Here is a 112,402-nt window from a genome sequence, read left to right on the forward strand (position 1 = left end):
CACATGATCCCGATCACTGCGCCTGAGGCGTGTGCGCGGTTCGTGCGGGCTGCGTTTGCGGCTGGGTGAGGCTCGGAACGCGGAGATCACTCACGAGGTAGCTCTACCCCTGCGAAGGCCGGGGCCCAATTGGAAAGGTGGGCGTAATCGAGGGGGTCGCTCCGTCAGCTACCGCCCCCATTTGGGCCCCGGCCTTCGCCGGGGAGGTGGCTTTGTGGGAGGTGACGGACGCACCTGACGGTTGGATTGCGGTGAATTGCAACTGCGCAACCTGAGGCGACGCAGTTAGTCAATCGAGCGCCATCTCCCATCGCCTTGTTCTCCCGCGAAGGCGGGAGCCCAGACTGGGCTCCCGCCTTCGCGGGAGAACACGTTATGCGTGGGGCTCAGCCCGCGACGGGAAGCTTCACCTTGCCATCGTCATCACGCTCCAAAGCGCCGTACGACAACACGACCTCCAGCAGCAGCGGACCACCGTAGATATGCGGGAACAGCTGCCCGCCCCGCGACTCTTCCCACGTCACGTCGTCGCCGAGCGCTTCGAGATCGATCGCCGCGACGTGCAAATCCGACTGACCGGCGAAATGCTTGTCGACCGTCTCCGTCAGCTGCTCGGCCGTCGACAAATGGATATAGCCATCGGCCAGATCGACCGGCGCGCCGGCAAAGCTGCCGCTTTCGAGCGTCGCCAGCTGCTCGCCGGTCAAGACCTTATAGGCGATCGGATCGCGGCTCATTCGCCGTCCTCCAGGCCCTCAGTAGGATCGCCCGCCGCCGTATCCTCGCCGATTGTCGCGCCGGTGTCGGGCGCCAGCTCTGGCGTTGCGTCGGCCAGGTTGATCTCGGCGTCTTCCTCGGTTTCCTCGATCCGTGCGGCCGAGACGACGACCTCGCCCTTGGCCACGTCGAACAGCTTCACGCCCGCCGAATTGCGGCTGATGACTCGAAGCGACGCCAGCGTCGTGCGGATCAGCTTGGCCTGGTTAGTGACCAGCATCAGCTGATGCCCCTTGGCCGCGGCGAAGCTCGCGACGACCGGGCCGTTACGCGCGATGTTGTCGATGTTGGTGATGCCCTGACCGCCGCGGCCGGTGCGGCGGTAGTCATAGGCGCTCGACAGCTTGCCGTACCCGTTCTCGCAGACCGTCAGGATGAACTGTTCGCGGTCCTTCAGATCGTTGTAGCGCTCGTCGCCCATGCCGTGATCGCCCTCGCGCTCGCCCTTCCAGGGGGCGAACTTCAGGTAGGTCTCGCGCTCCTCGGGCGTCGCGCCGACACGGTGGAGGACGGACAGCGAGATGACCTCGTCGTCACCCTTCAGCGTCACGCCGCGCACGCCGGTCGAGGTGCGGCTCTGGAACTCACGGACGTCGTCGCCGGCAAAGCGGATCGCCTTGCCGAGGCGGGTCGCGAGCAGCACGTCGTCATGCTCGCTGAGCAGCGCGACGCCGATCAGCTTGTCCTCGGAGCCTTCGCCGTTTTCACCGGGCTCGAAGCGCATCGCGATCTTGCCGTTCGACGGCACGTTGGTGAACGCATCCATCGAATTGCGGCGGACGGTGCCGCGCTGCGTCGCGAACATCACGTGGAGACGGCTCCACTCGCTCAGATCCTCCGGCAGCGGGAGCACGGTCGAGATCGTCTCGCCCGGCGCCAGCGGCAACAGGTTGATCATCGGCCGGCCACGCGTGGCGGGGCCACCCTCTGGCAGGCGCCAGACCTTGTAGCGATAGACCTTGCCGAGGTTCGAGAAGAACAGCACCGGGGTGTGCGTCGAGGTGACGAACAGCTCGGTGACGACGTCCTCGTCCTTGGTCGACATGCCCGCGCGACCCTTGCCGCCACGCGCCTGCGCGCGGAACGTGTCGAGGCTGGTGCGCTTGATATAGCCCTGCATCGTCACGGTGACGACCATGTCCTCGCGCTCGATCAGATCCTCGTCGTCGATGCCGTTGGCGGCAGCCGCAATCTCGGACCGGCGCGGCGTGGCGAATTCGTCGCGGATCGCGATCAGCTCGCCGCGCATCACTTCGTACAGCTTCGCACGGTCGCCGAGGATGTGGAGCAACTCGCCGATCGTCGCGGCGAGTGCTTTCAATTCGTCGCCGATCTCGTCGCGGCCGAGCAGCGTCAGGCGGTGCAGGCGGAGATCGAGGATCGCGCGGACCTGCGGCTCGGACAGCTTGTAGATGCCCTCCTGCTGCTTGTCCTCGACCGCCTCGACCAGCGCGATGTACGGCGCGATCTCTTCGACCGGCCATTCGCGCGCGAGCAGCTTGCCGCGGGCTTCGGCGGGGCTCGACGACCCGCGGATGATCTTGACGACTTCGTCGAGGTTGGTGACCGCGATGACGAGGCCGAGCAACAGATGCGCGCGGTCGCGTGCCTTGGCGAGCTCGAACTTCGAGCGGCGCGTGATAACCTGTTCGCGGAACGTGATGAACGCGCCGATGATGTCGCGCAGATTGAGCAGCTCGGGGCGGCCGCCGCGGATCGCGAGCATGTTGGCGGGGAAGCTCGACTGCGCGGGCGTGTGGCGCCAGAGCTGGTTGAGCACCACGTCGGGGGTCGCGTCGCGCTTCAGGTCGATGACGATGCGGACGCCCATGCGGCTCGATTCGTCGCGAATGTCGCTGACGCCTTCGATCCGCTTGTCCTTGGCGGCTTCGGCGATCTTCTCGACCAGGCCGTTCTTGCCGGTCTGGAACGGGATCTCGGTGAGCACGATCGAGCGGCGATCGCCCTTGCCCTCCTCGACGATATGCCGCGAGCGGACGATGATCGAGCCGCGGCCGGTTTCGTACGCCGACTTGGCGCCCGCGCGGCCGAGGATGATCGCGCCGGTCGGGAAGTCGGGACCGGGGATGATCTCGAACAGCTGCTCGGTCGTGATCGCGCCGTTTTCCATGTACGCGAGGCACGCGTCGATCACTTCGCCGAGATTGTGCGGCGGGATGTTGGTCGCCATGCCGACGGCGATGCCGCCTGCGCCGTTGACCAGCAAATTGGGATAGCGTGCCGGCAGGACCGAGGGCTCGCGCTCCGAGCCGTCATAGTTGGGCGTGAAGTCGACGGTGTCCTTGTCGAGATCGCCGAGCAGCGCATTCGCCACCTTGCCGAGACGGGCCTCGGTGTAGCGCATCGCCGCGGGTGGATCGGGATCCATCGAACCGAAGTTGCCCTGACCGTCGATCAGCGGCACGCGCATCGACCAGTCCTGAGTCATACGCGCCAATGCGTCGTAGATCGAGCTGTCGCCGTGCGGATGGTATTTACCCATCACGTCACCGACGATGCGTGCGGACTTGCGGTAGGGCTTGCCGGCGACGAAGCCGCTTTCATGCGCGCCGTAGAGAATGCGGCGATGGACGGGCTTGAGGCCGTCGCGGACGTCGGGCAGCGCGCGCGCGACGATAACGCTCATCGCATAGTCGAGATAGCTCGACTTCATCTCGTCGACGATCGAGATGGTGGCAATGCCGGCCGTCTCGCCGCCGGTGGGTTCGGCGAGTATGGTCTCGTCGGTCAAATCTGAACGCTTTCCGGTTGTGTCGGTATGATGACACACCTTAGCCGAGGGGCGTACGCCTTACTACCCCCGCGCACGCGTACGCACGCGCTTACGTACGAGGGGGGGAGAAGGGTTTCATCGCTAATTCAGGGGTTATTTGCAGGCGGCCTTGGTCTTGTTGCCGGCGAGCGAGCAATTGTACGTGACGGTCTTCCCGTTCACGAGCTTGGCGGTGACCATGCGACCCTTGGCGACGGTCGTCGTGCGCTTGGCGACCTTGGTGTTGCCCATCGGCGTGGTGGTTTTGGTCGTCGTCGTGTGCGTTGCGACAGTCTTGGGCTGCACGGTCTTGGCTTGCGTCGCGGCGATCGCGGCGGTGCCGGACAGGAGCGCGCCGCCGGCGAGAATTGCGAGGGGGAGGGACTTCTTCATGCGGGTATCCTCTCGTTTCGGCCTTGGTGGACGATGCGCAGAGAATGGGCGCGGGGACCTGACCGGAGAGTGGCAGCGCGGTGAAATCCGCGTCATCCGCGGGGAGGGGGGGCTGTCATCACCTCGTCATTCCCGCGGAGGCGGGAACCCATAATGGAGAAACTCGCGGTGCGATCGCTGCCGTCCGAGCGTATGGATCCCCGCCTGCGCGGGGATGACGATGGGGTGACGTGACCATTTCAGTTCTCCTGCGCACGCAGGAGTCCAGGGTTACGGGCGGTATCGCTTGGGGTCCTGGGCTCCTGCGTGCGCAGGAGAACGGCGCCAGGAGAACGGCGCCAGGAGAACGGCAGGGCGCAATGACTAAGGCGTGACTTCGACCCCGTCCCACGCGAACAGCTTGCCGCTGTCGGGCGCGCGCAGGCCGTCGATGACGTCGAGCAACTGCACCGCCGCCCGGTCTGCCTTGAACAGGTTGCCCGGGGTCACATTGCCCTGGAACGGCGCCGACAGCCCGGTGTCCACAGTCCCCGGATGCAAGCCCACGACGATGCCGCTCGAATTGCGGCGCTTGTCCTCGATCGAGATCGTCTTCACCAACTGGTTCAACGCGGCCTTCGATGCGCGGTAGCCGTACCAGCCGCCCAACCTGTTATCGCCGATGCTCCCCACGCGCGCCGACAGCACCGCGAAGACGATCCGTCCCGCCTTGGGCATGGTCGGCAGGAAGTGCTTCGCCACCAGCGCCGGCCCGATCGCGTTGATCGCGAAGTTGCGCGCCATCCACACCGGGTCGAGCTCGCGCATCGCCTTTTCGGGCCCCTTGTCGCCGTCGTGGAGCAACCCCGTCGCGACCACCACCAGCGTTGGCGAGCCGACCCGCAAAGCCGCCGCCGCGATGCTCGCCTCGTCCTCCAGGTCGAGATGCCGGTCGCCGCTCTCGGAGCGGGCGAACCCGAACACCGTATCGAACGCACCTTCCTCGATCAGCGCCTCTTCCAGCGCCTTGCCGATCCCGCCCGAGGCACCGATGACGACCGCGCTGCTCACTTGCGCACGAACCGGAACTGCGCGTCGCTGCTGCCCGCCGCGTCATAGGCATAGCCGTCGCTGTCGAACCCCTTGATCCCCTCGACGTCGTCGACGCGGTGCTCGACCAGCCACCGCGCGACCATGCCGCGCGCCTTCTTGGCGTGGAAGCTGACGAACTTCTGCGCCTCGCCTTCGCGGAAATCGATCGCGACCACCCGTATGGAAGACGGTAGCTTACCGTCCGCCGCCGCCCAATATTCCTGACTGGCAAGGTTCAGGATCGTCCCCGAGCCCTCCGCCTCGACGTCGTCGGCAAGCAGCTTGGCGATGCGGTCGCCCCACCAGTCGGTCAGCTTCGTCTTCCGCGGCGCCCAGCGCGTGCCCATCTCGAGCCGGTACGGGCGCATCTGGTCGAGTGGCCGCAGCAGGCCGTACAGCCCCGACAGCATCCGCACATGATCCTGCGCATAGTCGACCGCCGCTTCGTCGAGCGTCTTCGCCTCCAGCCCGGTATAGACGTCGCCTGCGAACGCGAACATCGCCGGCCGCTCGGGCAACGTGTCGAAATCGCGGAACCGATCCGCGTTCAGCTTCGCCAGCGCCGGCGAGATATGCATCAGCTCCGCCAGCTTCTTCTGCGTCAGGTGCGCGGCGGCATGCGCCAGCGTCTTCGCCTCGTCGGCGAACCGCGGGGTGGTCGGGTCGAGCTTGGGCAACGCGCTCTCGTAATCGAGCGTCTTGGCGGGCGAGAGGACAGCGATCATCGCCGCGATCTAGCGACGGCCGGGGGCGCGTTCAATCGACGTTCACGCGCAATCGCACATCCGCGGGATCCAAGCCGCTCGCTTGAACGTATGCATGGCGGATCATATAGCGTCGTCGCGCGCCACTTACGTAAGCGGGCCGACGCAGAGGGAGAGTTTCCGCATGAAGACCATTTCCAAGCTTGCACTGATTGCGGCGTTCGCCACCGGCACGAGCGGCCTTGCGCTGTCGGCGCCTGCATTCGCCAAGGACAAGAAGACCGATGCGGCGCCGGCAATGAAGCTGAGCCCCGAAGTCCAGAAGCCCGGCATCGCTGCGCAGACCGCACTGACGGCCAAGGATTACGCCGGCGCGCAGACCGCGATCGACCAGATCGATGTCGCCGCCAAGACCGATTATGAGAAGTATATCGGCGCCGCGCTTCGCTATCAGCTCGAGAGCGAGAAGCTGGTCGCCGCGCAGACCGCCAACCCGAACGCGCCGATGAACGAGACGACGCTGGCAAAGCCGCTCGACGCGCTGATCGCAAACCCGGCGACGCCGGTCGCGGATCGGGGCCGGTACGCCTATCGCCGCGGTGTGCTCGCGTTCAACGGCAAGCAGTATCCGATCGCGCTCCAGTATTTCGCCAAGGCGAAGGAGCTCGGCTACACCGATCCGAACCTGCCGCTGCAGGTCATCAAGGCGAAGATGGACAGCGGCGACGTCGCGGGTGCGACCGCCGACCTGGATGCCAGCATCGCGCAGATGACGGCGTCGGGCCAGAAGGCGCCGGAGGAATATTACCGGTACGCGATCGCCAAGTCCTACGCTGCCAAGCGCAACGCCGATACGATGGCGTGGCTGAAGAAGTGGATCACGGCCTATCCGACCGCGAAGAACTGGCGTGACGTGCTGATCCTGTCGGGGATCCAGGCGAACGCGCTGATCCCGCTCGACGAGGGGCAGAAGGTCGACGTGTTCCGCCTGATGCGTGCGACCAACGCGCTCGCCGACCAGACCGACTATCTGCAATATGCCGACAGCGTGAACCGTCGCGGCCTGCCGAGCGAAGCGCAGGCTGTGATCAAGGAAGGTCTGGCTCAGGGCAAGATCCCGGCATCGAATACGATGGCCAAGGGCCTGCTGGCCGACGCCAGCAAGAACATCGCCAATGATGGTCCGTTGTCGGGTCTCGAGAAGCGCGCCGCGGCCGCACCGAACGGCAAGCTCGCCGCGGGTACGGCCGACGCGTATCTCGGCCAGAACAACTATGCCAAGTCGATCGAACTGTATCGCCTGGCCCTGACCAAGGGTGGCGTCGATGCCGACGACGTGAACCTGCATCTTGGCATCGCGCTTGCGCGGTCGGGTGACAAGGCCGGCGCTGCGACGGCCTTCTCGGCAGTCAAGGCGTCGCCGCGGGCGGACGTCGCCGGTCTGTGGACGACCTGGCTCGGCGCACCGGCTGCCTAAGGCCACAGCGTCTTGAATCGGGAAGCGGGGCGGCAGAGATGCCGCCCCGTTTTCGTTTGTGGTTCTGGCCGGCCGGGCGCCGCATCCAAACTCCGCGCCCTTCCGGAGAGGGGCGGCGGTTAGTCGACGTCTCAATCCTCTCCCTTGCGGGGAGGATCGAGGAGCGAAGATTACTCCACGACCACCGGGATCCCCGACAGCGCCTTCGCCGTCCGGATCGTCAGCGACGTCTTCACGCTCGCGACGTTGGGCGCCGGAGTCAGATGCGTCGTCAGGATTTCCTGGAAACTCTTCAAATCTGCCGCAACGATCTTCAGGATGAAGTCGATTTCACCGTTGAGCATGTGGCATTCGCGGATTTCGGGGATGTCGGCGATGTGATGCTCGAACGCGGCGAGGTCGTGCTCGGCCTGGCTGCGTAGCGACACCATCGCGAACACGGTGATCGGGAAGCCCAGGCGGCTGGCATCGAGATCGGCGTGATAGCCGCGAATGGCACCGGCCTCCTCAAGGGCGCGGACACGCCGTAGGCAAGGCGGCGCAGTGAGCCCCACCTGGTCGGCCAGATCGACATTGGTCATCCGACCGTCGGCCTGCAACAGCGACAGGATCTGGCGATCGATCCGGTCAAAACTCATTTCACGCAACTCCCGATAGGCATCGCAAACCAAGCGATTCATTCTTCATAGCGATAAGATTGTTGCGACGAAACGCAATTGTCCCACAATGCGACGAAGGCCAATGCCTACCGAAATGGGTTGTTCCTTCGCCAGGCCGCGCGCGTTAAGGAATCGGTACGGAGAGCGTGCTAAGCCCGCTGAAGCCGGGGAACGATGTGCGGTTCGACGATAGCCTGAAGACGATCCTTGCCGCCGACATGGCCACCGATTTCGGTGCGCAATCGGCATGGCGGCAGTTGGTCGACCTGATGGGACGCGGCCGCATGGCGGTCGACGCGCCGGCCATTGCCCGGTTGCGCCTGTTGCGTCAGGCGGTGCCGGTCGAGGTTCGTGCAGCCAGCGCGCGCGCGCTCGCCTTTGCAAGGCCCGATGCGAACCTTGTCGGGTTCTTCGCAGAAGACGTCCTGGCGATCGCCGCACCGGTGTTGCGGACAGCGGACCTCGAGCCCCACGAATGGCTGGAACTCCTGCCCCGACTGACGCCGCAGAGCCGCTCCGTCCTGCGTCATCGTCGTGACCTTGCGGCGGAGGTCCAGCGCGGGCTGCTGAGCTTTGGTCCGACCGATTTCGTTTTGCCGCACCCCGACGCGCCAATTGAACTGGTGGTCGCCGAGGATGAGCCGGTCGTCGCCGAACCGGTCGTCGCCGAACCGGTCGTCGCCGAACCGATCGTCGCCGAACCGATCGCACCCGAGCCGGCGCCTGTCGAACAGGCGGCAGTCGAAGAGGCGCCGATCCGCGCGGCACCGGTCATGGAGGTTGCCGAACCTGCTCCCGATGACGGTCCCGAACTGTCGCTCTATTCCGCGCCACTGAGCGAGACCCCGTTCATGGCGCTCGGCGCGGTCGCGCGCGGCCTGCCGTTCGTTGCCGAGGCGTTTCGCCACGCCAAGCTGGCCGAGACCGAGCCGCCCGTGGTCGAGCCTGTCGGACCGCCGCCGGCCGACCGGTTCGAGATTTCCGACCTTGTCGCGCGGATCGAGGCGTTCAACCGCGATCGCACCGTCGACGCTGCGGCGCCGACGCCAGCGGCCGCCGAGATCGAGGGCTTCCGCTTCGAAACCGACGCGCAAGGCATCATCCGCATGGTCGACGGCGTCGCGCGATCGGCGCTAGTCGGCGTGTCGCTCGCCTATGCGGCACAACAGGGTGAGGCGCATCTCGACGGCGTCGCGGCGGGGGCGTTCCGTCGCCGCTCGCGGTTCAGCGATGCGCGACTCGAAGTGGGCGGATTGTCCGACGCGTTCGGATCGTGGCGGCTGTCGGGCGTGCCCGCGTTCGAGCACGCCTCCGGACGGTTCATCGGTTTTCGCGGGACCGGGCGTCGCCCGCGGTCCGACGAGACGGCGGCACCGGCCAAGCCCGTATCCTCGCCCGTGTCCGATTCGCTGCGCCAGCTCGTCCACGAGTTGCGCACGCCGACCAACGCGATCGCCGGGTTTGCCGAACTGATCGAGACTCAGTTGCTCGGCCCCGTGTCGCCGACCTACCGCGACCGCGCCACGGCAATCCGGACGCAGGCCGGCGACCTGCTTTCCGCGATCGACGATCTCGACACCGCGGCGCGGATCGAAGGCCGTGCGCTCGACCTCCGCCCGACGACGGTGCCGGTCGGCCCGCTGCTCGACCGCGTGACGCGCGATCTGGCGCCGCTGGCGTCGTTGCGCGGCGCTCGCCTCAGCACCGCGATGCCGGCGGGCGACTGTGAGATCCTGGGCGACGACCGCGCCGTCGAACGACTGGTCGGTCGCCTGCTCGCCGCCTTGGTCTCGGCCGGCCGGAACGGCGAACATCTCGGCATCGTCGTGCGTCCGGCCGCCGATGCCGTGACGATCGAGTTCGATCGCCCCGCCGCGCTTGCTGCCTATGCGACCGATGTTCTGCTGAGCATCGACGCCGAACAGGAGGGCGACGGCGCGCCTCTGCTGGGCACGGGGTTCGCGCTTCGTCTCGCGCAGAATCTCGCGGTCGAACTGGGCGGGGTGCTGACGATCGGGCTGGACCGCCTGACTCTCCGGCTTCCGGCCGCGAACATGGTCGATGTGGAGCGGATCGCCGACGAACAGCGGTGACGTATCGCCCACCGCGCCCGACGGACGCGCAACGCGTGGTGTGGCCCGACGATTTCGGCACCCGCTTCACCGTGTTTGTGGACGTCGAAGAGGAATTCGACTGGACCGCCCCCCTCGATCGCCGAAATCGCGCAACGACGGCGATGGCTGCGTTTCCTGCCGCCCACCGGCGGTTCGTCGAGCGCGGCGTAGCCTTGAATTGCATGATCGACTACCCGATCGCCACCGACCCGGCGTCGGTCTCGATCCTGTCGAGCGTCGTCGAGGACACGCGGTCGGAGATCGGAACGCAACTGCACGCCTGGGTCAATCCGCCGTTCGCGGACAGCGCGCCGCCGGGATCGAGCTATGCGGGCAACCTTCCATATGCATCGGAAGCGGCCAAGCTCGAAACCCTGACAAGGGCAATCACGGCCGCGTTTGGTCGTGCCCCGCGCGCCTATCGCGCCGGTCGCTACGGCATCGGCTCCAACAGTTTCGCGCTGCTCGCTGGACTTGGCTACCGGATCGATAGCTCGGTCCGCCCTGGTTACGACTATCGGAGCGACGGCGGCCCCGACTTCATGATGGCAGATGCCGAGGCCTATCGTTCGGAGGGCATCGTCGAACTGCCATTGACCACGGTTTTTACCGGCCGCGCGCGCGCTGGTGGTGGTCGGTTGTACCGTGCGCTCAGCCATGTGCCGAAGGGCAGGGGTTTGTTCGCGCGCACCGGTCTGCTGTCGCGGATCGCGCTAACCCCCGAGGACATGCCGATCGCGGCCGCGTTGGAGGCTGTCGCGGTCGCGGCGGGCGAGGGGTTGCGGTTGTTCAACCTGTCGTTTCATTCGCCATCTCTGGCACCGGGTCACACACCGTATGTCCGCGACGCCGCCGACCTGAAGCGGTTCCATGCATGGTGGACGACGATGCTCGACGAGTTCGATCGCCGCGGGATCCGCAACGCCTCGCTCGATGAGATCATCGTGGCGCTGGGATAACGTTCGTCGTTTGCCCGCCGCCGTTCTCCTGCGCACGCAGGAGCCCAGGGTCACGATCGGCGCATTCTGCAATCCTGGACTCCTGCGTTCGCAGGAGAACATGATACGAAAAAGGGCGGCCCGTTGCCGGACCGCCCTTCTGATACGCAGATACTGAAAGCGGGATTAGCGCTTCGAGAACTGGAAGCTACGACGGGCCTTCGCCTTGCCGTACTTCTTGCGCTCGACGACGCGGCTGTCGCGGGTCAGGAAGCCTGCGGCCTTGACCGTGGCGCGCAGCACCGGCTCGAAGCGGGTCAGTGCCTGGCTGATGCCATGCTTGACCGCGCCGGCCTGGCCCGAAAGGCCACCACCCTTGACGGTGCAGACGACGTCATACTGACCTTCGCGCTCGGTGATGCCGAACACCTGGTTGATGACGAGACGCAGCGTCGGACGTGCGAAATACACTTCCTGGTCACGACCGTTGATCGTGATCTTGCCGGTGCCGGGCTTGACCCACACGCGGGCGACGGCGTCCTTACGACGGCCGGTCGCATAGGCGCGGCCCTGCTTGTCGAGGATCTGCTCGCGCAGCGGCATAGGCTCGCGGACGGGCTCGTTCGAGACCGGTGCGGCGAGATCGCCTTCGCTGGTCGGCAGCGTCTGCTCGGCAGCGGCAGCCGGCGCGGGCTGGTTGGTCAGGCTCGCGAGATCGGCGAGCGACTGGCGGTTGTCGGACATTATGCGCCCACCTTGTTCTTGCGGTTCATGCTGCCGATGTCGAGTACGGCAGGGCTCTGTGCCTCGTGCGGATGCTCGGTGCCCTTGAAGATACGCAGGTTGCGCATCTGCTCACGACCCAGCGGGCCGCGCGGGATCATGCGCTCGACAGCCTTCTCGAGAACGCGCTCCGGGAAGCGGCCGTCGAGGACCTTGGCGGCGGTGATGCCCTTGATGCCGCCGGCGTAACCGGTGTGCTTGTAATAGATCTTCTTCGCGGCCTTGTTGCCGGTGAAGCGGATCTTGTCGGCGTTGATCACGACGACGTTGTCACCGCAATCGACATGCGGGGTGAACGACACCTTGTGCTTGCCGCGCAGGACGTTGGCGATGATCGATGCGGCACGACCGACGACGAGACCTTCCGCGTCGACGATATGCCACTGCTTCTCCACCTCAGCCGGCTTTGCCGACTTGGTGGTCTTCATGAGCGCCTTCATGGGCGTTAGACCTTCCAGATTGAAATCCACGCAGCTGCCGAATCCGGACGCCGCGAATGGAGGGCTAATGCTGAAGGGGGGCGTCTAAGTCAAGCTTTCCGCCGGTTTGCTGACGGGTATCATTATACCCGTCGCGCCAGCCGGGGCGTGCTGCCGACCGCATGCGCGGCAAACATCGCGGCGATCAGCAACAACGCGGCGTTGCCCTGATGCGCGACCGCGACGTCGATCTGCACGCCGGTCATCAGCGTGGCGATGCCGAGCATGATCTGGAGTGTGACGAGGCCGACGACGAAGAACCCCGCGCTGCTGCCGGTCTTTGTCGCCTTGATCGCGAGCCAGATCAAACCCGCGGCGGCTGCGAACGCGAACCAGCGGTGGATGAACTGGATGACGATCGGGTTGTCAACCGCGTTGCTCCAGGCGGGGTTCACCATCGGCACATCGGCGGGGAACAGCCCGTCGCCCATCAGCGGCCAGCTCGCGAACGCATAGCCCGCATCGAGGCCGGCGGTGAACGCGCCATAGACGAGCTGCACGAACAGCAGCGCGAGCGCGACGATCGCGACCGGCCGCATGCGGGCAGGGGCGGAGAGCGGGTTGCGAGACAGCGCCATCAGGTCGAGCGCGGTCCACACGATCCCGGCAAGGATCGTCAGCGCGGTCAGCAGGTGGACGGCGAGTCGGATGTGGCTGACATCGGTCCGCACCGACAGCCCGGAGGCGACCATCCACCAGCCGATCGCCCCCTGGAACGCGCCGAGCGCCAACAGCGCCGACAGTCGCCAGCCATAGCCGACCGGGATACGCTTGCGCACCGCGAACCAGATCAGCGGCACGGCGAAAACGATGCCGATCACGCGCCCCCACAACCGGTGGAGATATTCCCAGAAGAAGATCGCCTTGAACCCGGACACGGTCATGTCGGCGTTGAACGCGGCATATTCGGGGATGCGTTTATAGGCGGCGAATTCGGCCTGCCACTGCGCGTCGTTGAGCGGTGGAATGATCCCGCTGATCGGCTTCCATTGCGTGATCGACAGCCCCGACTCGGTGAGCCGCGTGATACCGCCGATCACCACCATCGCGACGATCAGGCCGGCGACGGTGAGCAGCCACAAGGCTACCGAACGGGGACGGGCTTTGGTGAGGAAGGCGGCGCTGGGTTGAAGCATGGACTGGAGATAGTGCTTTGCGCGTCGCGGCGCCATTGCTTCATGGTTTGCCGTTGCTCCATGTTGCCGGACTTGGCGGAGGTGGGGCGTCGAGCCATATCGATCGTCCCGTCATCCTGACGAAAGTCAGGAACCAGAGCCTCAAGCGACGGCATGTGTTACTCTGGATCCTGACTTTCGTCAGGATGACGGAGGGGGGTGACGGTGTCCTTGTCGGGCTGATGGAGGGGCGTGGCTCGCGCGCGTCGTAAGATCGCTATCGGACGTGAAAACCCAAAAATTCCCTGCAATAAAAATGCGATGTAATGTTGTATCCTTTCGTCGACGCGCCTATATTCGGCGGACGATGACGCCCTCGGCCACGCATACCCACCGCTTCGCCGGCCTCGATCGCTATGCGATCGGGCTGTCGGGCCTGTGCATGGTACATTGCCTGGCGACCTCGGTGCTGGTCGCGCTCATGTCGACCGCGGGCGGTTTCCTGCTCGATCCGATCTTCCACGAAATCGGCCTGACGATCGCGATCGGCCTCGGCGCGTTGGCGCTCGGACGCGGCGTGCTCCACCATGGGTATATGATGCCTGCCGCTATGGGTGCGCTCGGGCTTGGCATCATGGCCGGCGCGATGACGCTGCCGCACGATAGTGGTGGAGGCGAGACGCTGTGGACGATCGTCGGCGTCGGGCTGCTGGCGTTCGGTCACGATCTCAACCGTCGCGCGGACAGTTAAGTCGGGTTGCTGGAACCCCTTCGGCACCTTACTTCACTACCATGGCGCACGCTCACCAACACACCGAACCGCAAGGCGCCGACCTGACCGTCGCGGCACAATCGACGCTCGAAAAGGCGGGAGAGCAGTGGACGACGATGCGCGCCAGCGTGTTCGCCGCGCTGGCCAGCTTCGAGAAACCAGCGTCCGCCTACGACATCGCCGAAGCCGTCTCCAAGGCGGAAGGTCGCCGCGTCGCCGCGAACAGCGTGTACCGCATCCTCGATCTGTTCGTCGGCGCCAATCTCGCGCGGCGAGTCGAGAGCGCCAACGCGTACGTCGCCAACGCGCATCCCGACTGTCTGCACGACTGCATCTTCCTGGTCTGCGACTCGTGTGGCCAGACGACGCATCTCGACAACGACACCATCACCAAGGGTGTCCGCAATGCGGCGGAGGCAGCGGGTTTCTCGCCTGTCCGCCCTGTGATCGAAGTCCGCGGTCGCTGTGCGGAGTGCGAAGCGAAGTAGCCTTTGCCTCTTAGACTGGGCGCAGCCGATCGATCCTCCCCCTGCGGGGGAGGACCAGGTTTAGGCCAAGTTCTTCCCCATCCGGATCATCGGTACCGGCACGTTTCCCGGCGTCTCGATCCGCTCGATCGGCATATATCCGCAAGCCCGGTACAGCGGCTCTCCCGCCAGCGTCGCCATCATCTCCGCCCGCGCGAATCCCGCTTCGCGAGCGGCCGTCTCGCAAACCGACAGCACCAGCCGCCCGACACCGCGCCGAACGAAATCCGGATCGGTATACATCGCCCGGATCCGCGCCGCGTCGTGCGCCGGATCGAGCAGCGCCGCATCCCGCAACGCCGTGCTGTGATCGCCGCCGTAGAGTGTCGCCCGTCGACTCCATCCACCACATCCGGCCAGTCGTCCGCTCGCCTCGACGAGCAGGTACGTCCCGTCCGCGATCAGCTGCGTATCGAGTCCCATCACCGCTTGGCTCGCAACGACCTGTGCCGGCGTCAGGAAATCCACCTGCAACGCGCCGATTGCCCGCGCCATCAAGGCTGCGATCGCGGGAATGTCCGCCGTGACGGCAGCACGGTGCGTAAAGTTCATCATTGTGCACTTCCCGAGCGATTTCAGCGCGAATGCTACGTCAACACACGGTAACAATCGACACGATACCCGCGCTGCATTAAGCCGGTCCAATGGCCGACCTTCCTGCGACACCGCTGCTCGACATCGTTTCGACTCCCGCCGACCTTCGCAAGCTGCGTCCGGACCAACTCCGTCAACTCGCCGACGAACTGCGTACCGAGACGATCTCCGCAGTCGGCACCACCGGCGGCCATCTCGGCTCGGGCCTGGGCGTAGTCGAGCTGACCACCGCGATCCACTATGTCTTCGACACCCCGCGCGACCGCCTGGTGTGGGACGTCGGCCATCAATGCTATCCGCACAAGATCCTCACCGGGCGCCGCGATCGCATCCGCACGCTCCGACAGGGCGGGGGGCTCAGCGGCTTCACGAAGCGTAGCGAGAGCGAATATGACCCGTTCGGCGCGGCGCATTCGTCCACTTCGATCTCCGCGGCCTTGGGCTTTGCGGTTGCCAACAAGATCGCGGGTACGCCGGGCAAGGGCATCGCGGTGATCGGCGACGGCGCGATGTCCGCGGGCATGGCGTACGAGGCTATGAACAATGCCGAGCAGGCCGGTAACCGCCTGGTCGTGATCCTCAACGACAACGACATGTCGATCGCGCCCCCGGTGGGCGGCCTGTCTGCCTATCTGAGCCGAATCGTGTCGAGCCGCGAGTTTTTGGGCATTCGCGAGCTTGCCAAGAAGCTTGCCCGCCGCCTGCCGCGTCCGTTCCACAACGCCGCACGGAAGACCGACGAGTTCGCGCGCGGCATGACGATGGGGGGCACGCTGTTCGAAGAACTCGGCTTTTATTATGTCGGCCCGATCGACGGGCATAACCTGGAGCACCTGATCCCGGTGCTCGAGAATGTCCGCGATGCGGAGGAGGGCCCGATCCTCGTCCACGTCGTCACCAAGAAGGGCAAGGGCTACGCCCCCGCCGAGGCCGCCGCGGACAAATATCACGGCGTCCAGAAGTTCGACGTGATCTCCGGCGTCCAGACCAAGGCCCCCCCGGGGCCGCCGCAATACCAGAACGTCTTCGGCGCGCAGCTCGTCGCCGAGGCTGCCAAGGACGACCGGATCTGCGCGATTACCGCGGCGATGCCGTCGGGTACCGGACTCGACGCGTTCGCCAAGGCCTATCCCGACCGGTTCTTCGACGTCGGCATCGCCGAGCAGCACGGCGTCACCTTTGCCGCTGGCCTCGCTGCACAAGGCATGCGGCCGTTCTGCGCGATCTATTCGACGTTCCTCCAGCGCGCCTATGATCAGGTCGTGCACGACGTCGCGATCCAGAACCTGCCGGTCCGGTTCGCGATCGATCGCGCGGGCCTCGTGGGGGCGGACGGCGCGACTCACGCCGGATCGTTCGACGTCACCTACCTTGCGACGCTCCCGAACTTCGTCGTGATGGCGGCGGCGGACGAGGCCGAACTCGTCCACATGACTCATACCGCGGCGCAGTATGACACCGGCCCGATCGCGCTGCGCTATCCGCGTGGCAACGGCACTGGTGTCGCGCTGCCCGAGACGCCGCAGCTTCTGGAAATCGGCAAGGGGCGTGTCGTTCGCGAGGGCAAGGCCGTCGCGATCCTGTCGCTCGGTACGCGTCTGGAGGAGGCCCTTAAAGCCGCCGAAATACTCGAGGCGAAGGGCCTGTCGACCACCGTGGCCGATCTTCGGTTCGCCAAGCCGCTCGACGTCGACCTGATCCGCAAGCTGCTCACCACGCATGAAGTCGCGGTGACGATCGAGGAGAACTCGGTTGGTGGCTTCGGCGCGCACGTCCTGACGATGGCGTCGGACGAGGGCCTGATCGACGGCGGGCTCAAGCTGCGCACGTTGCGCCTGCCTGACATGTATCAGGATCAGGACAAGCCCGAAGTCCAGTACGCCGAAGCCGGTCTCGACGCGACCGCGCTGGTGGATACCGTGCTCAAGGCGCTTCGTCACAATTCGGGCGGGGTCGCCGAAGCGCGCGCATGACGGGACCGACCAAGGGAATCGTGATCATCGTTCTGGCGGTGATCGTGGTCGTGTCGCTCAACATTGCGATGTGGCGTCGGATGCGGGGTGGGCTCGCCGCGGCGAAAGCCGAGCAGGTGGCTAACCCCGAACTGTTCGATGAGGACGGTTCTCGGATTTCGTGACGGAGCTCCACCCTCTGAGGACTACCCCGGCGAAGGCCGGGGCCCAGTTGGTGAGGTCGCAGTAACGGCGGACTGTGGTCCGTTAGCGGCGTCCCCCAACTGGGCCCCGGCCTTCGCCGGGGTAGTGTTTATAGTTTGGTCGGCAGGGTTAGCCGCCCAGATAATGCGTGTGCGCGGCATCGGTCGCACTCACCGCCAGGATCGAGCGTGCGACGCTCGGCGGCAAGGCCTGGCCCCGACCATCGCCACTTGCCGCGATGACCCGGTCCAGCAGATCCTGCCCCTCGCGCCACCAGCCTATCCCGCTCGCGGCGTTCAGATGTCCCTGCGGGCCGGCGTCGACGAAGTGACTGCCCCAATCGGCAGCCATGCTGTGCGCGCGTTCCGGCGTGACCCAGGGGTCGTCGCTGCTGGCCACCACGATCGACGGGAACGGCAAAGAGGTCCTCGGCGTCGGCGAAAAGCCCTTCAGCTCCGCCTGCGCGCCACCGCCATCGACGTCCGCCGGCGCCACCAGCAAGGCACCCGCCACCGGCCAGCCATAAGGTTGCGGGCTGAGTTCGGCCCACCATGCCACCGCGAGACACCCCAGGCTGTGTGCGGCGAGGATCACCGGCGCGTCCGCGCGACGGATCGCCTCGTCGAACCGCGTCACCCAGGCGTTGCGGTGCGGCGTGTGCCACATGCCGAGCTCGACGCGGACCGTATCGGGCCGGGCGTCTTCCCATAACGTCTGCCAATGCGAAGGGCCCGAACCACCAAGACCCGGCAGGGTCAGGATCGTCGGCTGGACGGCATCATACGGTGCGAAAGAACCCACAGCGCTTCTCCTTCTCCAAAACCTCGTTCTGCGAGGTCGGGAGCGTGGCCGAAGGTACGCCATCCGGTCACGATCCCATGCCCTGGATCTAATCCTACTCATTCGGTAGGCAATGACATTGCGGCGAAAGGAAGGCAGCTTGCGGCAATTGGATCGGGCGGCAATAGCGGCCCGATGGCAAAGATACGCGCGGACCAGATGCTGGTCGACAGAGGCCTCGTCGAGTCGCGGACGCGCGCGCAGGCATTGATCATGGCGGGCCTCGTGTTCGCGGGCACGAAGAAGGTCGACAAGCCGGGCCAGACCCTGCCCGACGACGTCCTGCTCGACGTGCGCGGACGGGATCATCCCTGGGTTTCGCGCGGCGGGATCAAGCTCGCACACGGGCTCGCGCATTTCGGGTGGGACGTGCGCGGCGCAGTCGCGATCGACGTCGGCTCCTCGACGGGTGGCTTTACCGACGTCATGCTGAAGAATGGCGCCGCCAGGGTCTATGCCGTCGACAGCGGGACCAACCAGCTTGCCTGGGCGCTCCGGCAGGATGACCGCGTCATCGTCCACGAACAGACCAGCGCGCGGATCCTGACGGCCGCGCATATCCCCGAGCCGATCGATCTGATCGTCTGCGATGCGAGCTTCATCGGTTTGGCCAAGGTGCTCGAACGGCCGATGTCCTTTGCCAAACCCGATGCGCGGCTGATGGCGCTGGTAAAGCCGCAGTTCGAGGCGGGACGCGGCGAGGTAGGGAAAGGCGGCGTGGTTCGCGATACCGCGATCCACCAGCGCGTCTGCGAGGAGGTGGCAGCGTGGCTGGCGGGGCAGGGGTGGCGCGTGGTCGGCGTGGTCGAGAGCCCGATCACGGGACCCGAGGGTAATGTGGAGTTCCTGATTGCCGCTTTGCATGGTGAGCGTTCGACGGTGGAACAGTTGGAGTCCGACGCGCTAAGCGATCCCTAGTCACCACCGTCGTCCTGACGACAGTCAGGACCCAAGGTGCCGAGCGCGGCCTTGCTTGGCTCTGGATCCTGACTTTCGTCAGGATGACGAGTAACGTGTGACATACCCGAGACCGCGGCAGATGCTCTCCACCGTGCCGGAATGAACCACTAGCGGAACGATTCTTCACCAAACTCGGTTTACCGATCGCCAAATGCGCGCCAGGACGAGCCCGCGTAGAGACGGAAGGACGTGTGTGGGCGGTATCGCTTCGAAGGGCCAGTTGAGGATGTCGTTCCTCCGCTGGGCGGTCGTGACCGTGCCCCTGATCCTGTTGCTGGGGTTCGTTTCCGGTCGATCGGTCAGCGTCGGCAGCGAGAATGGCTGGTACGCGGCGCTTGCCAAGCCCGCGCTGAACCCGCCGGGCTGGGTGTTCCCCATTGCGTGGACCACGCTCTACATCCTGATCGGGCTTGCGCTCGCGATGATCCTCAATGCCCGTGGCGCTCGGTTGCGCGGACTTGCGGTCGCCTTGTTCGTCGGACAGTTCGTGCTCAACCTTGCCTGGACGCCGATCTTCTTCGGTGCGCACGAGATCGGTTTGTCGGTACTGGTGATCGTTGCGATGCTGGCACTCTCCATCGCCGCGACTTTCGTGTTTGCGCGGATTCGCCCCGCCGCAGCGTGGCTGATGGTGCCGTACATGGTGTGGATCAGCTTTGCCGGCGTGCTCGCCTTCAGCATCGGGCAGTTGAACCCCGATGCCGAAACCCTTGCACCCGCGCCGCATACGTCCCAAATGCTGTGACGCAGCACTCACTGCGACAGACTTTGGGATTTTGAAGCAATGCAGTCCGAAAACCGCGTGTTCGACGATATCGTCAAGGTCTTGAACGGTGCTGCCGGTACGCTTGCGGGCGTTGGTCGCGAAGCCGGTTCCGGTGCGCGGGAACGCGCGCGCGAATGGCTCGGCGGGCTCGACTTCGTGAGCCGCGAAGAGTTCGACGCGGTCAAGGCTATGGCCGCTGCAGCGCGCGATGAAAACGACGTGTTGAAGGCTCGGCTCGATGCGCTCGATGCCAAATTCGCGGCACAATCGACAGTAAATGCGCCGTTCGGGGCGTCGGTCGACTGACTTTTCCACAGTTTTCCGCAAGATTGGGGCCAATGGGGTTGCCGCGGCGTTTTTGCCTCGGCACCCTTTGTCGTGCGATAAGGACCGCCAGGACCCTATGATGCTTGAACACGCCGACCACGACCATGAAGACGCTGCCCCGATCGACATGCTCGAGAGCTATTACGCTGCGCATGGCTGGGAACATGAACGTCATGACGACGAGATTGTTGCCACGGTAAAGGGAAGCTGGACGACCTACGAGCTGCGCGCGCTGTGGCGCGAGGATGACAGCGTCCTGCAATTCCTGGCTTTTCCGGACATTAAAGTGCCCGATGAACGTCGCCAGGCGGTCTACGAGACGATCGGACTGGTCAACGAACAACTCTGGATCGGCCATTTCGAACTCTGGTCGTCGAGCGGCATATTGCTGTTCCGGCATGCGGCGATGGTCGATGGTGGCGAGGAAGGCACGATGTCGCTCGATGCGGCCGAACTGCTGGTCGAGTCGGCGATCGAGGAATGCGAGCGTTTCTATCCCGTGTTCCAGTTCGTGCTGTGGGGCGGGAAGAGCCCCAAGGAGGCCATCGCCGCAGCCCTGATCGAAACGCACGGCGAGGCATGAGGCTGGGCGCAAGCTTTCCGGCGGGGCCGCTGTGGTTGATCGGTTGCGGCAACATGGGCGGGGCGATGCTGCGCCGTTGGATCGCCGCAGGGCTTGATCCGGCTAGCGTCACCGTCATCACGCGGAGCGGGCAGGGGGCGCCTCAGGGTGTCCGTTCGCTGACCGCGCTTCCTGACGAAGATGCCCCTCCCACGTTGATGCTCGCACTCAAGCCGCAACAGATCGATGCGGCGCAGGCGTTGCTGACGACAATGCGCGGTGCGCCGGGCCTGTTGCTGTCGATCCTCGCCGGCGTCGATCACGCGGCGCTTACCGAGCGGTTCGCAGCGGAGACGATCGTCCGCGCGATGCCGAACCTCCCGGTGGCCATCGGCAAGGGCGTGACGTCGCTCTACACCGTATGCGCATCGGATGCCGCGGTGGCAGCGGCGGAAGCGTTCGCGGCCCCCCTCGGCCATTACGAATGGATCGCGGACGAGGCCCATTTCGACGCCGTGACGGCGCTGGCGGGATGCGGCCCCGGGTTCGTGTTCCGGTTCGCCGACGCGCTTGCTAGGGCTGGCGTGTCGCTGGGCTTGCCGGCCGAGCAGGCAGCGCGTCTGGCGATCGCGACCTTGGAAGGGTCGGCGATCATGGCCGCCGAGGCTGACGTCTCGCCGGCCGTACTTGCCGACCGCGTGGCGAGCCCGGGCGGATCGACGCGCGAAGGGCTGAACGTGCTCGACCGGGACGACGCGCTGGTCGCGCTGTTGACGAGGACCTTGGCTGCCTCGGAACGTCGCAATGCCGAAATGGCTCTGGCGGGACGCTAGCGCTGACGGCCGGGTGGTGAGACACTAGCCGCGGGATGGTCTCTGTTCGATAGCATGGCCGTCCGATCCGGTAGGTCGCGAGACCGGCCGACGCTCGATCAAGCGAAATCGAAGACGCCGCCGGCCGGGGCCGCGATGAACCGGTCGGGCGCGATGGCGGCTGCGGATAGCGCCTCGGCCAGCGCCGTTTGCGGCGCATCGCGTGCTTCGTCGGTCAGCTGGAAGGTACCCCAGTGGATGCCGAGCGCCCGTCTGGCGTCGACCTCGGTGAAGATCCGCACCGCTTCGTCGGGATCGACATGCTGTCCGGCCATGAACCAGCGCGGGGCGTAGGCGCCGATCGGGATCAGCGCGACGTCGGGCGCGCCGAGCCGCTCGCGGATCTGGCCGAAGATCGCGCCATTGCCGTAAGCGGTATCGCCCGTGAACCAGATCGCGCCGGCGGGCGTGTCGAGCCAGTGGCCGGCCCAGAGCGCCATTCTGACGTCGCTCGGCCAGCGGTTCGCCCAGTGATAGGCGGGCGTGATCGTCGTGGTGATATCGTCGTGGATCGTCAGGCGGTCCCACCAGTCGCCGACGACGCATCTGGCGTCGGGCACCGCGGCGCGCAGGATCGTATCGTTGCCAAGCGGCAGAGCGAACAGGGGCGCGTGTGCTGCCTGCAGCCTGCGCAGGGTGGCGACGTCGAAATGATCGTAATGGCAGTGGCTGATGAGCACCACGTCGATCGGCGGCAGGTCGTCGAAGGCGATCCCGGGCGCTGCCACGCGCCTGGGTCCGGCGAACGCGACGGGGCTCGCGCGCTCGGACCAGACCGGATCGGTCAGAATGTTGCGCCCGGCCACCTGGATCAGCAGCGACGCGTGCCCGATCATCGTGATGCGGATGCCGTCGACGCGCGCGTCGGGCTTGGCAGCTGTGACCTGCACCGAGCGCGGCCATGTCGACGCGCCGCGCGCCAGCTTCCACCGCAGTACGTCGCCAAGCCCGTGATCGGTCGGCGCCTGCCCCGGATTGAAGAACCGGAGGCCATCGAAATGGTCGGACGGGGGACCCTGATAGTAGCGGTTCTGCGGCATGCGCCTGCCTATCCCGAAGTCCCCCGGCCGCCCAGATGCTACTTGGCGTTCTTCACGTATTTGTCGAACCACGCGATCGATCGCTGGCGGACGTCCGCGGACTGGTCGGGGCCCGTCACGCAATGGCCCGCGTCGGGATAGATCACCAGGCTGACGGGGACGTTGCGATCCTTCAGCGCGTGCCACCATTCGATCGACTGGGTCGGCGGCACCTCGATATCGCGCTCGCCGACATAGATGAACGTGGGCGTTTGGGCGGTTTTCGCGTGATAGATGGCGGAGACGTCCTCATACGCCTTCATGTCGTCGTACATCGACTTGCCGAAGAACGGCAGCAGCCACTGGTCGATGCCGTTGGTGCCGTAATAGCTGACCCAGTTCGACAGGCCGGCCCCTGCGACGATCCCCTTGAAGCGGTTGGTCTGCGTGTTGGCCCACATTGCCATGAACCCGCCATAGCTGCACCCGCCAAGGCCGAGGCGCTTGTCGTCGACCGGTGCCACCGCCTCGACCGCATCGACGCCGGCCAGCACGTCGCGCAGATCGCCACCGCCGAAGTCGTGCTTGTTCGCCGCGGTGAACGCCTCGCCCTGTCCGTAGCTGCCGCGCGGATTGGGCAGGAAGACGTAATAGCCAGCCTTGACCAAAGCGGCGTTGAGCGAGGTTGGATAGAGATACGCAGGCGTCGAGGCCGCCGATGGGCCGCCATGGACGATCGTGATCATCGGCGCCTTCCCGGTCGGCGCGACGCGGGGGGCGAGGAGCCAGCCCTGAACGTCGTATCCCTCGTTCTTCCAGCTGATGCTGCGCGCGGCGGCGAGCGCGGGCATCGCGTCGTTATCATGCGTGATCTGTTTGACGCCCTGGTCCCGAGATCCGAGCGGACCTGCGTAGATGGCCGGTGCGTGCTCGTAATCCTGCACTACCGCAGCGGCGATCCTGCCGTCGGCGGAGAACACCGCGCGGCCATCGCCTGCGGTCGAGCTTGCCGGCTTCGCAAAGCCCGGCACGACCGGCTGGCCGGGGGTGAGCGTGCCGAACTGCATCTGGTCGCCCGCCAGCGTCACCGTGCGAAGGCCGCCGCGGGTCCAGGCGATCGTCGTCACGGTCGACTTGGCGCCAGCCGTGACGTTGCGCGGGGTGCCGCCCGCCAATCCGACCGTGAAGACGTCGCCGCCGATCGAGCCGAAATCGCTCATCAGGCCACCCACATACGCGACGGTGCGGCCATCGGGCGACACCCGCGGCTGGTTGATCTGCGTCGTCGGCCTGGCGATCGAGCGGACCGCGCCGGTCTGAGCATCGATTGCGTCGAGCGTCGCGACCCACCAATTGTTGTCGCCATTGCCGAGCGCGGTGGTCGCGACGAAGCCGCGGCCGTCCGGCGTCCAGTCATATTCGTAGACGTAGCGACCCGCGGGCGAGAGCGGTCTGACGGCGGTCGTCGCCTTGGCGATGTCGAATACGGCGAGGCGCTGCTCATCGCTCTTCTCGCCGATCTCGCCGATCATCCGGACACCGGCCTGCGTCGCACCCGATTCCTTGGCGGCGCCCAGCGTCACCAATAGCGCGATACGCGTGCCGTCGGGCGACACGCGCGGGGTCTGCGCGATGCCGGCGATGGTCGCGACGGTGCGTGTCGACTTGGCATCGGCATAGGTCAGCCGGACGGTGCCTGCGGCGCTGTCGCGGACCAGGAACACCAGGTCGCCATTGGGCGCGAACGTCAGCCCCGTATAGCTGCATGTCGCGCATGGATCGATCGTCCGCATTACGCGCCCGTCGGTGACGCTGCGCAGCGTCACTACCCCGTGTGCGCCGCTGCTCTCGACGGTCGCGGTGCGATCGCCCGCGGGAGACAGCGCGAGCCCGCCATATTGGTGAAGCGTCTGCGCCGACACAGGCGCGGCGGTGGCAAGGATAAGGGCAGCGGTGACGGTAAGGCGCATCGAGGGCTCCGGCAGAACAGCGGTTACCCCTGCTTAGCGCGTCGCGGACCTGCGGCAAGCGGGTGTCGTGTCCGGGCCATGGAGATGACGGCCTCCAAAACCTGATCCGCCCTTGCGTCGAATCCTGCAACGTCCCACTTCGCAAACGAGGAACAACCGGAGCGGAGAAACCGAATGACCGAGACCGCCGAATACACGCCGCCCAAGGTCTGGACCTGGAACAAGGACAGCGGGGGCCGGTTCGCCAGCATCAACCGTCCGATCGCCGGCGCCACGCACGACCAGGACCTGCCGGTCGGCAAGCACCCGCTCCAGCTCTATTCGCTGGCGACGCCCAATGGGGTGAAGGTGACGGTGATGCTCGAGGAGTTGCTCGCAGCCGGGCACACGGGCGCCGAATACGACGCCTGGCTGATCAAGATCATGGACGGCGACCAGTTCGGCAGCGGCTTCGTCGAGGCCAACCCCAATTCGAAAATCCCCGCGCTGGTCGATCGCAGCGGCGCAAGTCCGATCCGGGTCTTCGAATCCGGCTCGATCCTCGTCTATCTCGCCGAGAAGTTCGGCGCGTTCCTGCCCACCGATGCCGCCAAGCGCGCCGAGGTGCTGTCGTGGCTGTTCTGGCAGATGGGGGCGGGGCCGATGCTGGGCGGCGGCTTCGGGCATTTCTACGCCTATGCGCCGGTGAAGATCGAATATGCGATCGACCGCTTCGCGATGGAGGTTAAGCGGCAGCTCGACGTTCTCGACCGACGTCTGGGCGAGAGCGAGTATCTCGGCGGTGACGACTATTCGATTGCCGACATGGCGGTGTGGCCTTGGTACGGCGCCTTGGTGAAGGGGCTGGTATATGATGCCGCGCAGTTCCTTCAGGTTGACGACTATAAGAACGTCCTGCGCTGGACCGATCTGATCGCCGCAAGGCCCGCGGTGATGCGGGGGCGGATGGTCAACCGCGTGATGGGCGAGCCTTCGAGCCAACTCCCCGAACGCCACGACGCCGGCGACTTCGACACGCGGACGCAGGACAAGCTCGACGCTGCAGCGGCCGAGTAGCGCTTGTTCCCGACGCGGCAGGGTATCCTAAGACGCGGTCGAGTGACGGTCGCCTATGAGTGCCGAACGTCTCGCCGGTCGCGGGCTTTCGGACCGCGACCGGCACCTCGATTACTTCTTCGCGGTCGTTGTCGCTACCGTCGATCCGCTCTGTTTCGGCTTGACGTAGCGGTCCAGCCAGTCGGTCATCTGCCACAACGTTTCCTCGGTCGACTCCAGCGCGCGATAGCCATGCGGCTCGTTGGGCAGGACGACGTAGCGGACGGTCGCGCCATTGCCCTTCAGCGCCGCGTACATGCGCTCGGACTGGATCGGGAAGGTGCCGCTATTGTCGTCTGCGCCGCCATGGATCAGCAGGATCGGCGCCTTGATCCGGTCGGCATAGGTGAACGGGCTCATCTCGGTATAGGTCGGCGTCGCCTGCCAATAAGTACGCTGCTCGGCCTGGAAGCCGAACGGCGTCAGCGTGCGGTTATAGGCGCCCGATCGCGCGATCCCGGCGCGGAACAGATCGGTATGCGCGAGCAGATTGGCGGTCATGAACGCGCCGTAGCTGTGCCCGCCGACCGCCATGCGGCTGCGGTCGCCGACGCCCAGTTTGACCACCGCGTCGACCGCCGCCTGCGCATCCTGCTGCAATTGTTTCACATAGGTATCGTTGGCTTCCGCACCGCCTTCGCCGATGATCGGCATCGACGGGTTGTCGAGGATCGCATAGCCCTGAGTCAGCAGGAACAGGTGGCTGATGCCGCGCGGGCGGACGAACCGGTTGCCCTGATCGACCGTCTGGCCGGCGACCTTCGCGTCGGTGAACTCCGCCGGATACGCCCAAAGCAGCGTCGGCAACGGCCCGTCGCGTTTCGCGTCGTAGCCGGCGGGTAGATACAGCGAGCCCGACAGCGGCAGTCCGTCGGCGCGGGGATAGGTGATGGTGCGCTGCGTGACGCCGGCGAAGACCGGGGCGGGATCGGCGAAGGCGGTGACGGGCTTGGCACTGCTCCCCTTCACGTCGCGGATCATGTAGTTGGGTGCAAGCTTCGCGCTCTCACGCCGCGTCAGTATCCGCTGCCCGCGCGCGTCGATCAACGCGACGACCGTCTCGTAATACGGCGCCTTGGCGGTCCACAGCCGCGTCTGTTCGCCCCCGGCCAGCGGCATCGTCGCCAGGAAGGGGAACGCCCCCGCTTTCGTCGCGCCGTCGCCGGTGACGTACACGCCGTCATGCGCGGGCGTGAAGCGCATCACCGGCTTGCCGGCAGCATTCTCCTCCACCATCGGGACGCCGGGATCGCCATATTGATCCTGGTAGTTACGCGTCAGCACCGCTCGGGTCGGTCCCGGTCGCGACGGCGCGACGGCGATGCGATGTTCGGTGCGCGTGCGCCATTCACGATCGATCACCAGCGCGAAACCATCGTCGCCCCATATCGTCGTCGCGTAGCGGGCCGGGGTCTGCGCCAGTTCCACCGGCGCGGCGTCGAACGGCGCGGCCTGCATCATCACCTTGTCGTGGAACGCGATCTTCGCGCGCGGATTGCCGCCGTCCAGCGCCTCGGCCCAGACGAGCGTCGCCGGTGCATCCGACCGCCAGACCGCCTCGCGCGGCCCCTTGAAGGTGGCGTCGAAATCGACCGGCAGATCGTCGGCGAGCGGGCGATCGGCCAGTGTCTTCACCGGTTGGCCCGCGATCGTGGATACGGCGATCTCGGTCGGGAAGAAACGGGCGGGCAGCAGGTAGGAATAGGGTCGCTTGAGCCGCTCGGTCAGGAGGTAGCGACCGTCCGGGGAGACGCTGAAATCGGTAAACAGGCCCGGCGTGCCAATCGGCTGTGCAGCGCCGGCGAGATCGATCCGGACCAGCTGGCCCGTAAAGTAATGGTCGAACAAGGCCTCGTCATGTGCATCGCCGAGGAGATCCTCATAGGTCCGCGCCGCCGAGGTGCGGCCGGCGCTTTCCTGGATCACCGGGCCGGTCGGCGTAGTGTTCGCGACGGGTGCCGCGCCGCGACCGGCGGGCACGGTATAGGCGACCAGCGCCTTGCCGTCCGGCATCCAGACGAAGGGTGTCCCGAACGTGCCGTTCAGCCCCCGGGCAACCGCGCGGGCGCTGCCGTCGCGCTCGGCGATCCAAAGCGACAGGCCGTCGGCGTCTTGCGCGTAGAAGGCGAGGCGGCTGCCGTCGGGCGACCAATCGGGCGCGGCGAAGCGCAAGCCGGCAGGCAGCTTGACCGCCACGGTCCGCCCCGAGCCCACGTCCTTGAAGCTGAGCGCGTTCAGCCACTGGACGCGCACCTCGGCCTGACCGTTGGTGGCGGGATCGATGCGGTAGCCGCCCAGGCGCAGGATCGGTTTCGACAGATTGGCGATCGAGGGCAAATTCTCGCGCCCCAGGATGGCAAGCGTGCGGTGATCGGGGCTGACGGCGACGCCCGGCGTGGGCGGCGCTTCCAGCGCCTTGGCGATCGCATCGGGCGCGCGGTGATAGGCGCTGCCGCCGGGCGTCTGAGCGAAGGCGGTGGTGGTGAGGAGCAGGGCAATCAGACAGACACCGGCGCGCATTCGAATTCCTTTGTCTCTGGCGTCAGATCGTCTGGCGCCAGGGATCGGCAGCCAAACGCTTGATCGAGAGCCTGGAACTTACGGGAGTTTCGGCATCGGGCAAGGTGTTGGACCGAGCCTGGAAATCTCGTCCGCCTCAATGCGGTCCAGCGTCAGCCGTCATGCCGCGTCGTCCGAAACTTTCGTCGGACGGCCGAATAGTTTCCACCCTAGCAGCCCGGCGACCAGCAGGCCGACGATCACCCAGGTCAGATTGCCGAGCAGGCTGGCGATCGTCTGAACCTGGTCGCTGAAGGCGCGGCCCAGCGAGACGTAGATCAGCAGCCAAAGGACTTCGCCCGCGACGTCGAGGACGATGAATCGCATCCACTGGTATTCGGTCAGTCCGCTGGTGACGTTGATCCATGGTCCAAGCGGGCCGATCAGCCACCGGCTGAAGAAGATGCCCCAACCCGCCCATTTGCGTGAATATGCTTCGGCTTGCTCGACCTTGTCCGCCCCGCCGATCCGCTTCGTGACCGCAGCGAGCAAGGGCCGGCCGCCATATCGTCCGAAGGCGTAGCCGATCTGGTCGCCGACGATCGCGCCGGCGGCGCCTGCAAATACCACAGGCCAGAATGCGAGCTCCCCCTGCGCGACGAACGACCCCATCGCGACCAACGTCAGCGAGCTGGGGAACGGCATCCCCGCCGCAGCGAGGATCATCGCGCCGAACAGCGCGGGGAGCCCGTAGGTCGTCAGCAGTTCAAGCAGCTGGTCGGTCATTTCGCGGGCGACGACGACGACGGTGACGGCATGAACGGTCGCGGGGGCGGGCCGGGCGCCGGGTAGGGCGGCCGCGCGTGGACGATCGCATATTTCAGTTTCGCCTCGATCTGGTTCATCGAGCGCCCGCTCTCCCGGGCGATCCGGCCGAGCGGACGACGGTCCGGCATCGGCGGCAGGTTCAGCGCCTGGTGCAGGACGTGCGGCGGGACATGATACGAATGCGCGACATAGCCTATCGTCATCCATCGCTCGATCGGCTCGTCGCGGTGCGCGTTCCAATAGATCGCGTCGCTAACCGTCCTGACCGCGTGATATCCGGTGAAGGCTATCACGACGACGAACAGTGCAATCAGGACTCTTCGCCAACGTCGATTCTGGGTCATTCGAGTGCGATAGGCGCGCCGAGTGCGGCGATCAACGCGCCATGATCGACGCGCCTCAGCTGGCGGGAACGTCCTCAACCTGATCGAGATAGGCCGCATAGCCTTGCTTGGCCATTTCCGCGCGTGGGACGAAGCGCAACGCCGCCGAGTTGATGCAGTAGCGCAGTCCGCCGCGGCTGCGGGGACCGTCCTTGAAGACGTGGCCGAGGTGACTGTCGCCGTGTGTCGAGCGCACTTCGGTGCGCGGGATCAGCATCGACCAGTCGCGCTTGGCGGTCACGCTGGTGGGTTCGATCGGCCTGGTGAAGCTGGGCCAGCCGCAACCGGACTCGTATTTGTCGGCGCTAGCGAACAGCGGTTCGCCCGAGACGATGTCGACGTAGATCCCCGCGGCCGTCGTGTGCAGCAGCGCGCCGGTGCCGGGACGCTCGGTGGCGTTTTGCTGCGTTACGCGGAACTGCTCCGGGGTCAGCGCGGCGACGGCGGCATCGGTCTTGCTGTAGCTGGTCATGAACAACCTCCGTTGACCGGCATGTGGTACGTCGCGCCGAAAATTCGAGGTGTCATGGCGCTTGGGCTGGCGATGCGTGTTCAGCTGATCGGAACGGAAGGCAGCGTGCCCTCGAACCGTGTCCTACCGGGTGATGACTGTGCGAGGCCGAGATCGCCGTTGTGGCCGCGGAATATCTGCCGAGCGAGCGCCAGACCTACACCCGTGCCCTCGCTCTTGGTGGTGAAGAAGGGGCGGAAAATGTCGGCTTGGTTTCCGGCTGGAATACCCGGGCCGGTGTCAGTGATCGTGAACTGCGTTTGGCCGACGCGGGCGGAAATGGACAGCGTGACCCGCGTATCGGGCCACGCGTGCAACGCCTCGGCTGCGTTCTGCAACACGGCCCAGAGCGCTGCCGTCAACTGATCCGGGTCCACCAGCAGATAGGCAGGTGCCTCTAGCATGTCAGTCGTAAACGCGATCGTCGGCCACCGCGTCGTGAACAAGGCTGCCAGATCGCTGACGAACCCGGCCACGGGAACCCGCACCGCGGAAGGGGCAGGCAGCTTCGCCAAGGCACGGTAGCTTTCGCCGAAGCGGTGCAGGCTGGCGGCACGGCGCGCGACCGTCTCGACCGCGTCGCGCACCTTGGGCAGCATCGGATCCGGATCGTCGAGCATCGCTACCGCGGTCTCGGCCAGCGAGGCGATCGGGGTGAGGGCGTTGACGATCTCGTGGCTCAAGACCTGGACGAGTTCGCGCAACGCGGCGGCCTCGGCGGCCTTCAGTTCGGCATCGATGTCGATCAGCGCGCCGATCCGCGTCATCCGCCCGGCGAGGACGAGGTCGCTTGTGGCCAACGCAAAGCTCCGCATGTCGACGTCATGGCCGATGTCGATCGTGGTGGTCCGACCGGGGCGGGTATCGGCGAGCGCGGTAACGAGCCCCTCGGGCGGATCGGCGACGAGGTCGCCTGCGCCAAGCAATCGCCGCGCGGCGCGGTTGACGGCGCGCAACCGGCCGTCGTCGAACGCGACCAGGGGCGCGGGCGACAAATCGAGATAGGCGTTCAGGCGCCGCCGTTCCTCGTCTCCGGCAGAGGCGGCCGGGAGTGGTGGCGCCGGCGTCGGGGCGCGCTGACCCGTGTCGACCAGGTTGAGCGCGGCGATCCAGATCGCGATCATCGCCGCCAACAGCGCGGTGGCATACAGACCGCGCGTCGCGGCGACCGCACCACCGGCACCGGCCGCGGCGATCACCAGCGCGCGAACCGCCGCGCGAGTCCGGTCAGAGGCCATAGCGCGCCATCCGGCGGTAGAGCGCCGCGCGGGTCAATCCGAGCTGCGCGGCGGCGCGGCTGACGTTGAAGGCGTGGCGTTCGAGCGCTGCGGTGATCAGCGTTTCCTCGTTGCGCGCGAGCGACAGATCGGGTGCGAGCGATTGCGGCTCGGCGGTGGCGGTAGAGAGCAGGAGGTCGCCGATCGCGTACGTCTCGCCAGTGCCGAGCAGCACCGTGCGTTCCATCGTCTGGCGCAGGCCGCGGACGTTGTCGGGCCAGCGATCTGCTGCGATCGCCTGCACGGCGTCTGCATCAAGGGGTCTGAGCGGCGTGCCGTGGCGGTAGGCGAACAGCGCGAGGAAGTGGCGTGCGAGCAGCACCGCATCGCCCGCGCGATCGGCGAGCGGCGGGAGGGCGATCTCGATCGTTCCGACCCGGTCGAGCAGGTCTTCGCCGATCGCCCCTCGAACGCCGGTGCGATCCAGGCGCGTGGTCGCGATGACACGAATGCCGTCGAGCGCAGATAGCAGAACGCCGCTCAGCGCACGAGGCAGTCGGTCGATGTGATCGATCACCAGCATCCCGCCCGCTGCCGCCGCGCTTCGCTCGGCGATGACGGCGGCGTCCGCAGCTTCGGCGTCCAACGTGACGAACGGACGCCCGGCATGCGGCGAGGCCTGATGAATCAGCCGAGCGATCAGCGTCTTGCCGGTGCCCGCAGCGCCGAGGATCAGGATCGGGGCTGCGGTAGGCGCGACCCGAGCGACCAGTCCGCGGGCGCGCGCGATCCCGGCGCTCTCGCCGAGCAGGATCCCGTCGTGAACGGGCGGCGTCGCCGCGATCTCCAGTTTCGCGCGGCGCAATGCCAGTCCGCGCTCGACCGTGGTCAGCAGGCGTTCGTTGTTCCAGGGCTTGATCACGAAATCGGTCGCCCCGCTGCGCATTGCCCGGACCGCGACCGCGATCCCGCTATGCCCGGTGACGACGATCACGACCGCGCGCGCGTCCGCCGCGATCAACCGGTCGAGCATCGCGAAGCCCTCCTCGCCGGTGGTCCGTCCTCGCGCGAAATTCAGGTCGAGCAGGATGACGTCGATCGGTTCGCCCGCGAGCAGCACCCAGGCCGCCTCCGGGTTCGCCGCGGTCGAGACGCGCATGCCGTGCCGTTCGAGCAACAGCCGTGCGGCCTTGGCGATGTCGGGATCGTCGTCGATGACCAGGATATGCGATTCGGTTGACATGCCCATGATAGTGTCCGGAAACGGACAGTTGGTACAGTGGTGGTGTCCGCTGGGGCGTTTCCGCGTAGAAAGCTGATTAACAACAGCTGCTTAGGTTGTCTGCGGTGCGTCGCGTACACTGCTCGCATGACGGAAACGACCCTTCCCGGAACGGGCGCCGCGATGGACCGGCGTATCGAGCGTCCGCATGCCAAGCGACGCCGGTGGATCGTGCGCGGTGCGCTTGCGCTTGCGGTGGTGGCTGCGGCGGTGCTGCTGTGGCTGCTGATGCCGGGCGCCAATGCACTGACCGTCGATGCCGTCGCGATCCGCACGGGCGACGTCGTACGCGCGCCATTCCGCGATTTCGTGCCGCTGCGGGCAGAGGTCGCGCCACTGCGTACCGTTTTCGTGACGGCGATCTCGGGCGGACAGGTCGCCGAACTCGCGGCGAGCGACGGCGCGATGGTCGACGCCGGTACGCCGCTCGCGCGTCTGTCCAACCCATCGCTCGAACTCGACGTTGCCAGCCGCTCCGCCGACATCGTCGGGCAGTTGAGCGCGATCAGCGGCCAGCGGTTGTCGGTGCAGAACACGCGGCAGGACGGCGCACGCGATCTGGCCGAGGCGCGCAATGCGCTGTCCAAGGCGCGGACCTTGCTCGCGCAGAAGCAGGTGCTGTTCGACCGGGGGATCATCACGCGCGCCGCGATCGATCCGGTGCGCGAGGATGTCGGATATCAGCAGGCGCGCGTCGGCGCGCTCGACCGCGGGACCGCCGAGGCGGGGGCGACGCTTGCGGATCAGTCCTCCGGCATCGCCGCCACCGCACGGCAGTTGCGCGAGAGCCTGGCAATGGTCCGCGCGAGCCTGTCCGCACTGGTGCTGCGCGCGCCGGTCGCGGGACGGCTGACCGCCTTTACGCTCCAGCCCGGCCAGACGCTAAAGCCCGGCGATCCGGTCGGCCAGATCGACTCCGAAGGCCAGTGGAAGCTGACCGCCGACGTCGACCAATTCTACCTCGGGCGAGTCCGGACCGGGCTCACGGCGGCGGCGGACATCGACGGCCGCAGCTATCCGATGGCGATCATCAAGATCCTGCCGCAGGTGACCGAGGGCCGGTTTCGCGTCGAACTCGGTTTTCGTGGGGTCGTGCCGGCCGGCCTGAACCGCGGCCAGACGCTCGACGTACGGCTCGTGCTCGGCGCGGACCGGCCTGCGGTGGTGGCGCCGTCGGGTGGCTGGCTCGATGCGGGCGGCACGACCGCGTTCGTGCTCGACGGGAACACAAAGGCCGTCAGGCGCGCGATCGTCACCGGCCGCCGCAATCCCGATCAGGTCGAGATCGTCTCCGGCCTCGCGCCCGGCGAGCGGATCGTGACCACTGCGCTCGGCACCTACACCCCCTTCCAGACCCTCCTCATCCGATAGGAATCGATCATGATCCACCTGCAGGACCTCAGCCGCACCTATGCCTCGGACGAGATCGAGACGACCGCGCTCGGCGGCATCGACCTTCACGTCGAGGCGGGCGAATTCGTCGCGATCATGGGGCCGTCGGGGTGCGGCAAATCGACCTTGCTCAACATCATCGGCACGATCGACCGGCCGACCGACGGGCGGTATTTGTTCGAAGGCGCCGACATCGCGCGGGCACCCGAAGCCGAACTCGCCAGACTGCGCCGCGACCGGCTGGGCTTCGTGTTCCAGAGCTTCAACCTGATCGACGAGCTGACGATCGCCGAGAACGTCGCGCTGGGGCTCGCCTATCGCACCATGCCCGCGCGCGAGAAGAAGGAGCGCGTGGCGGCGGCGATGGACCGCGTCGGTATCGCCCACCGCCAGCGGCATCATCCGCACCAATTGTCGGGCGGCCAGCAACAGCGCGCGGCGATCGCGCGCGCGATCGTCGGCGAACCGCGGCTGATCCTCGCCGACGAACCGACCGGCAACCTGGATACCGAGAACGGCGCGCAGGTGATGGACATCCTAGGCCAGTTGAACGCGGAGGGCGCGACGATCGTCATGGTCACGCACAGCCCGTCGCACGCCGATATCGCCAAGCGGACGGTGCACATGCTCGACGGCCGCATCCTGTCGTCGGCGCGGAGGGCGGCATGATGCGCCGCTCTCTCCAGATGATCGTGCTGATGCTGCTCGTGGTGGTCCTCGTCCGCCATCTCGCCGCGACCAAGCCCGCGACCAAGACCGCGACCAAGCCCGCCCCCAAGCCCGCTAGCGACGCCTGAAGGAACCGCCATGACCGCGCTCACCAGTCTCTATCGCTCGCTTGCGCATCACCGGTTGTTCGCGCTGCTCAACATCGGCGGTCTTGCGCTGGGGATCGCGACGTTCCTTGTCCTGTTCCTCTTCGTCCGGTTCGAGACCGGGTATGACCGCGTGTTGCCGCTACAGGATCGGTTGTGGGTGCTGGAGGAGCGCTATGTGATGCCGGGCTATCCGGCCGACACCAATCCGAACACGATGGGCAGCGAACTCAAGATCCTGCAGGCCGATTACCCGCAGCTGGTCGGTACGCGCTACATGAACACGGCGGCGACCGTGCAGCAGGGCGGGCAGGCGACCGCCGAGGATCTGGGCACGGTCGACCCGAACTTCTTCGACCTGATGCGATTTCCCGCGGTCGAGGGCGATCCTGCGGCGACGCTCGCGGACCCGAACGGTCTGGTCATCACGCAGCAGGCGGCACGGAAATATTTCGGGAGCCAGTCGGCGATCGGCCGGACGCTGCAGCTGTCGATCGACGGGACGAGCTATCCCTACCGGGTCGGTGCGGTGCTGTGCGACATGCCCGCCGACGTGACGTTCAAGAGCGAGATGTTCGCGCAATTGGCGCGCACGCGCTTCGGCAATGAATGGTGGGACCATTGGGGCAGCGCATCGCTGACCACGCTTCTGCGGTTCCCCGATGCCGCCGCCGCGCGCGCGTTCGAGACGCAGTTGCCCGAGTTCCTTGGCCGCCACGCCTATGCCGACGGCAATCTCAAGAAAGGCGAGTATTTCCAGTCGCTGCGGCCGCTGACCGCGATGCATCTGTACAGCCCGGGCGATCGCGCGATCGTCACGACACTGGGCGCGGTCGGGCTGCTGACGCTGCTGATCGCGATCGTGAACTACGTCAATCTGGCGACCGCGCGCGCAGGGCTGCGCGCGCGCGAAGTGGCGATGCGCAAGGTGCTGGGCGGCACGCGCCGGTCGCTGGTGCGACAATTCCTTGGCGAGGCGCTGGCGACCGTCGCGGTGGCGGCGCTGATCGGGCTCGCGCTTGCCGAGATCGCGCTGCCGTTCATCAACGCGCTGGGCGGAACGACGCTAGCGATCCGCTATGCCGGATGGGACGGCGTCGTCCTGCCGCTAGTGCTGCTGGTCCTGGGCATCGCTTTGGTCGCGGGGCTGTATCCCGCGTTCGTGCTGTCGGGCTTTCGCCCCGCCGCGGTGCTCGCCTCGACGCGCGCGCCCGGCGGTGGACGCAGCGGCACCCGGCTGCGCAGTGCGCTGGTGGTTGTGCAGTTCGCGATCGCGATCGCGTTCGCCATCGCGACCGGCGTCATGCTCAGACAGACCGCGCATATCCGGGACGCCGATCTCGGTTTTCGTCGCGATGGTTTGCTGATCGTGCGATCGCTGATGACCGGCGGGATCGATTCCCCGCAGCGCGCGGCGATCCTGCGCAGCCTTGCGGGGGCGCCCGGCGTCAACGGCGTCACGGTCGCCAACAATGCGCCGGGCGACCAGAGCACGACCAATTTCTCGGGGTACAGCCGCGCAGGCACGTCCGGCAGCAAGATATCGTTGATGGATGTCGGCACCGGCCGCGACTATTTCCGCGTGTACGGCGCGCGGCTCGTCGCGGGGCGTCTGTTCGACGCCGCGCACGCCGATGACCGGGGCCTGTTGACGGTCGCCGAACGCAAGCGGGCAGGGCCCAACTTGGTGGTCAACCGGACGGCGGTGACCGCGCTCGGTTTCGCCTCGCCGACGGCGGCGCTGGGGCAGGCGATCAACGACGGCGAGCGGGACTCGACGATCATCGGCGTGGTCGACGACCTCCGCTTCAGGAGCCCGCGCGATCCGGTCACGCCGGTCGCCTATACCTACAACACGGTCGACATCCTCTCTCCGTTCGCGGCGGTGCGCTACGCCGGTCGCGATGCGAAGGCGATGACCGCGGCGCTCGAGGCGGCGTGGAAGCGCGTCGTGCCGGGCGTCCCGTTCGACGCGCGCTCGGTCGAGGACAATCTGTACAAGCGGTATTACAAGGCGGACGCGCAACGCTCGCGGCTGTTCACGATCGGCGCGGTGCTGGCGGTGCTGATCGGCTGTATCGGGCTGTACGGTTTGGCGGCATTCGACACCGCGCGGCGCGTCAAGGAGATCGGTATCCGCAAGACGCTCGGCGCGTCGACCGCGGAAGTGCTGCGGCTGCTGATCGGGCAGTTCCTGCGGCCCGTGATCCTCGCCAACCTCGTCGCGTGGCCGCTCGCCTATGTCGCGATGCAGCGCTGGCTCGGCGGGTTCGACGACCGGATCGCGCTGTCGCCGCTGTTCTTCGTCGGCGCCTCGCTCGCTGCGGTGCTGATCGCGAGCGCCACCGTCTTCGGCCAGGCGTGGCGTGTCGCCCGCGCAGAACCCGCCCGCGCGCTGCGCCACGAATAGGGGCCGATCAATGTCCTCAGCCTTGCTGACGCTGTACCGCTCGCTCACCCGGCATCGGCTGTACGCTATCCTCAACATCGGTGGGCTCGCGCTCGGCATCGCCGTGTTCCTGGTGCTGATGTTGTTCGTCCGGTTCGAGACCAGCTACGACCGCGTGCTGCCGGGGTGGGAGCGGGTCTGGACGATCAATCGCACGATCCAGTTTCCTGGCAACCCCGAGGTGCAGATCCCGTCCTCGCCGACGCTCTCCGCTCAATTGACGGCGGCATTTCCCGATCTCGTCGCGGCGCGGATGACGCCCTACGACACCGCGACGGTGCTGACCGGGAACACGAGCACGACGCGCAAACTGGCCTTGGTCGACCGCGATTATTTCCGGGTCTTTCCGTTTCCCGTCGTAGAGGGCGATACCGCGAGCACGATCGCCCGCCCGGATGGGATCGTCGTCACCCGGAGCGTCGCGGAGACGTATTTCGGCAGGACAAGCGCGCTCGGACGCACGCTGACGGTGGCGATCGACGGGACGGCGCGCACCTACCGCGTCGGGGCGGTAATCGCCGACCTGCCGAAGAACCAGACTTACGCCAGTGCCCTTTTCGCGGCGATCCCGGCCGAACTTGCCGACGATTCCCAGTCTACCAGCAATGGTGTCGTGACGTTTCTGGCGCTTCCCGACGCTGCGACGGCGGACAGGATCGGTGCGTTCATGCGGCGCCATCCCGATCCCGGGTTCAATTCCGAAGCGCGTCAATTCCTGAAGGAAGGCATCGTGCCGCTCGCTGGGCGCCATCTTACTGGCGATGGCGTCGGCACGGTCGTTGCCGTGCTGGGCGGCGTGGGGATCGTCGCGCTGTTGCTGGCGGTGGTCAATTACGTCAATCTCGCGACCGCGCGCGCAGGACTGAGGGCGCGGGAAATCGCGATGCGCAAGGTGGTCGGTGCGACCCGGCGGATGCTTATCGGGCAATTGCTCGGCGAAGCCCTGGCTGCGGTGACGCTGGCGGCGTTGATCGGGCTGGCGCTTGCCGAGATCGCGCTTCCCTTCGTCAACGCGATCGGTGGCACCGACTTGTCGATCGTTTATTGGGGGGCGGGGTGGATCCTGCCGCCGCTCGTTGCGACGACCATGCTCGTGACGCTGCTCGCAGGATTCTATCCGGCGTTCGTGATATCCCGGTTCCTGCCGGCGGGCGTGCTCGCCGCGGCGCGGACCCCCGGCGGCGACCGGGCGGGCGCACGGCTGCGCAAGGCACTGGTGGTGACCCAGTTCGGCATCGCCGTCGCGCTGATGATCGGGACGGCGGTGCTGTTCGCCCAGACCCGGCATGTCCGGCAGGCGGATATAGGCTTCGGGCGCGACGGGCTGATCATGCTCAGCGGGTATGGCGACCCCGCGCTCGATCGGGCGCAACGAGCCCGGCTGGTCGACGCGATGCGCAATACCCGCGGGGTCGCAGGAATCACGACGAGCGGCGTCGTGCCCGGCGGCGGCACGTTCGCGATCGCCAAGATGCAGCGTGCCGGCACGACAGGCGAGCCGCCGATGATCGTCCAGGCGACGGTCGGCGAGCATTTCTTCGCAACCTACCGGGCGCGCCTGCTGGCGGGTCGCGCCTTCGAGCCGGATCGTTTTGCGCTCGACATCGGCAATGGCCGCACCGACGGCAAGGCCTTGGCGGGCAGGGTGGCGAACATCATGCTCAACCGTACGGCCGCTCGGCGCCTTGGGTTCGACAGAGCCGACGAAGCGATCGGCCAGATCGTTTCGCTAGACGGTGCGACGGTGAGGATCGTGGGTGTCATTGCCGATATGCGCTTCGGTACGCCGCGCGAGCCCGTCGAGGCGTTCGCCTATAGCTATCAACCGGGTGGTGGCTACCGCGCCATTCTCGTGATCCGTACCGCGGCCGATCCCGGACTCGTCCTGGAACGCCTCGAAACGACGTGGCGTCGCATCGCGCCAGCGGTTCCGCCGGCCGCCACGACGGTCGACCAGACCCTGTACGAATCCTATTATCGCCAGGACGTCCAGCGATCGCGGTTGTTTACGGCCGGCGCGGTGCTTGCCGTCGCGATCGGGTGCCTCGGGCTCTATGGCCTAGCAGCGTTCGATACCATGCGACGCGTCAAGGAGATCGGCATCCGCAAGGTGCTGGGGGCTTCGACCAGCGACATCATGCGGCTGCTGCTGGTGCAGTTCCTCAGGCCGGTCCTCCTCGCAAACGTCATGGCATGGCCGATCGCGTGGTTCGCGATGTCGCACTGGCTGAGCGGATTCGACGACCGTATCGTCCTGTCGCCGGTCTATTTCGTCGGCGCCAGCACGCTCGCGCTGGTCATCGCTGCCGCGACGGTTGCCAGCCAGGCATGGCGCGTAGCACGGGCCGAACCCGCCCGCGCGCTGCGCCAGTTCTGATACTGTGCTAAGGCCTGCTGCGCTAACCCGATGGATCCGCGTGGTTTTTGTAATTGGCTGGGGCGGCAGGGTTCGAACCTGCGCATGGCGGCATCAAAAGCCGCTGCCTTACCACTTGGCGACGCCCCAACAGAGGCGGCCTTATAGCGGGGCCGCGCCGCGTGAAAAGCCCTTGCGGACGTCAATCGGCGAGATGGTGCAGCCAGTTGTTGTCGTCGGGCGCCGTGCCGCGCTGGATCGACACGAGCGCATCGCGCATCCGCATCGTCAGCGCACCGGGAGCACCGTCACCGATCGTGAAGCGGCCTTCGGGACTCGCTACGGTACCGATCGGCGTCACCACTGCCGCGGTGCCGCAGGCGAACGCCTCGACCAACCGGCCGCTCGCCGCGTCGGCACGCCACTGGTCGATCGTGTAGCCCTCTTCGCGGACCTCGATGCCGCTCGCCCGCGCAAGCGTCAGGATTGAATCGCGCGTGATGCCGGGCAGGATCGTGCCGGTGAGCGCCGGCGTCGCCATGCTGCCATCGTCGAACACGAAGAAGATGTTCATGCCCCCGAGTTCCTCGACCCAGCGCCGCTCGGCTGCATCGAGGAAGACGACTTGGTCGCAGCCGTTGCGGATAGCCTCGGACTGCGCGAGCAGGCTGGCTGCATAGTTGCCGCCGCACTTGGCCGCGCCCGTGCCGCCCTGCGCGGCCCGCGTGTACTGCTGGCTGACCCAGATCGAGACGGTCGGGGCGCCGCCCTTGAAATACGCGCCGACCGACGAGGCGAGCACCATGTAGAGATACTCGGCGGACGGCTTCACGCCGAGGAACACTTCGGACGCGAACATGAACGGACGCAGGTACAGCGCGCCACCATCGTTCTCCGGGATCCAGTTCGCGTCGGTTTTCACCAGCCGCTCGACCGATTCGAGGAACAACTCGGTCGGCAGTTCGGGCATCGCGAGGCGACGCGCCGAATCCTGGAACCGGCGTGCATTGGCTTCGGGGCGGAACAGCGCGGTGCCGCCGTCGGCGAGCCGATACGCCTTCATCCCCTCGAAGATCTCCTGCGCATAATGGAGAACGGACGACGCCGGATCGATCGTCAGCGGCGCGCGCGCGGTGATGCGCGCGTCATGCCAGCCCTCGGTCTCGCTGTAGCGGATCATCGCCATGTGATCGGTGAAGACTCGGCCGAATCCGGGATCGATCAGCCGCTTTGCCCGCTCGTTCGCCTCGACCGGAGTCGCGTTCGGCTCATGTCGGAAGGCTGAGGACGGCGTAAAAGCTGGAGCGGACATCGAAAATCTCTCTCGTGGCGGGTTGCCGACGACTACGGGCGATGTCTAAACCGGTCAACATGTCTGCCACAGCGTCGCCTGCCTCACCCCTGTTCCTTCGGGAGCCCGAACTCCGCCGCGGCATGGAGCTGCTGTATTTCGGCTATAGTCACCTGACGCGGTCGATCGACCAGGGGTTGGCCGAGGAGGGGCTGGGCCGTGCGCACCACCGCGCGTTGTATTTCATCGCGCGCAAGCCCGACATGACGGTGAGCGAGCTGTTGTCGCTGCTGGCGATCACCAAGCAGTCGCTGGGGCGCGTGTTGAACGAACTCGCCGACCGCAAGCTGGTCGAGACGCGTCCTGGCGAGCGCGACCGGCGCCAGCGGCTGTTGCGGTTGACCGCCGAGGGCTCGACGATGGAGCGCGAGTTGTTCGAGGCCGCGCGGGTCCGGATGGCGGAGGCATATGCGAGCGCCGGGCAGAGCGCGGTATCCGGGTTCTGGGCGGTCCTCGAAGGACTGGTGCCCGAAGCCGACCGTTCGCAGGTGTTCGGCCTGCGCGGCTAGTGGATCCGGGGGCAGGGACCGGCGGCACGATTTGGCGTTGACGTCGCCGCCAGGACTGTGGCACTCGACCGATCATCGAACGCCGGGGCACGATCCGGACCGACAGGCGTAAGTTGCCGTTCGCGGGTGTAGCTCAATGGTAGAGCTTTTGCTTCCCAAGCAAGTGACGAGGGTTCGATTCCCTTCACCCGCTCCAACGCAGACAATAGTGCGAGCTTCGGTAGAGCGTCGGCGTCTGTAGCCGGAACCCCCACGCCGCGTAACAGCCTCACACCACCGGTCTTGGTACCCAAGCGGCATCGCTCGGTTCGTACCAGCCGAGCGCCTGGGAGATCTGCATCGCGGTCCGTTTCAGCACAACCAGCGCTTCGCCTGCAGCAATGTGCGGCGTCTCGTCTATCACTTCCAGGAACGGGATCGTCAGCGCCGCGACGACGCGCCCGTCATAGCCGAAGATCGGGCAGCTCATGTCGGAAACGCCCGCCATGCGGTTGCTTTGGCTCCATTCATGCCCGCGTTCCCGGATTGCGGCGAGATGCGCGTCCAGGTCGCGGCGCGTCTCGTCCGTCGCGTCGTCCATCGTCTCGTCGAGGATCGTGGTGCGCGTATCCTCGCGCATGAACGCCAGCAGGACGTGCCCCGAGCAATTCGTCGCGAGCGCGATACTGGTGCCCAGCCGTACGGCGAAACCGGTCGGACCGGGACTTTCCTGGCGCAGCACGATCAGGCCGCGTGTGCCACTGACCACGACCAGATGGCAGGATTGCATCGCGGCGGCAGACAAGGCGTGCATCAACGGCGCGGCGACATGCGTCAGTTCCTGCGCGGGCGTAGCACGGTGGGCGGTTTCGAGCAGCTTGTAGGTCACGCGGTAGCGGTCGCTGGCGGGATCCTTGTGCAGCCAGCCGCGGCGATCGAGTACCACGATCACGCGGAACAGCTCGCTGATCGACCGCGACAGGCGGTTCGCAATGTCGGTGACCGTCAGGCCGCTCGGCTCGCGTGCAAGGAGTTCGACGATGTCGATCGCCTTTTCCAGCGCAGGGGCGGAATAGACGCGCGGGCCTGCATCCTTGGTGTCCGGCTTGGGCGGTTGCGAGATAGGGGGCATGGCTGGGCGATCGTGATTGCGGTCGCGAACCTTATGCCGCAAGCGCCGCGGGTCGATACAACTATCTTTCATATCTGAAAGTTGCTAGCGGGGACGTCGGCTTGCTAGGGACGACACACGCCGCGACTTCGGGATCGATGCGCACGATATGGGAGATGCCGCATGACGATCGCCTCGACGCTCGATTTCCGCGAGGCTGCGCGCAAACGGCTGCCGCGGTTCCTGTTCGAGTATGCCGATGGCGGCTCCTATGCGGAGGCGACGTTGGCGCGCAACGTGAGCGACCTGTCGGGGATCGCGCTGCGCCAGCGGGTGTTGCGCGACGTGTCCGATCTCGATCTGTCGACGACGCTGTTCGGCCAGCATCAGGCGCTGCCGGTCGGGCTTGGGCCCGTCGGGATCGCGGGCATGTACCATCGTCGCGGCGAGACGCAGGCGGCACGCGCGGCACATGCCGCGGGTGTGCCGTTCTGCCTGTCCACGGTGTCGCTGTGCTCGCTCGGCGAAGTGGTGAAGGCGGCACCCACCGGGCCGACCTGGTTCCAGCTCTATGTCATTCGCGACCGGGCGTTCATGCGCGACCTGCTGGCGACGGCGAAGGCGCAAGGCGCCAAGGCGCTCGTCTTCACGGTCGACATGCCGGTGCCGGGCGCGCGCTACCGCGACCAGCATTCGGGGATGTCGGGCCCGCGCGGGCCGCTGCGCCGGATGTTGCAGGCGATGGGGCGGCCCGGCTGGGCGTGGGACGTGGGCTTGCACGGGCGGCCGCACCAGCTCGGCAATCTGGAGCCGGTGCTGGGCAAGGCGAGCGGGCTGAACGATTATATGGGCTGGCTCGGCAGCAATTTCGATCCGTCGATCGCGTGGAAGGATCTCGAGTGGATCCGCGAAGGCTGGGACGGCCCGCTGATCATCAAGGGCATCCTCGATCCCGACGACGCACGCGAGGCGGCGGCGATCGGTGCGGACGGAATCGTCGTGTCGAACCATGGCGGACGGCAGCTCGACGGCGTGCTGTCGAGCGCGGCAGCGCTGCCGGCGATCGCGGACGCGGTGAAGGGGCAGCTTACCGTGCTGGCGGATTCGGGGGTTCGGTCGGGGCTGGACGTGGTGCGGATGCTGGCGCTGGGTGCGGATGGCGTGCTGCTCGGACGGGCTTGGCTCTATGCGCTGGCGGCGCGGGGCGAGGCGGGCGTTACGCAGCTGCTTACGCTGATCGAGCGGGAGATGCGCGTCGCGATGGCGCTCACCGGGGTGCGATCGATTGCCGAGATCGACCGGAATATCCTCGTCTGAATATCCAGTCCTGTTCTCCTGCGAACGCAGGAGCCCAGGATTGCGAACGCCGCCCTATGATACCCTGGGCTCCTGCGTCCGCAGAAGAACGGACTAGTGAATGGTCGCGGGAGGACCGTTGCCTGCCGCTGGCGTCCCCGCCACCTTCACCGCAAACCCCAGCACCACCAGGAAACACGCCGCGGGCACCAGCATCGCGGTATCGATGCCGGCGAGATCGGAGATGTGTCCCATCAGACCGGTCAGCACCGCGCCGCCAATGATCGCCATGATGATGAGCGACGCGCCCGCGCGACGAAGCGGCCCCAGTCCGTCCATGCCGAGCGCGAAGATCGTCGGGAACTGGATCGACATGAACAGGCTTGCGAGCACGAGCGCGTAGAGCCCGCCCTGTCCGCCGACGAGGCCTGCAATCGCGGCCAGCCCCGCGCTGACACCGGCGAAGATCGCGAGCAGGCGAGGGGGCGCGATCTTGCCCATCAGCGCGGTCCCGACGAACCGGCCGATCCCGAACAGGACGAGGCTGGCGAACAGGTAATCGGCAGCGTCGTGCTCGGCCATGCCGGGGACGTTCGCCTGCGCGTAGCGGATCGTGTAGCTCCAGATGCCGACCTGCGCGCCGACATAGAAGAACTGCGTGACCGTCGCGAAGATCAGGCGCGGGTGGGCAAACACGTCGACGAACCGCGACGGCGCACCGACCGATTCCTCTGCGCGATGTTCGGGAAAGCGGATCACCGCGGCGGCGACGGCGAACAGCAACACGACGAGGCCGATCACCAGATAGGGCGTCTGCACCGCTACGACCTCGCTGCGATAAAAGGCCTCGCGCGCGGCCGGGCTCATCGCCGCGACCGTCGGTTCGTCGTGAACGATCGCCGACAGAATGAAATACTTGCCGATCAGCACCCCCGCCACGGTGCCCACCGGGTTCGCCGCCTGCGCCCAGTTCAGCCGCTTGGCCGCAGTTGTCGGGTCGCCGAGTTCGGTCATCAGCGGGTTCGCCGACGTCTCCAGGAACGCCAGGCCGCACGCGATCACGAACAAGGCCGCCAGAAAATACAGATACTCGCCATAGTGCGCCGCGGGGTAGAACAGCAGCGCACCTGCCGCGTACAGGACAAGGCCGGTGACGATCGCCGTCTTGTAGCCCTTTGCACGCGTCACGAGCGCCGCCGGCACCGCAAGCAGGAAATAGCCCATGTAGAAGGCCTGCTGGACGAAGCTGGTCTGGAAATCGGTGAGCGTGAACGCCTTCTTGAACTGCGCGATCAGGATGTCGTTGAGGTTGTTCGCCATTCCCCAGAGAAAGAACAGCGCGACCGTCAGCACGATCGCCGGCACGTAGTTCCTGTCGGCGGTCGTTCCGCGCATTGATCTACTCCTGATTATGGTTTTGTCAGTCTATCGCGCGGTCGAGATGGGTGTAGCCGCCATCGACGTAGAGCCATTGGCCGGTCGTGTGGCTCGCCCGGTCGGAGAGCAGGAAGACGACCGTATCGGCGATCTCGCGATCCTCGGTCATGCGGTGGCCGAGCGGTATGCGGCCGACGATGCCGTCGAGCTTGGCCTGCGGATCGTCGAACGTGTCGATCCAGCGTTTGTAGAGCGGCGTCATCACCTCTGCCGGGATCACCGCGTTGACGCGGATCCCGTCGCCGCGCAGGGCGACCGCCCATTCGCGGGTGAGCGCGAGTTGCGCGCCCTTCGCCGCCGCATAGGCGCTGGTGTCGCCTTGTCCCGTGACCGCGGTCTTCGACGAGATGTTGACGATCGCGCCGCCGGTCTTGCGCAGATGCGGTACCGCGTGATGCGCCATCGCGAAATAATGGACGAGGTTCTGGTCGAGCGAGGCGCGGAACTCGGCCGGTGACCGGTCGAGCCCGATGCTGTCATTGGCGCCGGCGTTGTTCACCAGGCCGTCGATCCGGCCGTAGCGTGATACCGCCGCCTCGACGGCCGCGGCGCACGCATCGTCGTCGGACAATTCGGTCGCGACGAACAGATGCTCGGCCGTGAAATCCTCCGGTGCGCTCCGTGATACGATCACGGGGATCGCACCTTCCTCGGCCAACGTGCGGACGATGGCAAGGCCGATCCCGGCCCCGCCACCCGTGACGATCACGATTTTACCGTCGAGCCCGAGCTTCATCCGGCGAACCGATAATCGATCAGCGACTGGGGCTTCATCTCGATCGAATAGCCGGGCAGCGTCGGCGGCATGTACGCTGCATCGCGGATCACGCAGGGGTCGACGAAATGCTCGTGGAGATGGTCGACATATTCGATCACACGCCCCTCCTTGGTGCCCGAGAAGCAGATATAGTCGATCATCGAGAGATGCTGGACATATTCGCACAGGCCGACACCGCCGGCATGCGGACAGACCGGCAGGTCGTACTGGGCCGCGAGCAGCAGCACCGCGAGCACCTCGTTGACGCCGCCCAGACGGCAGCTGTCGATCTGCACGACGTCGATCGCGCCTGCCGCCATGAACTGTTTGAACATGATGCGGTTCTGGCACATCTCGCCGGTCGCGACCTTGACCGCTCCGATCGCGCGCCGGATCGCCTGGTGGCCGAGGATATCGTCGGGGCTGGTCGGCTCCTCGATGAACCAGGGTTTTGCAAAAGCCAGCGCGTTGATCCACTCGATCGCCTGCGGAACATCCCACACCTGGTTCGCGTCGATCATCAGCTTCCGATCGGGACCGAGCACCTCGCGCGCGATCGTCAGGCGCCGGATATCGTCTTCCAGGTCGCGACCGACCTTCAGTTTGATATAGTCGAAGCCCGCATCGACCGCCTCCTGCGCGAGCCTGCGCAGCTTCTCGTCGGGATAGCCGAGCCATCCCGCCGATGTCGTGTAACAGGGGAAGCCGTTGGCCTCGAGATCGGCGATCCGCTCGGCCTTGCCCGCCGCGCGGTTCGTCAGCAGCGTGAGCGCGTCCTCCGGGGTGATGGCATCGGTCAGGTACCGGAAGTCGATCGTCCGGACCAACTCCTCCGGGGTCATGTCCGCGACGAGGCGCCAGACCGGCTTGCCGACCGCCTTCGCCCACAGATCCCAGATCGCGTTGACGACCGCGCCGGTCGCGAGGTGGATCGCGCCCTTGTCGGGGCCGATCCAGCGCAACTGGCTGTCACCGGTCAGATGTCGCCACATCCGCCCCGGATTCGCGATGATCCAGTCGAGGTCTAGCCCGATGACAAGATGCCGCATCGCCTCGATCGCCGCGACGCAGATGTCGTTGCCGCGCCCGATCGTGAAGGTCAGGCCGTGGCCTTCGAGGCCGTCGGTATCCGTGTCCAGCACGACATAGGCGGCCGAGTAATCGGGATCGGGGTTCATCGCGTCGGACCCGTCGAGCCCCGCGCTGGTCGGGAAACGAAGGTCGATCGTCCTGAGGCCGGTGATGGTCGTCATGCGGCGGCGACCATCGCCTGCGTCTGTTCGCCAAGGCCATCAATGCCGAGCCGCACGGTCTGGCCTGCACGCAGATATACCGGCGGCTTCTGGCCCAGGCCGACGCCCTTCGGCGTACCGGTCGAGATGATGTCGCCCGCCTCGAGCGTGCAGAAGTCGCTGAGGTAGGAGACGATCGTGGCGACGTCGAAGATCATGTTGGCGGTGGTGCCGTCCTGATAGCGATGGCCGTCGACTTCGAGCCAGAGCTTCAGGTCTTGCGGATCGCCGACCTCGTCCGCGGTGACGAGCCAGGGACCGATCGGGCCGAACGTATCGCAGCCCTTGCCCTTGTCCCACGTGCCGCCACGCTCCAGCTGGAACGCGCGCTCGGACACGTCATGGACGACGCAATAGCCGGCGACATGCGACAGCGCATCGGCCTTGGCGATATGGCGGCCAGGGGTGCCGATAACGACGCCGAGCTCGACCTCCCAGTCGGTCTTTTCGGATCCGCGCGGGATCTCGACATCGTCGTTCGGGCCCTGGATCGCGCTGGTCCATTTTCCGAACACGACCGGCTCGGCGGGGAGGTCCATGTTGCTCTCCGCGGCGTGGTCCGAATAATTCAGGCCGATGCAGATGAACTTGCCGGTCCGCGTGACGCACGGCCCGATCCGCGGCGCGCCATCGACCTTGGGCAAGGTCGTGACGTCGAGCGCGGCGATCTTTGCAAGACCCTCGGGTGACAGCAGGTCACCGGCGATATCGCCAAGTTCGGGGGGCAGCGCGCGGATCGCACCGTCCTGATCGAGGATGCCGGGCTTTTCCTGGCCGCGCGGGCCGTAACGCAGAAGTTTCATGCGGATTCCTTTAGTTGACCCAGCCGCCGTCGATCACGTGGACCGCGCCGGTGGTGAAGCTCGATTCGTCGCTGGCAAGATACAGGAACAGGGCGGCGATCTCCTCGGCGCGCCCGAGGCGGCCCATCGGCTGGCGCGCGACGAACGCCGCATCGGCCTCGCTGACCGAAATGCCCTGCGTCCCCGCCTGCGAGACGATGCGTTCGCGCAGGGACGGGGTCTCGATCGTGCCGGGGCATACGCAGTTGCAGCGGATCCCGCGGCCGACGAAATCGGCGGCGACGGCCTTGGTCAGCCCGACCACCGCCGCCTTCGATGCGCCGTAAGCATAGCGGTTGGGAATGCCCTTCACGCTCGACGCGATACTGCTCATGTTGACGATCGCGCCGCCGCCGCGCGCGAGCATGCCGGGCAGGAACGCCCGGATCATGCGGTGCATCGCATGGACGTTGAGATCGAACGACAGCATCCAGTCATCGTCGCTGCCTTGCAGGATGTCGCCTGCCGCAACGAAGCCGGCGACGTTGGCGAGAATGTCGATGTCGCCGATCGTGGCGGGCAGCGCCGCGATCGCGCTGGCGTCGAGCAGGTCGACGACGAGCCGCTCGACGCCGTCCATCGCCTGTAGCGCATCGCCGTCACGATCGAGCGCGAAGACCCGTGCACCCTCGTCGCGGAAGCGTTCTGCGGTGGCGCGGCCGATGCCTTGTGCCGCCGCGGTCACTACCGCGGTCTTGCCGGACAGTCTCATTCCATCTCCTGCGCGTCGTTGTGCGTTTCGCCGGTTTTATTAGTCAAAGTTACTTTTGAAAAGAGGCGACGGCGCTATTGTCGCGGGAGTACGCCGTGTCGAAGGAATTACCGTGACGTATCGCATCGTGACCGCGCTTGACCTGGTCGATGACGCAGAGCTGATCGCCGCCTACCGCGAACGCCACGCGCCAGGAGCCGTGTGGCCCGAGGTCGTGCGGGACATCGTCCAGCGGGGGTATCGCGACATGGAGATCTGGCAGGTCGCCGACCGCCTCGTGATGATCGCTGAGGTCGAGGACGATTTCCCGCGCGCAGCCGATCCGGCGTTGCAGCCGGTCGTCGCGTCCTGGGAAGCGGCAATGGACGTCTATCAGACGCCGATCGACGCGGCCGGACCGAAATGGGCGGTGATGGAGCGGATCTTCTCGCTCGCGGATCAGACTGCCGGCTGATCCTTCTCCGGTCCGATGCCGTTACGGCGTGAGCGTCACGAAGCTGTCCATCACGCGCTTGCGACCGGATTGTTCGAAGTCGATCTCCAGCTTGTTGCCTTCGATCTCGGCGATGCTGCCATAGCCGAACTTCTGGTGGAACACGCGCATGCCGAGCGAGAGATCGTCGCGGCCCTTGTTGCCGAGGCTGATCGCGCTCGACCGGCTTTCGACGACGCGGGCGGGCTTGGCCGAGAATGTGCTGCCGGTGCCTGCCGCGCGCTGCCAGCCCGGGCCTCGACCCGTGCCGCGCGCCACGTCGGCGAACGGGTCCGCGCGGTCGGACCAATTGGCTTGCCAGAGACTCGCGCCGCCGGACATCGTCGTTTCCGTATCGGTGTGTTCAGCGGGAAGTTCGGCGACGAAGCGGCTCGGGATCGAAGAGTTCCACTGGCCGTAGATCCGACGATTGGCGGCATGGATGATGACGGCCAAGCGCCGGGCGCGGGTGATCGCGACATAGGCGAGGCGACGCTCCTCCTCGAGGCTCTTTACGCCGCCCTCGTCGAGCGAGCGTTGCGAGGGGAACAGCCCTTCTTCCCAGCCGACGCAGAAGACGGTGTCGTATTCGAGGCCCTTGGCGGCGTGGATCGTCATGATCGTGACCTGCGGATCCTGCGCGCCGCCGTCGTTGTCCATCACCAGCGAGACATGCTCGAGGAACGCGCCGAGCGAGTCGTACTCCTCCATCGCGCGGACGAGTTCGCTCAGATTCTCGAGCCGACCGGTCGCCTCGACCGATTTCTCGGCCTGGTACATCGCGGTGTAGCCGCTCTCGTCGAGCAATTGGCGCGCGAGTTCGGCGTGCGGCAGCGTGGTTGCCATGTCGCGCCAGCGCGCGATGTCGCCGACGAGGCGGCCGAGCGACTTCTTCGCGGCGCCGGTCAGTTCGTCAGTGTCGAGGATGCGGGCCGCGGCCGTCGTGAGCGGCGTACCGGTGGCGCGCGCTAGCTGGTGGATGCGCGCGACCGCCTTGTCGCCCAAGCCCCGCTTGGGGACGTTGACGATACGTTCGAAGGCAAGGTCGTCCGCCGGCTGGTTGACCACGCGCAGATAGGCGAGCGCGTCGCGAATCTCGGCGCGTTCGTAGAAGCGGAAGCCGCCGACGATCTTGTACGGCATGCCGATCGCGATGAAGCGATCCTCGAACTCGCGCGTCTGGTGCTGTGCGCGGACCAGGATCGCGACCTCGTCCAAGGACTTGCCCGAGCGGCGGACGCTGTCGATCTCCTCGCCGACGCGGCGCGCTTCCTCGGGGCCGTCCCAAACGCCGATGACCTTGACCTTCTCGCCGACGTCGAGCTCGGTCCAGAGCTGCTTGCCGAGGCGGCCGCCATTGTTGGCGATCACGCCCGAGGCCGCGCCGAGGATGTGCGGGGTGCTGCGGTAATTCTGTTCGAGACGGATGACCTTCGCGCCCGGAAAGTCGCGCTCGAACTTCAGGATGTTCTCGACCTGCGCGCCGCGCCACGAATAGATCGACTGGTCGTCGTCGCCGACGCAGGCGATGTTCTTGCGCTCCTGCGCGAGCAGCCGCAGCCAGAGATATTGCGACGAGTTGGTGTCCTGATACTCGTCGACCATGATGTATTTGAAGCGCTGCTGATACAGGCCCAGCACGTCGCGGTGCGTTTTCAGGATGACGAGCATGTGGAGCAGCAGGTCGCCGAAATCGCAGGCGTTGAGCGCGCGCAGCCGGGTCTGATATTGCTCATAGAGTTCGCCGCCGCGACCATTGGCGTAGCGCTCGCTCTCGCCCGCATCGATATCGGCGGGGACGAGGCCCTTGTTCTTCCACTGGTCGATCAACCCGGCGAGGCTGCGCGTCGGGAAACGCTTCTCGTCGATATCCGCGGCCAGGATGAGCTGCTTGAGCAACCGCAGCTGGTCGTCGGTGTCGAGGATCGTGAAATTGGATTGCAGCCCGACCAGCTCCGCATGGCGGCGCAACATCTTGGCGGCGATCGCGTGGAAGGTGCCGAGCCACGGCATCCCCTCGACCGCGTCGCCGACCAGCCCGCCGACTCGCTCGCGCATCTCGCGTGCGGCCTTGTTGGTGAAGGTGACGCTCAGGATCTCGGACGGCCATGCCTTCTTGGTGAAGATCAGGTGCGCCAGACGCGCGGTCAGCGCCGCGGTCTTGCCCGTTCCGGCGCCTGCGATGATCAGGACGGGGCCGTCGGTGGTCAGCACCGCCTCGCGCTGCGGCGGATTGAGGCCACGGAGATAGGGAGGCTCGGCGTGCGGCGCGGACGTGTGGGCGATCTGGTTCACCGGTGAACAGGTAGGGAACGGGGGGCGATGGGGCAAGCAAGTATGACCTGTCGGCATCCGCAATAGCCGGAACAGGAAGGGAACTTCAGCGGAGGCGCACCTGAGTATCATGCGCTGCGCCAAGGCGGAGATTGCTGACCGTGCGGGGGAATGCCGATGGTCTACATGACCGCGCTGGACCGGTCTCCCGGATGTCATCGGACGCTCCAGATGGAGTTTTCACATGCTTTCGAACCGTCGCGAAAGCGTCGCGCGGGCGTCATGAAGTACGACTAGAGCATGCGCAGCGACGTGGTTCGTCGTCGGAGACACCGCATCCAGAAAGGCGTCCCGACGCGCTGGCGCCGTCGCCCGCAGGCTGAGTCCTGCGGACCGCAGGACCATATTGAGGAACATCATCATGAAGCTTTTCATCAGCGTCGCTTCGGCGACGATTGTCGGCGCATGCCTGTTTTCCACGATCGCTTCGGCTAGTCCCGGGCGCGAGCCGGTGTCGGTGCGCGTGTCGCGCGCCGGGCTCGACCTGACCAGCGACGCCGGGCGGACCGCGTTCCAGCACCGGCTGCGGTCCGCAATCAGCAGCGCCTGCCAGCCGCGCAGCGGGGGGCTCGACGCGCTTGCCAATGCGCAGCGGTGCCGCAAGGAAATGACCGCGGATGCCAGTGTGAAGCTGGCCGTCTTGTTCGCGCGCAGCGGGACTCAGCTCGCGAGCATCGGTGGGGCTCGGTAAACTCGCGCAGGACGGCTGATCGTTAGTCAGAGACGCTCCGACGATCCTCCCCCGCAAGGGGGAGGAAAGGGGCCGCGTCCGTTCCTTGTCCTCCCCCACCGCCGCCTCCGGCGCCCCCCCAACTGGCGGGGGAGGATCGTCAAGAGCGCCGTCCCAGATCAGGCCGAACGATCGCTTGATTTACATTTGTCATAAGATTGTCATCGTAAGGGCCGACTGCGAATTCCCATGGCAACCTCCACATTTGCACCCGCCGCGCTGACTGCTGATTCGAGCGGTGCGACATCGGCGCCGCACACCGGTCCCAAGCTCGACCATTCGCTGCACCCGGCAGGGCGGTGGATCTTCCTGGCCGTGCTGATCGGCGGGCTCGCCTATGCAGGGGTCAGCATCGCGTTCGACACCGCGCAGGTCGGCGAGAGCCTGGCTGGCGGGGCGTTCGCGTTCCTCGCGCTGGCGCTGTTGATCGCGCTAGGGTTCGAGTTCGTGAACGGGTTCCACGATACCGCCAATGCGGTCGCCACCGTCATCTACACGCACTCGATGCCCGCGCCGCTCGCGGTCGTCTGGTCGGGGTTCTTCAATTTCCTCGGCGTGATGCTGTCGTCGGGCGCGGTGGCGTATTCGATCGTCACGCTGTTGCCGGTCGACCTGATCCTCAACGTCGGCAGCGTCGGCGGTTTCGCGATGATATTCGCACTGTTGCTGGCGGCGATCGTGTGGAACCTCGCAACCTGGGCGGCCGGGCTTCCCAATTCGTCCAGCCATGCGCTGATCGGCTCGATCCTGGGCGTCGGCCTCGCCAACCAGCTCATCAATGGCGTCGCGGACGGGACGTCGGGCGTCGACATGGTGCAGGTCTGGAAGGTTCTGTCCGCGCTGGCATTCAGCCCGCTCGTCGGGTTCGTCGGTGCGTTGTTGCTGCTGCTCGTGATGAAGCGGTTCCTGCGCGACCAGAAACTGTACGAGGCGCCCAAGGGGCAGACGCCACCGCCGCGCGGCATCCGCGCGCTGCTGATCGGCACTTGCACCGCGGTCAGCTTCGCGCATGGCAGCAATGACGGACAGAAGGGGATGGGTCTGATCATGCTCATCCTGATCGGCTGCGCGCCGACCGCCTATGCCCTGAACCGGACGATGCGCGAGAGCGCGATGCCGGCGTTCGTGCAGACGGCGCAATCCGCATCGGCCGCGTACCGCGCGCACGCCGATGGTACGCCGGTCGACGTCGGTACCGCGCGTGCGCAGGTCACGCAGGCGCTGAAAGCCAAGCATGTCGCCGACCCGGTCATCTACGGCGCGCTGGCGACATTGTCGGACGACGTGTCGAGCCGGATCGAAAGCTATGGCTCGCTCGGCAAGGTGCCGGCCGCGGCGACGCCGAACCTGCGCAACGACATGTACCTCGTGCTCGATACGACCAAGCTGATCGCCGCCGACACGTCCGCGCAGAGCCGCTTCACCGCGCAGGAGATCACGACGCTCAAAAGCTATGATAGCGGGCTCGAACAGGGCACGCGGTACATTCCGACCTGGGTGAAGGTGACCGTCGCGCTGGCGCTGGGGCTGGGCACGATGGTCGGATGGAAGCGGATCGTCGTCACGGTCGGCGAGCGGATCGGCAAGACTCACCTGACCTACGGCATGGGCGCGTCGGCCGAGCTGGTCGCCGCGGCGACGATCCTGCTGGCGGTGAGATACGGCATGCCGGTGTCGACCACGCACATCCTGTCGTCAGGCGTCGCGGGCGCGAGCGTCGCCAACGGTGCGGGGTTGCAGCGGCGTACGGTGATGAACATGGCGCTGGCCTGGGTCATGACCTTGCCAGTGGCGATGCTGTTGTCGGGCGGGTTGTACTGGCTGTTGCTGATGTTGGCACACTCGCTGGGGTATTGAGGGCAGATCGGTTCTGCTTCCTCTTCCCGTCATCCTGACGAAAGTCAGGACCCAGAGCCACGGAAGACGGCGCGGGTTACCCTGGGTCCTGACTTTCGTCAGGATGACAGCGGAAGTTGGTACAAACCGGGTGCCCAGGTGCCGGATAGCGGCTCGGGAACCGCTCCCTCACGCTGTGGGTTGCCGGGATCATGCAAATACGATGTTCGATCTGCGGGAACTGGGACTGGATCGCGCGCGACGCATGGTCCGAATGTAGCCATTGCCGCCTGCTGGTACGCGATGTGAACGACGTCGGCGCGGTGGCGCGCGACATCGTCGCCCGGCTCGACGGCGGCACCGTCGATCTGGTGCGCGACCCGGCGGACCGCTGGACCCTCGACGCTGCCGGCTTGCGCAACGCCGCTTGGCGGTTCGGGTTCGAGGTCGAGCCGATCGTCGTGGCTCCCGATACCGTCCGCTTTCCCCCCGATGATCGGCCCGCCCGCGCGCGTGCGACCCCTGCGACATCGGTGCCCCACGAGATCGGGCTCGGCATGATGGCGCGCCCCGCCGACGCGGACGACATCGTCTCGATCGCCACCGATTTCCGGGACGACTTCACCCGGATCGTCGTCCTGCTCGATGGCACGTCGGACGACGCCGGTGCCCTTGCCGAACGGCTCCCGTGGATCGAGGTCGCCCATCACCCTCTCGCGGGCGACTTCGCCGCGCAACGCAATCGCCTCCAAGACATGATGCAGACCCGCTGGGTGTTGCAGATCGACACCGACGAGCGCCCCGATGCAGCCTTGCTTGACGCGCTCGGCTGGCTGGTCGCGGCGGCGGATTGCGACGGGTTGCGCTCGCTTGGCCTGCCGCGGCGCAACCTTGTCGACGGGGTGCAGTCCGCATCCTATCCGGACATCCAGTACCGCCTGAACCGCAGCGACATCCGTTTCGCCGGCCGTGTCCACGAGCGGCCGGTCGTGCCGTTCCTCGAGAGTTCGCTGGCACTGGCCGGTGCGCTCGAACACCGGCTCGACGGCGAGCGGGTGCGCGAGCGGACGCGGATCTACGAGGTGATGTCGACCGGCGCGGGGCGGCCAGAGGACGAGACGTTGCTGCTTGCCGCCTTCGATCCTGCCGCGGTGCGATAGACTGCGATGGTCTGCGCGGCGAGTGTGTCGCGCGTGAACATCCCCGAGGCCCGACGGCTCGCCGCGGCATAATGCGCGCGCAATCCGGGGTCCTCGATCATCCGCTGGACCTGCGTCGCGAGATCGTCCCCGGTGCAGGTCTTCGCCAGCAATCCGGCGCCGCTCTCGCCGATGAACAGCCGCGCGCTGGGGTCCTCCGCAGAGGCGACGACCGGGCGGCCGAACATCATCGCCTCCTGATACACCAGTCCAAAGCTCTCGTACCGCGAGGGCGCGACGATCACGTGCGCGGCTTCCATCAGGTCGTGCAGCGTGGCTTCGTTGACGCGGTGGTGGCAGGTCAGGCGCGCGCGGACCGATGCGGGGATCGCGCCGACGTCCTTGGCCTGCACGCCAACGATCGTCAGCCGGAAATCGGGCATGCCCGCGTCGGCACGGCGCGACAGGATCCTGAGCGCCATGATCAACGCGTCGAACCCCTTGCGATGCTCGTCACGGCCGACGAAAAGCAGTTCGATCGGTTCGCCGAGCGGGTAGGTCGCCGCTGTGCCGCGCGCGACGATCTCCGGCGGCAGGCTCAGTCCGATCACCGCGTGCCCTGAGGCCGTCCCAGGGGCCGCGACGCCGTACAGCGCGGCGATCTTGTCGCCGTGCAGTTGCGTGTTCGAGATCAGCGCCTTGCTGAACCGCGCGGCAATGCGCTCTGCCAGCATCGCGGCGCGGCGATCGAACCGATCGCGCAGGCTCGTCACCGTCTCGGCCGAGGTCGCGGCGGGCGTGGAGTTGCGGGTCACCAGCGGTGCGGGGCCGGTGAGTGCGATCGCCAGGCCGGGCGCGTACCAGTTGGTCGCCTCGACCACGTCGAAGGGCGCGCGGCGGTGCTCGCGGGCGACCGCGCGGCGGAACGCGAACGGTGCCACGAGGTGCCCGATCCCGGCAACGTTCCGGAGCCGTGCCACGACCGATCCTTCCCGCAAGCCGCAACCGAAGACCGAAACCCGGCCGTCGCGACTGTCTTGGCACCGATCCATGGCAAAGACGCTGACGTCATGGCCTGCACCCGCCAGCGACTGCGCAATTTCCCTCGCTGCACGGGTAAGTCCGCTCTTTTCAGGGGGATACGCCCAGGTAAGTAGAGCGATCCTCACGATGCCAGGTCGCACGGCAAATCGTATGGCGAGTAGAATGTGCTAACCTGCGTCAACACAACAGTTTTAAGTGTCATTTCGCCGGAACTCGGCAACCCCGCGAGCGGTTCCTCAAATGAATCGCAGATGAACGGGGGAAGGGTGTTCGTACTACATATCGCGTTGCAGGGGTGTTTACGCGCAACCGACGTCGAATACGGAATCACCGCCGATACCGGGGGGCATATCCGTTATCTCCTCGATCTCGTCGCTGCCAGCGGCCGCAACCCGGCGATCGACCGGATGGAGATCGTCACTCGCGCCTTCCACCATGCCGCCTATGCCGAATGCTATGCCGAGCCGATCGAGACGATCGACGGTACCACCCGAATCGTCCGCCTCTTCACCGCATCCGATGCGTATCTGGTCAAGGAAGACCTGTGGACCGAGCATGACAGCCTGGTCGAGGCGTTGGTCGTGCACATCGCCACGCTCGATCGCGTGCCAGAGGTCATGCACGCGCATTACGCCGATGCCGGGCTTGTCGCAGCGCGCGTTTCGGCACGGACCGGCATCCCGTATGTCTTCACGGCGCACTCGCTGGGCCGCGTGAAGCGCGCCGCGTTCGATCGCGAATGTGCGGAGACCGCGGGCATCGATCGCCGGATCGCTATCGAGGAAGAAGCGATCGCCAGCGCGGCCGCGATCATCGCCTCGTCGCGGGACGAGGCGGAGGTCCAATATGCCGATTACGACGCGTATGATCCGGGTCGGATCCGCGTGTTCGCACCGGGCAGCGACCTGAAGCAGTTCGCGAACTGCCGAACCGATGCGCGCGTCGACGCGCTGATAAACCGGTTTCTCGACGATCCCGCCAAGCCCGTGATCCTGGCGATCGCGCGGCCCGTGACGAAGAAGAACCTCGCCGCGCTCGTCCATGCCTATGGCCGCTCGCCCGCGCTGCAGGCCGCGGCGAACCTCGTGATCCTGGCGGGCACGCGCGACGACAGCGCGACGCTGGAGCCGGAGATCCGCGACAACATCGCCGAACTGCTCCAGTTGATCGACCGCTACGATCTGTACGGCAAGGTCTCCTATCCCAAGCAGCACCGGCCCGACGATATCGCCGCCGTCTACGCGCATGCCCGTACCCGGCGCGGCATTTTCGTCAATCCGGCGCTCAACGAACCGTTCGGGCTCACCCTGCTCGAAGCGGCGGCAAGCGGCCTGCCGGTGGTTGCTACCGACAGCGGCGGGCCGAACGATATCGTCGAGACCTGCGGCAACGGCATCCTCGTCGACCCGCGCTCCTCGACCGCGATCACCGAGGCGATCCTCAAGATCCTCGACGATCGGGCTCTATGGTCCCGCTATTCGGCCGCGGGGTCGGTCGCGATCCGCGCGTATGACTGGGATCGTCACGTGCAGCTCTATACCAGGTTGCTCGAAGAGGTGGTTGGCGCGTCGGCACCGGCAGTCGCCGATCGCGCGCCGGCGTTGCTGCTGGTGTCGGATATCGACGGGACGCTGATCGGCTGTGCCGCGGGTGTCGAAGATTTCACCGCATGGCACGAGGCGCAGACCGACGTTGCGTTCGCGATCGCCACGGGGCGCAGCTTCCACAGCGCGATGGCGGTGCTGGGGCAGCATGATGCGCCACGTCCCGAGATCCTGATTACCTCGGTCGGGTCGGAGATCTATTACCGGACGGTGCGCGGTGCGGTGTACGACCGCGACACCGAATGGGACGGCATCATCGCCGCCGGCTGGGACCGCGACGCGGTCGCCGCGCTGATGGGGCAATATGCCGGACTGACGCCGCAAAGCCCGCTCGAACAACGCCGGTTCAAGCTCAGCTATTTCGCGGATGGCGACATGGCGGCAGCCGAGCGGGTGCGGGCGTTGCTGGCCGAACATGGCCATAGCTGCTCGATCATCCAGAGCCATGGCCGGTACCTCGATATCCTGCCGCATGCCGCATCGAAGGGGACGGCGGTCGAGCATGTCCGCCGCCGCCTCGGTCTCGAACCGCGGCAGGTGATCGTCGCGGGCGACAGCGGTAACGATATCGAGATGCTGCGTTCGTCGCGCCACGCGATTATCGTCGGCAATTATTCGGACGGCCTGGGATCGCGGGCCGACCTGGCGCACGGCTATGTCGCGATCGGCCATCATGCGCGCGGCGTGATCGAAGGTGTCGCGTTCTTCCGCGATGCTGCAGCCGGGATCGGCGTCGAGGGACTCCGGAAAGCATCGTGAGCGCCTCGACGGTCAGCGTGTTGACGCTGGTACGCGGTCGCCGCGCGCATCTGGTGAACCTGATCGCCGGGCTCAATGCAGCGACCCGAAAGCCTGACGAGCTGGTGATCGCGTATATGCAGGACGCGCCGCATGCCGATCTCCCGCCCACCGATTTTCCGGTGCGCGCCGTGTTTGTCGAGGGCGATGCGATGCCGCTGGCGGCGGCGCGCAATCGGGCAGCGGAGGCCGCCAGCGGGGATCAAATGATCTTCCTCGACGTCGACTGCATTCCTTCGCCGACGTTGATTGAACGCTATGCGGCTACAGCGATCGCGCCGGGCGGTATCCGGTTGGGGGAGGTGCTGTATCTTCCGGTCGGCGCGGTGGATGCCGGGCTGGACTGGCCCGTGCTCGACGGGGTCGGCGTACGCCATCCCGCCAAGCCGCCGATCGCGTCGGACGAAATACGACCGACGCCAAGCCATGGCGAACTGTGGGGCCTGTCGTTTGCGATCTCCGCGGCCAACTGGGCGCGGGCAGGGGGGATGGACGAGCGCTATGTCGGGTACGGCGGCGAGGAAACCGACTTCGCGGCGCGGCTGGAGCATGCTGGCGTGCCGATGTGGTGGGTCGGCGGCGCGCGGGCGTATCACCAGCATCATGTCGTCCACACGCCGGCCTATCAGCATTTCGACGCGATCATCCGGAACGCGCGACTGTTCCGCGAGACATGGGGGCGGTGGTGCATGGACTATTGGCTGGGGCATTTCGCCGAGCGAGGGCTGATCGCTTGGGATGCGGATACGATTACCGTGCTCCGGGCGCCGACTGCGGACGAGGTAACCGCCTCGAAAATGCCGCCGGAGGTTTTGTTCAGCTAATCCTGCGGGGGGTATGGTTCAGAAAGGGCCCACCATCTCGATCCTCCCCGTCAGGGGGAGGTGGCACCGAAGGCGACGGAGGGGGAGGACACGGAACAGACGGTATCGCTTACCGCCCCCTCCGACTGGCAAGTGCCAGCCACCCCCCCCTGGCGGTGGAGGATCGAACTAACGCCTAAGCCCTAAGCCGCCGTCCACAACGAAACCGCAAGCCCTTCCAGATAGTCCGCGGCGACCTTGGCCGCATCCGCATCGTACAGGTCGGCGAGCGCGATCGGATCGAGCGCCTTGGCGGCGTCGAGGATACCGCGCCACGGTGCCAGCGCGCCGGGCCATGACGGCAATGCTATCGCCGCGCCCAGTTCCGCCAGTCGTTCCGCCTTGCGGGTCTGTTCGCCGAAATACCGCCATTCGGGCGCGCAGACATACGGTCGGCCGACGCGGGCGATCTCGTGGACGGTGTTGTCGCCGGCCGAGGCGATGACCACGTCGGCAGCGGCGATGTGGTCGGTGACGCCCGGAACCCAGCCAAGTTCGACCAGATTGCCGAAGTCGGTCTCATGGCCCTCGCGGTGGACCGGCCCGAGCACCAGCCACAGCGCATCCGGCACCGCGCGCGCCGCCATCGTCAGCGGGGCGTAGGGCGTGCCCGCGCCACCACCGCCGGTCAGGACGACGATGATTTCCTTGGTCGGGTCGAGGCCGAGCTTGGCGCGCGCCTCTGCCTTGGTCGGGACGGGGTCAACGGTGGTGCAAAGCCCGCCTGCATAACATGTGTTGGCGCGGACCCAGTCCGGCGTGTCCGCCTGTTCGAGCGCCTCGCCGAATGGCGCGAGCAGGCCAACGCTTGCCTGGTATGCGCCGAGATGGCCGGGATCGAGCCGATCGCCGTGCATCCTGATGCTGATCGCGGGCACGCTCGCGATCCGGGCCAGCAGCGCGATCTCGGCAGAGACATCGACCACGAACAGCGCCGGATCGACGTCATCCAGATGGTCGATGATCGTCCGCATCGTCGCGCGCGTCTTCGCGACGCCGAGCGGGACGCAGTGCATCACTTCGGGCGTCGCCTGCGCGAACAGGCCGGGGGTCGGCACGGGCGCGCCGATCATGTCGGGCAGCGCGGCGATCGTGATCGAGCGTTCGAACCCGTCGAACAGCGACGGCTTGGCGGTCAGGATCGTCACCGCGCGCGCGGACGGCAGCTCGCGAATGATCGCCATCGCGCGGTTGGCGTGCCCGCGACCCTGATGATGGATGAAGAACGTGATCGGCTTGGTCATGCCGACGTCTGTACCGATACGCTCTCCGAAGGCGATTGATGTCGATCAGCATAGGTCGCGTTCAGTCCGAATGCCGCTTCGGTCTCCGGATCGAGCCATGCGGTGATGTGCTCGGCATCGGCGGGCGCGAGTTCGGGATATGCGGTCGGGACATAGGGGGCATGGCCTTGCCCCTTGTAGCTGGTGATCGGGACGAACGGCTCGCGGCAGGCGATGCCGGTCGCCGCGCCCAAGGCTGCGACGAACGCCGCGGGATCACGCGCGAACGCGTCATAGCCGAGCAGCGCGACGTTGTGCGCGCGGTTGGTGAGCGACGCCCAGTGGCGAAGCTTTGCAGTCCGCTTGGCGATGCAATTGGCAAAGCGTTCGCCGGTTTCGGGATCGCGCTCGTGCAGCATCTCGTCGCCCTGCATTGGATGCCCCGGCTCGATATGGCCGAAATGATCGTCCCAATAGCTGTGCCAGTGGCTGCGGATGAACGTGTCGAAAGGCTGCGCCTTCAGGTCGGGATGCGCGTGCCAGGGCTGGCGGTGAAGGCTGCGCGCCCAGTCGAACGCGTCGCGTGCGACGACCAGCACCAGCGTATCCTTTACGAACAGCGTCTGCGGCGGCACGAACCAATGCTTGAAGCCGAAATCCTCGGTGATCGTCGCGGTCGGCATGTTCGCCTCGATCGCGCGCGTGACGAGGTTGGTCCCGCTACACCGCTGGCCATAGATCTGGACCCGCGTGATCGGCACGTCACCGCGTTTCAGGATCCGCAGACCCGGCAAAGGCTGGAGCCAATTCAGCGGTTTGACATGCGGTTTTGCGGGTATCGACATGCCAAATGCCGCTAGCGCCGACCGGCGCTCCGTACAACCATCGTGGCGGGCATCGTGCTAGGAAACCGTTTCGACGATCGTGCCGGTTGTCGGAAACATACCGGACAAACGGCGGGTCCATGCGGCGGCCATGATCGCGAACCATCACGGCTTGCCCGGCCCTGCTTCGTACGTTCCCGATGGGAATGCGTTCACCACCAGCGAGACGACGCAAGCGGAGGCGGCACGTGTCGTCATCGTCGACGACGATCCGGGCCTGCGCGACCTGCTGACCGAGTTCCTGGTGGATCACGGGCTGCTCGCGGAGGCGGTGGACAGCGGGGCGGCGCTGCGGAAGCGATTGGGGCAATCGCCGTGCGACCTGATCGTGCTGGACATGATGATGCCGCGCGAAGACGGGCTGTCGGTCCTGCGGACGCTTGCGCAAGGGGTTGGCGCGCCGGGGGTGATCATGTTCTCTGCGCTCGGCGGCGAGATCGACCGCGTGGTCGCGCTCGAACTGGGTGCCGACGACTATGTGACGAAGCCCTCCAGTCCGCGCGAGATCCTGGCGCGTATCCGCTCCGTGCTGCGGCGGCGGGGGAGCGGTGGAGCGGCGAAGGTTCCTTCGGTCGTCGAGGGCGCGCACCCGGGCGCGCACGGGGGCGCGATCGACACGTTCGCGTTCGCCGGGTGGACGCTCGACTGCCGTATGCGCGTGCTCCACGCGCCCGACGCGTCGGTCATCCGGTTGACCGACGGCGAGTATCAACTCCTCGCCGCGTTCGTCTCGGAGCCGCAGACGGTGCACTCGCGCGACGCCATGATCGCCCGGTCGGGGCGGACCGAGAGCATGGCGCGGGGACGCACCATCGACGTGAATATCAGCCGGTTGCGGCGGAAACTGCTGGCGTTCGATCCGACCGAGATCATCCGGACGGTTCGCGGCAATGGCTATATCTTCATGCCGGCGGTGGTCGCGAAGTAGCGTTCAATCGTACTGAGCAACGTCGATCCGATTGCTGCCCGAGCGTGCGCTGGGTACATTCAGCAAATGCAGACAGTCCCGACCAGCCAAGCGCGTATCGCCGCGTGACTCGTATCGATGCGCACCAGCATTTCTGGTCCTATTCGCAGTCTGCGTTCGACTGGATCGATCTCGAGAGCGTGCTCGCGCAGGACTTTCTGCCTGCCGACCTGATGCCGTCGCTCGACGACGCCGCGATCGATGGCTGCATCGCGGTGCAGGCGCGGCAGAGCGAGGCGGAGACCACGTGGCTGTTGGCGCTTGCCGCCGCCTGTCCGCGCATCCTGGGCGTGGTCGGCTGGATCGATTTGCGCGCCGGCGACATTGCCGAGCGGCTGGAGGCCTGGTCGGGATCGTCCGGTCTGGTGGGCTTTCGCCATGTCGTCCAGGATGAACCGGACGATGATTTCCTGCTGAACCCGGACTTTGTTCGCGGCGTCCGTGCGGCCGTCGGGGGCGGTTTCAGCTACGACATTCTCGTCAAGCCGCGCCAGGCGATCCATGTTCGTCGCTTCTGCGACCGGGTTGCCGAGGGTGTTTCGGCGGCGCCGCGGCTGATCCTCGATCATGGCGCGAAGCCCGACATCGCGCAGGGTGGTTGGCAGCCCTGGGCGGACGCGCTCGTCGAGATGGCGCAGGTGCCGTCGCTCTATTGCAAGATATCGGGGCTCGTCACGGAGGCGGATCACGCAACGTGGACGGCGGACCAGATCGCACGGTATCTCGACCATCTGCTCGCGTGCTTCGGGCCCGATCGGCTTATCTTCGGCTCGGACTGGCCGGTCTGCCGCCTTGCCGCCGAGTATCATCAGGTCGTCGACCTGATCGATGCCTTCATAACACGCGCCTGCCCGGAGGCGCGGGACGCGATCTTCGGCGGCAATGCGCGGGCGGCGTACGGACTCTAGAGGGTCAGGCCCGACCAGTCGCCGCGGCTTATCCGTTCCGCGGCATCGGCGACCGCGGACCGGGCGGCACCGTCGTCGCGCAGTTCGCTGGGGAAGCCCAGTCCGGCGTCGATCAGGCGGGCGACGACTTCGGCGGGCGTTCCGTCTCGTGCAACAGCGGCCAGGCGATCGCCGGCGGGATCGACGACCGGGATGCCGGCGCGGGCGCGCTGCATCAGGAACGCGACCCAGGCGGCAATTGCGGTGACGACGCCAGCGGGCATGCGACCCGCGCGGCGGTTGGCGACAAGCGTGTCGCCCAGCCGGTAGGGCAGCTTCTGCGAACCGTCCTGCGCGATCTGATCGAGCCGGTGGACGATGACCGGATTGCGGAACCGCTGCAGCACGGCTGCGCGGTACTCCTCCAGATCGAGGCCAGGGGTGCGGGGCAGCATCGGGATGATGTCGGCGCGGATCATCGTATCGACGAACCCGGCAAGCGCGGCGTCGTTCATCGCGTCCGCCACGCTCGTCGCGCCCCGGAGCAGGCCGATATAGGCGAGCGTCGAATGCGCCCCGTTGAGGATCCGCAGCTTCGCCTTCTCATAGCTGGCGACATCGGTCGTGATCGTCGCGCCGACCGAGGCAAGATCGGGGCCGAGCGGCGTGCCGATGTCCTGGATCACCCATTGCGCGAAGGATTCGCGTTGCACGGCGGCGCGGTCTTCCATCCCGATCGCGCTGGCAACGTCGTTATACAGTGCAGCGTCCGAGGCTGGCGTTATCGAATCGACCATCGTCGACGGCACGCGCACCTCGCCCGCGATCCAGTCCGCCAGCACCGCATCGCCCATGCGGGCGAACGCGACCAGCGCGGCATGCAGCTTGACGCCGTTGTTGGCGAGATTGTCGCACGGCATCGGCACGAACGGCGCGATTCCGGCGGCCCGGCGCGCGGCGAGGCCGGCTACCAGCCAGCCGACCAAGCTGCGCGGCGTATCGGTACCGGCGAGGTCATGGACGATATCGGGATGCGACAGGTCGAGCGTGCCGTCGCCGGCCAGGCAATAGCCCTTCTCGGTCACGGTCGATGTCACCAGCCGGACCGCTGGATCGGCGAGCAGCGCGTGCGTTTCGGCGGCGTCGTCGGGCCCCAGGAATCGGCGATGCGCGCCGATCACGCGGTTCGACGACTCGGTGTCGCGGATCGCGAGCGTGTAGAGCCCGTCCTGCTCAGCGAGCGCGGCGACGGTTCGCTTGCTGCGCATCGAGACGGCGGCGATTCCCCAGCGCGGGTCATCGCCCAACAGCGCGTCGATATACGCCGCCTGATGTGCGCGGTGGAAGGCGCCCGGCCCGAAATGGACGATACCGATCGCGGGACGAGGCCGGCCTCGCGGGCTGTCGATCCCATCAGGGAGTTGGTCGAGCGTCGCATGGGTCAATCGTGTCAAAGCGTCACTCCACGCATCGACCGAACTCGAACCCTCGGCCCCGTTTCCCGCATGCAGGACCGCATAGTATCAAACGCGCTCGCCGCACACGACAAAAGCTATTCGCCGGACACAGGGATGAAACTACCGGATCGAGATCTGCGATCTATGGGATGAGGTGGCGCATCGCGCGCGTCGGCAAGAACAACATTGCCCGGCCATTTCTACAATGGCGGGGTGGCTCCCTGAGTAGGATTCGAACCTACGGCCACTCGATTAACAGTCGAGAGCTCTACCGCTGAGCTATCAGGGATCGTTGCCGGAGGCGGCTCTATAAACGGCCAGTCGGGCGATGCAAGCAGGTTTGTTTGAAAAAGTGAAACTCAGCGACGAACCGCAGGTTAGGCGACGAACTGTTCCATGGTGATGCGGTCGTCGAGCGCGTGCTCGGGATCGAACAGGAGCGTGAGTTCGCGTGCGCGGTCCATGCAGATGTCGACCTGGGCCACGTCGCGGATCTCACGCTGGTCGGCGACCGCGGAGACGGGGCGCTTGCCGGGGTCGAGCACGCGGATGCGGATACGCGCCTTGTCGGGCAGGATCGCGCCGCGCCAGCGTCGGGGGCGGAACGGGCTGATCGGGGTCAGCGCGACCATCCCCGAGCCCAGGGGCAGGATGGGGCCGTGCGCCGAGAGGTTGTACGCAGTCGACCCTGCGGGCGTCGCGACGAGTATGCCGTCGCAGGCGAGCTCGGCGAGGACGACACGGTCGTTCACCGTCACTTCGAGATTGGCGGTCTGTCGGGTTTCGCGCAGGAACGACACTTCGTTGATCGCGGGCAGGGTATGCGTGCGCCCGTCCACGCCGAGCGCCGTCATGCGGAGCGGGATGACCTTGAACGGTTTTGCGCGCTCCAGCCGGTCGGAGAGGCCGTGGTGGCGCCATTCGTTCATCAGGAAGCCGACCGTGCCCAGGTTCATGCCGAACACGGGGACGGGTGGCTTGCGGCGCTCCAGCATCGTATGGAGCGTCTGGAGCATGAAGCCGTCGCCGCCGAGCGCGATGATGACGTCGGCGTCCTCGACGGGCACCCAGTCGCCCATGTCGGCGAGTTCGGCCTGGGCGGCGCGAGCGGGCGGGGTGTTGGACGCGACCAGCGCCCGCCGCTCGTACAGGCTCATCCGCCGGTGACGCTCATGTGACGAGCGACCGCGGGGCCTTCGCCCTGGCCGATACGGAAGTCGTGCGCCTTTGGCTTGGCGAACAGGCCGGCGTCGATCGCCGCATCGAGCCCGGCGGTGCCACCTTCGCGTAGCGCCGCCTTGAGATCGACCTGATCGTCATGGCCGAGGCACATGTAGAGCTTGCCTTCGGTGGTGAGCCGGACCCGGTTGCAACCCTCGCAGAAATTGGCGGTCAGCGGTGAGATGAGGCCAAGCCGCGTTTTCGTGCCGTCGACGTTCCAGTAGCGCGCCGGGCCGCCGGTCTTGTGCGCGTCGCGGGCCAGCGTGAACTGCTGGCCGAGGTCCTCGAACACCTTGGTGAGCGGGAGGAAGCGATCGGTGCGATCCTCGTCGATCGCGCCCAGCGGCATCGTCTCGATCAGCGACAGGTCGAACCCTTCGTCGCGGCACCAGGCGAGCATCGGCGCGATCTCGTCCTCGTTGAAGCCCTTCAGTGCGACCATGTTGATCTTGATCGCCAGGCCTGCGTCCCTGGCCGCGTAGATACCGCCGATGACCTGCGACACATCGCCGTGACGGGTGATATAGCGGAAGCGCTCGGGGTCGCGGCTGTCCATGCTGACGTTGACGCGGCGAATGCCGGCATCGACCATCGCATCGGCATGCTGCGCAAGGCGCGTGCCGTTGGTGGTCATCGTCAGTTCTTCGAGGCCCGAACCGATATTGTGCCCGAGGCGCTGGACGAGTTCGGCCACGTCGCGACGGACGAGCGGCTCACCACCCGACAAGCGAATCTTTGTCACGCCGCGCGCGATGAAACGCTCGGCGATGATCGCGATCTCCTCAAGGCTCAGCAGCTTGCTGCGCGGCAGGAACGTCATCTTTTCGGACATGCAGTAGCGGCAGCGCAGGTCGCAGCGGTCGGTCACAGAGATGCGCAGATACTTGATCGTCCGACCATGCGTATCACGCAGCGGCTTTTGCTCGAGGGTGGGCGCGATCGTCATACCGTCCGAGCTAAGACGTGACTGTCCCACTAACAAGGCCGGATCGGCTGGTATTGGATTGGCGGGCGGCGATACGGCGGCTAGGCTCGCACCGATCGAGCGAGGTGCGACGGATATGGAAGACATGCAGATCGCAACGACGCTGTTCGCGGTATCGTTCCGTCAACGTGATGAGATCGCGGAGATTTTGGCGAGTGCAGGCGCCGGTGCGGGGTGGCAGGCGGCGGTCGCGGGTGATGCCGAAGGATTGGAGAGCCGCTTCCTGGAAAGCGGTGCCGCGGTGGCGTTGATCGATACGCGCGGTGCTCTCAAAGACGGACTGTCGGCAACGCGCAGGCTGGGCGGGATCGTCGCGACCAACGGGGCCGCGTTGCTGGTGCTGGTCTCGCGCGGCGATGTCGAGGCGATCGGCGAATTCTTCGATGCCGGCGCGACGCAATTCCTCGCCAGCCCGGCGAGCGAAGGCGAGCTCGTCCAGGCGCTGCGGTTCGCAGGCCGCTATGCCGCGCGCGCATCGGGCGGTGCGATCGATCGACGCGGGATACCGGGTGCGTCGCACTATGACAGGGAGACCGGCGAGGCGCGGCGCTGGATCGTCGGGCGGATTGCCGAGAAGCGGCCGGTGGCGGTGGTACTCGTCGCGCTGTCGCGGCTCGATATCGTCAACGCCGCGCATGGCCGTCCCGCGGTCGATGGTCTGATCGAGGCTGCGGTGCTGCGCGCGGAAACGGTCGCGCGTGAGGCGATCGGCGTGGATGCGATGGTCGCGCGGCTCGGCGGGTCGGAGTTCGTGCTGGTGATCGAGGCGGCGGGGGCGGCGGTGACCGCGGCGATCACGGCGCTGGATGCAGCACTCGCGCGACCGTTCGCAGTGGCGGATACGCGCGCCGTGCTCGGGTGTCGCTTCGGCGTGGCGCAGCGCCAGCCGGGGGACGATGCGGCGGCGTTGCTCCGCCGCGCGAGCGAGGCGCTGGCCGAGGCAAAGGCGAGCGACGGATCGGTGCTGCACGTCGCGCTGCCCGACGGGGTCGCGCCGATCGACGCGCTCGCGATCGACCTGCACCATGCGATCGAGCGCGACGAGATCGACCTGCGCTGGCAGCCGCAGGTCGAGATCGCGAGCGGCAAGATTACCGGGGTCGAGGCGCTGGCACGCTGGAACCACCGGGCGCTGGGGCCGCTTGGCGCGGATACGCTGTTCGATGCGGCGGACCGTGCCGATCTGGGGATCGCGTTGTCGGACCATATCCAGCGGCTGGTGCTGGCGCGCGCGGTCGCATGGCCGGATGTCTTGGGGACGTTGCGTGTATCGCTGAACCTGACGGCGGCGGATATCACGCGGCCGGGGTTTGCGGCGCTGTTCCTGGCGCGGATCGACGAAAGCGGGTTTCCGCGCGGGCGGCTGACCGTCGAGATTACCGAGACGGGGCTGATCGAGGACCTTGCGGCGGCGTCGGCGCTGCTTGCGGAACTGCGCGGGGCAGGCTGCCGCGTGGCGATCGACGATTTCGGTACCGGCTATTCGAGCCTGGCCTATCTAAAGTCGCTGCCGCTCGATTATGTGAAAATCGACAAGTCGCTGGTGCGGGACATCGACGGCAGCGCGCGCGACCGCGTGGTGGTCGCCGGCGCGATCACGATGGCGCGGTCGCTGGGACTGGCGGTCATCGCCGAGGGGGTCGAGCGACCATCGCAGCTCGAACTGCTCGCCGCGGGTGGGTGCAGCCTGTACCAGGGCTTCCTGTTGTCCGAGCCGGTGGGCGAGGCGGCGCTGCTGGAATTGATGGCGCGGGAGTGACGGACGGATGCGACGCATGATGCTACCCCTCGCGATCGTGATTGCGGCGGCGCCGGCGATCGCGCAGACGCCGGCCGAAATCGCGATCCGCGAGGCGATGGAGGCGAGCGCGGCGGGCTGGAATGCGGGCGATCTCGCGCGGTTCATGGACATCTACGCCGAGGATGCAGTGTTCGTGACGCCGAAGGGGTTGCTCCGCGGCAGGGCGGCGATTGCGGATAAATACCGGTCCAGCTTCCGCGGCGTCGGCAACGCGCGTGGCAAGCTGTCGTTCGCGTTCCTGGAGATGCGCGGCCTGGATCCGGCGCATGCGATGCTGTTCGCGCGGTGGACGCTGACCGCGTCGTCGACGAGCGAATCGGGCATGACGACGTTGGTGTTCGAGCGGCGGGGTGGGGCGTGGAAGATCATTTCGGATCACAGCAGCTGACCGGATGTCCGACGAACGGTTTGGGATGACGCGATGAATAACGGGCTCGACCGCACGACCGCGGCGCGATTTGCCGGGCTGACGCTGGGGCATCTGACTCGCGAATGGCCGTACAAGCTCGACCAGGTGCTGGACGGGCCGGGCGACCTGGCGGTGCCGAAGACGCTGCATCCGGTGTTTCACGGCAGTTTCGACTGGCATAGCTGCGTGCATGGCTGGTGGCAGGTGATGCGTCTCGCGCGGCTGTATCCTGACATGCCGGAAGCCATGGCGGTCGTGGCCCTGGCGGACCGGATGCTCGTCCCTGCATTGATCGCGGGCGAGGTGGCGTATCTCGATCGGCCGGGTACCGGCGGGTTCGAGCGGCCTTATGGCTGGGGGTGGCTGCTCGCGTTGCATGACGAACTGGCACGGCGACCCGATCGGCCCTGGGCGGCGGCGGTCGAGCCGCTGGCGCGGGCGTTCGCGGCGCGGTTCGCGGCGTATATCCCGAAACTGATCTACCCGGTGCGCAGTGGCAAGCATGACTGCACCGCATTTGCGCTGGTTCATGCGCTGCGCTGGGCGCGGGGGCATGACGTGACGCTGGCCGCGTTGATCGAAGCGCGCGCGCGGGACTGGTACGGGGATGATCGCGATTGCCGGCCGTTCGAGCCGAGCGGTGAGGATTTCCTGTCGGCGACGCTGTGCGAGGCGATGGTGATGAAGGAGGTGCTGGGCGCCGACTTCGCGCCGTGGCTGGCCGCGTTCCTGCCCGATCCGTTCGGTCCGGCGACCGCGTGCCTGCGCGCACCGGCGGTCGTCAGCGATCGTTCGGATGGGCGGCTTGCCCATCTCGACGGGTTGAACCTGTCACGCGCGTGGTGCTGGCGGTCGATCGCCGATGCAGTGCCCGATCCTGCCGCCGCGCGCGCGATCGCCGACGCGCATCTGGCCGATGCGCTGCCGCATCTCGCCGACGATTACATGGGCGAGCATTGGCTCGCGACGTTCGCGCTGCTCGCGCTGGAGGCGAACTGATCGCGCGCTGGCGGGAGAGAAGGGGTTAGCAGAGCGGACGGCGCTGCCTAAGGTCGCATCATCGAACGAGAAGAGAGTGATGATGCAAAGACGCCTGCCGTTCCTGGCCTTGCTGGCCCTTTCGACGACCGCGCTCGCCCAGACGCAGACGCAGACGCCCGCGCCCGCTACCGACCCGAACCTGTACCTTGAGGATATCCACGGCGCGCGGGCGCTGGATACGGTGAAGCGGTGGAACGCGCGGTCGCTTGCCGCGCTCGAAGCGAAGCCCGGCTATGCGCGCTATCGCCAGCGCGCGCTCGACCTGTTGCAGGCAGACCGCCAGATCGCGACGCCCGACCTGATCCTCGGCGATCAGGTGCTGAACCTGTGGCAGGACAAGACGAACGTGCGCGGCCTGTGGCGGGTCGCGTCGCTCGCCGCGTTCACCAGCGGCAAGCCGGTCTGGCGTACGCTGATCGACGTCGATGCGCTGGGCAAGGCCGAGGGCAAGAGCTGGGTGTGGAAGGGCGCGACGTGCCGGTCGCCGTCGTATGATCGCTGCATGGTCGCGTTGTCGAACGGCGGCGGCGACGCGGTCGAGATGCGCGAGTTCGACATCCCGTCGGGCAAGTTCGTCGCGGACGGCTTCGTCGTGCCGAGCTTCAAGACCGGGCTGAACTGGGCCGGGCCGGACGCGCTGTACGTCGCCACCGATTTCGGCGCCGGCAGCCTTACCAAGTCCGGCTATCCGCGGATGGTGAAGCGCTGGCAGCGCGGCACGCCGCTCGCCGCCGCGACCGTCGTGACGAGCGCGACGCAGGACGATGTCGGGATCGAGACCAGCGTCTTCACCGAAGGCGCACGGCGTTATGCGCTGGTGTCGCGCAACGTCGATTTCTTTCATTCGACGCGCAGTCACGTCGCCGACGACGGCCGGCTGGTACCGTCGCCCCTGCCCGATGATGCGGAGATCAACGCCGTGCTTGACGGCCGGTTGATCGCGACGCTCGCGTCCGACTGGAAGGGTGTCCCGAGTGGCTCGGTCGTCGACTATGCGATTGCCGATGTGCTGGCAGGCCGCGCGCCCACCATCGAGCGCGTGCTGGTGCCGACCGCGACGCAGGCAGTGGAGCAGGTCGATTCGAGCAAATCGGTGCTCTGGGTGAAAATGCTCGACGACGTGTCGGGCCGACTGGTGTCCCTGACACGCGCTGCGGACGGCGTCTGGACGCAAGGCGTCGTGGCGTTGCCGACCGCGTCGACGATCCACCTCGATGCGACCGCGGGCAAGGACGACGTCGCCTTCGCGATGGTCGAGAGCTTCCTCAGCCCGCCAGCGCTCTACGCCGTCCGCCCTGGCGCCAAGCCGGTGACCGTCGACACGTTGCCGGCGCGGTTCGATGCGTCGACGATGCAGGTCGACCAGCGGTTCGCGACCTCGAAGGATGGGACGAAGATCCCGTATTTCCTGGTGCGAAAGAAAGGTACGACAGGCCCGGTGCCGGCGCTCGTCCACGCGTATGGCGGGTTCCGCAACGCGCAGACGCCGACCTATCTGGTCGACCAGCCGTATCGATCAGGTCCTGCCGGGCTGTTCTGGGTCGAGGAAGGCAACGCGTTCGTGCTGGCCAATATTCGCGGGGGCGGCGAATATGGTCCGCGCTGGCACCAGATGCCGCTGCGCGAGAACCGACAAAAGGCGTATGACGATCTGCACGCGGTGGGCGACGATCTGGTGCGGACCGGGGTCAGTGCCAAGCGGAAGATCGCGGTCTCGGGGCGGTCGAACGGCGGCCTGCTGGTCGGTGTCGCGATGGAGCAGCGTCCCGACCTGTACGGCGCGGTCGTAATGGGATCGCCGCTGCTGGACATGCAGCGCTATTCGCATCTGTCGGCAGGCGCGTCGTGGATCGGTGAATATGGCGACCCGGACACGCCCGCCGACTGGGCGTTCATCTCACGATATTCGCCGTACCAGAATTTGAAGCGCGGCGTGACATATCCGACGCCGTTCATCTACACCTCGACCGAGGACGACCGCGTCCACCCCGGGCACGCACGCAAGTTCGCCGCCCGGCTCGAGGCTTACGGCGATCCGTTCTTCTATTATGAGAACCCGGAGGGCGGGCATGCGGCGGGCGCGGACAAGATCGAGGACGCCAAGCGCGCTGCGCTCGTGACGGTCTATCTGAACACGCAGCTCGGCGGCGCTGTGAACCGCTGACGGCGGCGTACCGAAGTCAAAGCGAACGGGCCGGTGCGTCAACACCGGCCCGGACGATCAGTTGCTGTCCGAATCGTCGTCGCCGTCGATCGCCAGGTACAGGGCGCCGCCGACGGCCACTGCCGCGAGTGCGATCACGATGAAGCCGCCGCCAGCAACGTTGCTCTTCTTGGCGGTCGACGTGCCAGCGCGAGCCGACTGCGCAACCGACAGGCTGCTGACCGACTTGGTCGTTGCTGCGGTAGCGGCGACAGGTGCGGCGACAAGCGCCAGGCCGGCCGAAGCCATGGCAAGGGATTTCATGAACATAAAGCGTCTCCCGTAGGCGCAACGAGAATCGTCACCATCTACACGATGCACATTACATGACAGGGTGTTCAGAAACACCAGAAATAACCTGAGTATTGGTCATTTAGGCCAATCGGGCGCTTAAACTACATTAAGTCAGCAAGGCGTTGCCCATTGGTCACAGGACCAGAATCCCCAATTCTCTCTAATCGAGCGCGTCAAGCTCGACAAATGACGAAGGAAATTTGACCAAATCACGGGTGCGACGTTGGGTGGTCGAACACACAGGATATCAGGAAGGTTGGTGGGCCCGACACCTACCGGACTGACGCCCTTGTGGCGCGTTCGGCGGCGGGCGTTATACCCCCTGTTATACCCCCGCGTGCGCAGGGGTGGGCAGCATGAGTGCGCGTCCGAGGCTGCTAGATTTGTCGTCGTTGCTGAGTCTGGTCAAAGGCTGAACCCGAATAAGTAAGGGCATGACGTAGGCGCCTTGCGCCCGGTCGACCGCGGAACTGATTTGCGCAGCCTGCCCGGCCGACGGGGCCTGCAAGGTCGTGCAGCTGGCGAGCATCATCGACGCCGCGCATAGCGCAGCGGTCAGCAGTCTCTTCATGGTCAGTCCTTTCGGGGGAAGACGCGGGGGTGCGTCAGGCAGTCGGCTTGATCGAGATGATGTCGTTCGGGACACGCGGGTTGGCGCCGACCGCGGCAAGCTGCTTCGCGCGGCGACGGATCTTCCACTGCCCCCAGGCGAACGTCGCGATGCTGACGATGATCGAGACCGCCTGCAGGAACTCGCTCGACTGGACGTAGACGATGAAGCCGGCGAGGTCGCGCTTGCTGGCGATCGTCGGGAGGGCGGTGATCACGCTGGCGACCAGCACGACGCTGCGCAGCGCGGACGCGGCCTGATCGGGCACCGGCGATGCGTTGACCGCGATCGGCGTGGTTTCGTTCTGGTTGACCATCACTTGACCCCCTTCAGGCAAAGCTCGCGCTCGGCGCGGCGTCGGTTGGTGAGCCCGGCGACCACGCGGCCCCCGGCCTTGTTCCACATCAGGAAGGCATCACAGGCCCCGCGCTGGTCGCCCGCGTCGAAGCGCCGGTCGATGGTCGACTTGCAGTAAGCGCCCGATCCGATGTTCTAAGAAAGCGAAGTTGCGGCGGCCCACTGCTCGTCGCGCCCGCGGAGGGACGGCGCGGACGCGGCGACCTGCCGCGCAAATCCGGCGAGGCGCTTGTCCAGCTTGATTGCGCAGCCCTCGGGCGTTTCCTTGGGCGAGGTCGCGGTGACGCCTAGCGTCTCGCCATCGCACTGCGTCCATACCCCGACGATGTCGCGGTACGGGACGAGGTGCTGCTTGCCCCCGCTCTCCCATCCCGAGACGAACGGGCTAAGGATGCCAGCTGCAGCGACGCCCATCGTGATAGCCAGAACGGTGATCGGCTTTGCGCGCGACGACGCGCCCGGCCCCGTGGGGGTCGGCTTCTTCGTGTCCATTGATGTCCTCTTATTGGGTGGCTGGTGTCGGCCGGGGTTACTGGCCTGCGCGCTCGTCGATTGTCTTCGTCGCGGCCGCCACGGCGCGCTCAGCAGCGGCGACGACCATCGGTGACGCGGGCAGCACTGCGAGGCCGGCCTGCGACTGCATGAGTGCTTGGCGGTGGAAGCCGATAAGCGCGCCCTCTATCCGCCCCAGCCGATCCTCACACCGCTTGTGGTCCTCGGCGAGCCGGGTCAGTGTTGCCGAGTGCTCGCCCCGGATCGCTGCGAGATCGGTCGCATGCTTCGCCTCCATGGTTGTGACCGCGCTTTGAAGCGTGGTGATCAGCGCGCCGTAGCCGTCTCGGTCGTCCTTGTTTTCCAGCATCCGGAGGCGCCGGTTCTCGAAATGCTGGCGCATGATCCAGGCGAAGGCCAAGCCGAAGGTCCCCCAGGTCGGCAATGAGCCTGGTTGGAAGGAGCCGATCAGCGATAGAAAGCCGGCCATTACCGGTTCCGATCGTTGAGATGTGTCGTGCGTCATCCTTTCCCGCGACCGCATGGGTCACGATGCTGTTGGCGTTCGTGGTGAAGGTGCTCCGGTTGGGAAGTGCTGGCGCTAGCCCAGCAGCGGGTTGTCAGCCCCCCCGCCAATAACGCCGGTGACTAGGAGGGTGGTCAGCATGGGGCGAGGGTAGCGCGGCGGGCAGCTGGTTGATTACCGCCGTCATGCTCCGCCATGTTGCAGATGCTGATCTGGTCGGCCATAACCGCCCAATAGGCAGGTTTGTGAGCATTTGGATCAGGGCATCAAAGTCCTGTTGAGCGAATGCTAGATCACAACGAAGGAAATTCGACATGCTGCCGAAGCCATTTAGACGGGCTATCTTCCTGACAAAGAAGGCAACCAAGGGAACTATCGGCAGAACACTTCCCACCGCGACCCTGAAAAAATGGCGTTTTTTGTACGCCAGCTTTCAGGCTAAACTCGGGAGGGATTATTTCCCGAGCAACGATGGCCTCGACAGGAAGCTTCTCCAGTATATCGGGGGTATAAAGAACGGCGTTTTCATAGAGGCCGGGGCCAACGACGGGCTGTCCCAGTCGAACACATGGCACCTCGAAAAACGGCTCGGATGGACGGGCTTGCTGGTCGAGCCAACTCCACACATCGCCAAAATGTGCAAGGCCTTCAGAGGCCGGTCCACCGTCGAGAACTGCGCTCTCGGTAGTTTCGAACAGGACGGCGACGAGCTGGAACTGCATTACGGTGGGCTTATGACCGTCGCGGACGGGGCGGACACATCCCATATGTTCGGTGGCAGTGCCGAGACGCATGCCAAGTCCGGCGCCTCCTGGACCGGCGACAAGCCCTACCGGTTCAAGAGCCAGATGAACTCGTTAACCGGGCTTCTGCTGAAGAACGGGATCAAACGCGCCGACCTCCTCTCACTCGATGTCGAGGGGTTCGAGGTTCAGGCCCTCCAAGGACTGGATGTGTCTCGAACGCCGGTCACCTACATTCTTGTCGAGACGTCCAACCTTGCTGCCGTCCGACTGGTCCTTGACCCAGATTACGATTATGTCACCAACCTGTCGCGGCACGATTACCTGTTCAAGCTGAAGGTAGCTTAAGAACGTTACTAGATCAGCGCCACGGATCGTGCATAATAGAGCAGATCATAGGCTTTCGCGTTCATCTGCGCGGCCGACTTAGCGGTGGCCCAGTTATGGTTCCGGCTCTGACTGCTCTCTTACCTTCCTCGGGATCGCGCTCCCAATTCCGACGAGATAGCCCAGTAAACTTGCGGTCTTGATGGACAGCGACGCTCCCCCGAACACCAGCGAGATTGCCAAGTACACCGCAATCATCACGAAAATTGCGACGTTCGAACCCCTCCGGCGCGTGAATGCTCCAGTGTAAAGCCAAAAACCGACTAGCATTCCCAAAGGGCCGAGGCAGCGCAGCATGTATAGGATGCCGCTGTCTCCTGCGAGATCTGGCGGTACCTTGCCAATCATAGTGGCTCCCAACCCAGTCGCTCCAAGAGTCTGAAACGTGATGCCTAACCGGAAAAAGGTGTCGCTGAACAACGCAGATGCGGCGCCGAAGTAGATGGCGGAAACCGCCGCGATTGCTACGGGAAGGGTCAACCATAGCACGATTGCCGGTAGGCGCGGACGCAACGTGAGAAGTACAACGCTGACCAATATTAGGACCGTGGAAATCCGAGAGTCAGACGCCAGCGCCAAGCATAGACAGGTTACTATGCCTAAGATGCGCACCAAGAACGAGCCGCGGTGCATGCCCGCGTAGTAGATAGACATCAGAACCGAGAAATAGCCGAGGGACAACGGCTCTAGAAACGCGCCAGACACGCGATGCTCTGTAAAGGAGAACTGTGACCCGCCCGCCCGATATGCGCCGGTGTAAAATCCGTCGTCGGATGACGCACTGGCTTTCTGGTTCGCAACCCACTCGCGAGTCGCTGAAAAGTATCCCGCTGGATCGAACAGGCTTACATAAACTGAAGGCCGCACCGCTTCTAAGAGCGCGGTGATGACAACGAATACGAGCAGGAAGCTCATCCATTTAGGGCGCACCGTCGCTGCCGACATTCCCAAGCCGATATAGATTGGGATCAAAAGGCTATCGTAGATCGACTTTAGGTTGAAGGGGTTAAAGACGTTTGTCACTATCGCTGACAGGAGGATAAAGCCCAGCGCAAACAGCGCCATCGGCCGAAATTTCGTTAGCGACATCAAGAATGCCGGCAGGGCTAACGCTGTGACCACCGCCTGCACCGCAATGACGGAATTCGTTGAGGCAGGAACACCACGCGCTCGCAGGAACGCAAGTATCAGATTTACGAACATTGAGACAAAGAGCAGCCCGAAGCAGAGGAACGGTCTCACCCCTCCACCGTCAGCAGCGATCAAACGGCTCTTTTTTCTCTTCACGGCCATGGCCATGCTACCCCAACACCTGTCACTGCCATTACGGCCTTGGTGAAAAATCGGCAGTCGGTCTAGCCCTCATGGTTGAAAGGAGTTAACTCTCCCTCGTGTCAACGTTGCTCCTGTCCATCTTCCATGCTCCGCTAGAAGCCTGCGTTTGTACCGCCGAGAGCTAGCCCGTTAACGAGAGTGGGCAAAAGCTGGGCCTGGTACAGATCCTGCGGAGAGCGGGCTAAGTACGACCAGACCGAGTGCGCTGAGTGCGTCGACGCGCGGATATGGTGACGTTTCGGCCGTAGACGATATCAGGGACGAGCTTCGCGCATAGTCGAGCATGTCGTAAGCGCGGCTAGAGATCTGCCCCTCGGTCAAGGCGCTCGACCAATTCACAAAACTGGCAATCTCGTTCGATCCGTAGGTGCCGCCAATATCCACATGCACGCTGCCGAGCGTGCGCTTGCGTTGCGGGTTCGCTACCGTCTTCGTGCCTGAAACGCCGGAACGCGTTATTTTCGTCGTCGCTCCATCTGGTCCGAAAACCGTGACCAGTCGCGACGAGGCGCCTTGCGATACAACGATCACGCCGAACGTACCCGGCACCCAACTGGCAGGGAGCGGACAGAATACCGTCCCACCGGATGCGGTCAGGTGCCTGATGTAATCGGTGCCGCCGTTGACCGACCATTGCAGCAGATCGCCGCCTACAGCAGTGCCACGGCCGTTTTGAGGGTCCCCCGGTTTCTCATCCTCGAGCTGCTTCAGGCGCCTCAGCTCGCCAACCCCGAGACCGCCGTACACCTTCTTCCAGCGGTAGAACGTCTGCTCCGCGATCCCCATCCGCCGGATGACTTCGGCCACCGGCGTGCCGGTTTCCGCCTGCTTCAGCGCGAAGGCAATCTGCTCGTCCGTGTACCTGGATATCTTCATTTCCAGCTCCTTGCCCGAAGGCTTCTGAAGGCCGGAAAACTCTCGCTCAAAATGGACTAAAAAACAGGGGGGGCGTCAGACCGCGCACATCGTCTTCGACAAGTGGACTTTGCTCGACATCAACCGCGCGCTCGCCGCGGCGGCACTGCGCCGCCGCTTCGACCTGGACGATCTCCTGCTGTTCGAGACGACCTTGGCGACGCATACCCCACCCGCGAGCTTCAGCCAGGCGATGGCAGCCGCGCGCCGACAGCTCGACGAGGGTGCCGAAGCGAGGTTCGAGATGGCGGTCGACGTCCGTCGAGCCCGCATGCAGCGGGTCAGGCCCCTCGCGGTAACGGTCGGCGGAGTCGACCCGCACGAGGGTGAACCGGTCCGTGTTACGGAGGCGTTGGAGGCGGCTCCGGCTCTTCCCGCTTTCGATGTGGAGATCGCTCAGAGTGCGGACACGCCCGGTGATCGCATCCGGCAGTGGCAGCGCAAGCTCCTCAACCTGACGACGAGCAATCGGCTGCTGCACGTACCGGACAGCGCCAAGGTGTTGAAGCTGATGTGTCCGGACCCCGGCGCTCTCGAGGATCTCCTCGCCTCGGGCCGGAAGGTCCGGGTGGTGCCGATGCCCGACTTGGAGACGGGCGGGCGGGACGCACGGCTGTTCGAGCAGCAGACGCAGACGAACTTGCGCGAGGAAGTGGCCAAAGCCGCCCTCGCACGCGGCGAGGCGCTATCGCTGCTCGGGAAGGACAAGCTCGACGCTCTGCTCATCGAACTGTTCCGCAAGACGGACTCGCTGCAGGACTGGTTCTTGATGGCGCAGACCCGAGGGACGGCCGCACTCGAACAGTTCATCCTGGACTCGATGCTTGCGGAGGAGGGAAAAGTGAAGGCCGCAGGCCTCTCCGCCGGCGGGCGCCGTCCGTTGCGTTACTGGCGTCCCCCCGGCACGATCGGTCGGGAAGCATCGGACGGTTTCGACACTAGTGACGGTGTCGGCGACGACGAGTGAAAGCACCGCCTCGGGTGACGGGAGATGGAACGGCGCCTTGTAGGTGCGGCAGCGCAGGGGGCCCGGATAAATCAGCATGGCCCTTAGCATCGGCGCGAGCCCGAGGATCACCAAGGACACGGTGCGCCGCCGGCAGATGCGAATCCGTTGGCGGCGCAGGCAAACGCATGTTGTTAGCTGACTTTCCGCGAGGAAAAGAATGGTCGGTATCGGCTGCATCCAGTGGATACCAGTGGGCATGTCATCTACGCCGGTGGCACGGGGCCGTCCGGTCGCTCATAGCGTGACTAGGTCCGGCCGAGGCTATCGCTTTCGGGATGCCGCAACAAGATTAGGCCGCGCATGCTGCGCCGGTTGGCGCAGAGCCCCTCGTCCCCTTTTTCACTCAGGAGATACAGATGGCAGATGCGTTCACATGGTCCACGGCTCTTCCGGTGATCTTCGGTTCGTCGGTGGTGAGTGCGTTGGTGACGCAGTTCGTCACGTCCTTTCGCGAACGCCGCTCGGCGAAGGGGGAAGTTGCCTATCTGGCTCTGCGGCTAGCTGCGAAATTCGAACGGTTCGCCGAAGACGCTGCAGGCGTGGTCGGTGACATCAAGGACTTCGCAGCGGGTGCAGAGGAGGGAGTGAACACGGAACTTCCCCAGATGCAGGCGCTACCCGATGAGAAGGAGCGTTGGCGGGATCTTGATGTCGCTCTCACCTCGAGGGTCCTGGCCTTCGACGAATACCGTCGGTCTCGGCAGGGTAGCATCGACCAGACCTGGCGGTACGGCGGCGACACCGAGGCGATCGATACCGCTCATGCCTATGCGATACTTCTCGGACTCAAAGCACTGAAGCTTTCAGGAGATCTCCGGTCGGCCTACGAACTGCCGCCGTTCGATACCCCATCGTTATGGCCAAAATTCCTGACCTCGCAGTTCGACGATCTGCCAGACCCATGGAAGACCGAGGCGTGAGGTGATCATACTTCTGACGTCCGCGCCGAAGTCGTACGTGCGGGATACGCCTCCGTTGGTAGGCCCGGATCAAGATTGGGCGGTAGAGGCGGGGTCGCCACGCCGTGAAGCGTTTCTCCCGCTGAACTTCCGGACATATAGGACAAGTGCGTTGACGGGGCGTGTAAAGTAGCAGGCGGCGGCTGCAATCCCCATCGTACCGGGACCGCAGCGCCATTGGCAGATCGGTAGGGTTCAGGCCGATCCACCGGCCTCCGACTGCCGCCAGGCGTCGAACGATTCGCGCGCTTTGTTCGTCAGCATTCCAGAGAACGCCTCCGGGTTTGCGGCGTATAGCGCGTGCCGCATGACGGTGAATGCATTGAAGCGGTCGCCCCTGCCGGTATCCAGGAAGTGAGTACGGTATCTCCTCACCACGACGATGGTGGTCAGGAGATACCGATTGAACTTGCCACGGCTGATTCTGGGTTCCCGTTCGACAACTTCTGCCGTGAATCCATCGACCTGCTTCGGTTCGAACTCCTCGTCCGGAAAGAAGTGCCGAGCGATCCTGAGTAGCTTGAACGCGTCCAAGGGAGCGTACTGACGCCGAGCGACCTCATCAGTCTCGCTTTCCTCCTTCGGCGCGGGCTGGCCCGGGGTATCCCCAAGCGCGTCGGCGGCGGGCTCAGGCTCCGCGCGAGCCTTCTCCAACTGACGATCGGTCTCGTCACGGACCTGCCGGAACTCCCGATCGGCGAGTTCGAACAAGGCGGCGAGGGTGTTGATGCGCCGCCGCAGGGAAGGCGGGATAGAACGCTTGTATTTGATCTTGTGATCAAGAGTGCTCCATGAATCCTGCACGATTGTACGGATCTGCAACTCGAACCGGTAGGGGGCGAAGAGCTCGTACTCGGGCATCTGGGCCCGGTCCGGCTTGAGTTGCAGGTCGAGATGCAGGCCCATGTAACCGAACGCGTTCTCCGTACCCTCAATCTCGGCGGTCTTGTCGGTTATCTCGATCACTTGAAAATGAGGCCGGATGAGTTCGCCGACGGTCTCGATCTCGTCCTCGTACAGGCAGACCAGCCGTAGACCGATGAGGTCGGTTATGTGGTCCTTGATCTCGTAGGGCACGCCTTCCCGTTCCAACGGTCCTTGGTACTTCCGCATGAACTTCTTGATCGACTCCTCGCGGTCCTTGATCCGTCCGGTGGCTGCGGCAACCGTGATGTCGGCGTGTGCCAGGAGGGAGCTCAGTAGAGTGAGGAAGGCGACCTTCGCCTGTTCCAGACGCTGCGCGTGTTCATCGTAGTAGTTACGAAACGAGGCCTTCTCGGTCTCGAAATCCAACGTCGGCATGTCAATAACCTCTCCGGAGCATCAAAGCCGGGGAAGCGCCGAGATGGAAGCTGTTTTACCCAACGCGTCGATCATTCACGTCTTCACGAGCGATTGGACCGCTGTGGACGGGCTGTCGTTCGATCGTGCTGCCGAATGCTATTTTGCGACGGGGCCGGATTTGCACGTTGACGGCGGATATCTTTACGGATCGAGGAACCGCCACCGATACCAGGCCTGACGTCCTCGTCTGGTTTCGAAGCAGATGACTTCAATCTGGCGCGATGAGCGACGGTTCAGTTGGCGGCGTTCGACTCCGTCAATGCTGACCAGCGGCGAGCCCCGAAACGCTACGATGCGACTCAAGCGATCGCCGGTCCTGCACGACCTTGCGGGTTCGACCAAGTTCGACCTCGCTTCCTGAGCATCACCGCATGGTGAGGTCACACCGGCCGCTCTGTCACGTGCCTATTTCAACAACTGAAAGCTGCAATAAGGTTGCAAAAGGGCAGGGTTAGCTAGCGCCCACAACAAGACGGGGAATTGGTGGGCCCGGCAGGAATCGAACCCGCAACCTAGCCGTTATGAGCGGCCAGCTCTAACCGTTGAGCTACAGGCCCCACCGTCGCCTGCGTTAGCGCAAGCGATCATCCCGCAAAAGAGCGCAAAGCAAAACGACAAAGAAAAAGGGCGCTCCCGAAGGAACGCCCTTTCCGACACCAATACTCTATCGAGCGCGAACGCCCGACAGGGTCTTAGTTCATGTTGTCGGTCTTCTCGTCGGCAACGTCACGGACGTTGTCGGCAGCTGCGTTCATGTTGTCGGCAGCGTTCTCGAGCACGTCGGTCGCCATTGCGTTCGAGGTGTTGTCCGCCATTGCGTCCATGTTGTCAGCCTGCATCTCCATGTTGTCAGCCAGCATGTCCGCGTTGTTCTCAACTGCGGCGGCTTCTGGCGACTTCGTGCAGGCTGCGACGGACATCAGGCCGGCGGCAGCAGCGATCAGAACGATCTTCTTCATTCGAATGCTCCCAAGCATAGTTTCACTCGCGGCCGACCCGATTGCCGTCGCGAAGTCTCGTCAAATAGCGGACCCCGGCGGGGGGTCAATCCGCTAAATTCATCTGTCCGCAAGGTTTGCGGCAGAACGATGACGGATCGGTTGCTGCAATTCGTCACTTCTGAGGCACGATCGAGCCGATTTCTTCGGGTGCATTGGCCACTGTCGCGATCATCGCGGTCCACGCCGCGACGTTCTGGCGAAGCTGTTCGGGATCGATCCGATCGAGCGTATCCTCGGGCGTGTGGTGATAGTCGAAGTAGCGCAGACCCGATTGGTTGAGGTCGATACCGGCCACCCCTGTGGCGATCGTCGGGCCGACATCGGTGCCACCATGCGGGGCGTCGGCACCGCGGATTATCCCAAGCGGCGCGAGCGCGACGGCCAGGCGATCGACGACCGGCTTGGCAGCGTCGGGCAGGCTGCTTTCGAACCGCCAGACGCGATCGGCGCCGAAGTCCGATTCCGCGGCGGTCGCGTGACGCTCGCCGGCATGCGCCTTGGCGTAGGCAAGCCCGCCAAACCCACCGCTCTCCTCGTCGCCGAACCAAACGACGCGGATCGTGCGGCGTGGCCGCTGGCCGCTGTCCATCACGATCTTGGCGGCGGCCGCGGTGATCGCGATGCCCGCGCCGTCGTCGATCGCGCCGGTCCCGAGATCCCAGCTGTCGAGGTGCCCGCCGACCAGCACGATGCCCGCCTTGGGATCGGTACCGGGAACTTCGGCGACGACGTTGCCGGAGTCGCGCATACCGACCTGTTTGTCGTCCAGCACCAGCTTCAGCGTCACGGGCTTGCCCAGCTTTACCAGCCGCTCGACATGCTCCGCGTCCGCCACAGACAGCGCCGCCGCGGGGATCGGCGTCACGCCCGCATCGAAATTGGTGTTGCCCGCGTGCGGCCCGCGGCCGTGATCGGTGCCGATCGACCGGATCACGATCGCCGCCGCGCCCTTTTTGGCGGCGACGTTCGGCCCCACGAAGCGCGCGGTGCCTTGCGAGCCATAGCTCGACCCGTCCTGGGTCGGTTGCATCGCGTTCGAGACGAACGCGATCTTGCCTTTCAGGCTGCCGTCGGCGGCGAGCGCCAGATCATTGTAGGTCGGGAAATACACGATCGGCAGCGTCAGCCCGCCCGGTGGCGTCGCGCCCGAATTGCCGAGGCCGACCAGATGCAGTTTCTGCGCATAGGGTGCGACCAGTTCGCCAGTCTCCGTTCCGCGCGACCAGACGGGCAACTCGTATGTCTCGACCCGGACGTTCTTGAACCCGAGCGCCTTCAGCTTGGCGACCGACCAGACACGCGCGCGCGCCTCCGCCTCCGTGCCGGTCATGCGCGGGCCGACCTCGGTCGTGATCCCCTCGACGATCGTGTAAGCAGTGTCGTCGGTCAGCGCCTTGTCGCGCAGCGCGGCGACCTTCGCGTCGACGGCGGTCGGCGGGGCCGCGGTACGCTGCGCTGCAAGAGGAGAGGTGAGGGCGGAAGCGGCCAGCGCCGCGAGCAGGGTGCGTTTCATCATGGGCGCAGCGTATGTCGGCTCTCCCGGTTTGCCAACGGCTCGCCGCATCGCTATCTGCGCACGTCAAATCCCGCCCTTATTCAGAACGGAGCTCGGCACCCACATGGCCGTCCAGTATACCTACGTCATGAAGGGTCTGTCGAAGACCTTCCCCGGTGCCAACAAGCCCGTTCTCAACAACATCCACCTCCAGTTCATTCCGTCGGCGAAGATCGCGATCATCGGGCCCAACGGCTCGGGCAAGTCGACGCTGATGAAGATCATGGCCGGCATGGATCCCGATTTCACCGGCGAGGCCTGGGCGGCGGAAGGCGTCAATGTCGGCTATCTCGCGCAGGAGCCGCAGCTCGATCCGACCAAGGACGTGATGGGCAACGTCAAGGACGGCGTGCGCCCGGTCGCGGATCTCGTTGACCGGTTCAACGCGATCTCGGCCGAGATGGGCGATCCGCAGGACAACACCGATTTCGACGCGCTGATGGAGGAGATGGGCGAGCTTCAGGCCAAGATCGACGCGGTCGACGGCTGGGCGCTCGACAGTCAGCTCGAACAGGCGATGGAGGCACTGCGCTGCCCGCCGGGCGATGCGTCGGTGGTGAACCTGTCAGGCGGCGAGAAGCGTCGCGTCGCGCTGTGCAAGCTGCTGCTGGAGAAGCCGCAGATTCTGCTGCTCGATGAGCCGACCAACCATCTCGACGCCGAAAGCGTGTCGTGGCTCGAGAACTACCTGAAGGAATATACCGGCAACGTCATCCTCGTGACGCATGACCGCTACTTCCTCGACAACGTCGTCAACTGGGTGCTCGAGCTCGATCGCGGCCGCTACTACACGTACGAGTCCAACTATTCGGGCTATCTGGAGAAGAAGGCGCAGCGCCTCAGCCAGGAAGAGCGCGAAGAGGCCGGCAAGCAGAAGGCGATCGCCGATGAGCTGGCGTGGATGCGCCAGACCCCCAAGGCCCGTCAGACCAAGTCGAAGGCGCGTATCCGCGCGTTCGACGAGTTGATGGAGAAACAGGAGAACCGCGTCGCCGGCAAGGCTGCGATCCTGATCCAGCTGCCCGCGCGTCTCGGCGGCAAGGTGATCGAGGCGAAGGGCCTGACCAAGTCGTACGGCGACAAGCTGCTGTTCGACGGTCTCGACTTCACGCTGCCCCCGGGCGGCATCGTCGGCGTGATCGGCCCCAACGGTGCGGGCAAGTCGACTTTGTTCAAGCTCATCACCGGCCAGGAAACGCCGGACACGGGCACGATCGAGGTCGGCTCGACCGTCAAGCTCGGCTATGTCGACCAGAGCCGCGACGATCTCGATCCGAACAAGAACGTCTGGCAGGAAATCTCCGACGAGCTCGAGATTTTCCGCTTCGGCAAGCAGGAGATGGGCACGCGGGCGTATGTCGGCGCGTTCAACTTCCGCGGGCCCGACCAGCAGAAGAAGGTCGGCCAGCTTTCGGGCGGCGAACGCAACCGCGTCCACATGGCCAAGATGCTCAAGGAGGGTGGCAACGTCCTCCTGCTCGATGAGCCGACCAACGATCTCGACGTCGAGACGCTACGTGCGCTCGAAGAGGCGCTGGAGACGTTCGCCGGGTGCGCGGTGGTCATCAGCCATGACCGCTTCTTCCTCGATCGCCTGGCGACGCACATCCTCGCGTTCGAGGGTGACAGCCATGTCGAGTGGTTCGAAGGCAATTACGCGTCGTACGAGGAGGACAAGCGCCGCCGCATGGGCGACGCCGCCGACCGCCCGACGCGTCTGGCGTATAAGAAGCTGACTCGCTGACCTGATGTTACGGGGGCTCGACGAGGAACTGGTCGCTCACAAATACGCGCATGTCGAGCGTGAGCGCCGGTTCCTTGTCGATCCTGCGCGCCGGCCCGATCTGGCCGGTGCGCCGCATATTCTGATCGAGGACCGGTATATCGACGGCACGCGGCTGAGGCTGCGACGCATGACCGATAGTGTGTCCGGGCGTATTGTTCTCAAGATCGGCAAGAAATACGACGTTGCCGATGTGTTGAGCAGGCCGACGGTTACGACCTATCTCGATCAGGGCGAGTATGACCTGCTGGCGAAGCTGCAGGCGCGATCGCTGAGCAAACGCCGGTATCCGGTAGGCGCGGGTTTTGGTATCGACGTGTTCGAAGGCGCGCTCTCCGGGCTCGAACTCTCGGAGATCGAGCAGCACGATGCGGCGACCTTGATGTCGGTCGTCATCCCCGAATGGGCCGTCGCGGAAGTAACGTATGATCCGCAGTTTCAGGGTGGGCGATTGAGCTTGCTGGACCCGGCAGGACTAGCGCGACTTCTTGCCAGTAATATCGAGTGAGTATGACCGTCATCGAGCAATCTCCCGGCGGCGATAGCCCACCTGGTGCCGGCGAGCTGGAATATCGGCTTCGCCAGCAGTCGATCCTGGCCGATTTCGGAATCGAGGCGCTGCGGGCGCGGGATTTGCAGCCGATGCTACAGCGCGCGACCGAGCTGTGCGGCGAGGGGATGCGGTCGCAATACTGCAAGTTCCTGGAGTATCGGCCGGAGCAGGATACGTTGCTGGTGCGTGCCGGCATCGGCTGGGAGCCGGGCGTCGTGGGATCGACGGAGATGCGGACCGATCTCGGCTCGCCTGCGGGGTTTGCGCTGGAGACCGGACAGCCGGTGATCTCGAACCATCTGGAAAACGAGCAACGTTTCCGGACGCCGGAGTTCATGGCGCGGCACAATATCCGCCGCGCGATCAACGTGCTGGTCGAGACGTCGGGCAAGCGCTTTGGCGTGCTCGAAGTCGACAGTTCCGACGAGGGCAAGTTCGAACCTGCCGACTTCGCCTTCATGCAGGGGTTCGCCAACCTCATCGGCGTCGCGATTGAGCGGCAGCAGGCGGAACAGCGGCTGAGCGACGCGATGGAGCATCAGGAATTGCTCACCCGCGAGGCGAGCCACCGCGTGAAGAACAGCCTGGCGCTGGTGTCGGCGATGCTCAACCTCCAGATGCAGGAGGATGACGATCCCCGGGTCCGGCGGCTGCTCGGCGATGCGCAGGCGCGGATCACCGCGATCGCGCAGACGCATGACCAGCTCTGGCGCGGCGACCAGGTCGGGATCGTCGCGCTGAACGATCTGGTCTGCGGAATCGCGACGGGGCTGGGAGAGCAATCGCTCAACCACCGCATCGACTGCGATATCGAGGCGATCCTGATCAGCGCGGACGTCGCGATCCCGATGGGGTTGCTGGTCACGGAGCTCGTCACCAACGCGATCAAATATGCGTATGGCGACGACGGCGGCGCGATCGCCGTCACGGTGCGCAGCGCGGAGGGGCGGATCGTGCTGACGGTGTCGGACGAAGGTGGCGGACTGCCGGACGATTTCGACCTGAAGACGGCATCGCGCCAGAGCCTCGGGATGCGGATGATCGGCAGCCTCGCGCGGCAGTTGCGCGGGACGGTGACGATCGAGAACGCCCCGGTCGGGACGTGCGCGACGCTCGACGTACCCGATCCGCGGGTCGACGCCGCGGGCTGACGACCCGAAGCGCGGGTCGAGGCTGAGCGTTAACAACCCGAAGCGCGGGTCGAGGCTGCGGGCTGACATCCGTTCTCCTGCGAACGCAGGAGTCCAGGGTTATTCAGCGCAGCGAATGTTATCCTGGGCTCCTGCGTTCGCAGGAGAACGGTGGCTTACGCCGCGACCGAGTCCGCTCTGGTCGCCATCCACGCTTCAGCCTTCATCAGCGCGGGGGCGTCGTCGACGTCGATCCAGTCGATGTCGCTGCACTCCACGATCCGAGCGAGACCTTGCGCGGCGAGCAGGCGGACGCCTTCGGTCAGCGACGGGCTGGCGAGCGTCGCTAGCGCCTCCGGCAGCGCGGGGCCGATCGCGAAGATCCCCGTATCGTAGCAGTCGTGCGGTTCGAGGCCTTTGCCGATCGCGACGATGCGGTCGCCAACGGTCGCGACACAGGTCACGTCCTCCGGGTCGACCCAGTCATGCCCCAGGCGTCGGTCGATACCGAGGCGAAGTCCACCGCCAGCGCCGGCCTTCGCCATGCGCGCGTAGAGTTCGGGGCTGACGAGGTGATCGCACATCGCGAGCACCGCTTCGCTGCCAGCGAGCGCCTCGCGCGCCGCGAGGACCGAAACGCCGTTGGGTTCGCGGTGGTCGGCGAGCACTGTCTCGACCGCCAACGGCCAGCGCCGGCTTGCCAGATACGCTTCGATCGCCTCGCGACCGTAGCTGACCGTCACGATCGCGCGCTTGAAACCGGCTTCCGCCAACCCTTCGAGCGCGTGGGCGATCAAAGGCCGCCCTGCCACAGGGCAGAGCGGCTTGTACGGGGCGGAGGTGCGAAGGCGGCTGCCTTCCCCGGCGGCGAGGAGGACAGCCGTGTCGATCATGTCAGGCGGCCTTGATGAACCGCTCGACTTCGATCTGCGCGAGATCGTCGGTCATCTGCGTGCGCGGGTGCTTGCAGAAATAGGCCGACGCAGGGTCGATGACGCCGGCGATGCCGCGATCCTTGGCGATCTTGGCGCAACGGATCATGTCGATCGCGACGCCCGCCGAGTTGGGGCTGTCCTCGACCGAAAGGCGAAGCTCGAGGTTCATCGGCACGCCGCCGAACAGCTGGCCTTCCATGCGCAGGAAGCAGACCTTGTTGTCGTTCTGCCAGGGCACGTAATCCGACGGGCCGATATGGACATTGTCGTCGTCCATCCGCTCCGCCGCAACCGACTGCACCGCTTCGGTTTTCGAGATCTTCTTCGATTCGAGACGACGATGGTTCGACATGTTGAGGAAGTCGGTGTTGCCGCCGGTGTTGAGCTGGTAGGTGCGATCCAGCTTCACGCCGCGCTTGGCGAACAGGTCGGTCAGCACGCGGTGGACGATCGTCGCACCTAGCTGCGCCTTGATGTCGTCGCCGATGATCGCGACGCCCGCGTCTTCGAACTTCTTCGCCCAGACGGGGTTCGAGGCGATGAACACGGGGATGTTGTTGACGAACGCAACGCCCGCCTCGATCGCGCAGTCGGCGTAGAATTCGGTGGCTTGCTGCGAACCGACCGGCAGATAGTTCATCAGCACGTCGGCGCCCGACGCCTTCAGGTCGGCGATGACCTCTTCACGCGTCGGCTCGGCGGCATCCGACATCAGGAACGTGCGGTCGTCCTTGAAGTCGGCCATGTGGTCGGCGACGCCGTCGAGCTTCTTGCCCATCTTCACGATGGTGCCGGTGTTTCCGACGTTCGGTGCGAACACCGCGGTGCAGTTGGGCTTGGCGAAGATCGCCTCGGCGACGTCCTTGCCGACCTTGCGACGATCGACGTCCCAGGCCGCGACGACCTTGATGTCGCTCGGCTTGTAGCCACCCATGTCGAAATGCATCAGGCCAACCTGGTCGTTTGCCCCCTCGCGATAATGCTCGAGGCCCTGGACGAGCGAGCTCGCGCAGTTGCCGATGCCGACCACGGCGATCCGAATGCTATTCATTACTGACCCTGTTCCTTACGATAGATGCATACGCGACGCGGTCTTTGGTCGCGTCGCGGAGGTATTACGAACGAAAGCCCGTTCGACACGACGGTGCCAGACGAGCCCGACGATGGCGACGAGCGTCAAAGGGACGATCTCGAACCACCAGAAGATGCGTGGGTTGCCCACGAAGCAGGCGACGAAGATCGCCCATACCCGGACATTCGCGGTAAGCAAGGCCATGAAGCGCAAAGGCGCGACGGCGCGGGCACCGTACAAGACGCCAAGTGCAACCGGATCGGCCGACTGGCCCAGCGTGCGCTCGAACGGCATGGCGATCCGGTCGATGCTGCCGGCAACACCGTCGTAGAAACGGACCAGCGCGTTGCCGGTTGGGACGGGGGGCGCTTCGAGCGCCACGCCCTTGACGCGACGATGGAAGCGGGATCGCTCGCCTTCGTACATGTTCGATTGCACCGCGTGTGCGCCACCGGCAGCCAACGCGAGGATCCAGCCCTCGGGCGTGTCGATCGTCAGCGCGAGCGAGATGTAGATCAGCGCGAAAACACCGTGATCGCACAACCCATCGAGCATCCGACCGAGCGGGCTCGCGGTCTTGGTCGCGCGTGCGACCATGCCGTCGAGTCCATCGGCGATCAGCCACCCCATCGACAGTGCGAGGCCGACCAGCGCAAGCGCCCAATTGGCCCACTGCGTATAGGCGAGCGCAGCCGCTCCGCCGAGGCAGAGCCCGGCTACCGATACAGAATTCGCCGAAATTCCACCCGCCAGCGCAAGCGGAAGCAACGCGCGACCCGCCGGGTGTATCAGCCAAAGATTGGATGGGATCTCGATCCGGCGATCGCGCGATCCATCCGGTGGAGCCACTGTCATAGGATTTTCATAATGCGCCTGATAGGCGCTTTATGCAAGATGGCGTGGCGAACCTTAAGGAACGCTTGACCGCAATTCTTCGATCCAAACGGTTGCAATTCCGTCCGAAGGCGCGCGCCAATCGCCGCGCGGCGACAGCGCGCCGCCGGCCGAGACCTTTGGTCCGTTGGGCATGGCCGACCGCTTGAACTGGCTGGTCGTGAAGAACCGGACCAGGAATTTCTCCAGCCAAGTCCGTATCGTCGGCAGGTCGTATGCGACCCTCGCATCGCGTGGCAGGTCCTCCGGCCAGTCGCCGACGCTCGCGTCACGCCATGCGTGCCACGCGAGAAAAGCGATCTTCGACGGCGCCAGCCCGTGGCGGATCACGTAGTGCGCGAAGAAATCGTTCAGCGCATACGGCCCGATCATCGATTCGGTGCTCTGCAACGCGCCGTCCGCCCCCGGCGGGACCAGTTCGGGAGAAATCTCCTGCGCGAGGATCGTCGAGAGGATCGCGTCGGTCGCTGCGTCATACTGGTCGGTGCGGATACACCAGCGGATTAGGAACTGGATCAGTGTCTTCGGCACGCCGGCGTTGACCGCATAATGGCTCATCTGGTCGCCGACGCCGTAGGTGCACCAGCCGAGCGCCATCTCGCTGAGGTCGCCGGTGCCCAGCACGATCCCGCGCCGCTGGTTGGCGAGACGGAAGAGATAGTCGGTGCGCAGCCCTGCCTGCACGTTCTCGAAGGTGATGTCGTAGACTGGCTCGCCGTCGCTGAAGGGGTGGCCGATGTCTTCGAGCATGCGTGTGGCGGCTGGGCGGATGTCGATCTCTTCCGCGGTGATGCCCAACGCGCGCATCAGCGCCCAGGCGTTCGCCTTCGTGCCTTCGCCGGTCGCGAATCCGGGCATGGTGAAACCGAGGATCGCGCTGCGGGGCCGTCCGAGCCGGTCCATCGCCTTCGCCGCGACGATCAGCGCGTGCGTCGAATCGAGCCCGCCCGATACGCCGATCACGATCGTCTCGGCATGCGCGGACACGAGCCGCTTCGACAGCGCCTCCACTTGGATGTTGAACGCCTCATAGCAGTCGTCGTCGCGGCGCGCGGGATCGTTGGGCACGAACGGGAAGCGACGGATGGCGCACTCCAGTCCGCCGTCTTCGCGCACGGGGGCGTGATCGAACGCGATCCGGCGGAATCGCGTCTCGGGGTTGCCAGCAAACACCGCCGCGTCGTTGAACGTCCCGAACCTTAGCCGCTCCTGGACGATCCGCTCGCAGTCAACGTCCGCGACGACCATCTCGGGCTCGGTGGTGAACCGCCTCGATCCCGCCAGCTGCTCGCCGAGCTCGTGGATCAGCCCCTGGCCGTCCCACGCGACTTCGGTCGTGCTCTCGCCGGGCCCGGCGGCGGAATAGACATAGGCGCACACTGCGCGCGCCGATTGCGCCGCCGCCAGCATCGCCCGCTCGCGCGCCTTGCCGATGACGATGTTCGAGGCCGACAGATTGCAGCAGATCAACGCCCCCGCCAGCGCCCCCGCGGTCGAGGGCGGGGTAGGGGCCCAGTAATCCTCGCAGATCTCGGCATGGAACACGAACCCGGGCAGGTCGCGCGCGGCGAAGATCAGGTCGGTCCCGAACGGCACCTCTTCGCCGCCCAGTTGGATCGTCAGGCCGGTCAGGCCAGCCCCGCTGGCGAACCAGCGCTTTTCGTAGAATTCGCGATAGTTCGGCAGGAACGTCTTCGGCACGACGCCCAGTATTCTGCCGCCCGCGATCGCCAGCGCGCAATTATACAGCCGCCCGTTGCGCACCAACGCCGCCCCGACGAGCAACACCGACCGAAACTCGGCGCTGGCCGCCACGACCGCGGCGATCGCCGCCACAGTCGCGCGCTGCTGCGCGGTCTGCAGATGCAGATCGTCGATCGCGTAGGAGGTGAGGTTCAGCTCGGGAAACACGACGAGGTCGACGCCACGCGCGTCCGCCTCGCGCGCCAACGCGATCGTGGCTGCTGCGTTCGCCGCCGTATCGCCGACAGAAGCCCGCGGGGTGGCAGCGGCAACCCGGATCAGCCCGTGAGTATGGATCGCGTAGAATGGATGCGTCATCCCGCACCGATAAACACCAAGACCGGATCACGCTACCGGCTTGCACGGCAGGCAGGGGGCGCAATGTCCGGCTGGAGTGGTTAGCGGCAGCGAGCTTTGCGGCGTAATCGACAAATGCTGGGATCGGCGGTGGATGGGGAATATGCTAAGATCTACCAACGGCTAGCGAGCGAGGCACCGAATGCCAATAAAGGATCTTAGCGGTCCGCCACTTCTCACGGCGGAAGAACGGGCTCTGATCATCGAAATGCACAGGCGCTTGGGTATGCCGTTACCGAAGCGTCCTGGATTTCGCGACGGTGGAGGGCTTGAGCCAGCGCCCACTCCGTCCGGCCCGACGCCGCGCCCCATGGCAGGCGGCGCAGCAGCGGTCCCCGAATGACTGCTTCGCACCACGTTCGATAGCGTTTTAGCGTCACCATTCGGCCTAAGCGGTCGGGGACATCGCTGTACGGTATCGCCCGCGTGACTCGCAGAGCGTATCCGCACGGTTGATGCTGGAACCGGATAAGTGGCTTACTCCAGGAGATAATCTTTGACGATTACGATGTTCGGCATCAAGAATTGCGACACGATCAAGAAGGCGCGGACGTGGCTGGACGAGCACCGCGTCGCCTATGCGTTCCACGACTACAAGGCTGCCGGGATCGACGCCGCGCATCTGCACGACTGGATCGGCCGGGTTGGTTGGGAGCTATTGCTCAACCGCGCGGGCACGACGTTCCGCAAGCTTCCGGAGGCGGATCGCGCGGATCTCGATGCGGACAAGGCCGTCGCGCTGATGCTGGCACAGCCTTCGATGATCAAGCGACCGGTGCTCGATACCGGCGAGACGCTGCTGGTCGGGTTCAAGCCGGAGCGGTATGAGGCGGCGGGGCTGGGGAGCGTCTGATGGAGACTAGCATGCCTGTCGCAACATGGAATGGCCAAGAGATCGCGCGCTCGGACGATACCGTCGTGGTCGAAGGCAATCACTATTTTCCCGCGGACAGCATCGATGCGGCGGTGCTGGAGGATAGCGCGACGCATTCGAACTGCCCGTGGAAGGGAGTCGCCAGCTACAAGACGCTGGTCGTCGACGGGAAACGGAACGTCGATGCGGTCTGGTATTACCCCGATCCCAAGTCGGCGGCGGCCGAGATCAAGGATCGATACGCGTTCTGGAAGGGTGTGACGGTCGGCTGAAGCTGGCCGAGCCACCTAGCATGCTTGCCGGCTAGAGGGGAGGTGGCGCCGTTGCCGACGGAGGGGAGAAACAGGCGTTGTCCTGTCCTCCCACTCCAACTGGCGCGTACCGATTACCTCCTCCCTGGAGGGGGAGGATCGACACGCCCGGCTCAGATCGCGCCGGAGAATGTGTCACACTGCTGCGGATCGCCGCTGTCCAGCCCACGCTTGAGCCACGACTGGCGCTGTGCCGACGTCCCGTGTGTGAAGCTGTCCGGTACCACACGGCCCTGCGACTGCTTCTGCAACGTGTCGTCGCCGATCGCCTGCGCCGCGGTCATCCCTTCCTGGATATCACCCGCTTCGAGCCGCGATCGGTTCGCCGCCGCCCAGACGCCGGCATAGCAGTCCGCCTGCAGTTCAAGCCGCACCGACAATGCGTTGCCTTCGGTCTCGCTTGCCTGGCGCTGCGCTTGCTGGACCTGCGCATTGGTGCCGAGCAGCTTCTGGATGTGATGGCCGAACTCGTGCGCGATCACATAGTCCTGCGCGAAATCGCCCTCTGCCTTGAACCGCGTCGACAGCTCGTTGAAGAAGCTGGTGTCGAGATAGATGCCCTGGTCGGTCGGGCAATAGAACGGCCCCATGGCCGATTGCGCCGCGCCGCAGCCCGAACGACCATTGCCGTCAAAGAAGACGAGTTTGGGCGCTTCGAAGCGCTGCCCGTTTTTCTGGAAGATCGCCTCCCACGTAGTGTCAGCCGAACTGAACGCGTTGCAGGCGGCCTTGCTCTCCGGCGTCAGGTTGCAGCTCGAGGCGGTATCCGTGCCGGACCGCGGCGCTCCGCTCTGCGTGGTCGGCGCGGAGGATTGCCCCCCGCCGAGCAGGCCGCCGAGGCCGCCCATGCCGCCGAACACTGCCATCAGGATCAGCACGACGACGATACCACCACAGCCAAAGCGGCTGCCGATCATAGGCAACAGCCCCATCAGCAGGCCACCGCCGCCGCCGCCAAAGCCGCCTCCGCCACCGCCCGAGCCGCGCTGGTCCTCGACGTTGATGTTCGGATCGTAATCGTCGAGCCGCATGAATATGCCCCTTTTCGGTTCTGCTTGGGAACGAAATGCGCAAGGTGGCGCTAGAGTTGCAAAGCCGCGTCGCCTGCGGCGCGATAGGCGTGAGGAGTGTGCATGTTCCTGAAGGGCAAGACTGCGGTCATCACCGGATCCACTTCCGGCATCGGCCTTGCTTACGCCAAGGCTTTCGCTGCCGAGGGCGCTGCGGTGATGCTCAACGGGTTCGGCGACGCGGACGCGATTGAGGTTGAACGGGCGGCGTTGGCACAGTCCAGCGGCGCGGCGGCGCTCTACGATCCCGCAGACATGACCAGGCCCGAAGAGATCGCCGCGATGGTCGAGCGGGCGGCGCGTGAAACCGGCAGCGTCGATATCGTCGTCAACAACGCAGGGATCCAGCATGTTGCGGGGATCGCCGAGTTCCCCATCGACAAGTTTGACGCGATCATCGCGATCAACCTGTCCTCGGCTTGGCACATGATGCGTGCCGCCGTGCCGTACATGCGGGCGAAGGGCTGGGGTCGGATCATCTCGACCGCGTCGGCGCACTCGCTCGTCGCGAGCCCCAACAAGTCCGCCTACGTCATGGCCAAGCACGCGATCGCCGGCCTTACCAAGACGATCGCGCTGGAGACCGCGACCGACGGCATCACCGTCAACTGCATCTCGCCAGGCTATGTCTGGACGCCGCTGGTCGAGAATCAGATTCCCGATACGATGGCGGCGCGCGGCATGACGCGCGACCAGGTGATGAACGACGTCCTGCTCGCCGCGCAACCGACCAAGGCGTTCGTCACGCCCGAACAGGTCGCGGCGTTCGCCCTGTTCCTGTGTCGCGAGGAGGCCAAGGCGATTACCGGCGCGAACCTGTCGATGGACGGCGGCTGGACGGCCGCATGAGTCGAGCGGTCTGCGCGAGAATGTGATTGTCGTACAGCATCTTAGGGGGCTAGCTTCGGATATGGACATCAAGTCGACGACGAAGCGGACATGGTTGGCCACTGGGGCCTGTATCGTGCTGGCCGGGTGTGGCGCGAGCGCGTCGCGTGCCGCCGTGGTGGGCGCTGGCGCGGGATCCCCGCTCGATACCGACCGCGACACCGATTGGCGGCGGGTCGCGACGGTGGCGGACCGTGCCCGGCTGCGGGGATGGCGCGGGGCATGGGTCGACGCGCTGGCCCAGGTGGATCGGCACGAGCTGGCGACCGACCCGATCTTGTTCGATCCCGACCACGCACTTGCCGACGCGCTGCCGCCCGAGGGCAGTTATCGATGCCGCACCTTCAAGCTCGGCGCACGCGGCGGCGTCGGCCCGACCTATAGTGCCTCGGCGTGGTTCGCCTGCCGGATCGACTCGAGCGGTGGCACCGACGTCATCAGCTTGGTCAAGGTCGATGGGTCGCAGCGTCCGGTCGGCACGGTCTTCGCCGACACCGCCTCCCGCGCCGTGTTCCTCGGAACGATGGAGCTCGGCGATGAAAAGCGGCCGATGCGCTACGGCCGCGACGCCAATCGCGACATGGCCGGGCTGATCGAGAGGATCGGCACGCAGCGTTGGCGCGTCGTGCTGCCATATCCGCGGTTCGAGTCGGTGCTGGACGTCGTCGAACTCGTACCCGCGGCTTAGTGGACGGGCGCCAACGCAGCGGTGGCTACAACCGCTGCTGAATTTGCCCCGGTAGCACGAGTCGGGAGGAGTGGTGGCAGGCTCGCGAGGTACGCCTTCCCGTGCAGCCCGACCGGCGTGACACGCCCGATGTTCTCGGCCTGGACCGCCTTCAGGTAGGAGCGCGGTTTTTTCATCAGTTTCGGCTGATCCAGCCCGGTCAATCCGACGATCCGCGCGGCTTCCTTCACGAACGTCACGCAATTGTGCTCGGACAGGCGGTAGACGCTGTCGGGCTTGCCCTCGCTCCAAGCGTCGACGAGTCGCAGAACCGCACGATACTGCGTGTCGCTCATCACGACCGAGAATTGCGCATCGCTGCCGGCGACATAGCCTGGTTTCGCGATGTCGAGCTTGCCCGCGACCGGCCCCATCAACAGCGCGGGCGAAACGGTCTTCGCGGTGAAACCCGCGTTCGTATCGACCGGGGTGCCGCCCGCATCGGGCATCCCGCGTAACGTGAAGAACGCGTGCGGGAAGCTGTTGCCGAGTTCGTGGCTCCAGAAAGTGATCGTCACTGCCGCGTGCGCGGGCAGCGCGACTCCGCAGCACAAAGACAACAGGGCGAGCATGCGGATCAAGGATCTCATCATTCGATGCTATCTTCGAATTGTCAGCCTTACCAGCGAGATGCGTCTGATATGGATCAGTGCTGCGGGGTAGTTTCGTCGGTCGCCGCAGGGGGCGAAGCGGACTAGGCCAGCGTGGCATCCTCGCGCTTCTCCGGCCGGATATAGATGGACGACAGCATCGGGACCGCGGCGCGCAATTCGGCTTCCATCGCCTCGATCATCGTTTCGCCGTCGCCCATCGTCACCGAATCGTCGAAGTCGGCGCTGATCGCTGCAAAGATACTCTCGGGCGCGGTGTGGATCGTGCGGACATGGTTGACCGAGACGATCGCGGGATGCGCCGCAACGATCGTGCGGATCGTCGCGATAACTGCCGGGTCGGCCCGCTCGCCGATCAGGAGGCCCTTCGATTCGCGCGCCAGCAGCACCGCGACCAGCGCGAGGATCAGGCCGATCGCGATCGAGGCGGCGCCATCGATCCGCGGGTCGTTGAACGCATGGCTGGCCCAGATCCCGATCCCGGCGATGAGGAGACCCGCCAGCGCCGCGGAATCCTCGAACAGCACGATGAAGCCTGCCGGATCCTTCGACCGGTGGATCGCCGCCCACCAGCCCATATCGCCCTTGGACTTCGCGAACTCGCGAACCGCGATCGTCCAGCTGCTTCCTTCCAGCGCGAACGATATCGCAAGAACCACGTAGTTTATGGTCGGGCTGGTGAGTGGTTCGGGCTCCTGGATATGCCGCCAGCCCTCGAAGATCGATACGCCCGCGCCGATCGCGAAGATCAGGATCGCGACGACGAACGCCCAGAAGTAGAGTTCGCGGCCATAGCCGAACGGATGGGCCTCGTCGGCCGGGCGTTTGGCCTTGCGCTGGCCATAGAGCAGTAGGATTTGGTTGCCGCTGTCGACCACCGAGTGGAAGCCTTCGGTCAGCATCGACGACGATCCGGTCATCCCGGCCGCGACGAATTTGGCGACGCCGATCCCGAGATTGGCGGCGAGGGCGCCGTAGAGGACGATGTCGTCCTTGATGCGAGCGGTCAGTGTCTTGGCCATGGCGCCGTCCTACACGAGGGGGCGAGGTTGGAAAGGGTAGGCTTAGCAGCGGGTTGGGACGCGTCGACGGGCGTGAGGTTCGTGGGATCGCCGGTAAGTAGCGGAGCGCGCGCGGCACCGTCCTGAAAAACAGGAATACCCGCCGATGGACGCGCCATCGGCAGGTACCTTTCCTCCCCAGGAAACTGTTTGAAGCGGTTTAGCCGAGTCGGCCCAGGCGGTGGTACAGCGCACTCATCCGCGTCAGCCGCTCGTCGTCGATCGAGGTCTTGCTGATCATCTCGCCGAGCACTTCCTTCATCAGCGCGAAATCATTGGTCGAGAAGACGGCGCGGGCACGGGGTTGTTCGGTCGTCGTCTGCATGGCTTGCCTCCTTCGATGGTGAGATGTCTTGTCTCTCTCTTTACAGGGCGCTGTTTCGAGAGAGGCGATGCGCATTCAATACCGGGCAGAGGCGGTGCACTGGAATGCTTGACGGCAGTGCTGTGGGGTCGCGCTGTCCGGCGTCCTTGTCTTGTCCCTGTCGATCTGTAAATATCGTGACAGGAGGGTTTGCGATGGCGGAACGTAAATTGCTGGCGGGGCACGCGATCCGCCGCCTGCGGCGCGGGGCGGGGCTGACACAAGCGGCGATGGCGGACATGCTTGCGATCAGCCCGAGCTATCTCAACCTCGTCGAGCGCAATCAGCGGCCGATCTCGGCAACGTTGCTGATCAAACTCGCCGAAAGCTTCGACTTCGACCCGCGCTCGCTGACCGCAGCCGAACCTGGCGGCGGCGCTGATGCGATTCGCCGACGGCTGGCCGACCCGATGTTCGCCGACCTCGAAATCGACCGCAACGAGGTGGAGGAATGGCTCGCCAGCGCGCCGGGTGGCGCGGCGGCGTTCGCCCGCGTGTTCGACCGGATCGGCGGCGGCGCGGTGGTCGAGGCTGGCGACGATCCGGTGACGCTGGTCCGGCGCGAGATCGAGCGCTGGCGTAATCACTTCGCCGACCTCGACGCCACGGCCGAGGCGTTGGCGGACGAGTTGCGGCTGGGGGCCGGGGACCTTTATGGCGCGATCGCCGAGCGATTGCGGGCGAGGCACGGTCTCACGATCCGCGTTCTGCCAGCGGACGTCCTGCCGGACACGCTGCGACGCCTGGACCTGCACGCGCGTCAGTTGCAGCTGAGCGAGATGCTCGATCCTGCATCGCGCACGTTCGCGGTCGCGTTCCAGCTCGGCCAGATCGAGGCGAAGGCGGAGGTCGATGCGCTGGCGAAGGGCGCGGGGTTCACCGATCGCGCCGCGGAGCGGCTCTATCGCCGCCACCTGCTCGGCTATTTCGCCGCCGCGCTGATGATGCCGTATGCGCGCTTCCTGCGGGGGTGCGAGACGACAGGGTACGACATCGAACTGTTGCAACGCCGGTTCGGCGCGGGCTTCGAACAGGTCGCGCATCGGCTGACGACGCTGCAACGGGTTGGCGCACGCGGGCTGTCGTTCTTCATGATCCGGATCGATCGCGCGGGGCAGGCGTCGAAACGCTATCCCGGCGCGAGCGGCGCGGCGTTGGTCGAGGCGGACGGGCGGTGTCCGCTGTGGCGCCTGCATCATGCGTTTGATCGGCCGGGCAGCCTGATGGTGCAGCTCGTGGAGCTGGAAGACGGCGCGCGCTGGCTGACGATGGCACGCACCGTGACGCCGCAAGGGAGCCGCTTCGGCGCGGTACAGGCGGAGTTCGCGATCGGCCTCGGGGTTGCTGCGGCGCAAGCGGGTGTGCTGGCGGCCGCGAGCGGGCTCGATCTGGCTGGTCGGGCGATGCCGATCGGCCTTGGGTGCCGTGCGTGTTTTCGAACCGACTGCCCGCAACGCTCGATTGCCCCGGCGGGGCGGGCCTTGCTGATCAACGAGCGCGAACGGCGGACTTCCGCGCTGACGTTCGCAGGGGACTAGGGGCGGCTCTCAAACTGCTCCTCCCCCGTCAGGGGGAGGTGGCACCGAAGGTGACGGAGGGGGAGGACATCGAGCGGAAGTTTCGCTCATTCCGTCCTACTGGCAAACGTAAGACATCTCCCATGGGCAGAGGACTGTCGTCAGCTCACGCGCCGGCGTCGGTCAACGCGTCCAACTGGTCTTTCGACAGTTCGAGCGTCATGGCAGGAAGCAGGTCTTCAATCTGCCTAACGCTCGTGGCGCTGGCGATAGGCGCCGTAATGCCGGGCTGCGCGATCAACCATGCCAGCGCAACCTGTGCATGCGTCGCGCCGGTGGATTCGGTTACCGAGTCCATCGCTTCAAGGACCGCCTTGCCTTTGCCTTCGAGAAGCTCATCCATCCTGCCGCCGCGGACGCTCTGGCCAAGATCCTCCTTGGTCCGATACTTGCCGGTCAGGAAACCCGACGCCAACCCGTAATAGGGCAGCACGCCGATATTTTCGGTAACGCAATAATCCTGCAACTCGCCTTCGAACTTGGTGCGGCTGACCAGGTTATATTCGGGCTGGAGCACGTGATAGCGCGGCAGGTCTGACGCCTTGGCAGCGTCGACAGCCGACTTGAGACGTGCGGCATGGAAGTTGGAGGCGCCGATGACGCGGACCTTGCCAGCGTGGACGAGCTTGCCGAACGCTTCGAGGACGGCGTCCTGCGACACATCCTCATCGTCCTGATGCGCGTGATACAAGTCGATGCGATCGGTGCCGAGCCGCTTCAGCGAGGCGTCCGCGGCGGCGGCGATGCGCGCTGGGGCAAGCTTCTCGCCACCCTCGCCGGGCAACATACCGACCTTGGTCGCGATCAGCACGTCATCGCGCTTGCCGCTGGCCTTCAGCCACTCGCCGATCATGGTTTCGGACTCGCCGCCCTTATGCCCGTCGACCCAGGCCGAATAGATGTCGGCGGTATCGATCATCGTGCCGCCGCCGGCGACGAACGCGTCGAGCACCGCGAAGCTCGCGGCTCGGTCTGCGGTCCAGCCGAACACGTTGCCCCCTAGAATTAGTGGGGCGATCTTCAAATCGGTCGAGCCGAGGCGGCGGAGGGTCATCGGGTCTGATCGCTTTGATTCGAGGGTGTTTCGGTTTCGTCAGGCGCGCTGACAACCGCGTTCAGGTCGATGCTGTTCGCATCGAGCATTGCCGCAGCTTCGTTCAGCTGATGCGCTTCGTCGGTGGTGGTCGCGCCCCGGTCCTTCGCGGGCGAACAGGCCGCCAATGCGGAAATCGGAAACAGAACCCCCACCGTCACACCATCATGCCAGCCAACGCTGGCATCTTTACGGGCAGGTCGTTTTGACCCGAACCGGACGACCTCAGCGCGCGCTGAGGTGGCGGACGAGTGGGGGCGCCTTCGCAAGGGTTAGTCCTTGATCGCGTTGCCGGCGCGGGTCAGCGCGTTGCCGGTGGCGTCGGCGGCGCGGTCTGCACCGTTGCTGATCGCGGCGCCGGTACGGTCTGCGCCGGCTTCGACCCGGTCACCGGCGCGGTCGGCCTTGGCGTCGAGATGATCGGTCGAGTTGTCCATCTTGGCGCCGGCATTGTCGAGCGAACGCTCGGCCGAGCCAAGCGCGCGATCGCTTGCGGCGCTGACGTCGTCGACGGCGTTGGTAGTGGTTGCGCTGGCATCGGCGGCAATGGCGTTGGCAGCCTGTGCGGTCTGGTCCTGTGCGTTGTTGCTGCAGGCGGCGAGACCGGCGGTCAGTGCCAGGGCGGGGATCAGGAACTTCTTCATAGGTATCTACTCCCGTGGATGTCGTCTTGTGGACCAGCGATAGCCCGGCCCATAGCGCAATCGAACGCGGGTAGAGCGTTTCCGATCCGTCACGGCCGACGCGATGCGACAAGTTGTCGGGGCATAAGTTCGGCAAGACGGAAGCTCACGCCCGCGTTGACGTCATATAAAGAATTCTTTATATGTCGTGGCATGACGATGGCGCTCGAAATCTTCCGTGCTCTGGCGGACGCGACGCGGCTGCGGATACTCGCGCTGTTGCGGCGGATGGAGCTGTCGGTCGGCGAGCTTGCGCAGGTCCTCGGACAGAGCCAGCCGCGCGTGTCGCGGCATGTGAAGATTCTGTGCGATGCCGGTCTCGCGGAACGTCGCAAGGAGGGGAGCTGGGTGTTCGTGGCCCTTGGCGCCTCGGACGTCGTCGAGCCGGTCGCGGGGGCACTCGATGCCTGGGCGAAGACCGAGCCGGATCACTGGGCAGTGGCGGACGCCGCGCGGCTTGCGGCGGTGCGCGCCGACCGCGCGGCCAGCGCGGCGGCGTGGTTCGAGGGACATGCCGACGAGTGGGATGCGATCCGGTCGCTGCACGTTGCCGATAGCGAGGTCGAGGCGGCTATGGCTGCGGTGCTGGGCGACGCGTCGATCGGTACGCTGATCGACATCGGTACGGGGACCGGGCGAATGCTCGAGCTGTTCGGCGGCCGGGCGACGGTCGCGCTCGGAATCGATCGCAGTTCGGAAATGCTGCGACTGGCGCGCGCCAAGCTGCACGACATGACGCACGCCGAGCTGCGGCAGGCGGATCTGTATGCGCTGCCGATGGCGGATGCCGCGGCCGATGTCGCGATCCTGCATCACGTCCTGCATTTCGCACAGCAGCCTGGCGCTGCTGTGAGCGAGGCCGCGCGCGTGCTGGCGCCGGGCGGCCGGTTGCTGATCGCCGATTTTGCGAGCCACGACCGTGAGGACCTCAGGGTGCGCGACGCCCATACGCGCCTCGGCTTTGCGGACGAGCAGATGGCGGTTTGGTTCGAGGCGGCAGGATTGCAGACCGTGCGGATCGAGACGCTCGAGGGCGGCGAGTTGACGGTGAAATTATGGCTCGGCCGGAAGGTCGGCGCGAGCTTGCGTGAGGTGAAGGCGGCATGACGAACATTTCGATCCCCCAATTGGCAGAAGCCCGCCGCGCGCTCGAAGAACCGCTGTTCGCGGATCTGGCGGGCGACGTTGGCATCAGCTTCGAATTCTTCCCGCCCAAGACCGAGAAGATGGATACGCAGCTCTGGGAGGCGATCCGGACGCTGGAGCCGCTCGGCCCCGATTTCGTTTCGGTGACCTATGGCGCGGGCGGATCGACGCGCGAGCGGACGCACGCCACGGTGGCGCGGATCCAGCGCGAGACGTCGATGAACGCGGCCGCGCATCTTACCTGCGTCGAGGCGAGCAAGGCCGAGATCGACCAGGTCGCCGAGGAATATTGGACGGCGGGCGTGCGCCATATCGTTGCGCTGCGCGGCGACATGCCGACGCTCGGCCAGCCCTATCACGCGCATCCGGGCGGGTATGAGAATGCGGCGGCGCTGGTCGCCGGCTTGCGGAAGCTTCATCCGTTCGAGATTTCGGTTGCGGCCTATCCCGAGTGCCATCCGGAATCGGGCGGTCACGACTTCGACATCGACAATCTCAAGCGCAAGCTCGATGCGGGCGCGAGCCGTGCGATCACGCAGTTCTTCTTCTCGCCCGAGGCGTATTTCCGCTTCCGCGACCGGGTCGCGGCCGCGGGCATCACCGCGCAGATCCTGCCGGGCATCCTGCCGGTTTCGAACGTCGCGCAGACGCGGAAGTTCGCCGGGCTGTGCGGTGCGGAGATCCCGGCTTGGATGGACCGCTTGTTCGAAGGGCTCGACGATCATCCCTCGGCGCGGCAACTCGTTGCAGCGACGATCGCGGCCGAGATGTGCCGGCGGCTTTACGCGGGCGGCGTGAAGGATTTCCACTTCTACACGCTCAATCGCGCCGAACTCGCCTATGCTATCTGTCATATGCTTGGCGTGCGCGCGAAGCCTGCGGCGACGGTCGCCGCGGCGTAATTCCCCTCCCGCCTGCGGGAGGGGCTAGGGGAGGGCCTGTGCCTTCCTCAAGCGCGCCGCAAGCGGTTCTGACAAGCCCTCCCCCGACCCCTCCCGCAAGCGGGAGGGGAGGAGACAAGACGATGACACCACGTGAACGTTTCAACGCGGAAGCCGCCAAGCGCATCCTGATCACCGACGGCGCGTTCGGGACCGAGATCCAGAACTGGAAGCTCGACGAGGCGGCCTATGCGGGCACTCTCGGGCTGAGCCACGACCAGAAGGGCAACAACGACATCCTGGCGATCACCAAGCCGGAAGTGCCCGAGACCATCACGCGCGAATATCTGGAGGCGGGGTCGGACATCGTGTCGACCAACACGTTCAGCGCGAACGTCATCAGCCAGGCGGATTATGGCGCGGAAGCGCTGGTGCGCGACATCAACGTCGAGAGCGCGAAGATCGCCCGCCGGCTCGCCAACGAGTATGAAGCGAAGGACGGCCGCCCGCGCTTCGTTGCCGGTGCGATCGGGCCGACCAACAAGACGCTGTCGCTGTCGCCCGACGTCAACGATCCCGGCTATCGCGAGATCGACTTCGATTATCTGAAGGGCGTGTACCGCGAACAGATCGACGCGCTGCTCGAAGGCGGCGAGGGGGTCGGTGTCGACTTCATCCTGATCGAGACGGTGTTCGATACGCTCAACGCCAAGGCAGGCATCATGGCGGCGATCGAGGCGGGCGACGACCTCGGGCGCGACGTGCCGATCATGCTGTCGATGACGCTGACCGATCTGTCGGGGCGCAACCTGTCGGGCCATACGGTCGAGGCGTTCTGGCATGCGGTGCGGCACGCCAAGCCGATCACGATCGGGCTGAACTGCTCGTTCGGCGCGGAGCAGCTGCGGCCGCATGTGAAGACCTTGGCGGGCATCGCCGACACGCTGATCATGATCTATCCGAACGCTGGGCTGCCCAACGAACTCGGTGAATATGACGAGCAGCCTGCGACGACGGCGGGTCTGGTCGGCGAGTGGGCGGTGGCGAAACAGGTCAACGTGCTCGGCGGCTGCTGCGGATCGACGCCGGCGCATATCAAGGCGATGGCCGACGGCGTGCGCGGGCTGGAACCACGCGCGGTTGCTCGGCCGGAGGTGCGGACCAAGCTTGCCGGCCTCGAGCCGTTCACGATGGCGGCCTGATCTACTGCTCCCTCTCCCCTGCGGGGAGAGGGCCGGGGTGAGGGGCGCCACCAGCGCCACCGCCCGGAACTGCCCCTCACCCCAACCCTCTCCCCGGAGGGGAGAGGGGGCTAGAAGAGAATGATATGACCACGACTTCCTCCTCCACCAGTTTCGTCAACATCGGCGAGCGCACCAATGTCACCGGCTCGGCGCGGTTCAAGAAGCTGATCATGGCGGGCGATTACCCCGCCGCGGTCGAGGTCGCGCGGCAGCAGGTCGAGAGCGGTGCGCAGGTGCTCGACGTCAACATGGACGAGGGGCTGCTCGACGCGCACCACGCGATGACGACGTTCCTCAAGCTCATCGCCGCCGAACCCGATATCGCGCGCATCCCGTTCATGGTCGACAGCTCAAAATGGAGTGTGATCGAGGCGGGGCTGAAGTGCGTCAGCGGTAAGCCGATCGTCAATTCGATCAGCATGAAGGAGGGCGAGGAGCAGTTCCTGGCGCAGGCCAAGAAGTGCATGGCGTACGGTGCGGCGGTGGTCGTGATGGCGTTCGACGAGGTCGGGCAGGCGGACACCAGGGACCGCAAGGTCGAGATCTGCGAGCGCGCGTACAAGCTGCTCGTCGGGATCGGCTTTCCCCCTGAGGACATCATCTTCGATCCCAACGTCTTCGCGGTCGCGACGGGGATCGAGGAGCACAACAATTACGGCGTCGACTTCATCGAGGCGTGCAAGGAGATCAAGGCGCGCTGCCCGCATGTCCATATCTCGGGCGGACTGTCGAACTTCAGCTTCTCGTTCCGCGGTAACGAGCCGGTCCGCCGCGCGATGCACAGCGTGTTCCTGTATTACGCGATCCCCGCGGGCATGGACATGGCGATCGTCAACGCCGGTCAGCTCGACATCTACGACGATATCGACCCCGAACTGCGCCAGGCGGTCGAGGACGTCGTGCTCAATAAGGATGTCGAGGCCGGCGACCGCCTCGTCGCGCTCGCCGAACGCTATCGCGGCACCGACGTGGTCGCCGAGAAGGCGGCGGCCGAATGGCGCTCGCTCGGCGTCAACAAGCGGCTCGAATATGCGCTGGTCAAGGGCATCGACCTCCACGTCGTCGAAGATACCGAGGAAGCGCGGCTGATCATCGCCGGCAATGGCGGCCGGCCGATCGAGGTGATCGAAGGCCCGCTGATGGACGGCATGAACGTGGTCGGCGACCTGTTCGGCAGCGGCAAGATGTTCCTGCCGCAGGTCGTCAAATCGGCGCGCGTCATGAAGAAGGCGGTCGCGCATCTGCTGCCGTACATCGAGGCGGCCAAGGAGCCCGGCGCGCGCGGCAAGGGCAAGATCATCATGGCGACCGTCAAGGGCGACGTGCATGATATCGGCAAGAACATCGTCGGCGTCGTGCTCCAGTGCAACGGCTTCGACGTGGTCGATCTGGGCGTCATGGTGCCGTGGTCGAAGATCCTCGAGGCCGCGAACGAGAACGACGCGGACATGATCGGGCTGTCCGGGCTGATCACGCCGAGCCTCGACGAGATGGTGACGGTCGCCGAGGAGATGAAGCGCGCGGGCATGACGATGCCGCTGCTGATCGGCGGCGCGACGACGTCGAAGGTGCATACCGCGCTCCGGATCGCGCCGGCCTATGACGGCCCGGTCGTCCACGTGCTAGATGCGAGCCGCGCGGTCGGTGTCGCCTCGACCCTGGTGTCGGACACGATCCGCGACGAGTTCGTAACCAGGACCGCGGACGAATATGAGGCAGTGCGGATCGCACGCGCCAACAAGGGGCAGAGCGAGCTGCTGCCGCTGGAAACTGCGCGCGCGCGTGGGTTCGTGGCGGACTTCGCGATGAAGCCTGCCGCGCCCGTGAAGCCCGGCGTGCACGTGTTCGCGGACTGGGATCTGACCGACCTGCGCGACTATATCGACTGGACGCCGTTCTTCCGCGCATGGGAGCTGGCGGGGAATTTCCCGGCGATCCTGACCGATGAGGTCGTCGGCCAGAGCGCGTCGTCGCTCTATGCGGATGCGCAGGCGATGCTCGACACGATCGTCGCGGAGAAGTGGCTGACCCCGCGCGGTGTCGCCGGGCTTTGGCCCGCGCGGCGCGAGGGGGATGACGTGGTGGTCACTGCTCCCTCTCCCCTGCGGGGAGAGGGCTGGGGTGAGGGGCAGCCAAGCCATGCTGCGCCCGGAACAGCCCCTCACCCCGACCCTCTCCCCAAAGGGGAGAGGGAGCAGAAGGAAGTCAGGCTCCCCATGCTCCGCCAGCAGATCGCCAAGCGCGAGGGCCGCGCGAACATGTGTCTCGCCGATTTCGTCGATACGCAGGACGACTGGTTCGGCGGGTTCGCGGTCGGCATCCACGGGATCGACGCGCACATCGCGCGCTTCAAGGCGGACAATGACGATTACAACGACATTCTGCTCAAGGCGCTCGCCGATCGCTTCGCCGAGGCATTCGCCGAGCGGCTTCACAAGCATGTCCGTACCGATCTGTGGGGTTATGCGCCGGACGAACAGCTCACCAACGAAGCGATGATCAAGGAGCAGTATCGCGGCATCCGCCCGGCGCCGGGCTATCCCGCATGCCCCGATCACAGCCTCAAGCCGATTCTATTCGACCTGCTCGACGCCGAGACCGCGACCGGGCTCGAACTAACCGAGAGCTTCGCGATGTTCCCGACCGCGGCGGTCTCCGGCTTCTATTTCGGCCACCCGCAGGCGGAGTATTTCGGCGTCGCGCGTGTCGGCCGTGACCAGCTCGAGGACTATGCGGCGCGACGTGGCGCGGACCTGAAAACGGCCGAGCGCTGGCTGCGTCCGAACCTCGATTAGTCCGTCATCCTGACGAAAGTCAGGATCCAGGGCCAAGAAAGTCAGCCTAATGGCTCTGGATCCTGACTTTCGTCAGGATGACGGGCTGCGAGTGATTAACGCACGCGCACTTAGCTCCTCCTTTGTCGGTTGGCCCCTCTCCCGGGGAGAGGGGCATACCCTCACGCCCCCGCTTCGGCCGGCTTGCCCTCGCGTACGTCACCCGGCAGGCCGGTGATCGTTTTCACTTCCATGAAGTCGGTCAGCCCATAGCGGCCGTTCTCGCGACCGTTGCCCGACTGTTTGTATCCGCCGAACGGCGCGCCGATGTCGGGGCTCCAAGAATTGATCGTGACCAGCCCCGCGCGCAGCCGTGGGGCCACCTTCGCCGCCGCCGCTGGGTCGCCCGAGATCGTCGCTGACAGCCCGTATTCGGTCGCGTTGGCGATGCGGATGCCCTCGTCCTGATCGGCGTAGGCGGTGATCGTCGCGACCGGGCCGAACGTCTCTTCCTGCGCGATCCGCATGTCGGGGCGCACGTCGGTGAACAGCGTCGGCTGGATGTAATAGCCCGCATTGCGGCCGTCCGGACGACCCACGCCGCCCGTCACCAGCGTCGCGCCTTCGTCGATCGCGGACTGGATCAGCCCCTGGATCTTGTCGAACTGCGCCTTGTTGACGACCGGGCCGATATGCTGGCCCATCTCGGCGGGATCGCCGACCTTGGTCTGCTCCATCATCGACTTCACGATCGCGGTCGCCTCGGCGACCTGGCTCGCATGGACGAGCAGGCGAGTCGGCGCGATGCAGCTCTGCCCCGAATTGGCGAGCACGCCGGCCACCGTCGGCGGCAGCACCGCCGCCAGATCGGAACCCTCGAGGACGAGGTTCGCCGCCTTGCCGCCGAGCTCCTGATGCACGCGCTTGACCGTCGGTGCCGCCGCCAGCGCGACCGCGATGCCGGCGCGCGTCGATCCGGTAAAGCTCACCATGTCGACGTCGCGGTGCGCGCACAGTGCTGCGCCGACTCCGGGCCCGTCGCCGTTGACGAGGTTGAACACCCCCGCGGGCACGCCCGCCGCGTCCATGATCTCCGCCAGGATCACCGCGCAGGACGGCGCCTCCTCGGACGGCTTCAGGATCATCGTGTCGCCCGCGGCCAGCGCCGGTGCGACCTTTGCGCAGATCTGGTTGAGCGGCCAGTTCCACGGCGTGATCATCGCGACGACGCCGAGCGGCTCGTGCACGACGGTCGCCTTGCCGATCGTCTCGGAGAATTCGAACGCCGCCAGCGCCTTTGCGGTCGCCGAGAAATGCGCGAGTCCGGTGGGTGCCTGCGCCATCGACGCCAGCGCCATCGGTGCGCCCATCTCCTGCGACATCGCCTTGGCCAGGTCGGGCATCCGCGCCTTATATTCGGTCATGATCCGGCCGAGTAGATCGAGGCGCTCCTGCACGCTCGTCTGGCTCCAGCTCTCAAAGGCCGTGCGCGCCGCAGCGACCGCCTTGTCGACGTCGGCCGCATTGCCAAGCGTGATTTCGGTGCAGGGTTGCTCGGTCGACGGGTCGATCACCTGATAGACGGTGCCGCCCTCGCTATCGACCCACGCGCCATCGATATACTGCTTTAAATAGCTTTTCATCGTGCCTCTCCGCATCTTGTCTTGCCAAGGAATGGGCTCGCCGGAGATCGGTTGCAACCCGAAACGCGTCGGGTAGGTTGACGCCGAAATTCATCAGGAGTCCGGCATGGCGAGAGTGGCATTCATCGAGCAGACCGGCGGCCCGGAGGTCATCCAGTGGCACGACGTCACGTTGCCGCCGCCGGGCAAGGGCGAGGTCTGGATGCGCAACACCGCGGTCGGGCTGAACTATATCGACACCTATCACCGCAGCGGCGTCTACCCGGTCGACCTGCCATCGGGGCTCGGCAGTGAGGCGGCGGGCGTGGTGATGGCGGTCGGCGAGAGCGTCACCGACTTCGCACCCGGCGACCGGGTCGGCACGTTTGGCCCGTCGCGCGGCGCCTATGCGACCGAGCGCAACGTGCCCGCGACCCAGTTGTTCAAGCTGCCCGACACGCTGGACGACCGCACCGCCGCGGCAATCCTGCTCAAGGGCACCACCGCCGAGTTCCTGGTCGAGCGTTGCGCAAACGTGCAGGCGGGCCAGACCGTGCTCGTCCATGCGGCAGCGGGCGGAGTCGGCCACATCCTCGTTGGCTGGCTGAAGGCGATCGGCGCGACCGTCATCGCCAGCGTCGGCAGCCAAGACAAGGCGGCACGCACGCGCGCAGCGGGTGCGGACCACGTCATTCTCCACAAGTCCGAGGACATTGCCGCGCGTGTTCGCGAGATCACCGACGGCAAGGGCGTGCCGATCGTGCTGGACGGCGTGGGCGGCGCGACCTGGAATGCCTCGCTCGACAGCGCGGCCAGGCGCGGTCTGATCGTCAGCTACGGGAATGCGGGCGGCGTGGTCGACGGGGTCAATATCGGCGTTCTCGCGCGGAAAGGCTCGCTGTTCGTCACGCGGCCGACGCTGTTCGATTATTACGTAACGCCGGAGGAGCGGCAGGCGGGGATCGCGCGGCTGTTCGCGATGCTCGACAGCGGGGCGATCACGCCCGAGATCGGCCAGACCTTCGCGCTCGAGGACGCGGCCGACGCGCACCGCGCGGTGGAAAGCGGCGAGACTTGGGGGAGTACGCTGCTGCTCCCCTAGCAGCTGGGCTAGCGAACCAATTCTTCTATCGTCTTTGCACCTTCGCGCCTTCGCGTGGATCCATGCTACGCTACGCCCTCCACAAACCGCACGCCGCCTGCCCGAGTGAGACGATGATGAGCCTGAACCTGTTGCTGGTCGAGGACGATGCGGTGTTCGCGCAGACGCTGGCGGAGGAATTGCGCGGGCTCGATCACAGCGTCACCGTCGCGGCCGACGGTCGCGAGGCGCTGGCGGCGGTCGACAGCGCACCGTTCGATGCGGTCGTGCTCGATCGGATGCTGCCCAAGGTCGACGGCATGGAGGTGCTCGAACGGTTGCGCGGCGGCAATATGACTCTGCCGGTGATCATGCTCACCGCGCTCGGCCGCTCGGTCGAGAAGGTCGAGGGATTGCAGGCGGGGGCCGACGACTATGTGGTCAAGCCGGTGGCGGCGGAGGAGCTCAGCGCGCGGCTCGCGGCGATCGTGCGCGGGCGCGGTTGGACGGGGGGCAGCGCCGACACGATCCACGCGGGCGATATCGTCGTCAGCCCAACCAAGTTCCGCGCCTGGCGCGACGGCATCGCGCTCGATCTCGGCAATCTCGAATTCAAGCTGCTCGCCGAGTTCGTCGCCAATGCCGACGCGGTGCTGACGCGCGCGATGCTGATCGAGCGGGTCTGGGGGTACGACTTCGCACCGACGACCAACATCGTCGACGTCTATGTCCGCCACCTGCGCGTGAAACTGTCCGCGGCTGGCGGTGACGATCCCATCCGCACGGTGCGCGGCGTCGGATACATGCTGCGCGGATGACTCGCCTGCGGTCGCTGCGCGCGCTGACGCTGGCGTTCCTGATCGCGTTCCTCGTCGCGACGCTCGGCACCGGGTTCGCGATCTACGCGGCGACGCAGCGCACCATCGAGCGGCTGGTCGATCGTCGCATCCTGGTCGTGAGCGATGCCGCCGCCGGCATCTCCGGCGATCGCAGTCCCGAAGAACTCGTCCGGCGAATCAACGCCGCGACGCATGAGCGCGACACCGGCGATATCGGCTTCCTGTTGCTCGATCCGACCGGTCGCAGGCTCGGCGGCAACATCGCCTTGCCGCGTCGCCTGCCGATGGGATTCTCCACGGTGGCGCTGAAGGACCGCATCGCCGGGTTATCCGCGGGGCGCGCGCTGGTTCGCGACGTCGGGCACGGCATGACGCTCGTCACCATCGCTGAAACCGAACCGTTCGACGACTATGATGCGGCGCGCGTGCGAATCTACGCGGTCGGTTTCGGATCGATCCTGCTGGTGGTCATCGGTGGCCTGCTGTTCTTCGTGATCACGATCGGGCGGCGGATCCGCGATACGCGGCGAACGGTCGACGCGATCATCGACGGTGACATGACGCGGCGCATACCGGTCGATCGATCGGGCGGCGAGTTCGCGAACCAGGCCATGGCGTTCAACCGGATGCTTGACCGCATATCGGAACTCATGGTCGGCATCAGCAACGTCTCCAACGACATAGCGCATGATCTTCGCACGCCATTGGCACGTTTGCGCAGCCAGTTGGCGCTGGCGTTGCGGCGCGTCCAGACAGACGGCCAACGCGACGATCTCGAAACCGCGATCGCGATGAGCGACGCGTTGCTGGAAATGTTCGCGGCCATGCTGCGGATCGCGGAGGTCGAGGGCGGCGACCGCCGCGCCGCCTTCGCGCCGATCGACCTCGGCGAACTGGCGGCCG

General features: G+C 65.8%; 105 protein-coding genes, 4 tRNA genes and 1 pseudogene (2 of these 110 cut by a window edge). 52 read left to right on the top strand and 58 right to left on the bottom strand.

From position 1 onward, the window contains the following. Nucleotides 1–69, top strand: partial view of an alpha/beta fold hydrolase gene (locus HMP09_RS01070; RefSeq protein WP_176498816.1) — the 3' end only. It extends 879 nt beyond the left edge of the window; only the last 69 of its 948 coding nucleotides appear in the window; its start codon lies beyond the left edge, outside the window; its stop codon occupies nt 67–69. A gap of 317 nt (nt 70–386) precedes the next feature. Here HMP09_RS01070 and HMP09_RS01075 read toward each other — a convergent pair whose 3' ends face one another. The 5 genes from HMP09_RS01075 to yaaA all read right to left on the bottom strand — a co-directional run bounded on the left by HMP09_RS01075 (nt 387) and on the right by yaaA (nt 5,739). Then, on the bottom strand, nt 387–737 hold the full coding sequence (locus HMP09_RS01075) for a DUF952 domain-containing protein (RefSeq protein ID WP_176498817.1): 351 nt from the start codon (nt 735–737) through the stop codon (nt 387–389). Continuing rightward, nucleotides 734–3,529 carry a DNA gyrase subunit A gene (gyrA, locus tag HMP09_RS01080; RefSeq protein ID WP_176498818.1) on the bottom strand — a complete coding sequence of 932 codons (2,796 nt, stop codon included), beginning with the start codon at nt 3,527–3,529 and terminating at the stop codon, nt 734–736. The genes HMP09_RS01075 and gyrA overlap by 4 nt, the downstream gene beginning before the upstream one ends. A gap of 135 nt (nt 3,530–3,664) precedes the next feature. Further along, nucleotides 3,665–3,943 (bottom strand): hypothetical protein, encoded by a 279-nt coding sequence (locus HMP09_RS01085; RefSeq protein WP_176498819.1) that lies wholly within the window; start codon nt 3,941–3,943, stop codon nt 3,665–3,667. 363 nt (nt 3,944–4,306) lie between these two features. Beyond that, on the bottom strand, nt 4,307–4,993 hold the full coding sequence (locus HMP09_RS01090; RefSeq protein WP_176498820.1) for an SDR family NAD(P)-dependent oxidoreductase: 687 nt from the start codon (nt 4,991–4,993) through the stop codon (nt 4,307–4,309). Further along, nucleotides 4,990–5,739: a peroxide stress protein YaaA gene (gene yaaA / locus HMP09_RS01095; protein ID WP_176498821.1), complete on the bottom strand. Its 750-nt coding sequence runs from the start codon at nt 5,737–5,739 to the stop codon at nt 4,990–4,992. Before yaaA ends, HMP09_RS01090 begins: the two co-directional genes overlap by 4 nt. 163 nt (nt 5,740–5,902) lie before the next feature. Between yaaA and HMP09_RS01100 the strand changes: the two genes are divergently transcribed. Further along, complete coding sequence (locus tag HMP09_RS01100) at nt 5,903–7,195, top strand: hypothetical protein (protein ID WP_176498822.1); 1,293 nt, start codon at nt 5,903–5,905, stop codon at nt 7,193–7,195. Between the two features lie 170 nt (nt 7,196–7,365). Here the strand turns inward: HMP09_RS01100 and HMP09_RS01105 are convergent, their stop codons facing one another. Beyond that, nucleotides 7,366–7,833, bottom strand: a complete 468-nt coding sequence (locus tag HMP09_RS01105) for an Lrp/AsnC family transcriptional regulator (RefSeq protein ID WP_093399250.1) — start codon at nt 7,831–7,833, stop codon at nt 7,366–7,368. A gap of 197 nt (nt 7,834–8,030) precedes the next feature. On the opposite strand from HMP09_RS01105, the gene HMP09_RS01110 reads away from it, so the two are divergent. Continuing rightward, nucleotides 8,031–9,947 carry a sensor histidine kinase gene (locus HMP09_RS01110; protein ID WP_176498823.1) on the top strand — a complete coding sequence of 639 codons (1,917 nt, stop codon included), beginning with the start codon at nt 8,031–8,033 and terminating at the stop codon, nt 9,945–9,947. Then, the gene (locus HMP09_RS01115) at nt 9,944–10,927 is read left to right on the top strand and encodes a WalW protein (protein ID WP_232090515.1); all 984 of its coding nucleotides are present in this window, start codon (nt 9,944–9,946) and stop codon (nt 10,925–10,927) included. The genes HMP09_RS01110 and HMP09_RS01115 overlap by 4 nt, the downstream gene beginning before the upstream one ends. Nucleotides 10,928–11,092: 165 nt before the next feature. Here HMP09_RS01115 and rpsI read toward each other — a convergent pair whose 3' ends face one another. From rpsI to HMP09_RS01130, 3 genes are all read right to left on the bottom strand, one after another. Then, nucleotides 11,093–11,650 (bottom strand): 30S ribosomal protein S9, encoded by a 558-nt coding sequence (gene rpsI, locus HMP09_RS01120; RefSeq protein WP_176498824.1) that lies wholly within the window; start codon nt 11,648–11,650, stop codon nt 11,093–11,095. Beyond that, nucleotides 11,650–12,129 (bottom strand): 50S ribosomal protein L13, encoded by a 480-nt coding sequence (gene rplM / locus HMP09_RS01125; protein ID WP_176498825.1) that lies wholly within the window; start codon nt 12,127–12,129, stop codon nt 11,650–11,652. Before rplM ends, rpsI begins: the two co-directional genes overlap by 1 nt. 122 nt (nt 12,130–12,251) lie before the next feature. Then, complete coding sequence (locus HMP09_RS01130; protein WP_176498826.1) at nt 12,252–13,304, bottom strand: COX15/CtaA family protein; 1,053 nt, start codon at nt 13,302–13,304, stop codon at nt 12,252–12,254. Nucleotides 13,305–13,650: 346 nt separating this feature from the next. On the opposite strand from HMP09_RS01130, the gene HMP09_RS01135 reads away from it, so the two are divergent. Both HMP09_RS01135 and HMP09_RS01140 read left to right on the top strand, forming a co-directional pair. After that, nucleotides 13,651–14,034: a MerC domain-containing protein gene (locus HMP09_RS01135; protein WP_176498827.1), complete on the top strand. Its 384-nt coding sequence runs from the start codon at nt 13,651–13,653 to the stop codon at nt 14,032–14,034. A gap of 41 nt (nt 14,035–14,075) precedes the next feature. Next, the gene (locus tag HMP09_RS01140; protein ID WP_176498828.1) at nt 14,076–14,543 is read left to right on the top strand and encodes a Fur family transcriptional regulator; all 468 of its coding nucleotides are present in this window, start codon (nt 14,076–14,078) and stop codon (nt 14,541–14,543) included. A 60-nt stretch (nt 14,544–14,603) separates the two neighbouring features. Here the strand turns inward: HMP09_RS01140 and HMP09_RS01145 are convergent, their stop codons facing one another. Next, nucleotides 14,604–15,137, bottom strand: coding sequence for a GNAT family N-acetyltransferase (locus tag HMP09_RS01145; protein WP_176498829.1), 534 nt, complete (start codon nt 15,135–15,137; stop codon nt 14,604–14,606). Nucleotides 15,138–15,226: 89 nt separating this feature from the next. On the opposite strand from HMP09_RS01145, the gene dxs reads away from it, so the two are divergent. Both dxs and HMP09_RS01155 read left to right on the top strand, forming a co-directional pair. Beyond that, nucleotides 15,227–17,149: a 1-deoxy-D-xylulose-5-phosphate synthase gene (dxs, locus tag HMP09_RS01150; protein ID WP_176498830.1), complete on the top strand. Its 1,923-nt coding sequence runs from the start codon at nt 15,227–15,229 to the stop codon at nt 17,147–17,149. A gap of 20 nt (nt 17,150–17,169) precedes the next feature. Continuing rightward, nucleotides 17,170–17,313: a hypothetical protein gene (locus HMP09_RS01155; RefSeq protein WP_232090517.1), complete on the top strand. Its 144-nt coding sequence runs from the start codon at nt 17,170–17,172 to the stop codon at nt 17,311–17,313. 148 nt (nt 17,314–17,461) lie between these two features. Here the strand turns inward: HMP09_RS01155 and HMP09_RS01160 are convergent, their stop codons facing one another. Beyond that, nucleotides 17,462–18,133: an RBBP9/YdeN family alpha/beta hydrolase gene (locus HMP09_RS01160; protein ID WP_232090519.1), complete on the bottom strand. Its 672-nt coding sequence runs from the start codon at nt 18,131–18,133 to the stop codon at nt 17,462–17,464. Nucleotides 18,134–18,307: 174 nt separating this feature from the next. Here HMP09_RS01160 and HMP09_RS01165 point away from each other — a divergent pair, with 174 nt between their 5' ends. The 5 genes from HMP09_RS01165 (at nt 18,308) to HMP09_RS01185 (ending at nt 21,620) form a co-directional block, all read left to right on the top strand. Beyond that, the gene (locus tag HMP09_RS01165; RefSeq protein ID WP_176498833.1) at nt 18,308–19,090 is read left to right on the top strand and encodes a TlyA family RNA methyltransferase; all 783 of its coding nucleotides are present in this window, start codon (nt 18,308–18,310) and stop codon (nt 19,088–19,090) included. 268 nt (nt 19,091–19,358) lie between these two features. Next, a complete protein-coding gene (locus HMP09_RS01170; RefSeq protein WP_176501500.1) occupies nt 19,359–19,877 on the top strand; it encodes a TspO/MBR family protein in 519 nt (172 codons plus the stop codon). A 39-nt stretch (nt 19,878–19,916) separates the two neighbouring features. Continuing rightward, complete coding sequence (locus HMP09_RS01175) at nt 19,917–20,204, top strand: accessory factor UbiK family protein (protein WP_176498834.1); 288 nt, start codon at nt 19,917–19,919, stop codon at nt 20,202–20,204. Nucleotides 20,205–20,301: 97 nt separating this feature from the next. Then, a complete protein-coding gene (locus HMP09_RS01180; RefSeq protein WP_443026431.1) occupies nt 20,302–20,808 on the top strand; it encodes a YbjN domain-containing protein in 507 nt (168 codons plus the stop codon). After that, nucleotides 20,805–21,620: a pyrroline-5-carboxylate reductase family protein gene (locus HMP09_RS01185; protein WP_176498836.1), complete on the top strand. Its 816-nt coding sequence runs from the start codon at nt 20,805–20,807 to the stop codon at nt 21,618–21,620. Before HMP09_RS01180 ends, HMP09_RS01185 begins: the two co-directional genes overlap by 4 nt. Nucleotides 21,621–21,718: 98 nt before the next feature. Here the strand turns inward: HMP09_RS01185 and HMP09_RS01190 are convergent, their stop codons facing one another. Both HMP09_RS01190 and HMP09_RS01195 read right to left on the bottom strand, forming a co-directional pair. Further along, nucleotides 21,719–22,699 carry an MBL fold metallo-hydrolase gene (locus tag HMP09_RS01190; RefSeq protein ID WP_176498837.1) on the bottom strand — a complete coding sequence of 327 codons (981 nt, stop codon included), beginning with the start codon at nt 22,697–22,699 and terminating at the stop codon, nt 21,719–21,721. 38 nt (nt 22,700–22,737) lie between these two features. Beyond that, the gene (locus HMP09_RS01195; RefSeq protein ID WP_176498838.1) at nt 22,738–24,648 is read right to left on the bottom strand and encodes a S9 family peptidase; all 1,911 of its coding nucleotides are present in this window, start codon (nt 24,646–24,648) and stop codon (nt 22,738–22,740) included. 174 nt (nt 24,649–24,822) lie between these two features. Here HMP09_RS01195 and yghU point away from each other — a divergent pair, with 174 nt between their 5' ends. Next, a complete protein-coding gene (yghU, locus tag HMP09_RS01200) occupies nt 24,823–25,704 on the top strand; it encodes a glutathione-dependent disulfide-bond oxidoreductase (protein WP_176498839.1) in 882 nt (293 codons plus the stop codon). Nucleotides 25,705–25,815: 111 nt separating this feature from the next. Here the strand turns inward: yghU and HMP09_RS01205 are convergent, their stop codons facing one another. The 6 genes from HMP09_RS01205 to HMP09_RS01230 form a co-directional block, all read right to left on the bottom strand. Further along, complete coding sequence (locus HMP09_RS01205; RefSeq protein ID WP_176498840.1) at nt 25,816–28,263, bottom strand: alpha/beta hydrolase family protein; 2,448 nt, start codon at nt 28,261–28,263, stop codon at nt 25,816–25,818. A 159-nt stretch (nt 28,264–28,422) separates the two neighbouring features. Beyond that, nucleotides 28,423–29,028 carry a DedA family protein gene (locus HMP09_RS01210; RefSeq protein ID WP_176498841.1) on the bottom strand — a complete coding sequence of 202 codons (606 nt, stop codon included), beginning with the start codon at nt 29,026–29,028 and terminating at the stop codon, nt 28,423–28,425. Continuing rightward, nucleotides 29,025–29,414 (bottom strand): hypothetical protein, encoded by a 390-nt coding sequence (locus tag HMP09_RS01215; RefSeq protein ID WP_176498842.1) that lies wholly within the window; start codon nt 29,412–29,414, stop codon nt 29,025–29,027. The genes HMP09_RS01210 and HMP09_RS01215 overlap by 4 nt, the downstream gene beginning before the upstream one ends. A gap of 55 nt (nt 29,415–29,469) precedes the next feature. Next, nucleotides 29,470–29,925: a peptide-methionine (R)-S-oxide reductase MsrB gene (gene msrB / locus HMP09_RS01220; protein ID WP_176498843.1), complete on the bottom strand. Its 456-nt coding sequence runs from the start codon at nt 29,923–29,925 to the stop codon at nt 29,470–29,472. Between the two features lie 80 nt (nt 29,926–30,005). After that, nucleotides 30,006–31,202: a sensor histidine kinase gene (locus HMP09_RS01225; protein WP_176498844.1), complete on the bottom strand. Its 1,197-nt coding sequence runs from the start codon at nt 31,200–31,202 to the stop codon at nt 30,006–30,008. Beyond that, nucleotides 31,192–32,424: a sigma-54-dependent transcriptional regulator gene (locus tag HMP09_RS01230; protein WP_176498845.1), complete on the bottom strand. Its 1,233-nt coding sequence runs from the start codon at nt 32,422–32,424 to the stop codon at nt 31,192–31,194. Before HMP09_RS01230 ends, HMP09_RS01225 begins: the two co-directional genes overlap by 11 nt. Before the next feature lie 126 nt (nt 32,425–32,550). Here HMP09_RS01230 and HMP09_RS01235 point away from each other — a divergent pair, with 126 nt between their 5' ends. The 5 genes from HMP09_RS01235 to HMP09_RS01250 are packed head-to-tail and all read left to right on the top strand — an operon-like array spanning nt 32,551 to nt 39,496. Next, nucleotides 32,551–33,834, top strand: a complete 1,284-nt coding sequence (locus HMP09_RS01235) for an efflux RND transporter periplasmic adaptor subunit (RefSeq protein WP_232090523.1) — start codon at nt 32,551–32,553, stop codon at nt 33,832–33,834. A gap of 9 nt (nt 33,835–33,843) precedes the next feature. Next, nucleotides 33,844–34,524 carry an ABC transporter ATP-binding protein gene (locus tag HMP09_RS01240; protein ID WP_176498846.1) on the top strand — a complete coding sequence of 227 codons (681 nt, stop codon included), beginning with the start codon at nt 33,844–33,846 and terminating at the stop codon, nt 34,522–34,524. Next, the gene (locus HMP09_RS18515) at nt 34,521–34,652 is read left to right on the top strand and encodes a hypothetical protein (protein ID WP_269473588.1); all 132 of its coding nucleotides are present in this window, start codon (nt 34,521–34,523) and stop codon (nt 34,650–34,652) included. The genes HMP09_RS01240 and HMP09_RS18515 overlap by 4 nt, the downstream gene beginning before the upstream one ends. Nucleotides 34,653–34,662: 10 nt before the next feature. Next, a complete protein-coding gene (locus HMP09_RS01245; protein ID WP_176498847.1) occupies nt 34,663–37,080 on the top strand; it encodes an ABC transporter permease in 2,418 nt (805 codons plus the stop codon). Between the two features lie 10 nt (nt 37,081–37,090). Further along, nucleotides 37,091–39,496, top strand: a complete 2,406-nt coding sequence (locus tag HMP09_RS01250) for an ABC transporter permease (protein ID WP_176498848.1) — start codon at nt 37,091–37,093, stop codon at nt 39,494–39,496. Between the two features lie 54 nt (nt 39,497–39,550). Here HMP09_RS01250 and HMP09_RS01255 read toward each other — a convergent pair. Together HMP09_RS01255 and HMP09_RS01260 are read right to left on the bottom strand one after the other, a co-directional pair. Beyond that, nucleotides 39,551–39,625: transfer RNA gene (locus tag HMP09_RS01255), tRNA-Gln, on the bottom strand. A gap of 52 nt (nt 39,626–39,677) precedes the next feature. Beyond that, complete coding sequence (locus HMP09_RS01260; RefSeq protein WP_176498849.1) at nt 39,678–40,787, bottom strand: branched-chain amino acid aminotransferase; 1,110 nt, start codon at nt 40,785–40,787, stop codon at nt 39,678–39,680. Nucleotides 40,788–40,846: 59 nt separating this feature from the next. Between HMP09_RS01260 and HMP09_RS01265 the strand changes: the two genes are divergently transcribed. Together HMP09_RS01265 and HMP09_RS01270 are read left to right on the top strand one after the other, a co-directional pair. Further along, nucleotides 40,847–41,335, top strand: coding sequence for a MarR family transcriptional regulator (locus tag HMP09_RS01265; RefSeq protein WP_232090525.1), 489 nt, complete (start codon nt 40,847–40,849; stop codon nt 41,333–41,335). A gap of 122 nt (nt 41,336–41,457) precedes the next feature. Further along, nucleotides 41,458–41,531, top strand: a tRNA-Gly gene (locus HMP09_RS01270). 72 nt (nt 41,532–41,603) lie between these two features. Here HMP09_RS01270 and HMP09_RS01275 read toward each other — a convergent pair. Continuing rightward, entirely contained in the window at nt 41,604–42,446 is an 843-nt protein-coding gene (locus tag HMP09_RS01275) for an IclR family transcriptional regulator (protein WP_176498851.1), read from the bottom strand. A gap of 162 nt (nt 42,447–42,608) precedes the next feature. Between HMP09_RS01275 and lldD the strand changes: the two genes are divergently transcribed. After that, nucleotides 42,609–43,742, top strand: a complete 1,134-nt coding sequence (lldD, locus tag HMP09_RS01280) for an FMN-dependent L-lactate dehydrogenase LldD (protein ID WP_176498852.1) — start codon at nt 42,609–42,611, stop codon at nt 43,740–43,742. A gap of 93 nt (nt 43,743–43,835) precedes the next feature. Here lldD and fucP read toward each other — a convergent pair whose 3' ends face one another. The 5 genes from fucP to HMP09_RS01305 are packed head-to-tail and all read right to left on the bottom strand — an operon-like array spanning nt 43,836 to nt 48,761. Then, nucleotides 43,836–45,116 carry an L-fucose:H+ symporter permease gene (gene fucP, locus HMP09_RS01285; protein ID WP_176498853.1) on the bottom strand — a complete coding sequence of 427 codons (1,281 nt, stop codon included), beginning with the start codon at nt 45,114–45,116 and terminating at the stop codon, nt 43,836–43,838. 25 nt (nt 45,117–45,141) lie between these two features. Beyond that, nucleotides 45,142–45,894: an SDR family oxidoreductase gene (locus HMP09_RS01290; RefSeq protein ID WP_176498854.1), complete on the bottom strand. Its 753-nt coding sequence runs from the start codon at nt 45,892–45,894 to the stop codon at nt 45,142–45,144. Next, nucleotides 45,891–47,168 (bottom strand): L-fuconate dehydratase, encoded by a 1,278-nt coding sequence (locus HMP09_RS01295; protein WP_176498855.1) that lies wholly within the window; start codon nt 47,166–47,168, stop codon nt 45,891–45,893. The genes HMP09_RS01290 and HMP09_RS01295 overlap by 4 nt, the downstream gene beginning before the upstream one ends. After that, on the bottom strand, nt 47,165–48,010 hold the full coding sequence (locus HMP09_RS01300) for a fumarylacetoacetate hydrolase family protein (RefSeq protein WP_176498856.1): 846 nt from the start codon (nt 48,008–48,010) through the stop codon (nt 47,165–47,167). Before HMP09_RS01300 ends, HMP09_RS01295 begins: the two co-directional genes overlap by 4 nt. A 10-nt stretch (nt 48,011–48,020) precedes the next feature. Further along, a complete protein-coding gene (locus HMP09_RS01305; protein WP_176498857.1) occupies nt 48,021–48,761 on the bottom strand; it encodes an SDR family oxidoreductase in 741 nt (246 codons plus the stop codon). Nucleotides 48,762–48,873: 112 nt separating this feature from the next. On the opposite strand from HMP09_RS01305, the gene HMP09_RS01310 reads away from it, so the two are divergent. After that, a complete protein-coding gene (locus HMP09_RS01310; RefSeq protein ID WP_197942446.1) occupies nt 48,874–49,215 on the top strand; it encodes an L-rhamnose mutarotase in 342 nt (113 codons plus the stop codon). Between the two features lie 21 nt (nt 49,216–49,236). On the opposite strand, the gene HMP09_RS01315 is transcribed toward HMP09_RS01310, so the two are convergent. Next, nucleotides 49,237–51,519: an ATP-dependent helicase gene (locus HMP09_RS01315; RefSeq protein ID WP_232090910.1), complete on the bottom strand. Its 2,283-nt coding sequence runs from the start codon at nt 51,517–51,519 to the stop codon at nt 49,237–49,239. Nucleotides 51,520–51,928: 409 nt separating this feature from the next. On the opposite strand from HMP09_RS01315, the gene HMP09_RS01320 reads away from it, so the two are divergent. The 3 genes from HMP09_RS01320 to HMP09_RS01330 all read left to right on the top strand — a co-directional run bounded on the left by HMP09_RS01320 (nt 51,929) and on the right by HMP09_RS01330 (nt 55,293). Further along, nucleotides 51,929–52,258, top strand: a complete 330-nt coding sequence (locus HMP09_RS01320; protein WP_176498859.1) for a UrcA family protein — start codon at nt 51,929–51,931, stop codon at nt 52,256–52,258. Between the two features lie 228 nt (nt 52,259–52,486). Then, a complete protein-coding gene (locus HMP09_RS01325; protein ID WP_176498860.1) occupies nt 52,487–54,154 on the top strand; it encodes an inorganic phosphate transporter in 1,668 nt (555 codons plus the stop codon). 191 nt (nt 54,155–54,345) lie between these two features. Then, a complete protein-coding gene (locus tag HMP09_RS01330; RefSeq protein WP_176498861.1) occupies nt 54,346–55,293 on the top strand; it encodes a hypothetical protein in 948 nt (315 codons plus the stop codon). Here HMP09_RS01330 and HMP09_RS01335 read toward each other — a convergent pair. Then, nucleotides 55,209–56,456 carry a glycosyltransferase family 4 protein gene (locus HMP09_RS01335; protein ID WP_332103257.1) on the bottom strand — a complete coding sequence of 416 codons (1,248 nt, stop codon included), beginning with the start codon at nt 56,454–56,456 and terminating at the stop codon, nt 55,209–55,211. The two genes, HMP09_RS01330 and HMP09_RS01335, sit on opposite strands and share 85 nt — an antisense overlap. Nucleotides 56,457–56,582: 126 nt before the next feature. Here HMP09_RS01335 and HMP09_RS01340 point away from each other — a divergent pair, with 126 nt between their 5' ends. Further along, nucleotides 56,583–58,679 (top strand): HAD-IIB family hydrolase, encoded by a 2,097-nt coding sequence (locus tag HMP09_RS01340; RefSeq protein WP_176498862.1) that lies wholly within the window; start codon nt 56,583–56,585, stop codon nt 58,677–58,679. Then, entirely contained in the window at nt 58,676–59,542 is an 867-nt protein-coding gene (locus tag HMP09_RS01345; protein ID WP_176498863.1) for a glycosyltransferase family 2 protein, read from the top strand. Before HMP09_RS01340 ends, HMP09_RS01345 begins: the two co-directional genes overlap by 4 nt. 182 nt (nt 59,543–59,724) lie before the next feature. Here the strand turns inward: HMP09_RS01345 and HMP09_RS01350 are convergent, their stop codons facing one another. Both HMP09_RS01350 and HMP09_RS01355 read right to left on the bottom strand, forming a co-directional pair. Further along, nucleotides 59,725–60,825, bottom strand: a complete 1,101-nt coding sequence (locus HMP09_RS01350; protein WP_176498864.1) for a glycosyltransferase — start codon at nt 60,823–60,825, stop codon at nt 59,725–59,727. Beyond that, a complete protein-coding gene (locus HMP09_RS01355) occupies nt 60,822–61,649 on the bottom strand; it encodes a hypothetical protein (RefSeq protein ID WP_232090527.1) in 828 nt (275 codons plus the stop codon). Before HMP09_RS01355 ends, HMP09_RS01350 begins: the two co-directional genes overlap by 4 nt. Before the next feature lie 130 nt (nt 61,650–61,779). Between HMP09_RS01355 and HMP09_RS01360 the strand changes: the two genes are divergently transcribed. Further along, entirely contained in the window at nt 61,780–62,616 is an 837-nt protein-coding gene (locus HMP09_RS01360) for a response regulator (RefSeq protein WP_176498865.1), read from the top strand. Nucleotides 62,617–62,720: 104 nt separating this feature from the next. Beyond that, nucleotides 62,721–63,563, top strand: a complete 843-nt coding sequence (locus HMP09_RS01365) for an amidohydrolase family protein (protein ID WP_176498866.1) — start codon at nt 62,721–62,723, stop codon at nt 63,561–63,563. Here HMP09_RS01365 and HMP09_RS01370 read toward each other — a convergent pair. From HMP09_RS01370 to moaA, 4 genes are all read right to left on the bottom strand, one after another. Next, entirely contained in the window at nt 63,560–64,996 is a 1,437-nt protein-coding gene (locus HMP09_RS01370) for a mannitol dehydrogenase family protein (RefSeq protein ID WP_176498867.1), read from the bottom strand. The two genes, HMP09_RS01365 and HMP09_RS01370, sit on opposite strands and share 4 nt — an antisense overlap. Before the next feature lie 217 nt (nt 64,997–65,213). Next, a tRNA-Asn gene (locus tag HMP09_RS01375) sits at nt 65,214–65,288 on the bottom strand. Nucleotides 65,289–65,376: 88 nt separating this feature from the next. Further along, nucleotides 65,377–66,156, bottom strand: a complete 780-nt coding sequence (locus HMP09_RS01380; protein ID WP_176498868.1) for an NAD kinase — start codon at nt 66,154–66,156, stop codon at nt 65,377–65,379. Next, the gene (gene moaA / locus HMP09_RS01385) at nt 66,153–67,166 is read right to left on the bottom strand and encodes a GTP 3',8-cyclase MoaA (protein WP_176498869.1); all 1,014 of its coding nucleotides are present in this window, start codon (nt 67,164–67,166) and stop codon (nt 66,153–66,155) included. Before moaA ends, HMP09_RS01380 begins: the two co-directional genes overlap by 4 nt. Before the next feature lie 124 nt (nt 67,167–67,290). Here moaA and HMP09_RS01390 point away from each other — a divergent pair, with 124 nt between their 5' ends. The 4 genes from HMP09_RS01390 (at nt 67,291) to HMP09_RS01405 (ending at nt 72,620) form a co-directional block, all read left to right on the top strand. Next, on the top strand, nt 67,291–68,964 hold the full coding sequence (locus HMP09_RS01390; RefSeq protein WP_232090530.1) for an EAL domain-containing response regulator: 1,674 nt from the start codon (nt 67,291–67,293) through the stop codon (nt 68,962–68,964). 16 nt (nt 68,965–68,980) lie between these two features. Next, on the top strand, nt 68,981–69,394 hold the full coding sequence (locus HMP09_RS01395) for a YybH family protein (protein ID WP_232090532.1): 414 nt from the start codon (nt 68,981–68,983) through the stop codon (nt 69,392–69,394). 33 nt (nt 69,395–69,427) lie between these two features. Then, complete coding sequence (locus HMP09_RS01400) at nt 69,428–70,414, top strand: DUF2891 domain-containing protein (RefSeq protein ID WP_176498871.1); 987 nt, start codon at nt 69,428–69,430, stop codon at nt 70,412–70,414. A gap of 82 nt (nt 70,415–70,496) precedes the next feature. Continuing rightward, a complete protein-coding gene (locus HMP09_RS01405; protein WP_176501505.1) occupies nt 70,497–72,620 on the top strand; it encodes a prolyl oligopeptidase family serine peptidase in 2,124 nt (707 codons plus the stop codon). Between the two features lie 57 nt (nt 72,621–72,677). Here the strand turns inward: HMP09_RS01405 and HMP09_RS01410 are convergent, their stop codons facing one another. From HMP09_RS01410 to HMP09_RS01430, 5 genes are all read right to left on the bottom strand, one after another. Continuing rightward, complete coding sequence (locus tag HMP09_RS01410) at nt 72,678–72,929, bottom strand: hypothetical protein (protein WP_176498872.1); 252 nt, start codon at nt 72,927–72,929, stop codon at nt 72,678–72,680. A 629-nt stretch (nt 72,930–73,558) separates the two neighbouring features. Beyond that, on the bottom strand, nt 73,559–73,879 hold the full coding sequence (locus HMP09_RS01415; RefSeq protein ID WP_176498873.1) for a hypothetical protein: 321 nt from the start codon (nt 73,877–73,879) through the stop codon (nt 73,559–73,561). Continuing rightward, a complete protein-coding gene (locus tag HMP09_RS18630) occupies nt 73,879–74,052 on the bottom strand; it encodes a glycoside hydrolase family protein (RefSeq protein WP_176501506.1) in 174 nt (57 codons plus the stop codon). Before HMP09_RS18630 ends, HMP09_RS01415 begins: the two co-directional genes overlap by 1 nt. A gap of 3 nt (nt 74,053–74,055) precedes the next feature. Further along, nucleotides 74,056–74,412, bottom strand: coding sequence for a glycoside hydrolase family protein (locus HMP09_RS01425; protein ID WP_176498874.1), 357 nt, complete (start codon nt 74,410–74,412; stop codon nt 74,056–74,058). 37 nt (nt 74,413–74,449) lie between these two features. Continuing rightward, on the bottom strand, nt 74,450–74,902 hold the full coding sequence (locus tag HMP09_RS01430) for a hypothetical protein (RefSeq protein ID WP_176498875.1): 453 nt from the start codon (nt 74,900–74,902) through the stop codon (nt 74,450–74,452). A 350-nt stretch (nt 74,903–75,252) separates the two neighbouring features. Between HMP09_RS01430 and HMP09_RS01435 the strand changes: the two genes are divergently transcribed. After that, a complete protein-coding gene (locus HMP09_RS01435) occupies nt 75,253–76,029 on the top strand; it encodes an FkbM family methyltransferase (protein ID WP_176498876.1) in 777 nt (258 codons plus the stop codon). Nucleotides 76,030–76,122: 93 nt separating this feature from the next. On the opposite strand, the gene HMP09_RS01440 is transcribed toward HMP09_RS01435, so the two are convergent. Then, nucleotides 76,123–77,367 (bottom strand): hypothetical protein, encoded by a 1,245-nt coding sequence (locus tag HMP09_RS01440; protein ID WP_176498877.1) that lies wholly within the window; start codon nt 77,365–77,367, stop codon nt 76,123–76,125. A gap of 726 nt (nt 77,368–78,093) precedes the next feature. After that, nucleotides 78,094–78,279 (bottom strand): annotated as a pseudogene (locus HMP09_RS01445) (transposase); the annotation flags it as partial. 109 nt (nt 78,280–78,388) lie between these two features. Between HMP09_RS01445 and HMP09_RS01450 the strand changes: the two are divergent. Beyond that, nucleotides 78,389–79,285, top strand: a complete 897-nt coding sequence (locus HMP09_RS01450; RefSeq protein ID WP_232090536.1) for a DUF4011 domain-containing protein — start codon at nt 78,389–78,391, stop codon at nt 79,283–79,285. A gap of 398 nt (nt 79,286–79,683) precedes the next feature. Further along, entirely contained in the window at nt 79,684–80,247 is a 564-nt protein-coding gene (locus HMP09_RS01455) for a hypothetical protein (protein WP_176498878.1), read from the top strand. A gap of 234 nt (nt 80,248–80,481) precedes the next feature. Here the strand turns inward: HMP09_RS01455 and HMP09_RS01460 are convergent, their stop codons facing one another. From HMP09_RS01460 to HMP09_RS01475, 4 genes are all read right to left on the bottom strand, one after another. Then, nucleotides 80,482–81,588 carry a GTP pyrophosphokinase gene (locus HMP09_RS01460; RefSeq protein WP_176498879.1) on the bottom strand — a complete coding sequence of 369 codons (1,107 nt, stop codon included), beginning with the start codon at nt 81,586–81,588 and terminating at the stop codon, nt 80,482–80,484. A 523-nt stretch (nt 81,589–82,111) separates the two neighbouring features. Beyond that, a tRNA-Ile gene (locus HMP09_RS01465) sits at nt 82,112–82,187 on the bottom strand. Nucleotides 82,188–82,322: 135 nt separating this feature from the next. Beyond that, a complete protein-coding gene (locus HMP09_RS01470) occupies nt 82,323–82,589 on the bottom strand; it encodes a hypothetical protein (protein WP_176498880.1) in 267 nt (88 codons plus the stop codon). A gap of 154 nt (nt 82,590–82,743) precedes the next feature. Then, nucleotides 82,744–84,147: a M20/M25/M40 family metallo-hydrolase gene (locus HMP09_RS01475; RefSeq protein ID WP_176498881.1), complete on the bottom strand. Its 1,404-nt coding sequence runs from the start codon at nt 84,145–84,147 to the stop codon at nt 82,744–82,746. A gap of 103 nt (nt 84,148–84,250) precedes the next feature. On the opposite strand from HMP09_RS01475, the gene ettA reads away from it, so the two are divergent. From ettA to HMP09_RS01490, 3 genes are read left to right on the top strand one after another with little or no spacing between them, the layout of a single operon-like run. Then, on the top strand, nt 84,251–85,930 hold the full coding sequence (ettA, locus tag HMP09_RS01480) for an energy-dependent translational throttle protein EttA (RefSeq protein WP_176498882.1): 1,680 nt from the start codon (nt 84,251–84,253) through the stop codon (nt 85,928–85,930). 4 nt (nt 85,931–85,934) lie between these two features. Next, nucleotides 85,935–86,477, top strand: coding sequence for a hypothetical protein (locus HMP09_RS01485; RefSeq protein WP_176498883.1), 543 nt, complete (start codon nt 85,935–85,937; stop codon nt 86,475–86,477). A gap of 2 nt (nt 86,478–86,479) precedes the next feature. Continuing rightward, nucleotides 86,480–87,673, top strand: coding sequence for a sensor histidine kinase (locus tag HMP09_RS01490; RefSeq protein WP_176498884.1), 1,194 nt, complete (start codon nt 86,480–86,482; stop codon nt 87,671–87,673). 155 nt (nt 87,674–87,828) lie between these two features. Here the strand turns inward: HMP09_RS01490 and HMP09_RS01495 are convergent, their stop codons facing one another. The 4 genes from HMP09_RS01495 to HMP09_RS01510 are packed head-to-tail and all read right to left on the bottom strand — an operon-like array spanning nt 87,829 to nt 92,614. Then, nucleotides 87,829–88,545, bottom strand: a complete 717-nt coding sequence (locus tag HMP09_RS01495) for a phosphocholine cytidylyltransferase family protein (protein WP_176498885.1) — start codon at nt 88,543–88,545, stop codon at nt 87,829–87,831. A 1-nt stretch (nt 88,546) separates the two neighbouring features. Further along, nucleotides 88,547–89,638, bottom strand: coding sequence for an inositol-3-phosphate synthase (locus tag HMP09_RS01500; RefSeq protein WP_176498886.1), 1,092 nt, complete (start codon nt 89,636–89,638; stop codon nt 88,547–88,549). A gap of 15 nt (nt 89,639–89,653) precedes the next feature. After that, complete coding sequence (locus tag HMP09_RS01505; protein WP_176498887.1) at nt 89,654–90,514, bottom strand: CDP-alcohol phosphatidyltransferase family protein; 861 nt, start codon at nt 90,512–90,514, stop codon at nt 89,654–89,656. 54 nt (nt 90,515–90,568) lie between these two features. Then, a complete protein-coding gene (locus HMP09_RS01510) occupies nt 90,569–92,614 on the bottom strand; it encodes an NAD(+) synthase (protein WP_176498888.1) in 2,046 nt (681 codons plus the stop codon). A 535-nt stretch (nt 92,615–93,149) separates the two neighbouring features. On the opposite strand from HMP09_RS01510, the gene HMP09_RS01515 reads away from it, so the two are divergent. Further along, nucleotides 93,150–93,506 (top strand): ArsC family reductase, encoded by a 357-nt coding sequence (locus HMP09_RS01515; RefSeq protein ID WP_176498889.1) that lies wholly within the window; start codon nt 93,150–93,152, stop codon nt 93,504–93,506. An 11-nt stretch (nt 93,507–93,517) separates the two neighbouring features. Further along, complete coding sequence (locus HMP09_RS01520; RefSeq protein WP_176498890.1) at nt 93,518–93,799, top strand: DUF427 domain-containing protein; 282 nt, start codon at nt 93,518–93,520, stop codon at nt 93,797–93,799. A 152-nt stretch (nt 93,800–93,951) separates the two neighbouring features. Here HMP09_RS01520 and ypfJ read toward each other — a convergent pair whose 3' ends face one another. Beyond that, nucleotides 93,952–94,869, bottom strand: coding sequence for a KPN_02809 family neutral zinc metallopeptidase (ypfJ, locus tag HMP09_RS01525; RefSeq protein ID WP_176498891.1), 918 nt, complete (start codon nt 94,867–94,869; stop codon nt 93,952–93,954). 102 nt (nt 94,870–94,971) lie between these two features. Here ypfJ and HMP09_RS01530 point away from each other — a divergent pair, with 102 nt between their 5' ends. Together HMP09_RS01530 and HMP09_RS01535 are read left to right on the top strand one after the other, a co-directional pair. Beyond that, nucleotides 94,972–95,757, top strand: coding sequence for a 3-hydroxybutyrate dehydrogenase (locus tag HMP09_RS01530; RefSeq protein WP_176498892.1), 786 nt, complete (start codon nt 94,972–94,974; stop codon nt 95,755–95,757). Nucleotides 95,758–95,818: 61 nt separating this feature from the next. Next, a complete protein-coding gene (locus tag HMP09_RS01535; RefSeq protein ID WP_176498893.1) occupies nt 95,819–96,484 on the top strand; it encodes a DUF4893 domain-containing protein in 666 nt (221 codons plus the stop codon). Here HMP09_RS01535 and HMP09_RS01540 read toward each other — a convergent pair. From HMP09_RS01540 to HMP09_RS01550, 3 genes are all read right to left on the bottom strand, one after another. Next, entirely contained in the window at nt 96,481–97,113 is a 633-nt protein-coding gene (locus tag HMP09_RS01540) for a hypothetical protein (RefSeq protein WP_232090538.1), read from the bottom strand. The two genes, HMP09_RS01535 and HMP09_RS01540, sit on opposite strands and share 4 nt — an antisense overlap. Before the next feature lie 104 nt (nt 97,114–97,217). Further along, nucleotides 97,218–98,156 (bottom strand): cation diffusion facilitator family transporter, encoded by a 939-nt coding sequence (locus tag HMP09_RS01545; protein WP_176498895.1) that lies wholly within the window; start codon nt 98,154–98,156, stop codon nt 97,218–97,220. A 199-nt stretch (nt 98,157–98,355) separates the two neighbouring features. Then, the gene (locus HMP09_RS01550) at nt 98,356–98,520 is read right to left on the bottom strand and encodes a hypothetical protein (protein WP_164913371.1); all 165 of its coding nucleotides are present in this window, start codon (nt 98,518–98,520) and stop codon (nt 98,356–98,358) included. 194 nt (nt 98,521–98,714) lie between these two features. Here HMP09_RS01550 and HMP09_RS01555 point away from each other — a divergent pair, with 194 nt between their 5' ends. Further along, complete coding sequence (locus HMP09_RS01555) at nt 98,715–100,097, top strand: helix-turn-helix domain-containing protein (protein ID WP_176498896.1); 1,383 nt, start codon at nt 98,715–98,717, stop codon at nt 100,095–100,097. Nucleotides 100,098–100,242: 145 nt separating this feature from the next. Here HMP09_RS01555 and HMP09_RS01560 read toward each other — a convergent pair whose 3' ends face one another. The 3 genes from HMP09_RS01560 to HMP09_RS01570 all read right to left on the bottom strand — a co-directional run bounded on the left by HMP09_RS01560 (nt 100,243) and on the right by HMP09_RS01570 (nt 101,873). Further along, nucleotides 100,243–101,190 (bottom strand): aldo/keto reductase, encoded by a 948-nt coding sequence (locus HMP09_RS01560; protein ID WP_176498897.1) that lies wholly within the window; start codon nt 101,188–101,190, stop codon nt 100,243–100,245. Then, nucleotides 101,187–101,390: a hypothetical protein gene (locus HMP09_RS01565; protein WP_176498898.1), complete on the bottom strand. Its 204-nt coding sequence runs from the start codon at nt 101,388–101,390 to the stop codon at nt 101,187–101,189. The genes HMP09_RS01560 and HMP09_RS01565 overlap by 4 nt, the downstream gene beginning before the upstream one ends. 111 nt (nt 101,391–101,501) lie before the next feature. Continuing rightward, the gene (locus HMP09_RS01570) at nt 101,502–101,873 is read right to left on the bottom strand and encodes a hypothetical protein (protein WP_176498899.1); all 372 of its coding nucleotides are present in this window, start codon (nt 101,871–101,873) and stop codon (nt 101,502–101,504) included. Between the two features lie 192 nt (nt 101,874–102,065). Here HMP09_RS01570 and HMP09_RS01575 point away from each other — a divergent pair, with 192 nt between their 5' ends. The 4 genes from HMP09_RS01575 to metH all read left to right on the top strand — a co-directional run bounded on the left by HMP09_RS01575 (nt 102,066) and on the right by metH (nt 107,978). Beyond that, the gene (locus HMP09_RS01575) at nt 102,066–103,019 is read left to right on the top strand and encodes an ArsR/SmtB family transcription factor (RefSeq protein ID WP_176498900.1); all 954 of its coding nucleotides are present in this window, start codon (nt 102,066–102,068) and stop codon (nt 103,017–103,019) included. Further along, nucleotides 103,016–103,960, top strand: a complete 945-nt coding sequence (metF, locus tag HMP09_RS01580; RefSeq protein ID WP_176498901.1) for a methylenetetrahydrofolate reductase [NAD(P)H] — start codon at nt 103,016–103,018, stop codon at nt 103,958–103,960. The genes HMP09_RS01575 and metF overlap by 4 nt, the downstream gene beginning before the upstream one ends. 122 nt (nt 103,961–104,082) lie before the next feature. After that, nucleotides 104,083–105,141, top strand: a complete 1,059-nt coding sequence (locus HMP09_RS01585) for a homocysteine S-methyltransferase family protein (protein ID WP_176498902.1) — start codon at nt 104,083–104,085, stop codon at nt 105,139–105,141. Between the two features lie 125 nt (nt 105,142–105,266). Beyond that, nucleotides 105,267–107,978, top strand: coding sequence for a methionine synthase (gene metH, locus HMP09_RS01590; RefSeq protein WP_176498903.1), 2,712 nt, complete (start codon nt 105,267–105,269; stop codon nt 107,976–107,978). Nucleotides 107,979–108,139: 161 nt separating this feature from the next. On the opposite strand, the gene HMP09_RS01595 is transcribed toward metH, so the two are convergent. Then, a complete protein-coding gene (locus tag HMP09_RS01595) occupies nt 108,140–109,600 on the bottom strand; it encodes an aldehyde dehydrogenase family protein (protein WP_176498904.1) in 1,461 nt (486 codons plus the stop codon). A gap of 106 nt (nt 109,601–109,706) precedes the next feature. Here HMP09_RS01595 and HMP09_RS01600 point away from each other — a divergent pair, with 106 nt between their 5' ends. The 3 genes from HMP09_RS01600 to HMP09_RS01610 form a co-directional block, all read left to right on the top strand. Next, nucleotides 109,707–110,681, top strand: coding sequence for a quinone oxidoreductase family protein (locus HMP09_RS01600; RefSeq protein ID WP_176498905.1), 975 nt, complete (start codon nt 109,707–109,709; stop codon nt 110,679–110,681). A gap of 62 nt (nt 110,682–110,743) precedes the next feature. Continuing rightward, nucleotides 110,744–111,478, top strand: coding sequence for a response regulator transcription factor (locus HMP09_RS01605; RefSeq protein ID WP_232090539.1), 735 nt, complete (start codon nt 110,744–110,746; stop codon nt 111,476–111,478). Further along, nucleotides 111,475–112,402: the 5' portion of a sensor histidine kinase gene (locus HMP09_RS01610; RefSeq protein ID WP_176498906.1), read on the top strand. It continues 413 nt past the right edge of the window; 928 of the gene's 1,341 nt are visible here — the first part of the coding sequence; it begins with the start codon at nt 111,475–111,477; the stop codon falls past the right edge of the window. Before HMP09_RS01605 ends, HMP09_RS01610 begins: the two co-directional genes overlap by 4 nt.

It is taken from the genome of Sphingomonas sp. HMP9 (assembly GCF_013374115.1).
Lineage (GTDB): Bacteria > Pseudomonadota > Alphaproteobacteria > Sphingomonadales > Sphingomonadaceae > Sphingomonas.

What these genes read in the sequence shown, in the direction of transcription:
- HMP09_RS01245 (WP_176498847.1), top strand. Translation starts at nt 34,663, where the DNA reads ATGACCGCGCTCACCAGTCTCTATCGCTCGCTTGCGCATCACCGGTTG.
- HMP09_RS01215 (WP_176498842.1), bottom strand. Translation starts at nt 29,414, where the DNA reads ATGACCCAGAATCGACGTTGGCGAAGAGTCCTGATTGCACTGTTCGTC.
- HMP09_RS01085 (WP_176498819.1), bottom strand. Translation starts at nt 3,943, where the DNA reads ATGAAGAAGTCCCTCCCCCTCGCAATTCTCGCCGGCGGCGCGCTCCTG.
- HMP09_RS01265 (WP_232090525.1), top strand. Translation starts at nt 40,847, where the DNA reads ATGTCTGCCACAGCGTCGCCTGCCTCACCCCTGTTCCTTCGGGAGCCC.
- lldD (WP_176498852.1), top strand. Translation starts at nt 42,609, where the DNA reads ATGACGATCGCCTCGACGCTCGATTTCCGCGAGGCTGCGCGCAAACGG.
- HMP09_RS01140 (WP_176498828.1), top strand. Translation starts at nt 14,076, where the DNA reads ATGGCGCACGCTCACCAACACACCGAACCGCAAGGCGCCGACCTGACC.
- HMP09_RS01430 (WP_176498875.1), bottom strand. Translation starts at nt 74,902, where the DNA reads ATGGCCGGCTTTCTATCGCTGATCGGCTCCTTCCAACCAGGCTCATTG.
- HMP09_RS01100 (WP_176498822.1), top strand. Translation starts at nt 5,903, where the DNA reads ATGAAGACCATTTCCAAGCTTGCACTGATTGCGGCGTTCGCCACCGGC.
- HMP09_RS01250 (WP_176498848.1), top strand. Translation starts at nt 37,091, where the DNA reads ATGTCCTCAGCCTTGCTGACGCTGTACCGCTCGCTCACCCGGCATCGG.
- ypfJ (WP_176498891.1), bottom strand. Translation starts at nt 94,869, where the DNA reads ATGCGGCTCGACGATTACGATCCGAACATCAACGTCGAGGACCAGCGC.
- HMP09_RS01475 (WP_176498881.1), bottom strand. Translation starts at nt 84,147, where the DNA reads ATGATGAAACGCACCCTGCTCGCGGCGCTGGCCGCTTCCGCCCTCACC.
- HMP09_RS01175 (WP_176498834.1), top strand. Translation starts at nt 19,917, where the DNA reads ATGCAGTCCGAAAACCGCGTGTTCGACGATATCGTCAAGGTCTTGAAC.
- HMP09_RS01360 (WP_176498865.1), top strand. Translation starts at nt 61,780, where the DNA reads ATGATCGCGAACCATCACGGCTTGCCCGGCCCTGCTTCGTACGTTCCC.
- HMP09_RS01305 (WP_176498857.1), bottom strand. Translation starts at nt 48,761, where the DNA reads ATGAGACTGTCCGGCAAGACCGCGGTAGTGACCGCGGCGGCACAAGGC.
- metF (WP_176498901.1), top strand. Translation starts at nt 103,016, where the DNA reads ATGACGAACATTTCGATCCCCCAATTGGCAGAAGCCCGCCGCGCGCTC.
- HMP09_RS01105 (WP_093399250.1), bottom strand. Translation starts at nt 7,833, where the DNA reads ATGAGTTTTGACCGGATCGATCGCCAGATCCTGTCGCTGTTGCAGGCC.
- HMP09_RS01550 (WP_164913371.1), bottom strand. Translation starts at nt 98,520, where the DNA reads ATGCAGACGACGACCGAACAACCCCGTGCCCGCGCCGTCTTCTCGACC.
- HMP09_RS01380 (WP_176498868.1), bottom strand. Translation starts at nt 66,156, where the DNA reads ATGAGCCTGTACGAGCGGCGGGCGCTGGTCGCGTCCAACACCCCGCCC.
- HMP09_RS01350 (WP_176498864.1), bottom strand. Translation starts at nt 60,825, where the DNA reads ATGACCAAGCCGATCACGTTCTTCATCCATCATCAGGGTCGCGGGCAC.
- fucP (WP_176498853.1), bottom strand. Translation starts at nt 45,116, where the DNA reads ATGCGCGGAACGACCGCCGACAGGAACTACGTGCCGGCGATCGTGCTG.
- HMP09_RS01530 (WP_176498892.1), top strand. Translation starts at nt 94,972, where the DNA reads ATGTTCCTGAAGGGCAAGACTGCGGTCATCACCGGATCCACTTCCGGC.
- HMP09_RS01185 (WP_176498836.1), top strand. Translation starts at nt 20,805, where the DNA reads ATGAGGCTGGGCGCAAGCTTTCCGGCGGGGCCGCTGTGGTTGATCGGT.
- ettA (WP_176498882.1), top strand. Translation starts at nt 84,251, where the DNA reads ATGGCCGTCCAGTATACCTACGTCATGAAGGGTCTGTCGAAGACCTTC.
- HMP09_RS01390 (WP_232090530.1), top strand. Translation starts at nt 67,291, where the DNA reads ATGCAGATCGCAACGACGCTGTTCGCGGTATCGTTCCGTCAACGTGAT.
- HMP09_RS01460 (WP_176498879.1), bottom strand. Translation starts at nt 81,588, where the DNA reads ATGCCGACGTTGGATTTCGAGACCGAGAAGGCCTCGTTTCGTAACTAC.
- HMP09_RS01130 (WP_176498826.1), bottom strand. Translation starts at nt 13,304, where the DNA reads ATGCTTCAACCCAGCGCCGCCTTCCTCACCAAAGCCCGTCCCCGTTCG.
- msrB (WP_176498843.1), bottom strand. Translation starts at nt 29,925, where the DNA reads ATGACCAGCTACAGCAAGACCGATGCCGCCGTCGCCGCGCTGACCCCG.
- HMP09_RS01490 (WP_176498884.1), top strand. Translation starts at nt 86,480, where the DNA reads ATGACCGTCATCGAGCAATCTCCCGGCGGCGATAGCCCACCTGGTGCC.
- HMP09_RS01605 (WP_232090539.1), top strand. Translation starts at nt 110,744, where the DNA reads ATGCTACGCTACGCCCTCCACAAACCGCACGCCGCCTGCCCGAGTGAG.
- HMP09_RS01330 (WP_176498861.1), top strand. Translation starts at nt 54,346, where the DNA reads ATGCAAATACGATGTTCGATCTGCGGGAACTGGGACTGGATCGCGCGC.
- yghU (WP_176498839.1), top strand. Translation starts at nt 24,823, where the DNA reads ATGACCGAGACCGCCGAATACACGCCGCCCAAGGTCTGGACCTGGAAC.
- HMP09_RS01410 (WP_176498872.1), bottom strand. Translation starts at nt 72,929, where the DNA reads ATGTTCATGAAATCCCTTGCCATGGCTTCGGCCGGCCTGGCGCTTGTC.
- HMP09_RS01295 (WP_176498855.1), bottom strand. Translation starts at nt 47,168, where the DNA reads ATGACGACCATCACCGGCCTCAGGACGATCGACCTTCGTTTCCCGACC.
- rplM (WP_176498825.1), bottom strand. Translation starts at nt 12,129, where the DNA reads ATGAAGGCGCTCATGAAGACCACCAAGTCGGCAAAGCCGGCTGAGGTG.
- HMP09_RS01440 (WP_176498877.1), bottom strand. Translation starts at nt 77,367, where the DNA reads ATGGCCATGGCCGTGAAGAGAAAAAAGAGCCGTTTGATCGCTGCTGAC.
- HMP09_RS01145 (WP_176498829.1), bottom strand. Translation starts at nt 15,137, where the DNA reads ATGATGAACTTTACGCACCGTGCTGCCGTCACGGCGGACATTCCCGCG.
- HMP09_RS01435 (WP_176498876.1), top strand. Translation starts at nt 75,253, where the DNA reads ATGCTGCCGAAGCCATTTAGACGGGCTATCTTCCTGACAAAGAAGGCA.
- HMP09_RS01455 (WP_176498878.1), top strand. Translation starts at nt 79,684, where the DNA reads ATGGCAGATGCGTTCACATGGTCCACGGCTCTTCCGGTGATCTTCGGT.
- HMP09_RS01400 (WP_176498871.1), top strand. Translation starts at nt 69,428, where the DNA reads ATGAATAACGGGCTCGACCGCACGACCGCGGCGCGATTTGCCGGGCTG.
- HMP09_RS01505 (WP_176498887.1), bottom strand. Translation starts at nt 90,514, where the DNA reads ATGACAGTGGCTCCACCGGATGGATCGCGCGATCGCCGGATCGAGATC.
- HMP09_RS01325 (WP_176498860.1), top strand. Translation starts at nt 52,487, where the DNA reads ATGGCAACCTCCACATTTGCACCCGCCGCGCTGACTGCTGATTCGAGC.
- HMP09_RS01180 (WP_443026431.1), top strand. Translation starts at nt 20,302, where the DNA reads ATGATGCTTGAACACGCCGACCACGACCATGAAGACGCTGCCCCGATC.
- HMP09_RS01300 (WP_176498856.1), bottom strand. Translation starts at nt 48,010, where the DNA reads ATGAAACTTCTGCGTTACGGCCCGCGCGGCCAGGAAAAGCCCGGCATC.
- HMP09_RS01585 (WP_176498902.1), top strand. Translation starts at nt 104,083, where the DNA reads ATGACACCACGTGAACGTTTCAACGCGGAAGCCGCCAAGCGCATCCTG.
- HMP09_RS01240 (WP_176498846.1), top strand. Translation starts at nt 33,844, where the DNA reads ATGATCCACCTGCAGGACCTCAGCCGCACCTATGCCTCGGACGAGATC.
- HMP09_RS01510 (WP_176498888.1), bottom strand. Translation starts at nt 92,614, where the DNA reads ATGACGCATCCATTCTACGCGATCCATACTCACGGGCTGATCCGGGTT.
- HMP09_RS01075 (WP_176498817.1), bottom strand. Translation starts at nt 737, where the DNA reads ATGAGCCGCGATCCGATCGCCTATAAGGTCTTGACCGGCGAGCAGCTG.
- HMP09_RS01135 (WP_176498827.1), top strand. Translation starts at nt 13,651, where the DNA reads ATGACGCCCTCGGCCACGCATACCCACCGCTTCGCCGGCCTCGATCGC.
- HMP09_RS01555 (WP_176498896.1), top strand. Translation starts at nt 98,715, where the DNA reads ATGGCGGAACGTAAATTGCTGGCGGGGCACGCGATCCGCCGCCTGCGG.
- HMP09_RS01230 (WP_176498845.1), bottom strand. Translation starts at nt 32,424, where the DNA reads ATGTCAACCGAATCGCATATCCTGGTCATCGACGACGATCCCGACATC.
- HMP09_RS01320 (WP_176498859.1), top strand. Translation starts at nt 51,929, where the DNA reads ATGAAGCTTTTCATCAGCGTCGCTTCGGCGACGATTGTCGGCGCATGC.
- HMP09_RS01170 (WP_176501500.1), top strand. Translation starts at nt 19,359, where the DNA reads ATGTCGTTCCTCCGCTGGGCGGTCGTGACCGTGCCCCTGATCCTGTTG.
- HMP09_RS01225 (WP_176498844.1), bottom strand. Translation starts at nt 31,202, where the DNA reads ATGGCCTCTGACCGGACTCGCGCGGCGGTTCGCGCGCTGGTGATCGCC.
- HMP09_RS01415 (WP_176498873.1), bottom strand. Translation starts at nt 73,879, where the DNA reads ATGGTCAACCAGAACGAAACCACGCCGATCGCGGTCAACGCATCGCCG.
- HMP09_RS01260 (WP_176498849.1), bottom strand. Translation starts at nt 40,787, where the DNA reads ATGTCCGCTCCAGCTTTTACGCCGTCCTCAGCCTTCCGACATGAGCCG.
- HMP09_RS01210 (WP_176498841.1), bottom strand. Translation starts at nt 29,028, where the DNA reads ATGACCGACCAGCTGCTTGAACTGCTGACGACCTACGGGCTCCCCGCG.
- moaA (WP_176498869.1), bottom strand. Translation starts at nt 67,166, where the DNA reads ATGACGATCGCGCCCACCCTCGAGCAAAAGCCGCTGCGTGATACGCAT.
- metH (WP_176498903.1), top strand. Translation starts at nt 105,267, where the DNA reads ATGACCACGACTTCCTCCTCCACCAGTTTCGTCAACATCGGCGAGCGC.
- HMP09_RS01600 (WP_176498905.1), top strand. Translation starts at nt 109,707, where the DNA reads ATGGCGAGAGTGGCATTCATCGAGCAGACCGGCGGCCCGGAGGTCATC.
- HMP09_RS01395 (WP_232090532.1), top strand. Translation starts at nt 68,981, where the DNA reads ATGATGCTACCCCTCGCGATCGTGATTGCGGCGGCGCCGGCGATCGCG.
- HMP09_RS01575 (WP_176498900.1), top strand. Translation starts at nt 102,066, where the DNA reads ATGACGATGGCGCTCGAAATCTTCCGTGCTCTGGCGGACGCGACGCGG.
- HMP09_RS01520 (WP_176498890.1), top strand. Translation starts at nt 93,518, where the DNA reads ATGCCTGTCGCAACATGGAATGGCCAAGAGATCGCGCGCTCGGACGAT.
- HMP09_RS01540 (WP_232090538.1), bottom strand. Translation starts at nt 97,113, where the DNA reads ATGAGATCCTTGATCCGCATGCTCGCCCTGTTGTCTTTGTGCTGCGGA.
- HMP09_RS01205 (WP_176498840.1), bottom strand. Translation starts at nt 28,263, where the DNA reads ATGCGCGCCGGTGTCTGTCTGATTGCCCTGCTCCTCACCACCACCGCC.
- HMP09_RS01570 (WP_176498899.1), bottom strand. Translation starts at nt 101,873, where the DNA reads ATGAAGAAGTTCCTGATCCCCGCCCTGGCACTGACCGCCGGTCTCGCC.
- dxs (WP_176498830.1), top strand. Translation starts at nt 15,227, where the DNA reads ATGGCCGACCTTCCTGCGACACCGCTGCTCGACATCGTTTCGACTCCC.
- HMP09_RS01195 (WP_176498838.1), bottom strand. Translation starts at nt 24,648, where the DNA reads ATGCGCCTTACCGTCACCGCTGCCCTTATCCTTGCCACCGCCGCGCCT.
- HMP09_RS01470 (WP_176498880.1), bottom strand. Translation starts at nt 82,589, where the DNA reads ATGAAGAAGATCGTTCTGATCGCTGCTGCCGCCGGCCTGATGTCCGTC.
- rpsI (WP_176498824.1), bottom strand. Translation starts at nt 11,650, where the DNA reads ATGTCCGACAACCGCCAGTCGCTCGCCGATCTCGCGAGCCTGACCAAC.
- yaaA (WP_176498821.1), bottom strand. Translation starts at nt 5,739, where the DNA reads ATGATCGCTGTCCTCTCGCCCGCCAAGACGCTCGATTACGAGAGCGCG.
- HMP09_RS01165 (WP_176498833.1), top strand. Translation starts at nt 18,308, where the DNA reads ATGGCAAAGATACGCGCGGACCAGATGCTGGTCGACAGAGGCCTCGTC.
- HMP09_RS01235 (WP_232090523.1), top strand. Translation starts at nt 32,551, where the DNA reads ATGACGGAAACGACCCTTCCCGGAACGGGCGCCGCGATGGACCGGCGT.
- HMP09_RS01405 (WP_176501505.1), top strand. Translation starts at nt 70,497, where the DNA reads ATGCAAAGACGCCTGCCGTTCCTGGCCTTGCTGGCCCTTTCGACGACC.
- HMP09_RS01560 (WP_176498897.1), bottom strand. Translation starts at nt 101,190, where the DNA reads ATGACCCTCCGCCGCCTCGGCTCGACCGATTTGAAGATCGCCCCACTA.
- HMP09_RS01535 (WP_176498893.1), top strand. Translation starts at nt 95,819, where the DNA reads ATGGACATCAAGTCGACGACGAAGCGGACATGGTTGGCCACTGGGGCC.
- HMP09_RS01190 (WP_176498837.1), bottom strand. Translation starts at nt 22,699, where the DNA reads ATGCCGCAGAACCGCTACTATCAGGGTCCCCCGTCCGACCATTTCGAT.
- HMP09_RS18515 (WP_269473588.1), top strand. Translation starts at nt 34,521, where the DNA reads ATGATGCGCCGCTCTCTCCAGATGATCGTGCTGATGCTGCTCGTGGTG.
- HMP09_RS01425 (WP_176498874.1), bottom strand. Translation starts at nt 74,412, where the DNA reads ATGGACACGAAGAAGCCGACCCCCACGGGGCCGGGCGCGTCGTCGCGC.
- HMP09_RS01495 (WP_176498885.1), bottom strand. Translation starts at nt 88,545, where the DNA reads ATGATCGACACGGCTGTCCTCCTCGCCGCCGGGGAAGGCAGCCGCCTT.
- HMP09_RS01485 (WP_176498883.1), top strand. Translation starts at nt 85,935, where the DNA reads ATGTTACGGGGGCTCGACGAGGAACTGGTCGCTCACAAATACGCGCAT.
- HMP09_RS01290 (WP_176498854.1), bottom strand. Translation starts at nt 45,894, where the DNA reads ATGAAGCTCGGGCTCGACGGTAAAATCGTGATCGTCACGGGTGGCGGG.
- HMP09_RS01595 (WP_176498904.1), bottom strand. Translation starts at nt 109,600, where the DNA reads ATGAAAAGCTATTTAAAGCAGTATATCGATGGCGCGTGGGTCGATAGC.
- HMP09_RS01500 (WP_176498886.1), bottom strand. Translation starts at nt 89,638, where the DNA reads ATGAATAGCATTCGGATCGCCGTGGTCGGCATCGGCAACTGCGCGAGC.
- HMP09_RS01275 (WP_176498851.1), bottom strand. Translation starts at nt 42,446, where the DNA reads ATGCCCCCTATCTCGCAACCGCCCAAGCCGGACACCAAGGATGCAGGC.
- HMP09_RS01545 (WP_176498895.1), bottom strand. Translation starts at nt 98,156, where the DNA reads ATGGCCAAGACACTGACCGCTCGCATCAAGGACGACATCGTCCTCTAC.
- HMP09_RS01355 (WP_232090527.1), bottom strand. Translation starts at nt 61,649, where the DNA reads ATGTCGATACCCGCAAAACCGCATGTCAAACCGCTGAATTGGCTCCAG.